The following is a 115,343-nucleotide window of genomic DNA, read 5'->3' as shown; positions in this document are numbered from 1 at the left end:
TCGCCAAAGAATTGGGTTCATATTTCAAAATTCTGATGCTCAATTGTTTTCTACAAATGTATGGGAAGAAATAGCTTTTGGACCACTACAGATGAAGCTTAGCTTTAAGGAAGTAGAGGATAGGGTTAATGGCGTTATTCGAATGCTTGAACTAGAATCATTGAAAGATAGGCCGCCGTATAGATTAAGTGGTGGTGAGAAAAAGAAAGTAGCTATTGCATCTGTATTATCAATAAATCCAAAAGTTTTGATATTGGATGAACCTACGAATGGCTTGGATCCTCGATCTCAAAGATGGCTGATTAATCTATTAGTAAAACTTAATAATGCAGGCAAAACTTTAATTACATGTACTCATAATTTAGATATTGTCGAAGAAATAGCTGATAGGGTAATAGTTTTTAATGAGGATCATAAGATAGTTGCTAGTGGTTCACCTAAGGATATATTATCAAATAAAGAATTATTACTTTCTGTAAATCTTATAGATGAGCATTATCATAGACATGTTCACGCAACTGATAAAAGCATGCAGCATGATCATTATCATAGTCATGAATAGTCTTAATTTTAAGGAGGAGATATTATGCATATACCTGATGGATACTTAAGTCCCCAAACATGCGTCGTACTTGGAACGCTAGCGATTCCAATAATAGGAATAGCAGCAATAAAGTTAAAGAAGACATTAAAGGACAAGCAAGTTCCACTACTTGCAATTGGAGCAGCTTTTTCGTTTACTATTATGATGTACAATGTACCGATACCTGATGGTACTACTGCTCATGCCGTTGGGGCTTCACTACTCGCAATAATTTTAGGCCCTTGGGCTGCCGTAGTTGGAGTGAGTATTGCACTCATAATCCAAGCATTTTTCTTTGGAGATGGTGGAATCCTTACACTAGGGGCTAATATTTTCAACATGGCATTTGTGATGCCTTTCGTAAGTTATTATGTATACAAGTTAATATCGGGTAATTCTGAAATTTCATCAAAACGTAGATTTATTGGCTCGATTATAGCAGGATATGTAGCAATTAATATTGGTGCCTTGTGTACTGGAATTGAGCTTGGAATTCAACCATTGTTATTTCATAAACTTGATGGTACTCCATTATATGCACCATATACATTGATGCAAACATTGCCTGCTATGATGTTTGCACATCTTGTAATAGCAGGACCTGTTGAAGGAATAGTAACAGGTCTAGTAGTAAAATATATGCAAAAATCGAATCCTGCCATGCTTATGATTTATCCACCTAAAAAATTTTTGCCTGGGAAATCCCACGTTATAGGTAGTTTAAAGAAGTATTGGTATGTTTTGATAACTTTAATTATTTTTGCGCCGCTTGGATTATTAGCTAATGGGACCGCTTTTGGTGAATGGTCTAGTGATGATTTAAAATTAAAGCTTGGATTTATCCCAGAGGGAATGGCAAAACTTTCAGATAAATGGAATTTCATGTTGCCAGATTATTCTGTACCAGGATTTGGTGATAATTTGTTTAAGTCATCTTTAGGATATATAATTTGTGCAATTGTTGCTTTAATAATAATATTAGCTATAACTGGAATTATAAGTTTTCTGCAGAAAAGAAAAAATGCTACTAATAATGTTAATTAAAAAGGGTAAATGTTATTTTAACATTTACCCTTTTTTTTATAAAATTTTGCTAATTATTAGTATTAGTTTTAGGAGTGTTATTTGATTTAGGTGTATTTACGTTAGTGCCATTGCCAGTATTAGTACTTGTTCCTGTACCGGTTCCAGTACCGGTTCCGGTACCTGTACCTGTGCCAGTACTAGTTCCAGTGCCAGTTCCAGTACCGGTTCCAGCACCGGTTCCAGCACCGGTTCCAGCACCAGTTCCATTACCGGTTCCAGTGCCAGTTCCAGTGCCGGTACCAGTGCCAGTACCGGTTCCAGTATTGGTACCTGTTCCGGTACTGGTACTATCAGTTTTCGCAGGTGTTTTTAAATTAGATTTTTTATTGGTGTTTTTTTGATTATTAGTTGTATTATTTGATTGATAGTTATCATCGCTTTTTAATTTGCTACCATTTGGGTTTAGAGCGATATATAATGTATCCATTAATACTCCGTTTTTATCAATTACCGTATTAGGTCGAGTGAAGTCTTTTTGAACTAAACCTTGATGTAGATACTCCATATATTCTTTCCATATTTGGCCAGGTTCGTTAGCTCCAAACATATTCTGCGCAGCTGGTGTATCATCTCCTACCCATACAGAGGTTGTATAGTAGGGAGTATACCCTATAAACCAACAATCTTTTGATTCGTCAGTAGTTCCTGTTTTGCCTGCAGCATAAGGATAGTCACTAAGAGATAAACCATTTCCTGTTGAATAACTTTCTGTTAATACACTCTTTAAAGTATCAGTCATAAGGTATGAAGCTCCACTATCATATACCTTAGTTTGCTTGTATTTATTTTCAAACAATACTTGATCAATTACTGTATTAGTTATTTTACGTACGTTACTTGGTTCTATAAATTTACCGTTTCTAGAAAGGGTTGAATAACCTGAAGCCATTTCAACAGGGGTGACTCCCTTTGTAAATCCGCCGATTCCAACTACAGGGTATTCCTCGGGGGTTATATATTTGAAATTCATATTTTGCAAATATTTCAGCGATTTCTTTACACCATTGTCTTTTACTAATCTAACTGGAATGGTGTTTATAGATATATCAAGCGCATATTTCAAAGATACAGAGCCACGGAATATAGAGTCATCATTATTTACTTCATCTATTGGTGCATCTACATATTCACTTGCTGGAATATATCCTCTTTCAAATGCAGGAGTATATGCTATTAATGGCTTTATAGAGGAACCTGGCTGTCGTACCCCTAAAGAGGCTCTATTAAAGGTGTTGCCATCTTGACTTCTGCCTCCAACTATAGCTACAACTTCTCCTGTATTATTATCTATTGTGACACTTGCGCCTTGTTTTTTATATAAGCCAGAGGCTTTAGATGTTTGTGAATATTTAGCTAGTTTATTATCTACTACACTTTGTAATTTTTCTTGCTTTGCTGTATCAATAGATGTATCTATTCTATATCCACCACTAAGAAGAGTTTTTTCCTTGTCTGCATATTCAGTTTTATACTTAGCAAAATAAGTTTCACTATCTTTATCATTACTAAAAGAATATTTTGAAACAAAACCATCTTGCTCCATTAATTTCAGTGTTGCATTATGAATGGCATATTCAACACTGTAGTCTACAGGTGCTGTTTTTATATAAGGCTTTAGATTTAGTTTAATAACTTCTGCTTTTGCGGTATCAAATTCGATTTGTGATATTTTGCCTAAACTTAACATTTTATCTAAAACTAAATCTCTTCTATTTAGTGCATTATCCATGTGTTTAATAGGGTTATAGTAAGAGGGATTGTTAGGAATCGACGCAAGTAGAGCTATTTGCGAAACATCTAAGGCTCTGTTACTCTTTTGAAAGTAAAATTGTGCAGCACTTTCAATGCTATAACAGCCATTACCGTAATTTATGTTGTTTACATAAAATTCTAATATTTGTGCTTTGGAATATTTTTTTTCTAAATCCAGTGATATAACAGACTCTTCTAATTTTCTCCACATAGTTACGTCAAATGTAAGAAATACATTTCTTGCTAATTGTTGTGTTATTGTAGAACCACCTTGAAGCACAGCTCCTTTGGATTTTATATATACCCAAATGGATCTTCGTATACCCTTATAGTCTATTCCATTATGTTCATAAAACCTCTCATCTTCAATTGAAGTGACAGCTTGGCTTATATATGGATTCAAGTCAGCATCTTTTGTGTAATAATATGAGTTGGTCTTAAATTCTTTTAATAACACGCCTTTATTATCGTAAACTTGAGTTGGCTTTCTGGTATTAAAAGCAGTTTCATTTATATTTTGGGCTATGTTGTTACCAGCTGCAATTGTTGATTTTATTTTAGCATTATATTTAATATAAATATATCCTGAAGCTGCTGAAACTGATAAGAAAATTATAACAAAAAATATCAATAAACCTTTAACAACTTTTTTCCAAAGCTTCTTTTTAATTTTTGCTGGTACTATGATTTTTTTATCATCATTCATTAATATTCCTCCTTTTTTTTATCCTACAAAAAAGAAATTGTCAAGGGCGCTCCTTGGACGATTATGATTTTTGTATACACAATGGAGGTGCCGTTTTGTGTAAGGTGTCTTTGGATGAGTAGTAAGGGATAATTATTTGCCACAAGTAATGTCCTATTTTAAATTTAAGAAATGTATCTGAGAAACTATATATTAAGGAAACACTACAAGTCTTTATTATACTATTAAAAAAGGAATTACGTTATGTAAATATAATACAATTATTTTAAATTATTGTCAATAAAATGGTAATAAGCCGATTGGTATTTATTATTTGTTAATTATAATTAAATATTAGTAAAGTAAATTTATTATGAGAATAAGCACTAAATTATACGATATATAACATAATAATACATATTGCTATTATTTATATACTAATAATACATAATATGATAAAGTTTTTCAACAATAAACCGAATATATTATATATGTAAGTTAAACTTCAATTAGAATATAGTGTAGCGTAAGCAGTTAAGGAATTATAAAGTATTAAGAAAATCTAGTAAATTAGGGAAGGATTATTGACATTATAAAAAACATATATTATGATGAAACGGAATTAGATAAATATGTAGATTATGAAAAGAACATGGGAAAACTAAATCGAGAAAAATCAATTCAAAGGAGATGTTTTTATGGATAAGTATGTTTGTTTGATATGTGGGTATGAATATGATCCAGAGGTAGGGGATCCAGACGGCGGAATAGCACCAGGTACTAAGTTTGCAGATATTCCAGAAGATTGGGTTTGTCCACTATGTGGAGTTTCAAAATCAGATTTTGAAAAAGTAGAATAAAAACTAATACAATTAATATAATGTAATTTAAAGGCCAGGTATATTTAATAATAAACTATTAAATATATCTGGTTTTTTGTATTTCATAAAAAGAAACTATGGCTTGAAATGTAAAGTAATAATTTGTTGTAACAAATAGCTTAAATTTGAAATCATGTGTGAGTATGGGTATCAAGTGATATTGATATTGATACTCATTTGTGATATAGTAAATTGAATTAATATATGGCGTTTGTCCATTAAGGAGATATATTTATGGGAATAATTAAGTCAGCATTTTATTTTATAATAGCCGGAATATTTGAAATAGGCGGGGGTTATTTTGTATGGATATGGTTACGAGATGGTAAAAGCATTTGGTACGGAATTTGTGGAGCTATAGCGCTTATTGTATATGGGGTGATTCCGACTTTGCAACCGCCAAGTGCTAATTTTGGTAGAGTCTATGCAACATATGGTGGTATCTTCATTGTATTATCAATATTATGGGGCTGGAAGATAGATAATATAATTCCTGATAAATTTGATTTGATAGGTGGCGCTATAGCAGTAATTGGAGCTGTTATTATTATGTATGCTCCAAGAGGGTAGAATTTAATGAAGAATAAAATTTTAAAAAAGAATTATGGTTACTTCTTTACATATTAAACATATAGTGATACTATAGATATAATTTAATAAGTTAGTTATTCTCATCAAGAGAGATAGAGGGACAGGCCCGATGATATCTCGGCAACCATCAGGCGATAATTGCCTGAATAGGTGCTAATTCCTGCGTTAAGTTCATAGTAATTTAGCGGAAGATGAGAGAGGTGTCATTGAATATTTATACCTCTTTCATCGTTATTGGTGAAAGAGGTTTTTTGGTTTTTTATAAATTAAAATTTAATAATGTCTTATCAAGAGAGGTGGAGGGACTGGCCCTATGAAACCCGACAACCAGTATCGCAAGATACATGGTGTTAAATCCTGCAGCATGGCTGCAAGATAAGAATAAGTTTGGAAGTAGTGCCCAAGTTTATTCTTGGGCACTATTTTTTAGGAAAATAGATAACATTGGTTACAATAAAATTATAAAAATGAATTGTAAGGCATAAAGAGGAGCAGAGATATTATGATTAAAGTTAGTGGTGTAAGTAAAAGTTTTTCAGAGGTAAAAGTATTAAGTAATGTTTCGTTCACAGTAGATAAGGGTGACATTTATGGTGTTATTGGTCATAGTGGTGCTGGAAAGTCTACTTTGCTTAGATGTTTTAATGGGCTTGAGACATATGATACAGGAACTATTAACATAATGGGTAAAGTGGTTAATGAGCTAAGCCGTAAAGAGCTTCGTGAGTTTAGAAAAGATGTAGGAATTATATTTCAAAGTTTCAACCTTATTAATAGTAAAAATGTTTTTGATAATATAGCATTTCCACTTGAAGTATGGGGGAATGATAAGAGCTATATTAAGGAAAGAGTAGATAGCTTGATAGATTTAGTAGGTCTTAATGATAAAGTAAAAACAAACGTAAAGCAGTTAAGTGGAGGCCAAAAGCAAAGAGTTGGAATAGCAAGGGCATTGGCACTGAATCCTAAAATACTACTTTGCGATGAGGCCACTTCTGCACTAGATCCTAAAACTACAAAATCTATATTACAGCTTTTAAGAGATATAAATAATAAATTTAATATAACAATCGTCGTAGTTACTCATCAGATGGAAGTGGTAAAAGAAATTTGCAATAAATTCATTCTTTTAGAAGGTGGTAAAATTAAAAGTCACGGGTTTACGGATGAATTATTTATTAAACCAACAAAAGAGATGAAAATACTTATTGGTGAGGAAGAATTACTACCCAGTATTGGTTATAACATTAAAATATTTTTCACAAAGGAAATTACCCAAAGTTGTTTAATAACATCGCTAGCAAGAGAACTTGATATTGATTTTTCAATAGTATGGGGAAGGCTTGAAAAATTTAGAGATAGTGTGATGGGTAGCCTTATTATAAATACTAATGAGGAAAATAAAATAAAAATATTAAAGTATTTAGATGATAGATCTATAGAATGGGAAATTGATCTTGAATTAGAACAAGATGAATTAAATAAGGAGGGGGTATAAATGACATTTGAAGAGATTTTAATACAAATTTTACTGCCTGCATTATTAGACACAATGTACATGGTAGTAGTATCTACGATTTTTACAGTGATTTTAGGTTTTATTACAGCGGTTGGATTAATTATAACTGGACCTAAAGGGCTAAGGCCGAACAGCTTAGTTTATAAAAGTTTAAATTTAGTAGTTAATATACTTCGTTCTTTCCCGTTTATAATACTCATGATATCTATATTTCCTTTAACGAAGTTAATTGTTGGAACTACAATAGGTACTAATGCAGCTATAGTTCCACTAACTCTTGGAGCGGCTCCTTTTGCTGCAAGAATAATAGAGTCAGCACTACTTGAGGTGGATTATGGGATTATTGAAGCAGCTAAATCCTTTGGCGCAAAAACTCACCAAATTATATTTAAGGTTATGTTAAAAGAAGCAATGCCATCTATAGTTCTTGGAATTACTTTAACTGTTATAAATATTATAGGATATTCAGCTATGGCAGGAACAGTTGGCGGTGGTGGTCTTGGAGATGTAGCACAAAAATATGGATATTATAGATTCCAGACGGACATAATGATATACACGGTAATAATATTAATTATAATTGTGCAAGTAATACAAGCATTAGGAAATTTATTGTATAGAAAAATGATTAAATAAGATATTAATGATATTTAACATCAAATATGATGATTGAATTATAAATTACAAAAAAAGAAAGATTAAGAGGGGGATTTAAAATGAAAAAAATATTAAGCATATTATTATCAGTAGTTGTAATTTTTACATTAAGTGGTTGTGCTGCGAAGAAAGAGGCAGTAACAGCTGATAAAAAAATTATCAAGGTAGGTGCTTCACCAATTCCTCATAAAGAAATATTAGAAGTTGTAAAACCAATCCTTGCGAAAGAAGGATATACTCTTCAAATAGTGGAATTTACCGATTATGTAACACCAAACACAGCACTTGCTGAGAAACAACTTGATGCAAATTTCTTTCAACACGTACCTTATTTGACAGAATTCAGTAAATCGAAAGGGTTAGATCTTGTTTGGACTGTAAAGGTCCATATTGAACCAATGGCTTTGTACTCATCTAAATATAAAAAACTTAGTGATATAAAAGATGGAGCAAAAATAGCTATTCCAAATGATCCTACAAATGGTGCAAGAGCACTTAGAGTACTTGAAAAAGCAGGTTTAATAAAATTAAAAACTGGAGACCTTATTTCTAAAATTGATATTACAGAAAATAAAAAGAATCTAAAAATAACTGAATTAGAAGCTCCACAACTTCCAAGAGTTCTAAAAGATGTGGATGCAGCAGTTATAAATTCTAATTATGCAATGACTGCTAAATTAAAATTAACAGACGCAATAGCTGTTGAAGCAAAGGATTCACCTTATGCCAATGTACTTGCTGTTAGAAAAGAAGATAAAGATAAGCCTTATATAAAGGCACTTTCAAAAGCATTAACTTCTCCAGAAGTTAAGAAATTTATTTTAAGTAAATATAAGGGTGCTGTAATTCCAGCATTTTAAAGTTAGTATTTAGTTTTATATAATTATAATAGTTTAACAAAATAAAATCACTTTGCTTTGAGCTTAATAGTTTAAAGCAAAGTTTTTTTTACAATATGAGTACATAGGAAGAGGAGATTTTAATATGGAAATCAAGCAATTTTGTGCGCGGTATTCAATGGATAGGGTGGGGACTAATTCCTTAAAGTGGGATGCTTTAGATAAGCGTTATGGTGATAAGAATTTAATCCCTATGTGGGTGGCAGATATGGAATTTAAGGCACCAGAAGTAGTGGTAAATGCAATGAAGCAAAGAATTGAACATGGGATATTTGGATATTCTTATGTACCTGACTCCTACTATAACTCTTTCATTAATTGGGAAAGGAATCAGCATAACTATGAAGTAGATAAAAAATGGATACGGTTTTCAACTGGTGTTGTTGTATCTTTATATTGGTTTGTTAATGCGTTTACAAAGTTTGGTGACTCAGTAATTATTATTACTCCGGTGTATTACCCTTTCCACGATGCAGTAAAAGATACTGGAAGAAAATTAATTACATCTGAATTAATAAATGTAAATGGAGTATATACCATTGATTTTGAAGATTTTGAGAGAAATATTATAGAAAATGATGTTAAATTGTTTATCCAGTGTTCTCCACATAATCCGGTTGGTAGGGTTTGGACAGAAAAAGAATTGGATAAAATTTTATCTATATGTAAAAGATATAATGTACTTGTTGTCTCAGATGAAATACATCAAGATATTATAATTGGAGAAAATGTACAAATACCTGCAGCTATAGTAAGTGGTGCAAAGTATGCTGATAATATAATAACAGTTACAGCACCATCAAAAACTTTTAACTTAGCCGGATTATTAAATTGTAATATAATTATATCTAATGAGAAGATAATGGCAAGATATGATGCGTATTCGAAAACTATTAATAAAACAGAAGTTAACATTATGGGATTAACTGCAGCGGAGGCTGCTTATAATTATGGTGAAGAGTGGTTAAAATCCCTGCTAGAGGTAATAAAGCATAACTACAACCATGTTAAAGAAAGACTAGGAGATAAGGCACCAAAAATAATTATTACTCCGTTAGAAGGAACTTATCTTATTTGGCTAGATTTGAGGGGATATATAGAGCCTAATGAAACAAAAACATTTATACAGGATAAATGCAGACTTGCTGTTGATTATGGTGAATGGTTTGGCGAAAATTGTAAGGGATTTATTAGATTAAATATGGCTACTAATCCTAAGTATGTTGAAAAAGCTGTGGACAATATCATAAAAAATATTAATTGTTTGTAAATTATAATAATTTGAAAGAGGAAATTTGTCGTATTTATAGAATAAGGTAATATACGATTATTTTCTCTACGGAGGAAAAACTAGGAGGGATTTTTATGAAAACATTAAAAGGAACAGAAACAGCTCAAAATCTTATGAAATCATTTGCGGGTGAATCACAAGCTAGAAATAGATATACTTATTATTCATCAGTAGCAAAAAAAGAAGGGTACATACAAATATCTAACATATTCACAGAGACAGCAGCAAATGAGAAAGAACATGCTGAAAGATTCTTTAAGTTTGCAAATAAAGATTTGTGTGGAGAAGTGGTAGAAATTAATGCAACATATCCTGTAGCGCTTGGAGACACAAAGCTTAACTTATTAGCAGCGGCTAATGGAGAAAATGAAGAATGGTCAGATCTTTATCCATCATTTGCAAAAGTCGCTGAAAAAGAAGGTTTTCCAGAAATAGCTGTACTTTATAGAAAAATTTCTGAAGTTGAAAAACATCATGAAGAGAGATACAGAGAATTATTAAGTAATGTAGAAAATAATACAGTATTTGATAAAGAAGAAGTAGTTATGTGGAAATGTGGCAATTGTGGTTATATTTTTGAAGGAAAAAGTGCTCCTAAAGTATGTCCAGCATGTGCACATCCTCAAGGATATTTTGAAATATTTTCAGAAAAATTCTAATTATATTTTAAAAATGTAGAATAAAAAATAACCCTCATTTTAATTTGAGGGTTATTTTTTATGCTTATATATATTACCTTTTGAAAATCCTTAATCTATATGCATTAAGTGCTGTATCGTATAATTTGTTCATTAGTTTATAATTAGCATATGCACCAACAACTAGTCCGATACCGGGAACAAGCTGTAACATTTTTGCCAAATCTATATAATCCCTATATTCTTGTTGAAAAGTTTTCCAGTCAAAAGATTCTACATCCGCAGGCAAATTTTTTACGTAATTGTCCCAATTTGATATTTGAGTGTATATTTCAATTCTTCTTTTGTCACTTGAAAAAGCTAGCTGAAAAACATATAGAATATATAATCTTTCTTTATAATCTCGAACATCAAAACCATAAATACTAGCTATTTCATACAGAAATTTCATTTTTAAACTTAGAAGAATAGGGAAGTCCGCAAGACCAATTAAAAACCCGGCACCACCGGTTCCAGCGCCACTAACAGTTGCAGCTTTTCTATAAAAATCAATACTGCTTTTTGCCAAAACTTCGCGGTCTTCAAGGGAGGTATTAGTAAGTGGGGGTTTCGCTGTATATTCAGAACCGGTGAGTACAAGCTTTGTCATATTTTCAATTGAAATGTTAATAATATTTTGAATTTTATCAGGAAGTAAGTTGTTCATCTTGTTTTGTATACCCTTAGCAAAATCGCTTGAAAAAGAAGGCTCCTTTTCCATCTTTTCTTGCCATAAAAACATTTCTTTTAGTGAGTTTTCTTCATAATTATTCATGTTTGTCCCCTTATAAAATTAATATTATCATTATGATGGCACTGTAAGTTATCTTTTATTCATTTATAGATTGTTTTATTAGATATTATTTAGTACAAAGGATTAATTATCACTTGTCACGTGGGTGGCACTGTTTTGTAAGCTTTCAATATATTTCATCATTTTTTCTTGATTTTTTACTAATGCCTTTTGATTATCTATTAATAAATCCATTTTTTTGTGTAAATCTTGAGTAATTAATTCTGATTTAAAATTTATCTTATAATCGTTTTTTGATTTTATTCTATCTTTTTCTTCTTGTCTATTCTGGCTCATCATTATTACAGGAGCTTGTATAGCTGCAGTGCAAGATAGAACTAGATTAAGAAGTATAAATGGAGCCGGGTCAAATAGATTTTTAAAAATAGTATTAGAAACTATCCATATAACGATAATTGCAAGTGCTATTATTATAAAACTCCAACTTCCAACTGTTTCTGCTATTTTATCAGCCATTTTATTTCCAAAGTTGTGGGAGTGCGAAGTTTCGATTGTGACATCTTCCGATATCCTATTACCCATTAATTCATGTAATAAATCTTCTTCAATAGAGTTAAAGCTTTCTCCTTGGTCAATTATTTCTCGTACAAGTTTTTCTGAGGCCGAATTATCATTATCATTTTCAGTATTATATTCATTTTCCATGTTAATACCCCCTAATTTATTACTTTAATCAAGACGAAATGTTGTTTTATATAAATATAATTATTTTAAATTGCTACTTGCCACCTGGCACGTTGGTAGCACTTATAATTATAATTATTTTAGCAGTAATATTCAATCAATTATTTTGTAACTAAATTATCAACTTCTATTAATACTATTGTTAAATTAGATTATGTTTGCTAAAATAGACTTGTTAAGATATTTAAATATTGACCCAGTGGGATTTTTTAGTGCCCGCTAATTATAAAGTTTATTAAATTACCATCTACATAAGGAAGGAGATAATATTATGATTTATTCAACAGAAGTTTCAGAAATGATTTGTGTTGCTAAAGGACCTAATCATGGTTCAGCACCAATTCCTGAAGAAGGAAAATGGGTACAAAGTAAAGAAATTAAAGATATCTCAGGTTTAACTCACGGAATTGGCTGGTGTGCTCCTCAACAAGGTGCCTGTAAGCTTACATTAAACGTAAAAGATGGAATAATACAAGAAGCATTAGTTGAGGTAATAGGATGCTCAGGTAGTACTCACTCAGCTGCAATGGCTGCAGAAATACTTCCAGGAAAAACTATTTTAGAAGCATTAAACACAGATTTAGTATGTGATGCAATAAATACAGCTATGAGAGAATTATTCCTTCAAATAGTATACGGAAGAACTCAAACTGCATTCTCAGAAGGTGGACTACCTATCGGTGCTGGACTTGAAGACTTAGGCAAAGGCCTTAGAAGTCAAGTTGGTACTATGTATGGAACACTTGCTAAGGGACCAAGATACTTAGAAATGGCTGAAGGTTATGTATCTAATATTGCACTTGATAAAAATAGTGAAATAATTGGTTATAAATTCATTCAACTTGGAAAAATGATGGATATGGTTAAAAAAGGTATGGATGCTAATGAAGCTATGGAAAAAGCTACTGGAACTTATGGTAGATTTGACGAAGCAGTAACAGTAATCGATCCAAGACAAAAATAATATAAAAAGGAGGAATAATATAATGGCTTTATTTGAGAGTTATGAAAGAAGAATAGATCAGATACTACCCGTATTAAAAAAACATGGAATAAATTCACTAGAAGAAGCAAGAAAAATATGTGAAGATAAAGGTATCGACGTTTTTGGAATAGTTAAAGGAATTCAACCAATAGCATTTGAAAATGCTTGTTGGGCATATTCAGTAGGAGCAGCTATTGCAATTAAAAATGGTTGCACTAAGGCTGCAGATGCTGCAGTTTATATAGGCGAAGGACTTCAATCATTTTGTATACCAGGTTCTGTTGCAGATGATAGAAAAGTTGGAATTGGTCATGGTAACTTAGCAGCTATGCTACTTCGTGAAGAGACTAAATGTTTTGCATTCCTAGCTGGACATGAATCATTTGCAGCTGCTGAAGGCGCAATTGGTCTTGCAAGAGCTGCTAATAAAGTAAGAACTAAACCTTTAAAAGTAATACTTAATGGTCTTGGAAAAGATGCAGCTTATATAATTTCAAGAGTTAATGGATTTACTTATGTTCAAACAAAATTTGATTACTATACTAGTGAATTAAAAGTAGTTAAAGAAACAGCTTATTCTGATGGAGAAAAAGCTAAAGTTAGATGTTACGGTGCAGATGATGTACGTGAAGGCGTTGCAATAATGCATTCAGAGGATGTAGATGTATCAATTACAGGAAATTCTACAAACCCAACAAGATTCCAACATCCAGTTGCTGGAACTTACAAGAAAGAAAGATTAGAAGCAGGTAAGAAATACTTCTCAGTAGCATCAGGTGGTGGTACAGGAAGAACACTTCACCCAGATAATATGGGAGCAGGTCCAGCTTCATACGGAATGACGGATACTATGGGAAGAATGCATTCAGATGCACAATTCGCAGGTTCTTCATCTGTTCCAGCTCATGTAGAAATGATGGGACTTATCGGTATGGGAAATAACCCTATGGTTGGTGCTTCAGTTGCAGTTGCAGTTGCAGTACAAGAAGCAATGAGCAAATAAATTTTTTATTGTATGTTAATAAAAAAGTCCCTCATCTTGGTTTCTTATGTTTATAGAAAAGCTTAGGTTAAACTAGATAGGGACAAGCCTCACATTAAGTCATAATAGGCTAAATGTGAGGCTTTTTTTATTTGTGGTAAATATCAAAGAAGTTTATTTTTTGCATATTATCAATTTAAAGGTTGAAATAATGTTTGACATTAAATACTACTGTGTATATACTGATTATATACACTAGCTACAAAGGAGCGAATTATGAATATTATAATTTCAAATTCATCGCAGGATCCGATTTATGAACAAATAGTGACCCAAATTAAAACTGCCATTATGAAAGAAGACCTAACTCCGGGGGATGCCTTACCTTCTATAAGAAGTTTAGCAAAAGAGCTTCTTATAAGTGTTATAACAACTAAAAGAGCATATGAAGAGCTTGAAAAAGAAGGATTTATAGAGACTGTTCCTGGAAAAGGTTCCTATGTATCATGTCAAAACAAAGATCTAATAAGGGAAAAAAGATTAAAAACTATAGAAGAAAACCTAGCTGGTGTTGTATCTGAAAGTAAGTTTTTAAATTTAAGTTTAGAAGAGTTACAAGGTATGTTAGCAATACTATATACCGAAGAAAATTAATACATAATTAAATTTTTAGTTTTGAACTAATTAAGGGGGGAATAAAGATGAATAACATCTTGGAAATAAAAAATTTAAATAAGTCTTATAAGGATTTCACTCTAGACAATTTAACTTTCAATGTTGAAAGAGGCTCTATAATGGGGTTTATAGGCCCAAATGGTTCAGGTAAGAGTACCACTATAAAACTTATAATGAATCTTATTAAAAAAAATAGTGGAGATATAAATATTTTTGGATTAGATAATATAAAGCATAATAAAGAGATTAAGCAGAAAATAGGATTTGTTTATGACGAAAATTATTTTTATGAAGAATTAAACATCATAGAAATGAAAAACATTCTTCGACCTTTCTATAAAAGTTGGAATGATGCTTTGTTTGAAAAGTATATAAAAGAATTCGAACTGCCTAAAAAGAATAAAATTAAAAATCTATCAAAAGGAATGAAAATGAAATTTTCTCTAGCATTAGCTCTTTGCCATAATGCAGAGCTTATTATAATGGATGAACCTACTTCTGGACTAGATCCAGTATTCAGAAGTGAACTCATAGATATTTTGTATAATGTAATTCAAGATGAAAATGTAAGTATATTCTTTTCAACTCATATAACTACTGACCTTGAAAAGATAGCTGATTATATTACTTTTATTAATAAAGGAAAATTAGTTTTCTCAAGGACTAAGGATGAAATTATTGAAAATTATGGAATGGTTAAAGGGAGTAAAGAACTTTTAGACAATGATATTAGGAGAAAATTTGTAAGCATAAAAGAAAATAATTTTGGATTTGAGGCTCTAACAAATGATATTACTAAAGCGAGGGAGCTATTTAAAGGCAGAGGAATTATTGAAAAGGCATCGCTTGAAGACATTATGGTATATACGGTTAGGGGGAATATTTAATGTTGAATCTAATAATAAAGGATATTCTGATTCAGAAAAAGACTATTATATATGCTCTCCTTTATACTGCTTTTATGGCTTTTTCTATGTCTTCTGTGTTTCCTAATGGTTTTGGCTTATATGTGATGTCGCCTATGGTAATCAATTACTTATTTATAACTTTTGCTGTTCAATATGATGATAAGAACAAAAGTGAAGTTATAATAAATAGTTTACCACTTAAAAGATCTGATATTGTTATATCAAAATATATATCAACATTTGTGTTTGGAATTATAGGGATTATCTGCTCTACCTTAGTGGGTACTATAGGCAATGCCACTGGACGTTTAAAGTTTATTGGCTCAATTTCATTATGGAATATTGTTTTAGTTATAATGTCTATATGCATATTTAGTTCTATATATTATCCTGTTTATTTTAAATTTGGAGTTGCTAAAATGAAGATTTTTACTATGGTAATATTTATGATATTTTTTTTCGTACCAATGAATGCTATGAGTTATGTTATTAAAAATCCCAATAACTTTTTTGTACAGAAATTTAATTATTTTATAAATAACACTTCTGTCTTAGCCCAAAACTCTATAGCTCTAACAACAGGCTTAATTATTTTTATGATTTCGCTAATGATTTCAATCCACATTTATAATAATAAGGAGTTTTAATGAAATCAGATATACATTGACTTATATTATTCATAATAAATATTTATCCTTTAGTTTAGATAAATAAACTTTTGAAAAGAATAACAATGATTTTAATATATAAAATAAATTGGAGGTGTTATCAGTGAAGAAGAACAAATTAATAAGTATTGTAATTCACAATTTTCATGACTATAAAGTAAGTTCTACTATGTTGTTTTTGGGCTTATCAGCAGGATTTGGGATACTGGGGAATAAGTTTGGTATGTTGTATTTGATTCTTTCATTTTTACCAGTGCTTGCATGGTCACTGCTTTGGTTTAATGAAAGAAAAACAACTGATACCTCATTATAATAAATAGCATAAATGTTTTAAAGCTTAAAATAGTCTATGATTTTAATTGAAATCATAGATTATTTTTTTTGATTATGAAAGTAAATTAAACTGAAATTTGATAGTAAGCTAACTTTATATTATTGTCATAATATTTAGCATTATATAATAAGAAAAATTGACCATATGTGGGTTTTAAATCATGTTTACCGTTTGTTAACATTATGATATAGTTTTAAAGCTATGAAAAAATATTATACGGAGGTAGATGATATGACAAAATTTGAATTAAGAGGATGTTCCTTTATAATTGCTATAGTTATGTTGTTTTTTGTATTACCAATATCTATAGTAAATGCGCAAACGAAAACGCTCTCAGATGCCATATTAAAGACAAATTCAGCAAAAACTATGGAAAGCAATGGTAAAATTAGTTTGACATTTAAGGGGCAAGGACTTTCAAAGCAAGACAAAGAGGATTTCGAGATGATAAGTGATATGTTAAACAACTTACAAGTAAGTTTTAATGCTAAGACGACTGGAAATAGTGACGGAACTATTTCGAAACAATATGTTGAAATATCAGCAAATGTAGGCGGCAGCCCATACGCCGGAGAATTATGGAGCGACATAAATCTTACAGGTAAAACTCCTATAGTTAAAGAAATCGTAAAATCACCACAACTATTTGAAATGATGGTTCCACCTGAAAATGTTAATAAATATATGTTAATAGATCTTAATGAGATGAATAAAACACCAGGAATGTTATCTGAACTAGGCAACCTGGATTTTGGAAAAATGATTAGTGAAAACAAAGAACTACAGGGATTAATTATAACTTTATTTCAAAAATATTCAGCAAAACTTGGTGATAATTATAATTTTATATCTAAGGATGGAAATGTGTATAGGGTTAAAATTGATGATACTCAATTCAAAAATCTTATAAGAGAAGTAGTTAATTTAACTGCTGAAAATGAAGAAGTACAAAATCTTATAAGAGATTTAATAGTAACTGAAATGAAAAATACAGGATCATCGGCCGTTGAAATTAATAGTATGAAAGCAGATATGGATAATATGTTTAATACACTTGAATCACAAGGGTTTTTGGATGAATTTAACCAAATTATGGACAAGCTCAAAGATGTAAAGATACTTGGAGATAAAGGAATTGATATTACATATACGATAAATGAAAATGGATACGTGATAGGTACTAAAGGCAATATAGAACTTGTTTTAGATATGGCAAAGATAGATAAAGTCTTTACTGAAAGTGTAAGTGGAGATGCAGCTGATGTCGCAACTGAAATTATACCAACAGGAACATATACAGTGGGTGTACATTATGAAGTAAATAACAATAATATTAACGGGAAAGTAAATGTTATAATACCAATACTTACTTCAGCAAATTCATTTAGTTATGTTAATATGTTTGACGAATCAATAGGCAATCTAATTGATGAAGATATAGATAACAACGGTAGTAACTCAGGAGGAGAACAAATAAGTGTTACACATACGGTTAAGGGAGGTCAACTTCCGAATACTTCCACTCATTTGTATGAGTTACTCCTTATAGGAACTGCTTTAATGTTTATTGGAGCTTTAGGATTAAAAGGTAGAAAACGTTATGAATAAATTGAAAACATTATGGAGTAAAATTATCATGTTTAAGGTTCTGTCTCTTGTGTTTATGGGTTTTGGGATAGGAATCATTGCTTTTGCAGCATATAGTATATTATTACAGTCGAATGTTTCTATGAAGGCAACTCCAAGCAATATTTCTAAATCTGTAACGAAAGTAGCAAATAAAAAGTTTTATCCTGTATATACCAAAGATGGTGATAGTATTGGTATTTTGACTTTGACAACTTTAAATAAGAAATTACCTATTGTCCAAGGGACTGGCGAAAATGAGTTAAAGAAAGGAGTAGGTCACTTTACTCAAAGTGTGCTTCCTGGAGAAAAAGATAATTGCGTTCTTTCTGGACATCGCGATACTGTGTTTAGTGGAATAGGAAAGCTTAAGATTGGGGACCAATTGATTGTGCAAACATCAGCGGGTATATTCACTTATGAGGTGAAAGGCACACGAATTGTAGGTAAAGACGACAAAACAGTTATCGTACCTACAAGCCGAGCAGTCCTTACACTGACAACCTGTTATCCATTCAATTTTATTGGGGATGCTCCAAATCGTTATATTGTATCTGCAGATTTAGTTAAATCAAAATAAATAGATTAATAATTGTTTTATTTTCTACAAAAATGGCAATAATTATAAATGAGTATAATAATTCATAGTGTTAAGAAGCAAATATATATAAAATATATCAACCGTATTTATAATGTAAGTTGATTATCTATAATGAATTATATATAATGGGAATGTACAAGAAAAAGTATGAAGTAAATATAGTAATATTACTTATATTATACAAGGAGGAAATAAATGAATATAGATGTAAACTCACCACTTGATGAATTATTAGAAACTTGGGCTATGTATTCACAAAAAATTGTCTATACTATGCTAACTGAAAAAGCTGAAATTGATGAATTTAATAAAGTGAAGTTAGTCTTAAAAACAAAAGGAATAATAAAATTAGAAATACATAATGTTTATGATAATGAATATGTTTTGCATTATCTTAAGCAAGGTGGACTATTTACAAAGAGAATTATTTTAAATAAGAAAGTAGCTAACTTAGAATAGTGCTAAATTTCATAAAGTATTTTCTAAAATAACTAGTGAATATGCTAGTTATTTTTTTATACGATAAGTAACGTTTGTATATGTTTACTATTCTTGTACAGTATAAATATAGAAATAAAACGATAATTTAAGTTTGAATAATGTGATATTTTAATCTATTGCGATTATTCTTAACCTTTTTTATATTATAATCAAATATAATATGGTATAATTACATTGGATTAGTATAATGCATTGGTATAGAATGTAGTTATTAGGGAATTATAAAGAACTCATACAGTGAGTAGTCTTAAAATATGAATAATATAAAAATATATGTATAAAGAGAGTGGTGTTTTAAAAAGGCAACACTTTAAAATATAAATTCATTAAAAACATTCAAAAATTTTATAAGAAAGGAGAAAAGGGAAAAGAAAAAAATGGCTAAATATATTGAAAATAGTGAAAAGTTAGAGAAAGCTGAGACTATTGAAAATATCAAGATGATGAAACAGTGACAATAGGTGAAATAGATTTGGATATCGGAAATACAAACTATTCTCTCACAAAAATAAATCATTATAAAGTAATTGTAATAAAAATATAAAAGAAAAGGTAGGTGAAAACCTGATTTATGGTTAGTTAATAGGAAAAAAACACTTGGAATAGTAAATTAACGAAGTTTCATAAGGGGGCATCTCATTTTATGGGTGGAAATTTAAAGCTCCTTGTGAAGTGGTTAATGCATCTTTAGAAGATGAGCAGCTCCGCGGCTAAAGGATTAAGGTTAATTGTAGTAAGCGGTACTGACCTAAGTAATTATATTCTGTGATACTACCATTTTGTTTAGTAAACAGAACGAAAATATTGGATGGATAAAATGCCTAATATTTAGAAATCGGGGAAATAGTGAATAATAATTATAGAAGTAAGGGTAAAAACAAAATCAGAGTTATCCCAATAGGTGGACTTGGAGAAATTGGGAAAAACATTACTGCAATAGAATATAAAGAAGAAATTATTGTTATAGATTGTGGAATTTCGTTTCCAGATGTAGATATGTATGGAGTAGATTTGGTTATTCCAGATATAACATATCTTTTGGAAAATAAAGATAGAGTAAAAGGGATTTTTCTAACTCATGGTCATGAAGACCATATAGGAGCATTACCTTATGTTTTAAAACAGTTGAATGTACCTGTGTATGGAACATGTCTAACACTAGGACTTGTAGAAAATAAGTTACAAGAACATGGAATACTCGCAGATTGTACACTAAATGTAGTAAAAGCTGGGGATATAGTTAAGCTTGATAAAATTAGTGTAGAATTCATAAGAGTTAGCCATAGTATAGCGGATGCATGTTCGCTTTGTATACACACTCCTATTGGAAGAATTATACACACGGGAGATTTCAAAATAGATTATACTCCAATAGATGGAGAAGTTATAGATTTAGAGAGATTTGCAAAATTGGGTGGTCAGGGAGTTTTATTACTAATGGCTGATAGTACTAATGTAGAGCGTCCTGGTTTTACTATATCTGAGAAAGTAATTGGAGAAAATTTAAAGAAAATTTTCTATAAAGCTGAAGGTAGAATTATAGTAGCGTCATTTGCATCAAATATTCATAGAATACAGCAAATTGCAAATGCTTCAATTTTCTACGGAAGAAAAATAGCATTTAGCGGAAGAAGTATGGAAAGAATATCTGAAATAGCTATGAATCTAGGATATTTGCATATACCAGCTGAAGCTATAGTTGCAGTAGCAGATCTTCATAACTATCCTGATGATAAGGTAACGATAGTAACTACGGGTAGTCAAGGTGAGCCACTAGCTGCATTAACAAGGATGGCATCAAATACTCATAGAAGCATTCAGATACAAAAGGGAGATTTGATTATTTTATCTGCATCTCCTATTCCAGGAAACGAAAAGTTCATATACAATGTTATAAATGAGCTATTTAAAAAGGGAGCAAATGTAATATACAATACTACAGAAGAGATTCATGTTTCAGGGCATGCGTGTCAAGAGGAATTAAAATTAATGCACGCATTAGTACGACCTAAATATTTTATGCCAGTACATGGTGAATATAGACATCTAAAACAACATGCGCTACTTGCAGAAAAATTAGGAATGAGTCCTGATAATATTTTTATAGCAGAAACTGGACAGATATTAGAAGTATCACCAAGCGAATGTAGAATAGCTGGAAGAATTCAAACGGGAGCTATAATGGTAGATGGGCTTGGAGTTGGAGATGTTGGGAACATCGTGCTTCGTGATAGAAAGCACTTAGCTGAAGAGGGTATTCTTACTGTGGTAGTTACTATAGAAAGAGAGACTTATAGCATTGTAGCAGGGCCAGACATAATAACTAGAGGATTCGTATACATGAAAGAATCCAATGAACTTATTAATGAGGCTAGAGACATTGTAAGAAAAGAATTAGAACAGTGCTTAGGTAATAAAATTAAAGAATGGGCAGTAATAAAATCTAGTATTAGGAATGCTTTAGGCCAATTCTTATATATAAAAACTAAGAGAAGACCTATAATTATACCAATAATAATGGAAATATAATAAGGCTAAGTTTTATCATTTATGCTTAGTTATGGAAAAGAGTATGTATTGTAATAATGCATACTCTTTTTGTATGCTACATAAGAGTGATGAGGCGCAAATTATAAACTTAAATAATGGAAATAATTAAAGTATTGACAAGGTGCAAATACTTGAGTATATTATAAGAGTAAATGCAAGTGATTTGCAACAACTAAGAAGCGCCTTTTAGGGGCTTTTGATATTTATAAGTAAATTGAAGGAAATGATTTAAGGAGTGAAAAAACATTGAAAAAAATTATTAGTATGATGATTTTAATATGTATTATATTTACACTAGTTGGATGCTCGAAGTCTACACTCAATATGAAAGAAGAAGCGATAGGGACTGTTAAAACTGATAAGTCAAAGCTACAGGTAGTTGTCTCTTTTAATCCATTGAAGGAGTTCGCAGAGGCTGTAGGTAAAGATAAAATACAAGTAACAACAGTAGTGCCAGAAGGCGTTGAGCCACATGATTTTGAACCAAAAATAAAGGATATGAAAAGTATAAGTGATGCTGATTTGTTTGTATATTCTGGATTTGGAATGGAAACATGGGCCTCTAAAACTCTAAGTGCTATAGATAATAAGAAGTTAGTTGTTGTTGATTCGTCACTTGGAATAAATCCAATAAAAAGCCAGGGTGATGAAGTTCAGGAACATGGACAATTTGACCCTCATATATGGCTTAGCTTAAAAGACGCTAAAATTCAAACTAAAAACATAAAAGATGCTATGGTGAAAGTAGATAAAAAGAATAAAGTATATTATGAGAAGAATTATGAAGAGTTTTCAAAGAAACTTGATAAACTTTATAGTGAATATAATTTGAAATTCGCAGGGATAAAAAATAAGAATTTTGTTACCGGTCATGCAGCCTTTGGTTATTTGTGCAGAGAGTTTGGGTTAACACAAAATAGTGTAGAAGATGTATTCGCGGGGGGAGAGCCTACTCCTCAAAAACTAAAAAAAATAGTCGAGTTATCGAAAAAATATGGAGTGAAAGTTATTTTCATGGAGGAACTTGCAAGTCCTAGAGTGTCTGAAACCCTTGCAAAAGAGGTAGGGGCTAAAGTACAAAAGATATATACAATAGAAAGCAGTGAAGATAATAAAGGTTACCTTGAGAGTATGGAAGCGAATTTATCTGAGATATATGATAGCTTAAAATAATAATTAGCCCTCGTCTTGATTAAGGCGGGGGTTAATTATTATTTAAAAATATTTATATTAGTTTAAAATTCGGTTGTTTTATTAATAGTGTAAACAAAATATATTGCATCTTATATGAGATATTGTAAATGTGTGTAATATTATGTATAATAAACATAATACATCTTAAATGTATTTTAATGGAGGGGTAATATGGATGTTTTTTTAGCAAGACAACCAATTCTTGATAAATTTAACAAATTACTTGGATATGAATTGTTATTTAGAGATAGTGAAAAAAATATATATCAAGCGGAAGATGGAGATAAGGCAACTGTTGAAGTTATAAAAAACAGTTTTGTAAATATAGGAATTCAGGAAGTAACTGGAGGTAAAAAAGCATTTATTAATTTTACTGAAAATATTTTAAAATCAGATATTTTTATGGTTTTGCCACCAGAGACAGTAATAATTGAAATATTAGAGGATATAGAACCTACAGAGGAAATAGTAGAGTTATGTAGGGATTTAAAAAAACAAGGTTATCTTATAGCCTTAGATGATTTTGTTTATTCAAGCAAGTACATAAAACTTATAGAGGTAGCAGATATAATTAAAGTTGATTTTAAAATAACTAAAGGGAATGATCGAAGAAAAGTAATTGAACAGGTGAACTCCAAACATATAAACTTTATAGCAGAAAAAGTTGAAACTATGGAAGAATTCCATGAAGCTGTTTCGTTTGGGTATTCATACTTCCAAGGTTATTATTTTAGTAGACCGCTAATTGTTTCAGGAAAAAGAATATCAGAAAATAAGATTGTTTATATGAAGTTATTACAGGAAATTAATAATGGTAGTTTTGATATAGATAAAATAGAAGAATTAATAAAAAAAGATGTATCATTATCATTTAAACTTTTAAAACTTATAAATTCAGCAAATTATGTTTTTAGAAGTAAAATAAAGTCTATTAAACAAGCATTATCACTGCTTGGGGAAAAAGAAATAAAAAAGTGGCTATATTTAATAGTTTTTAAAACTATGGGTGAGGATAAACCAGAAATTATAGTAATAGAATCATTAACAAGGGCAAGGTTTTCAGAATTAATATCATGTAAAATTAGAAAAGGTGCTAATTCATTTAATGCTTATATGATAGGTCTATTTTCTATGGTGGATTTACTTTTAGATGTACCATTAGAAGAAATACTTGAGGAATTATTGTTACCAATTGAAGTTAAGGGTGCTTTAGAAGGGTGTAGTGATAACGATTGTAGGAAATTGCTTGATTTAATTATAAATTATGAAGAAGGCAAATGGGATGAGGTATCAAAAATTTCTAAACAACTAGAATTAGATGAAAAGTGGTTGCCAGATGCATACTATGAGGCAATCTTTTATGCTAATGAATAATTACCACGCACTTAGCACATGTCAATTTCATTTTAATTTTTATTATCTAACAAAAATTAGTATAACTTCAAAAAAATATTACTACTCAGATATTAATTTCATAAAATATCCGAGTAGTAATAGATAATCAATACTTATTTACTGTAGCATTTCAAATTATACCTTGACTATTCTTCGCCAAATTTGTTTTCTACAAGGCTTACTAAAGCAGCCATAGCTTCTTTTTCATCTGCGCCTTCTGTAACGATTTTAATTTCTTCGTCTTTTTTAAGTCCTAAACTCATTATGTTTATTATAGATTTTGCATTTGCAACGCCAGTACCATGTACGATACTAACAGTAGACTTAAATTTGCTTGCAGTTTTTACAAAGATAGAAGCTGGTCTTGCGTGTAACCCTTGTTCATTTAATATTTTAACTGTTTTTTCCATTAATATAGCCTCCTAAAATTTAAATGCTTATTCATCACTTATAACTTTCCTGATATCATAAAAATATAAGGAAGATTCTGATTTTATAAGAATCGATTGTTAAAGTCGTAGTAACTGCACCTATAATGCAAAATTTGTAAATGTTTTCTGTACACCATAAAATGCAGTATGTAAATAGTATAACATATTTATCTGTCATTTATTATAATTTTAATCTGAAATTTTTAAGGATTTTTTAATTCCATCGCTTGATTCTGAAAAATTAGTGCTTTCAAATAGTTACTTCCTATTAAGGTATGTTTAGTTCTTCTTATAATATCATCTTGAATCTCATGGCTGAGTTCTATAAAAATGCACTCTAACCTGCAACCCTTACTACTAGACCCTTATAATCATTTGGCCTTGTCTGAGCGTTCTTAAGAGTGATTGCGGTAAGGATGTTTTTTTAGTCTTAGAAAAGTGTGGACTAGATAATTAATGAATGATTAATAGGGTAAGGGGGATACTATGTTTGCAGAGGAGGGATCCAGGGAAAAAGTGTATTTAGTCATAGAAAACAAGAGATTTTATTATGATGTAACTTATGAATTTACAGAAATATCTGATTTAGGTGAAGTTCCAGATGAGAAAAGCTGCTCGGAATTAGAAAAGATGAATGTAGGGCTAATCTAAAATTGTAGTAAATAAACATGGTTAGTGGTAATCTTTATTTAATGATATTGATATGAAAGTGAGGTATATACTTATGAAAAAAATAAATTTTGCAATGATAGGATTTGGTGGTATAGCGAAAACACATTCATTAGCAGTTTATGATGCTAACTTAAGGTTTTCACTTCCTTATGAGTTAAATTTAAAATACGTTGTAACCAGGGAGCCTATGATTATTCCTATTAGTGGAGTTATAAATGTCACAGATATTGAAGAGGTACTTAAGGATGAGGAGATTGATTTTATTGATATATGTACACCCAACAATGTCCACTTTAACAATGTGGTAAAGGCAGTAAAATACGGCAAAGCTATTTACTGCGAAAAACCGCTAGCTACAAATATTGAAGATGCAATGGAAATGGCAAGACTTGTTAAGGAAAACAATATAAAAAATTCTGTAGCTTTAGTTTATAGATTTATGCCAGCTCTTTCATTATTAAAAGCAGAACTTGATAAAGAAACAATAGGAAAGATTATAGATTTTAAAGTGAAAACTTATCATGATAGTTATTTAAATGAAAAGAAAAAGGATACATGGAGAACTGGGAAAAGTTCTGGTGGCGGTGCACTACTGGATTTAGGCGTCCATTTAATTGATATGATACAATTTACTATGGGAGATATAGAAGGAGTAGATGCAAAATCTAGAATTTTCTTTAAAGACAGATCAGAAGTAGATGAAATTACAAATTGTGAATTTACACTGAAAAATGGTGTGATCGGAAGCCTTGAGGTTTCAAGAGTATTTACTGAAAGAGAACAAACAGATGATTACGTAGTTTACGGAAGTCATGGCAGTATAAAGATTAATTTTAATAATCCTTATGAGATTGAAGTATATAGTTATAAAAGTAATTCAACAGAGATAAAAAATGTAGCAGCAGGGGATAACTTATTAAAATTTTATGCTAATAAAAGAAATTCTTTGGGATATTTCCAAAATTGCCATACAGCGTCGCTTATAAACTTCGCAAATAAGATTTATGATAACTCATATGAAAGCATAGCTGCTGATTTTGATGATGCATTAAAATGTCAGAGAGTAATTGATATGGTGTATGGGAAATAGGTATAAAAATTCTCATATATGGCTTCAAATAAGAAATTTAGATGGAAATCAAATTAAAATTCTTATTAACAAATTAGAATTTGGTGAATATGGGAAGACTATAAATATAATTTAAAAAACTTAATATTTAATGCCATGATACGTTTAAATCCTAGGAAAAAATCTGTTTTTGTGATATATTTAGTAGATATACATAAAACTTACAAGCGACTGAACTTACATGTGATTTGGCTTACTTGCATCCGACCTTACTCGCAATCAGATTTACGAGTAAGATTGTTATGTGGAAGTCTTCTTAATGTAAGAGTCATCTTATACATAAGGTTACTTACGAGTAAGATGACTCTCGAGTAATCTGGATTACGGTAGGGGATATTACAAGTTTGCTAGATTAAAAGGAAGGTGCCAAACATGGAAACTAAGACCAGTTCATCAAATTTTATAAGAAACATTGTTATGGAAGATATAGAAACAGGAAAACATAAAAAAATAATTACTCGTTTTCCGCCGGAGCCAAACGGATATTTGCATATTGGGCATGCAAAATCAATTATTATAAATTTTCAATTAGCAGATGAATTTAACGGTACGACTAACTTACGTTTTGATGATACTAATCCAGCGAAAGAAGACAAAGAGTACGTTAAATCTATAGAAGAAGACGTAAAATGGCTCGGATTTCAGTGGGATAATTTATTTTTTGCATCTAATTATTTTGATGAGATGTATAAGCGTGCCGTGTTATTAATAAAAAAAGGTAAAGCTTATGTTTGTGATTTAACAGCTGAAGAAATGAAAGAGTACAGAGGTACTTTAAGAGAACCTGGCAAAGTTAGCCCATACGTAAACAGAACAATCGAAGAAAATCTAGACTTATTTGATCGTATGAGAAAAGGTGAATTCCCTGATGGAGCAAAGGTTTTAAGAGCTAGAATTGATATGACATCTCCTAATATAAACATGAGAGATCCAGTAATTTATCGTATATCTCATGCAATTCATCATAATACAGGAGATAAATGGTGTATTTATCCTATGTATGATTATGCACATCCAATAGAAGATGCAATTGAGGGAGTTACACATTCAATTTGTACTTTAGAATTTGAAGATCACAGGCCTCTATATGATTGGGTTGTAAATAATTGTGAAATGGAAAATGTTCCAAGGCAGATTGAGTTTGCAAGATTAAATATAACAAATACAGTAATGAGTAAAAGAAACCTTAAGCAATTAGTAGATGAACAGGTAGTAGATTCATGGGATGATCCACGTATGCCAACTATAGCTGGACTTAGACGTAGGGGTTATACACCAGAATCTATACGTAATTTTTGTAGAGAAATCGGAGTTGCAAAAGCTAATAGTAAAGTAGATGGTCAATTGCTTGAGCACTTTATAAGAGAAGATTTAAGCCCTAAAACACCTAGAACAATGGCTGTTTTAAGACCTTTAAAAGTAGTTATAACAAATTACCCAGAATCTCAGGTTGAAATGCTTCAAATTGAGAACAATCAAGATGATCCATCAATGGGAACTCGCCAGGTGTCATTCTCAAGAGAAATATATATAGAAAGAGAAGATTTCATGGAAAATCCAATAAAGAAATACTTCAGATTATTTGTTGGTAATGAAGTAAGACTAAAGGGAGCATATTTTATTAAGTGCAACGAAATGGTTAAGGATGCAGAGGGAAATGTATGCGAACTACATTGTACTTATGATGTGGAGACTAAGAGTGGTAGTGGGTTTACAGGGAGAAAAGTTAAAGGAACAATCCACTGGGTAGATGCAATAAATGCACTTCCAGCAGAATTTAGATTATATGAACCCTTAATTTTAGATGATGAGCAAGAAGAAGGGAAAACTTTCTTAGATCAAATAAATCCAAATTCTATAGAAATTTTACAAGGATTTATAGAACCAAACATGAAAGATTCAAAGCCAAATGATAAATTCCAATTCTTTAGACATGGATATTTTAATGTGGATAATAAATATACAACTGAGGATAAACTAGTGTTTAACAGGATAGTGTCTTTAAAAAGTTCTTTCAAAATTCAAAAATAGTTTTTGTAATGAAAGAGAGCCAGTACAAGAGTATATCTTGTACTGGCTCTCTTTCATTATGGGCGGGATATATTCGTTAGCCCACTAGATATATCATAGTATAATTTTCTCCAGATTGAGTTGCAATAAGAAGTGCAGTAACATTGAAATTCCATTTAGAAATTCTTCTTTTCGAATATAAAATTCTCGTAAGACTGCCAGGACGGCAGTCTAGCGAACCCGAGACAGGAAGTCGAGTGTGAGTGCTAGAGAATTTTATATTCGCAAAAGATTAGAATGCCTTAATGAAATTTCACGTTTCAAGCTCATATTGCAATTCAATCTGGAGAAGTTTTTTATTATAACAATTTAGTATCGATTTCGTCTTTAATTCTTGTAATAAATGAGTCTAGTGCGATTGCACCCTCATCAGCATTTTTACGACTTCTAACAGAAACTTCGTTTAGTTCTGCTTCTTTCTCTCCAACTATTAGTAGGAAAGGAACTCTTTCATTACGAGCTTCACGAATTTTATACCCAATTTTCTCTGCTCTAAAGTCAGCTTCTACTCTAATTCTAGATTCTTTAAGTTTTGCTACTACCTTCTCTGCATAATCATGATATTTCTCGGAAATAGGTAATACTTTAACTTGAAGTGGTGCAAGCCAAGTTGGGAAAGCACCAGCATATTTTTCAATAAGCGTTGCAAGTGTTCTTTCGTAACAACCAAGAGAAGTCCTATGGATAACATATGGACGTTTTTTAACTCCATCTTTATCAATATAAGTCATGTTAAATCTATCTGGTAGTTGAAAATCAATTTGAACTGTAATTATAGTATCTTCTTTACCAAAAACATTTTTGATCTGTAAATCAAGTTTAGGACCGTAGAAAGCAGCTTCACCAATTGCTGTTTTATAGTCTATTTTAAGATCATCTAAAATGACTTTCATCTTTGATTCAGTTAGTGCCCAAGCTTCAGGATTATCAATATATTTTTCTTTATTATTAGGATCCCATTTAGAGAATCTGTAAGTTATATCATCTTCAATTCCAAATGTTTTGAGCATAAAGTGAATTAAATCTACAACACCTTTAAATTCATCTTCTAATTGCTCAGGAGTAACAACTAAATGACCCTCAGATATAGTGAATTGACGTACTCTTGTAAGACCATGCATTTCACCAGAAGATTCATTTCTAAATAATGTTGAGGTCTCTGCATATCTAATTGGAAGATCACGATAACTTTTCTGATCTGCATTGTAAATTGTAAATTGGAATGGACATGTCATAGGGCGTAATGCCATGACGTCCTCACCCTTGGATTCATCACCAAGAACAAACATTCCATCTTTATAATGGTCCCAATGACCAGATACTTTATATAATTCGCTTTTAGCCATTAATGGTGTTTTAGTTAGAACATAACCTCTTTTTTCTTCCTCATCTTCAACAAAACGTTGTAATAGTTGAATTACCCTTGCGCCATTAGGCATAAGTAGAGGTAAACCTTGACCTATCATTTCTGATGTAGTAAAGAGTTTGAGTTCACGTCCAAGTTTGTTATGATCTCTTTTCTTAGCATCTTCCATTTTCTCTATATGAGCATCTAAATCAGATTTCTTTGTAAATGCAGTTCCGTATATACGGCTAAGCATTTTATTTTTTTCATTACCTCTCCAGTAAGCACCTGCAACTTGAGTAAGTTTAAAGGCTTTTATATATTTTGTAGACATTAAATGAGGACCTGCACAAAGATCTGTAAATTCACCATGTCTATAGAAAGATAAGCTTGCATCTACTGGTAGGTCTTCAATTAACTGAACTTTAAAATTCTCATCTAATTTACCCATAAAAGCTATAGCTTCAGCTCTTGGAAGTTCAAACCTTTCTATAGGTAGGTCTTCTTTAATAATTTTTTTCATTTCTGCTTCAATTAATTTAATATCTTCAGCAGAAAAAGAGTTTTGTTTATCAAAATCGTAGTAGAAACCGCCATCTATAGCAGGTCCTATGGCAAGTTTAGTATTTGGGAATAATCTTTTAACTGCTTGAGCCATAATATGAGTTGCAGTATGTCTAAAGGCTTTTTTACCTTCCTCACTATCAAAAGTAAGTATACTAAGTTCGCAGTCCTTAGTGAGGTTATAACGTAAATCTACAGTTTCACCATCTACCATACCAGCGCAAGCAACTCTTGCAAGTCCCTCGCTAATATCCCTAGCAACTTCAATTACAGTAATTTCAGATTCGTAAGATTTTATTGAACCATCTTTTAGTTTAAGATTTATCATGTACATTGCTCCTTTCTTTTATATACTTGTTTGAATTTTTTCTTATAGAAATGAAAAAATAAAAAATGTTATCAACAAGTTTGTAAACTTATATTTTTTGAAAAATAAAAAAACCCCGTCTCAATTCTAACTATAGAATTGGGACGAGATTATAATTTCCCGCGGTTCCACCCAAATTGTTTATATAATAAACCACTTAATAATTATAACGGAATTACCGGGCTTTGTTAAAGCCGCTCAAAGGTAGTCTTCAGCTAATTTCATTTAAGAATACTTCCAGCTAATGTATTCCTTCTCTGTAAATGTACCATGGCTTACTTTCCTCATCGTAGTATTGATTTATTTGCTTACATTAATTATATCACTTGCGGTATATATGTCAAGATAGGTAAAAAGATTAAGATGTAATTAAGTACAGTTTTATTGTACTTATAATGTAATTCGTGAATAAACAATATTAATACATTATTTATCCACTTTCAAATATAATTGAAATTAATTGGATTATGGCTTTTTATTTTTATATTCTTGCTAGCTCAAAATTATAAAATGATAAAAAAATTAAACTTTAATATGAATTATGTGTAAATATTGGTATAATTAATTTACTGTTTTATTAAATACAGGTAATGTATGTTAAAGATTTACAATGTATATCTATATCTGTTATAAACGTTTACATTATAAAGTTAAGGTTATATTATAAAAAACCATTAATAAAAATGTAAATTTCACGATAGTTATAGTAATAACCTTATTAAGGAATTTTAAGATATAAAATATATAACCGATTGTTTCATACATGATAATTGGAGGGGTATAAGTGAACTTAAAAAAAACAGCCAAAATCAAAATAAGTAAATTTATTAAAAGAGCATATATAATTTTTTCAAATATATTAACTAAAAAAGGTAAAGAACGGTTTTGTAAATTCAAAAAAAGGTACAAAAAATTGTATGTTACATGTGGACAAGCAGTAGCAGTAAAACAGAAATTAAGGGTGCAATATGATGAAATTCATGAAAAATTAGCAATAATTGAAAAGAGCCAGGAAAGATACAAATTATCTTTAGATTCTACCAATGATGCTATGTGGGAAATTGATTTAATAACTAAAATGTTTTCTTCATCTAATAGATTTAATGACATTACTGGATATGACAAAGAGGTAGCAAATTCTATTGAAAATATAATTAAGCTTGTCTTAGAGGAAGATAGGGAAATTGTAATAAATGATTTTATTGATCTCATTAATGGCAGAATCTTATATTATCAATGTAGATTAAAACTTAATTTTAATGGCATAGACAATAGATGGTTTTTGATTAGAAGTATGTGCCTTAGAGATACAAGAGGTGTTGCAATTAAAATTGTGGGTTCAATTTTAGGAATAGCTATTCAAAGAAATTTTGAAGAAGAAATTAATAAATTAAAATATTATGATATATTAACAGATACACCTAATAGAAAATTATTTATTAGTACATTAGAAAATGAGATTATTAAATCGAAGGGTACGTACAAGCAAATTAAACATGCTATATTATTTATTGATTTAGATAATTTTAAAGAAGTTAATGATACTTTAGGGCATACCTATGGGGATGAATTGTTAATAAATGTTGCAAATTTGATAAAAGCTACTATGGCAGAGGGAGATCTTGTTTCAAGAGTAGGTGGAGATGAATTTTTTATTTTAATGAAAAATATTAAAGATTATTCCAAAATAAGCAGATTATGTATAAAGCTTCAAAGCTTGCTAAATTGTGCGATAAGAATAGATGATAAACATGTATATACTTCGGCAAGTATTGGTATTGCGATCTTCCCGAATGATGGATATGACACTAATGTATTATTGAAAAATGCAGATACCGCGATGTATAGTGCTAAAAATAATGGTAAAGCAAGGTATTCTTTTTTTAATGAAAGTATGAGTTCTATAATTGTAAGACGTGCTGAAATAGAAAAGGGATTAAGGAATGCTCTAGAAAATAATGAGTTTGAAATGTATTATCAACCACAAATAGATATTATAAATAATAAATTAAAAGGGTTTGAAGCACTTTTAAGGTGGAATAGCGCAAAGCTCGGAAAAGTATCACCTGCGGAGTTTATACCTATTGCAGAGCAAAGTGGACTAATAGTTTCTATTGGTGAGTGGATTATAAAAATGGTGTGCCTCCAAAATAGTTTATGGAAAAGTAAAGGATATTTATATGATACTATTGCAATAAATCTATCTGGAATTCAATTACAGAATGATGATTTCGAAGAAACTTTAAAACACATTATAAATGAAACTAAGATTAACCCAAAGTTTGTGGAACTTGAAATTACAGAAAGTATCTTCATGAAGGATTTTGAGCGTAGCATTAAATTACTAACTGCAATAAGAGAATTGGGCATAACTATTGCTTTAGATGATTTTGGGACGGGATATTCATCGCTTAGTTATTTGAAACGGCTACCTATAAACACGCTGAAGATAGACAAGTCCTTTATAGATAATATCGATACAAATGAGCGAGAAAAAGTTATTGTAGATGGGATAATATTACTTGCACAAAAAATCGGACTTGACGTAATTGCAGAAGGTGCAGAAACAAAGAATCAAATTGAACTATTAAAAGGAATGGGATGTAATCAAATACAGGGTTATTATTTTAGTAGGCCTCTATCGGCATGTGAAATTGAAGAAAAGTTTTTAAATACTAACTGTATTAATTGTTAGAAAAAGATGACATGGGACGGTTAATAATTAAATAGCAATTAAGGATTAATGAAAAAGAGAATGTGTATGGACGGTTAACAAATAATTAAATAATAATTAGAAAATAATTAAAGATTCGCGAATTGCGACGAAAAATTTTGGATGTGGACAAGAATTGTTTTCTCTTTATCTTGATAAAGGTCTCTAGGAAAACTTGTAGAATAAGATTATTTAAGGTACTATCATGATTCATTCTTATCATCAATAAGTTAAATGTTATATTTTCAAGAGGCTTGTCCAATAATTTTAAATTAATAAAACCAGATATTATTTTCTGAATTTTTTGTTTGCTATATTATAATGATAAATGAATCATAGTTAGGCATAACATTTAATAAAATCACCAATAATATTTTCGAATTTTTCGTTTGTTCCAATTAAGTTAATACCAATAGTGCTTAACATTGATATTCTAGCCTGTGTAATATTCCCAAGTGTGCTGGATATATCGCTGGATTTAAAATTACAGAGGCTCCTCATTAGAACAACTGTTAATGCTTTCGCTTGCACAAGAGTTCTACTGTACTTCATGCAGAGATGAATCTTTGAAACGTTCATTTTTGACGCTATGAATTCTAATACATCATCGGATTTAAAGTTTCTTACAAGTAGTATCCTTTCGTTTTTATACTCTGATTTTTCATCTTCAAATTCTATTTCTTGTTTCAATTTTTCTTCGTTACACATAAAAATAAGATCATAGTAATTTTTTCTTGCAATTTTAATGCTTTCTCCAAAAAGACTTATTATGAACCCATAATCAACCAATTTAAAATAATCGCGCCTTTTTCCTATAAATATTGCTAAGCTAGAAAAAGCATATTGTTCGGGACAATTTTTATAGTCAAGTATATCAGTAGGATTATTATGTATATATAGGGATAAAGTTTTTAAATATCTATCATTAGCAACTATTATGCTTTTGAATCTATCTCTAAAAAGATGACCGCCCCTTTCATGTTTTTTATTAAAATACATTGCATAGGAAAAGTTTATACCATGCATTACTTTTGATATATCTGATCCGTTAGCATCAATGATTAAGTGTAAATGATTATCCATTAGGCAATATCCGTAAAGCTTAAAATTATAAAGAGTTTTATATTTTTTTATAAGAGACAGATATTTTTTCTTATCCTCAGTATCCTTGAATAAATTTACCTCAGTTATACTTTTGCACATAACATGATATATTGACTCATCGCTTTTTAATCTAAATGTTCTCGACATAAAGAATCACCCTTTCTAATAAGATTTTGTTTGAATTATTGCCTATAGGTCGAGATGATATTCATATTTTAAATCAAATAGTCAAATTGTTTGTTAACCGTCCCCAACTAAAACTAACAACTAAAACTAACAACTAAAACTGATGATTTGTAAAAATTTTACTATAATATATTTTTAGATATTTTAAATTTGGAATATATACTGTATAATATAATCAAATGGTAATTATTTGGAAAGGTGTGATTTAGGATGACTTATATAAAAAGATACGAAGAATGGGTAAATAATAAGTACTTTGATGAAGAGACACGAGAAGAATTAAAGTCCATAAAAAATGATAACAAGGAGATTGAAGATAGATTTTACATGGATTTAGAGTTTGGAACTGCAGGATTAAGAGGGAAGTTAGGTGCTGGACTTAATCGAATGAATATATATATTATTTCAAGAGCAACGCAAGGGCTTGCGGATTATATTAAGGAATATGGAAAAGAGTATATGGATAGAGGAGTAGCAATAGCTTACGACTGCAGGCATTATTCTGTTAAATTCGCAGCTACAGCAGCACAAGTATTAGCGGCAAATGGAATAAAAGCATATTTATTTGAAGAATTAAGACCTACGCCAGAACTATCTTATGCAGTAAGAACGTTACATACAGCTGCTGGAATTGTTGTGACTGCTAGTCATAACCCTAAAGAATATAATGGATACAAGGTATATTGGGAAGATGGTGCACAAATTTTATCATCTACTGCAAAGGGAATAACAGAAAAAATTAAGAGTATTACAGACTTTAGCACTATAAAAGTTATGGATATTGAGGAAGCAAAGAAAAAAGGATTAATAGTAATCCTTGGAAAAGCTATGGATGATGAGTACATGGAGAAAGTAAAGGGGCTAGCTATAAGAGACAATATAGATAAAGATATAAAAATTGTATACACGCCTCTAAATGGGACTGGAAACGTTCCTGTAAGAAGGGTTCTTAATGAGAGAGGATTTACTAACATAATAGTAGTACCAGAGCAAGAAAAACCAGATCCAGATTTTACAACTGTTGGGTATCCTAACCCAGAGGATGTAAAAGCCTTCAAATATGCAAGGGCGCTTGGAAAAAAAGAAGGGGCAGAATTGTTAATAGCTACTGACCCTGATTGTGATAGACTTGCTATAATGGTTAGAGATTCGCTTGGCGAATATGTTGCCTTTAATGGTAATCAAACAGGGGCTATACTCATAAAGTATGTTATAGAGGGAATGAAAGAAAAAGGCACACTTCCCAAAAATGCTGCTATAGTTAAATCCTTAGTAACAGGGGATCTAGGCAGGGCAATAGCTACCAAATATGGTGTAGAAACTTTTGAAGTACTTACCGGTTTCAAAAATATTTGCGGCAAAGTCAATGATTTTAAAAAGGACAATAGCTTTGAATTTATATTTGGATATGAGGAAAGTATCGGTTATGTCGCTGGAACTTTTGTTCGTGATAAAGATGCAGTTATAGCATCAATGCTTTTATGTGAAGCTGCGGCTTATTATAAATCAAAAGGCAAAACTTTATTAGATATATTAAATGAGATTTATGTTGAGTTTGGATATTATAGAGAAAATCTAATATCTTTAGTTTTAGAAGGTATAGAAGGACAAGAAAGAATTTCTAGAATGATGGTAGAGTACAGAAAAGATTATTTATTAACAATAGGTAGTTCAAAGCTTACAAAATTTATAGATTATGAAGCTGAGAAATCTTATGACATTTTGAATGGGACAGAAGAACCTAGTGGAATAGAAAAATCTAATGTACTTAAATTCTATTTTGATGATGATAGCTGGTATGCAGTAAGACCTTCAGGTACAGAACCAAAAATTAAAATATATATGTACTCTAAAGGAAAAACTCTAAAAGCTGCAGAAGAGAAACTAGTAGAAATGGAAAAGGTTATAATAGCGAAACTTCAAAGTACAAAATAGAAACAAAAATAAATATAGATAAAATAATTTAATAGAAGGATTCATGTAATGCTTAATATATTCTAACGCACTACATGAATCCTTTTATATGTATAAATTTATATAGAATGTATCGCGAGTAGAGCTTATCCAACGTAGTACAGCACAAAAACAAGTAAAGGATTACAAAAATGAAACTAGAAGTCAATTAAATGTTTTGGATTAGTAGATACTATCTCTATAGCTTTTGTAATTGCAGTAGTAACATCGATTGTTTCCTGTTTGTTAATTTCAGATAAGGCACTTGTGTATAGTTCGCCCTTTTCGGAAACGGTATATTTTGCAGCCAAAGAGTTTAGTGCTAAGGCCTTAATATCTAATTTGCACTTTTCACATTTGCAAATATCAGTATATTTTTCTAATATTTTTTCTAATAGATTGTTTACTTCAACTTCAGAAAAATTTTTTAAATGATACATCGTATACCTCCTTTTAGTCCTTTTGTAAAAAATATAATACAGCAATTATAGCATGCATAATAATAGTTTACATGAAAATTTATGTATTCATCTTAGCCACTTAATACATTGTATGCAATAATCATATATAAATGAATTTTAATGTAATTATTCTATCGAGGGGTGTTTAAAATGTCGTGAACAAAAACTGCTGTTAGTCATTAAGAGAAATCATACATGGTATAATATATATAAAAGATATACTAAAATAAATAACAAGTAAGTATGTTAGCTTGTTTACAGAATTCGTATAAAATATAAAAGGAAGGGATGTGTTTTTGTGAGTTTGAGATTTATCTATGGAGGAGCTGGAAAAGGTAAAAGTACTTTCTGTTTAGATGATATAAAGCGCAGGCAAAAGGAAGAAACTGAAAAACCACTAGTACTTTTGGTGCCAGAACAATTCTCTTTTCAAGCTGAAAAAAATCTTATAAAAGTAGTTGGATCCACAGGAATAAAAAATGTCCAAGTACTTAGTTTTAATAGATTAGCATACAAAGTATTTAGCGAAGTTGGTGGCATAACCCTTAAACCTATGGATACATCAGGAAAGGCAATGCTTATTCATAGTATACTTCAAAAGAATGGAGAAGAATTTAAAGTATTTAAAGGATCAGCAAGGCAAAGGGGATTTGTAGATAATGTAGCTAGCGTTATCACTGAGTTTAAAAAATATGGAATTTCGATTGCTGACCTAAATAAGGTAAAAGAAGATTTAAGCGAGAATCCATTACTTATAGATAAGATAATAGATTTATCTCTTATATATGGAGAGTTTGATAATATTTTAAACATAAATTATGTGGATCCTGATGATGATTTGACTCGATTATGCATCCGCCTTGATGAATGTAGCATTTTTGATGGAGCAGAGTTCTGGCTTGATGAGTTTACAGGCTTTACACCACAGCAATATGGAGTATTAGAAAAGTTATATAAAAAGGCTAAAAGAATAAATATAACATTGCCCTTAAAAAGCTCAGAGCATTCAAAATTTATGGAGCCCTCTGATGCATTTTATTCTATAAAGTTTACAGAAGATAATCTTTTAAGTTTAGCTAAGGAGAATGGGACAAGCATAGAAGCACCTATAGAACTACAAGGCAATAAAGAATGTAAATTTAAAGATAATGTCGAGCTTTTATTTCTTGAGAAGAATTATTTTACATTTCCTTATACACCATTAGTTAAGAAGTGTGAAAATATAAAGATATTTAAAGCTCTTAATGGTTACAGTGAAGTAGAATATGTAGCAAGAGATATCTTAAGAATATGTAGAGATGAGAATATAAGATTTAACAAAATAGCAGTGGTTACTAGAGATTTGCCAACCTATGAGAAATTAATTGGAGCGATATTTACGGAATACAATATTCCTTTATTTATAGATAAGAAAAAAGATATAACAAGTAACCCTTTAATAGTGTTAATAACCGGAGTTGTTGAGATTTTCACTAAAAACTTTAGTTATGAGGCAATGTTTAGGTATCTTAAAACAGGTCTTTTAGATATAGAAAAGCAGCATATAGATATATTAGAAAACTTTATTATCGCAACTGGTATAAAGGGTAAAAGAAAATGGACAGAAATCGATTTGTGGCAGGAAAAAATAGATTATTATTTTAGAGATTATTATAACAATGACAAGGCAAGTGAGGAAGAAACTGAAAAAGTTGAGTCTACAATTAAAATATTAAATGAAACAAGGGACAAAATAATCATTCCATTATTACAATTTAAGGAGAAATTAAAAGGGGTCGGGACCGTCACAAAAATATGTACAACTCTATTTGAATTCCTAGAGTCTATAAATGTATATAAGACATTAGAGAAATGGATAGAAAGTTTTAAAACAGAAGGTGATCAGGAGCTTGTTACTGAGTACAGTAAAATATGGAATCTAGTTATGGAGTTATTAGATCAGATGGTGGAGGTTATTGGCAAAGAAACTTTATCCCTTGAGGATTTTGTAAAAGTTCTATCCATGGGCTTTAGCAAACATCAAATGGGGCTTATTCCACCAGCACTTGATGGAGTAACGATTAGCAGTGTTGAGCGTATAAAAAGCCATGATATAAAAGCGTTATACATTATAGGGGTAAATGATGGAGTATTCCCAAAGGCAAGTAAGGAAGAGGGAATATTTACAGATAGCGACAGAATGATTTTAAAAGAAAAAGGTGTAGAGCTGGCGAGCGATACAAAAACGGAGGTATTTAATGAGCAGTACCTAATCTACGCCACTATAACTATCCCAAGTAAATATTTAAATATAACTTATCCTATAGCAGATTATGAGGGTAAAACTTTAAGGGCCTCTATTATAATAACAAGATTTAAAGCCTTATTTAAAAATCTAATAGAGGAAAGTAATATAACACTTAGCAATGATGCCTCTCATAATAAGGAAAAAATAAGTAATGTACATGAAGCACTTGATAGACATATGTTACGCGATTTTTATCAGGTATGTGCTAAAGTGCCAACATTTAATGATTTAATATTTGCGCTTAGAAGATATTTAGAAGAAGGAAATATATCACCACTTTGGAGAGCGGTTTATAAATGGTATCAAAAGGATCCATTATGGAGAGAAAAAAGTAACACCATCTTTCAAGGATTTGACTATAAAAATGAAGTAAAAATGCTTGAGAAAGAAAAAGTAAAACAACTTTATGGAGAAAAAAATTACTTTAGTGTATCTAGAATAGAAAAATATGAAGAATGTCCTTTTGCATATTTTGTTCAATACGGATTAAAGGCAAAAGAGAGAAAAACTTTTATATTTTCATCCCCAGACCTAGGTAGTTTTATGCACAGTGTGCTTGATGATTTTTCAAAACTTGTGGATAAAAGTGAAATGAAATGGGCAGATCTTGATAGGGGTTGGTGTGAGAAAAATATAGGAAGCATTGTAGAGAAAGAAGCGGATGCGGGTACTAGTGGGTATATATTAAACAGCACCCCAAGATATAAGTACTTTACAGAGCGTTTGAAGAGAGTTTTAAAAAAGACTATATACGTGATAGTTGAGCAGATGAAAAATAGTGGCTTTGAACCTTTTGGTTACGAAGTGTCCTTTGGCAATAATGAGGGAGATTATCCACCAATACAAGTAGAATTATCAACAGGTGAAATAGTAAATTTAGTTGGTAGAATTGATAGAGTGGATAAGCTAATAAATGAGGGAGAGGAATTTTACAGGATAATAGATTATAAATCTGGAAATAAGGACTTTAAATTATCTGATGTATATTATGGACTTCAAATACAGTTACTTACCTATTTAGATGCTATGCTTAGAAATGAGAAAGCTTTATCTAAAGAAAGTGCTATATCAAATGAAAGCGTGGATGAACCAATTTTCCCAGCAGGTATACTATATTTCAAAATAGATGACCCAGTTATAAAGGCTAAAAATAATTTAGATGAAGAAGAATTAGAGAAAGCTATAATGAAAGCATTAAAAATGAAGGGGTTACTACTAGCAGATACTAAGATAATTAGGGAGATGGATAGAAATATAGAAGGTGCATCCCTAGTTGTTCCAGCATCTATTAAGAAAAATGGAGAATTAGGCTCAAGATCATCGGTTGCAACTAAGGAGCAGTTTGATATGCTGCTTAATCATGTAAAAGAGAATCTTATAAAAACTTGTGAGGGAATGCTTTCTGGAGAAATAGACATAAAACCATATAAGAAAAAGGATATTACCCCATGTAGTTATTGTGAATATACGGCTATTTGCCAATTTGACCCTACATTAAAAGAAAATACTTATAAGATAATAAAAGATAAGAAGGACAAGGAAATATGGGAACTCTTATCAAATGAAGCAAGCGAAGCAATTGGAACAAACGAAAATCAGGAAGACATAAAAGAAAGTGGGGTGGAAAATTATAATGATAAAAAATGAGAATGAAATTAATGAAGTGAAATCAGATGTGACTTGGACAGATGATCAGAAAAAAGCTATTTTAACAAGGGATTGCAATATCCTAGTAGCTGCAGCTGCAGGTTCAGGTAAAACGGCAGTACTAGTTGAGAGAATAATAAAAATAGTAACAGATGAGGACAGGCCTACAGATATAGATAAGCTTTTAGTAGTTACATTTACAAACGCTGCTGCATCCGAAATGAGGGAGAGAATAGCTGCGGCGATTTCGAAGGAACTTCATAATAATCCACAAAGTAAGTTACTTCAAAGGCAATTAACATTATTAAACAAATCTAGCATTACAACTATTCACTCATTTTGTCTTGAGGTTATTCGTAATAATTTTCATGTGGTAGATTTAGACCCTAATTTTAGAATAGCAGATGGAACAGAAGCAGTGCTTCTTAAGCAAGAAGCTTTAGAGGAATTATTTGAAGATAGGTATATAGCAATTGAGGATGAAAACAGGGCGGAAGATGAAGATAAGAGCTACGAGGAAAATAGTTCTTTGGACGTGCAGGTAACCCCTAGATTTCCAAATCTAGAATCTAATAGTTTCTTAAACCTGGTTGAAGCCTATAGTAATAATAAAGAGGATTTAGGTCTTCAAGGAATAGTTCTAAGCCTTTATAATTTTGCTATGAGTTCAACGGATCCAAATAAATGGCTAATAGATTCAGCTGAGAATTTTAACATTAAAGATGGAGCAAGCTTTAGCGATACCCCTTGGGCAAAAGTTTTAATGGATGATACTAAAATAGAATTACTAGGAATAGAAAAAGTAATGGTCAAAGCATTAAAAAATGTAGAAGCCAATGAGGCTATAATTTTATATAATGATGTATTTAAGTCGGATTTAGCTCTAATTGCGGATCTTTTAAGTGCAGCGAATAACTGTTTTGAAAATTTGGCAGCAACTTTTGAAGAGCTAAGTTTTGCAAAACTTCCTAGTATAAAGGCATGCAAGGACAAGGAAAAACAAAAGGCTGTTCAAGAGATAAGAAATAAGGTAAAAAAACAATTACAAGAACTGCAAAAGCAAGTAATGAATGCAAATTCAGAAGCTTCTTTAGAAGATATAAAAGAATTATATCCACTTATGATGGAATTGTCTCAACTTGTTATAGATTTACAAGAAAAGTATAGGGAAAAGAAAAAGGAACGGTCAATTATTGATTTTAACGATTTTGAGCATTATTGCCTAGATATATTAATGAAAAAAGATGAGGATGGGGAAGCGGTTTTAGGCTATGATGGAAAATCAGAACCTTCCTCTGTAGCAATAGGGCTAAGGAATAAATACGAAGAAATTTTGATAGATGAATATCAAGACAGCAACATGGTGCAGGAAACTTTACTTAATATAATTTCGAGAGAAAAAATTGGATCTCCAAATGTATTTATGGTGGGAGACGTAAAACAAAGTATATATAGATTTCGTCAGGCAAGACCAGAGCTTTTTTTAGCCAAGTATAATAGCTATTCTAAAGATGAAGGTGCTAAAACAAGAAAAATAACTTTATACAAAAACTTCAGAAGTCGAGGAACGGTTATAAACGCTGTGAATTATATCTTTAAACAAATAATGTGTAAAAACATTGGAGACCTTGATTATACAGATGAAGAAGCATTAAACCTAGGAGCTCACTTTGATGAATTAGTTGGGCCAGGAGTAGTAGGCGGACCTGTGGAACTACACATAATCGAAAAAGAAATTAAGGACCCAGAAAATGACGAAAATGAAGAGGAAAGTGGGGGACAGGTAAACACAATTGAAGATGATGGTGGTAAAAGTGAGGGACAGGTAAGCACAAATGAGGATGAAACTCCAACGAACATTGAACTTGAAGCAAGAATTGTGGCAAAAAGAATAAAAGAATTAATGTCACATATCGATGATCAAGGGAATGAAACCGAAGCTTTTAAAGTCTATGATAAAAATATTAAAGAATATAGGAATGTTGACTATAAGGACATTGTAATATTACTTCGTGCAACCTCAGCTTGGGCACCATCTTTCTTAGAACAATTGAAGCTTGAGAATATACCGGTTTATGCGGATACAGGTACAGGCTATTTTAGCACTGTAGAAATACAAATAATTATGAGTCTTCTTCAAATTATAGATAACCCAAGGCAGGATATACCAATGCTTGCAGTACTGCGTTCCCCAATAGGAGGGTTTACCTCAGAGGAACTAGTTGATATAAGAATAGGACAAAGAGAAGTAAGCTTTTACGAGGCAATGGTAAATTTCGTAGGCTCTAAAGAGGAAAATTCCGTGGATAACATTTTGGATTCTGAGAATAAAGATGCACTATATGAGGATAAAGAAGACCAATCTGGGGATAAAAAATTAGAGCCTGGGGATAAAAATTGCGATATAGAGGATAAACAGCTAGATTCTGTAGATAAAAAACTTAAAAGATTCCTAAAGAAATTAAATCACTTTAGAGAAATCTGCACATACATGCCTATCGATGAGTTCATATGGTATTTATACACGGACACAGGTTATTACGGTTATATAGGAGCCATGCCAGGAGGCCCTCAAAGACAAGCAAATTTAAAAGTGCTTTTCCAAAGGGCAAGGCAATATGAAGAGACAAGCTATAAGGGACTATTTAATTTTATAAACTTTATAAATAAGCTAAAAGTAAGCAGTGGTGACATGGGTAGCGCTAAAACCTTAGGCGAGAATGAGAACGTAGTCAGAATAATGAGCATTCATAAAAGTAAAGGACTAGAATTTCCTGTAGTATTTCTAAGTGGAATGGGGAAAAACTTTAATTTAATGGATATAAATAAGAGTATATTATTTCATTATGAATTAGGCTATGGACCAGATTATGTGGATCCAATTAGAAGAATTTCATATCCTACAGTGCTAAAGCAAGCACTAAAAAAGACAATAAAAATAGAAAGTTTAGCCGAGGAAATGAGGGTATTATATGTAGCCTTAACAAGGGCAAAGGAAAAACTAATAATAACTGGTTCAATTAGAAATATAGATAAAAATTTATCTAGAATGAGTTCAAGCTTAGATGAGAGCAGTGAAAAGTTAGGGGAATATGAAATATTAAAAGGAAAAAGCTATTTAGATTGGATAATACCTGCAGTAATTAGGCATGTTGATGGAAACCCTCTCCGCGCGCGTATACAAATAGAGGATGAAAATTTGCATCTTCTAAGTGATCCTTCAAGCTTTACTGTGCGCTTTTGGAATAGAGAACACATAAAGAAAGACGAGCAAAATGAGGAAGAAAATCTTGTTAGTGCAGAGGAAAGGCTTAGTCTTCTTAAAGGAAAATCTATATATGATAAGGTATTAGATGATAAATTATCGCAGGAAGAATTATTATCACAAAAGGTATCCGAAGAGAAATTAATGGAAGAGATAGAAAAGAGATTAGGCTTTGTTTATAAATACGAGAAATCTACAAAAATGCCTACAGTACTCACGGTAACAGAGCTGAAAAGAAAGTTCAACGTTGAGTTAACAGAATCAGATTCTGGCAATATGTATGCACCAAGACTTATAAATAAACCGAAATTCCTAGAAGAAGTAAAGGGGTTATCCCCAGCTGAGAAAGGAACTGCAATGCATTCAGTACTTCAAAGATTAGACCTAACTAAAGTGACAACATCAAGTGAAATAGAAGCACAAGTTCAGATTCTTGTAGAAAAAGCATTAATATCTAAAGAAGAGGGCAAGGCTGTCCGTATAGATAAATTAGGAAAGCTATTTAAAACTTTACTTGGTCAAAGAATGATAAAAGCATATAGCCTAAATCTCTTGAAAAGAGAGGTTCCATTCCATATGGAAATTAGTAGTACGGATATAGATAAAAGTCTTCCTGTAGAAATATATGGGGATGAACAAATAATGCTTCAAGGGATAATAGATTGCTATTTTGAGGAAAATGGACAGGTAATACTCGTGGATTATAAAACAGACTTCGTGAAAAATGGGGATGTAAACTCACTAATTGACAAATATAAGTCTCAGCTCGATTATTACGCAAAAGCACTTGAAGTTACATTAAGAGTAAATGTTAAAGAGAGATACCTATACTCGTTTAGCACGGATGAGGCTGTAGAAGTAAAACAATAACCTTTAAATGTGGAATAGTTGTTAACCGTCCCCTGCATTTAATCGTTAAATAAATGTTGGATAGTTGTTAACCGTCCCTCACATTAACCAACATTAACACCTAAAGAAAGGAGTGATAAATATGCGAATACTTCACACATCAGATTGGCATTTGGGGAAGACATTAGAGCAATATAGTAGGCTAGAGGAACAGAAAGAATTCCTAAAAGAATTCATAGAAATAGTTAAAAATAATGATATAGATTTAGTTCTTATAGCTGGAGATATATATGATAATGGTAACCCACCAGCAAAGGCAGAAAAAATGTTCTATAGTACTATTAGCGATATAACAAGTAGTGGTAAGACTGCGGTGCTTGTTATTGCAGGTAATCATGACAATCCGGAAAGATTAGTAGCTGCAAGCTCCCTTGCATATGAGCATGGAGTGATACTCCTTGGGGAACCTAAAAGTATAGCAAGGCAAGGTGTTTTTGGTGAATATAATACGGCTAATAATTACGATTTTGAAATAATAGAAAGTGGCGAAGGATATATTGAGCTAAGTATAAGAGGAGAAAAGGCTGTTATATTAACACTTCCTTATCCAAGCGAAAAAAGGCTGAACGAAGTACTGACTACAGAATTAAATGATGAGGATAGACAGAAAAGTTATTCGGATAGAATCGGAGAGTTGTTTGATGATTTATCCCTTAAATATAGAGATGACACAATAAATCTAGTAATATCCCACCTATATGTTATGGGGGGAGAGGAGAGTGGATCTGAGAGAAGTATACAACTAGGGGGAAGCCTCTCTGTATCTCCTACTAAGTTCCCAAAGAAAGCACAATATTGCGCCCTAGGACATCTTCATAGGCCACAAAAGGTTCCGGGAACTAAGGGCAAAATAAGATATTCTGGTTCTCCAATTCAATATAGCAAAAGTGAAATAAACTATAGCAAGGGAGCATATCTTGTAGATGTTAAAGCTGGATCAGAGGCTGAAATATCAAATATTTTGTTTAGAAACTATAAACCAATAGAAATATGGAAATGTGATAGCACAGAGGTTGCATTAGAGAAGTGTAAGCTTGAGGGCGAAAAGAAAATTTGGGTGTATCTTGAAATAAAGACTAAGGAAATAATAAGCACAGAGAACATAAAGGAAATGAAAAGATTAAGGCCAGACATAGTATCGATTCAGCCAATAATAGGTGAAATCGAAGATATTAAAGAATTAAAAGAAAGCTTGAGGGAAAAATCCATGGAGGAAATGTTCAAAGAATATTTTGTGCTTGCAAAGGGTGGTCTTGAGCCAACAAGTGAGTTAATGGAATTGTTCTTAAGTATAGCATTAGATGAGGAGGAAACCAAAGATGAAACCAGTAAGTCTTAAAATAAAAGGGTTAAATTCTTTTGTAGAGCAGCAAACTATAGAATTCTCAAAGCTTACAGAAAAAGGACTCTTCGGAATATTTGGGCCAACAGCTAGTGGTAAATCAACTATATTAGATGGGATAACTATAGCTCTATACGGAAAAGTATCAAGGGATACTAAAGAGTTTGTAAATACAGAAACAAATGTAGTAGAAATAAGTTTTGATTTCGAAATAGGACTAGGTAAAGGTCGCACGTCATATAGAGCAGAAAGATGTATAAAAAGATTAAAAACTGGAAACTTTAAAACTGCTTATGCAAGGCTAATCGAGACAAATAAAGAAAATATTGATGAGAACAAAGTTATCGCAGAAGGGCCAAGAGATTTAGAGGAAAATATTATAAGTATTGTAGGACTAAAAGTTGAGGATTTTACAAGGTCAGTAGTATTACCTCAGGGCAAATTCAATGAATTTTTAAAGCTATCAGGAAAAGACAGAAGAGATATGCTTGAGAGAATATTTGCTCTTGAGAAATATGGTTCTAAACTTTATGATAAGATAAAAAAAGTTAGGAATGAAAATTTAAACACTAAAACTTTGCTTGAGGGTGAAATGAAGGGTTATGAGAATGTAGATGAAGAATCACATAATCAAATAAAGCAAACGCTTGTAATTTTAAAGGAAGAAGAAAAGGAGATTAAACTTCAGAAAAGTACTTTAGATAAAGGGTATGAAGTATATAAAAATATTTTTGAATTACAAAAGGAAAAGAGTAAGTATGTAAAAAGGGAAGAGTTGCTAAAACTTCAAGAGGAAGACATAGAAAATAAAAAAGTAAAATTTACAAAAGGAAGTTTAGCGTTAAATGTAAAACCTTATATTGAAAATGTTTCAGAGACTCAAAAAAGCTTAACTATAAACGGAGAGAAACTTCAAAAATTAATTAAAGATTATGAAGCTATTTCTCAAAAACTAGAGGTAACCAAAATATCTTATGAGGAAGCCTGGAAGTCTAAAAATGATAAATTACCAACTTTGATTGAAAAGGAAGTAAGTTTAAAGCAAGCATCAAATATTGAAGAAAAAATAATTTATTTAGCTAATGAAAAAGATGTTTTATTAAAAAAACATAAGGAACTTACTCATAATTTAGCTGATAAAAACTCAAAAACATCAATAATTCTTATTAATAAAGAAAAGCTAGAGAAGCAGTTACAATTATGTGAAACAAAATTAAATGAAATAGAAATATTGCCAGAGTATAGGGAAAAACTGTACAAAACTTATAATAGTGAATTAGAAGTAACTTCAGCTACTAAAAATGTTAATGAACTTAAAAATAAAGGTGAAACCTTGAAGAAGACCTTGGCTAGTACAGAGCTACTTCATAATAAAGCTAAACTTAAATTGAAAGATGAACAAGATAAATTAGCGCTTTTAGAAGAAAAAAGTGTGGAACTAGCGAATGATTTCCCGGGAGATAATAAGTTGCTCTTAGATAATCAAGAAGCTTATAACACAATTAAGGTAAAACTTGAAAAGGCTGTAGAAGATCATAAAAAAAAGGATGAACTTAAGGCTAAATATGAAAGTGTAAACACAAAAACTGAAAAAGTTAGGTTAAATATAAAAAATGTAGAAAAATCTATAGAAACTATGAAAGACAAAGTTGAAAAATTAGATCATGAGATAAAAGAAATAGAGATAGGAAACATGGCAGTAGATTTAGCTTCTAATTTGAAAGAAGGAGATCTATGCCCAGTATGTGGTGCGGAGCATCATCCTAAAATAGCAGAGTTAAAAGAAGATACAGATTTAAAAGGGTTACAGAGTTTAAAACGAAGTCATGCTGAAAACCTAGAAAAGCTATCGAAGGATTATCAAAATGAGTTAATAGTACTTGCTGGATTTTCAAAAGATGAGGAGTATATAAATAATCAATTATTAGAAGTAAACAAAAATCTTAAGGATATAAATATAAAAGAGCTTGAGGATGAAAAAAACAAGAGTGAATTATCATTACTCCAGTTTAAAGAAAAGATCGAATTATATAATAAACAAAAGACGGAACTAGAAGTGATACTTACCAAATCTCGAGAAGAAAAAAGTAAAGTAGCTATGGATGAGGCAAAACTTGGAGAAGGTTTAAGAAAAGAAAGTGAAGCATTATTAGTTTTGCAAAAGGATATCTCTATTGCGGGTGAGAGGTTAGAGTTACTTTCTCAAAGTCATAAACTTTTAAATGAAGACTTATTACGTGAAGAGGAGTCTTTTAAGCAGGAACAAAATGAGAATGAAGAATCAATATCTATAAAAGAAAAGATTTTGCAAATTAAAAATATAGACAATGAAGTAATAAAACTTACATCACAGGTTAGAAAAAATAGATCAGAACTTGTAACACTAGAAAAGGAAAGAGAAGCTATAGATAAGACTTTAAGGGAACTTACCAACTTGAAAACAGAAATAGAAACAAGTGGCAAGGAGAAAAGGGCGGAAATAGAACGCTTGACGCTTCAGATAGTGGAGCTTTGTGGATTTACGCCTACAGTGGATCATACCCCTAAAATTGAAGTAGAAAAGGTAAGAGTTGAAATTAAAGGGATCACTTTAAAGGAATCAAGTCTAAAAGCGGTCTTTGAAAGAGAAAGTATAGAGAAACAAAAGGTTTTAACTCAGAAAACTAGCGAGGAAAATAAAAAAGAAATGTTATCTAAGATGTTAATTGAGGGACAAGAAAAATTAAACATATCCCTTAATGAGAATTCCTTTGAAGATACTGAAACAGTCCTACTTCACTCCGTTTCAAGAGAAGTTTTGGTAATCTTCGAGAAAGAAATAAAACAGTATGAGGAACTTAAACGTAACCTTATAGATAACTTAAAAAGACTTGAAATCTTACTTCAAGGGAAAGAAGTAGATGTTACTTTATTTGAAGAATTAAAAGAAAAAAGAGAAGTTATTGGAACGGTTCTAGAGGAAAAGACCAAAGCAATAGGTGCTCAATTTAGGGCGCTTGAGGAAATGGAGAAAAAGATACAAGAAATTAAAACCCTTTTAACAAAGAAAAAATCAGTAGAGCATAAAATAGGTCTTTTAAGAGAACTCGACACTCTTATTCAAGGAAATAAATTTGTTGAATACGTAGCTATGAAGCAACTAAAATATATATCTATGGAAGCTTCAAAACGGTTAAAAGAGATAACAAGGGGACGTTACGCATTGGAGCTTGATGCTAATGGAGCATTTGTAATGAGAGATGATTTTAATGGAGGGATAAGACGTGAAACTAACACATTATCAGGAGGAGAAACCTTCTTAACATCATTATGTCTTGCACTTGCACTTTCTTCGCAAATTCAATTAAAGGGTAGTGCACCACTTGAATTCTTCTTTTTAGATGAAGGGTTTGGAACATTAGATACTGATCTATTAGATGTAGTAATGAATTCACTTGAAAAACTACATTCAAGTACATTGTCTGTGGGAATAATAAGTCATGTGGAGGAGCTTCGTAATAGGGTCCCAATAAAACTAATAGTTACTCCAGCAGAGCAAGGGCAGGGTGGCAGCAAGGTAAAACTAGAGTATACGTAAAAGGAGAGGCCATTTCTCCTTCGGACCTTGCAATTAGAGCTTGGAACGTGAAATATGATTAAGAAATTCTAATCTTTTGCAAAGATAAAATTCTCTATCGCTCACACTCGACGTCCTGTCTCGGGTTCGCTAGCCTGCCGTCCTGGCAGGCTTACGAGAATTTTATATCAGCAAAAGAAGAATTTCTAAATTCAATTTCAATGTTTCTGCGCATCTTCTTGCAAGTCCCTATGGAGAAATTTCATATAATTACGACGTATATTTCCAATAATTGTGACTCTTTCGTTCCGGTGGAACGAAATTCGAGAAATTCTGAATAAAGATATGTAGATGCGACGGCCTACGGCCAAGGGAATTTAGGGGGGAACTCTTGAATATTTTTCATGGGACTAATATTTTATAATTAAACATTATCATAATGAGGGTGAAAGCATATAGGAGTGTGATAGATAGTATATAATGAGTTTTACAGAATCTTAGTTTATGCAATGTAAAATTCACGTAAGCAACCCAGGACGGGTTGCTAGCACTTCTGAGACAGGACGTCGAATAAGTGCGTTAGAGAATTTTTCATGAAATAAACTTAGATTCTGTTAACAAATGCTCCACTATCAGAACATCCTAGATACTAAAGCGTCACGGTGATCATATTATTAGGATTAAAACGGAGGAAAACAAATGAAGATATTTTTATATTATATTTTAGCTATTAATTTGTACGGGATTTTTGTAATGTATTCGGATAAGAACAAATCAAGAAAGGGAAAATGGAGAACTCCAGAGAAGACACTTTTTACTATAGCTATTGCTTATGGTGCTTTGGGAATATTTATAGGTATGCGATTATTTAGGCATAAAACTAAACATAATAAATTTGTTATAGGAATACCAGCGATTCTTATAGTTCAAATATTTATATTCTTTAAATATATTTATAGAGTATTTTAAAACGAGGCACATATTGAAATTAACATTCAGTATGTGCCTCGTTTTATATATTTTTTATGAGGTTCTTATTCTAAGGGCTTTTGTTATATAGTGTTAATTTTAGATTTGACATAAATATGTATATAATCTATAATTTAATAAAAATCAATAATTAATTATGCAACTGGCGGAAATGGTGTTTACCATAGGGAGCATGACTAAAGAAGAATATCGACCGCCTGGGTAAAATAAAATTTTATTCAGGCGTTTTTTTTATCAAATTATATAGGAGGTTTTGTTTATGACAAATTCAGAGGTTATACTTAAATATGGATGTAATCCACATCAAGGCTCAGCTAAAATCTACATGAAAAACAAGGAACTACCATTTGAAATTCTTAATGGAAACCCAGGTTATATTAATTTTATGGATGCATTTAATTCATGGCAATTGGTGAAAGAATTAAAACAAGCAATAGGATTACCAGCAGCATCATCTTTTAAACATGTAAGTCCAGCGGGTGCTGCAGTGGGGATTCCTTTAAGTGATGTGTTAAAAAAAGCATATTTTGTTGAAAACATAGAATTATCCCCTGTTGCCACTGCATATGCAAGAGCCAGAGGTGCAGATAGGATGTCATCATTTGGTGATTGGGTGGCTATAAGTGATGTTGTTGATTTACCTACAGCAATGATTTTAAAACAATCTGTATCAGATGGAGTAATTGCACCTAGCTATACAGAGGAAGCTCTGGAACTTTTGACGAAAAAGAAAAAAGGAAATTTTAACATTATTAAAATGGATCCAAATTATGAACCTGAAGATATTGAAAAGAGAGAAATATATGGTATAACATTTGAGCAGAAAAGAAATAATATTAAATTAGAACAGAAAATGCTTAATAATGTAGTAACTAATAATAAAAATATTACAGATGATGCAAGACGAGACTTACTTATTTCAATGATTACATTAAAATATACTCAGTCAAATTCTGTTTGTTTTGTTTTAGATGGTCAAGTAATTGGGGTCGGTGCAGGGCAACAATCCAGAATACATTGCACAAGACTGGCGGCGTCGAAAGCTGATATATGGTATTTAAGGCAGCATCCAAGTGTTCTTAATTTATCATTCAAAGATGGTATATCAAGACCTAATAAAGATAATGTTATAGATCAATACCTTAGGGACGACACTACGCCTATAGAGATGAGGGAATGGGGCGAAGTGCTTAATGAAATACCTAAAAGGTTAACAAAGAAAGAAAAAGCCTCATGGATATCTAATTTATCAGGGGTATCTTTAGGCTCAGATGCGTTCTTTCCATTTAGAGACAATATAGATAGAGCATTTCAAAGTGGGGTAGAATATATTGTACAACCTGGTGGTTCAATAAGAGACGACATAGTAGTAAAAGCATGTAATGAATATAATATAGCAATGGCTTGTTCAAATACGAGATTATTTCATCATTAGAAAACCAATAAATACTTTAGATACTAAGCTGAAGGTATTATCATCAGGAAAACAATTTATAAGTATATAAAAACAAAGGTACTATTCATATGGATAGTACCTTTGTTCCTATTGTTTTATATGAGAGCAAATATGTTTCATTTTTGAAAATCAAAAACAATTAAAGATAAATTATTTTTATGGACATAATAGTTATTTAAATAATTACTAATTTACCTTATACGAAAATAATTGAAGAAAACATAAGTTTATCAAAAGGTTTGTGTGTCCTAATTATAAATTAGAAAGAAGGGATTTGATATGGAACTTGCGCCAGTATATACAATCGCAATTTCGTTAATTGGGTGTATTTTACTTTCAATATTCAACAAGAAATTAAAGTCAAAAACAGTAACTATAATAGAATATACATTAATAGTTATCACAATGATAGGGGTTATATTATTGTTTTTTACCTAGTGACAATTAAATCATCCTCTGCGGAGCTGCAATATTAAAGAACTCAGAAGGAAAGTCTCCCACTTTTAGAAGTGGGAGACTTTCCTTCTGAAATTTCGTTAAACAAACAGCTTATTTAATTTATATTAAAGATTTAATATTTTCTTCTATTTTCTCTGGCTCAAATGTTGGAGCAAATCTAGCAATAACTTTACCAGTTTTATCTACAAGAAATTTTGTGAAATTCCATTTGATATCAGATTTAGTTGTATTAAATCCTAAACCTGATAATTTAGTATATAAACCTTCTGATGCAGCATCCTCAGCAGCTGTAGGAGCTTCTTTTTTTAGGAATTTATATAATTCATTTGTATTTTCACCATTTACATCTATTTTAGCAAAAGTTTTAAAAGTTGTACCATATGTTATTGCACAAAAATTAGAAATTTCCTCATTGGTTCCTGGAGCTTGCGCAAAAAATTGATTGCTTGGAAAATCTAATATTTCGAAATTTTCCTTGCCATATTTATCATAAAGGTTTTGAAGTCCTTCATATTGTGGTGTAAAACCACAACCTGTAGCTGTATTAACTATTAACAGTACCTTTCCTTTATAATCTTCCATTGAAACCTCATTACCTTCTATAGTTTTTACTTTGTAATCATATATCATTTTAATTTCTCCTTTTATATTTATTTTTTTAATTAACATGTTTAATGTTAAAATTTAAGATTGTTTTTTTCTTTTGTTCATCAACGAAGGCTACAGCAGATAATGCTGCTATATTTCCCTCACCTGCAGATTTTATGTATTGGTAGGGTACACCAACAATATCTCCAGCGGCAAAACAACCATCTAAGTTAGTTCTCATTTTTTATCTACTTGTACATGGTTTTTATCCATCATGAGACCGGGCACTAATTGTCCTGGTGAAACACTATCTCTTAAGATAAAAATGCCGTCTGTAATTATTTCACCATTCTTAAGTATTAGTTTAGTGACATTTTCATCGCCAATTATTTCAAGGGGAACATCGTTAATAATTTCTATGGATGAGACTACGTCAGCTTTTTCCTTATACATTGGAAGATAATAAACTTTAGATGCAACTGTAGCGATGAAGTTAACTTCATCTTCTTCCTTTTTATCATAAGCTATTATTGTAACAATTTTATTTTTATATAGTGGAGCATCACAAGTTGCACAATAACCAACGCCTCTACCTAAAAACTTTTCTTCACCTTTAAAGGGTTTCCCAAAACTAACTCCTGTAGCCAATATTATTGAAGTTGCTTCATATATTTTTTCATTTACCATTAATGCAAAATAATTACCCATGGAATATATGTTATTTATTTTCTCTTCAGTAATAGTTATATCCATTGCTTTTAGGTGGGATTTAAACTCATCTCTAATCTCAGAGCCACTCTTTCCGTAAAATCCTAAATAATTATTAACTTTCTCAGCCTTTACTAACTTATTACTTAACTCATTATTACCAAAAATAATAAAATTTTTATTTCTTATTTTTGCATTTAATGCTGCTGATAATCCTGCAGGCCCAGTACCGACTATTGCAATATCATATCTTTGACTCATCTTAAGACTCCTTTGGATTAATTACTTTATTATTTTTTGAAATATATTTTATTCAATTAACTTGTATACAATTGATTTTCTAGGATTATTATATATCTTATTTTTTTTAGTGTCAATCTAATTCTTTATAATAGTTTTTTTGAAAATGTAAATTTAAGTATGTGGATAACTAACCCTTATAATTAAACTAAATATAATAAAAATTGTTTGTTATAGAAGTTAATGGGTTTATGAACATGTTATTAGACAAAGTTATCCTCATTCGGTGGATAACTTTGTTTGAATTGTGGATGAATTTTTAATTATCTGAAAATTAATTTTCATAGAAACTATTTTTTTGAACTATTTCATAACTAGATAGTTTTTAATAATTATTGTAATTTAATTAATTTTTTATGGAGGTATTAGTGTAAAAAAAGACAAAAATTTACAGAAAGCTGCGATGTTATAAGTATGTTAAATTTTTTGCAATTTCACCTTGAACTTTTAATGTTTTGAGGTTATAATGAGTTGCGACATCGTAATATAGGATTATTTGAATTACTGTATATTATAAAATAAAAGTGAGTCTTAAAGTAATAATGAATGAAAAGAAGAAAAATATTACAGAATTAAGTTTAGTAAGATAGATTTAAGTCTGTGGATAACTTTTCTATAAAATTGAATATAATTTCATAAATATTGTATTATTATCATAATATGGTTTATTTATTGAAGAAACATATAAAGTTATCCACTAAAAGAGGATAACTTTCTTGATTTTGTGGATAAATATTTAATTATCTGAAAATATATTAAAATAGTAACAGAAAATTTTCTCCACTGTGTATTAAATTAAAACTAAAAATAACAAATTTCATTAAGAAATTTGTTATTTTGATCCTACAAGATTCTGAAAATTCAAACTTTGGCGTAGCTGTGAGGTTTCATTAATCTCAATTCTAAGTGTTAATTTATGACAAGTTTTTTGTGCTAAAAAATGTGACTATTCTCCTTAGAGTCTGTTAATGAAATATCGACTATTCAAACGACCTATATGCCGAAACTTTATGCGTTAGTTATCTTGAGGGAGATGAATACATGCTATAATACAGTATTTCTTTTCTATCATCTTTAAATCTGAATTTTTCTCGAACTGCGATTACATCATCTTGATTGATATCAGCTATAACTAAGCCTTCCTCAGTATATAAGCTACCTATTATGTTTCCTAGTGGATCTACAATCATAGAATCACCACTGTAGGTTAATCCATTACTTTCACCAACTCGGTTTATCCCAGCAATGTAACATTGATTTTCTATGGCTCTTGCTTTTAGCAAAGTAATCCAATGTTCTCGACGACCTATAGGCCAGTTAGCTGCAATAGTAATTAAGGTAGCTGCTTTTGAGGCTAGCTGAAATATTTCTGGAAATCGTAAATCGTAGCATATGAAAGGGGTTATATTGAAATTAAAAGCATTAAAATGCTTTATTTCATTTCCACTTTCATAAAATTCAGGTTCATTTCCATAAGAGAAGGGATGGATTTTAGCGTAATCCACAAGTTCATTGCCTTGAGGTGCCACTACTTTGTATTTATTTTTGGAGTGTGATGTGCCTTCGACATATCCGAAACCTATAGAAAGGTTGTGTTTAGTACTCATTTCCTTGAAAAATTCAATAGTTTCATTATTATCCTCTCCTATATAAGAAGGATTCATAGAAAAACCTGTTAAAGTCATTTCTGGGAAGAAAATCATATCCACATTTTCAGAAGCTGCCTGTTTTATAAATTGCTTTGACGTTTCTTTATTGGTAGACTTATCTTCAAAGGCAATATCTAATTGAGCTAGTGCTAATTTCATATTATACCCCCATTTTTATCGGTTAAAACATCTTTACTAATAATATATCTCTATAATACATATTATATCAGAGTGGGTATCTAAATATCCTATTTGATTTACAAATGAACTTGAAATATGAAGATTCCCATATACATAATTTATAAACAGTGAAGGTGAAAGTATCTAGGATGGTGACAGATAGTATATAATTAGTTTTAAACAACCTTAGTTTATGTGATGTAAAATTCCCGTAAGATGCCTAGGAAGGGGTGTTATATGTTTAAAAAATTAAAAGAACTTTTCTGTAGAATTATAGATGATGATATTACTGCTTTGGCAGGTCAGCTTGCTTATGATTTACTTTTATCATTTTTTCCTTTTTTATTGCTGCTTCTTACAATGATTAGTTATAGTGATTTAAAAAGCACAGATATTCTTATATATGTACAGCAAATAATGCCAGAGAGTACTGTTAATTTAATTTACACTACTATTAAAAATGCGTCGAGTTCAACTAATGGTCATTTAGTGTCATTAAGTATAGTAGGTATAGTTTGGTCAGGGTCTAGTGGATTTAGGGCTATAATTAAGGGGCTAAATAAAGCTTATGATGAGGAAGAAACAAGACCTTATTGGAAGACTATAGCTATATCTGTATTATTTATGGTAAGCCTTGCTTTTGCAATTGTTGCGTCAGTAGCATTGGTGGTATTTGGACAAATGATAGGAAGAACTATTGCACATAGTTTAAATCTATCAAGTGATTTTATATTAAATTGGGATATCATAAGATATCTAGTGTCTGTAGGCGGAATGGGAATTACCTTTGCAGCTTTATATCATTTTACCCCTTGCAGAAGGTTGACCTGGAAAGAGGTAATTCCTGGGGCTGTAATAAGTACTTTGTGTTGGCTGGCGGCTTCTTTAGGTTTCGCATATTATGTAAATAATTTCAATAATTACTCTATCCTATATGGTGGAATAGGGGCAGTTATAGTGCTTATGTTATGGCTTTATATAACTTCTATAATAATATTATTGGGTGGAGAAGTTAATGCGCTGTTAGCATTTGAAAAAGAGGGTAAACAAAAACCTAAGTGTAAGAAGTATTAAATTATTTTGTTTACAATATCAACTGGAAATTTAATACTTATTATATGAGTGGTAAAGAAAAATGATCAAAATCAAAATCAGAAGTAGAAATGCTTCTGATTTTTTTTGTGAAAATGAGATGTTCATCATGGGAACAGAATACTTAGAACATGCCAGTGTGGTCTTAAGGTGTAAATATTATTAACTCGATTTATTGCATTAATTTGAGTTAAAATGATATATATGGGAAAATGCATATTTGAGACTAAATAAAAAGAAAGATTTATGTCGAATGTTCACAAACTTAATAAAAAATTAACACACATTTTGTAGTATTATGGTATAATCAATTCAGTGATTAAGACAATTTTTTATTTGATTGAATTATTAATTACAGAGGTAAATATATATGATTACCATCGATTATCACGTATAAGATATAGAAAATATAATGTAATATAACATTAATTTGATAAGTGTATAAGGGTAAATTGGTCATGTTTATATTTTGGAAGGATTTGTATTTTCAAAAACGAATTGAGATAAAATTACATTTTATTAAATTAAGTATAAAAATTGAAAATGGTTTTAAAAATGTAAATAATTAAGGAAAAATATAAGTATGCTTACAAAATAATTTATAAAACAAAGGAGAAATTTAAATGAAAGTAAGAAAAGCTATTATACCAGCAGCAGGACTAGGAACAAGGTTTTTGCCAGCAACGAAGGCATTACCTAAAGAAATGTTACCTATAGTTGACAAGCCTACAATGCAATATATTATTGAGGAAGCAGTTGCGTCAGGAATAGAAGAAATATTAATTATTACAGGAAGAAATAAAAAGTCTATTGAGGATCACTTTGATAAATCGGTAGAACTAGAGCTGGAGCTTGAAAATAAACATAAAGATGGCCTTCTTAAACAGGTTAGGGAGATATCGAATTTGGTGGATATACATTTTATAAGACAAAAAGAGCCAAAAGGACTTGGACATGCTATAAATTGTGCAAGAGCTTTTGTAGGCAATGAACCTTTTGCTGTAATGCTTGGTGATGATATAGTTGATGCTAAAACTCCGTGTTTAAAACAGCTTATGGATTGTTTTGAAGAAAAAGAAGCAACAATTGTTGGAGTTCAAGAAGTGGCTAAAGAAAATGTTGATAAATATGGAATAGTTGATGGAGTTCAAATTAATGATAGAGTATACAAAGTAAATAATCTTGTTGAAAAGCCTGGAGTAGATGTTGCGCCATCTAATGTAGCTATACTTGGCAGATACATAATCACTCCTGAAATATTTGATATATTAGATAATACATTACCTGGCAAGGGCGGAGAAATTCAGTTAACGGATGCTTTAAAGACATTAATATCTAAGCAAGATATGTATGCATACATATTTGAAGGACGTAGATATGATGTGGGAGATAAATTAGGTTTTCTAGAAGCTACAGTTGAATTCGCTTTAAAAAGAGATGCTTTAAAAGTTCCCTTTATGAGATATCTTCAGAGTTTAAAAGACAATGATAAATTTAATGCTTTGTATGAAGAAGTAATGAGTGAAAAGTCATAAGTAATAGCAATACTAAATCGGGTACGTTATGGAAAGTTTAATATTCTATAAAAAGGGGGATGAATAGATGCAACAACCACAAAGAAGTTCAGAAGTTACAGAGGTAGATGAAACTTGCGAATACAAGAAAAGCCTAGGATATTTTATAATAAAAAGAATAATTGACGTTATTGGATCTTTAAGCGGAGTTATATTAATAAGTCCGGTGATGATTATTGTTGCTATATGGATTAAGATTGATTCAAAGGGGCCTGTATTTTTCGCTCAAAGTAGAGTTGGGCGAGATGGGAAAAAATTTATGATGTATAAATTTAGGTCTATGTGCTCTGATGCAGAATGTCTTTTAGGGAAACTTAAAAAAGAGAACGAGATGTCAGGACCTATGTTTAAGATGAAAGATGATCCTAGAATAACCAAGGTTGGGAAGTTTGTACGTAAAACAAGTATAGATGAACTTCCACAACTTTTTAATATATTAAAAGGGGAAATGTCATTGGTTGGACCAAGACCAAGTTTGCCTAAGGAAGTAGTACAGTTTACATCTTTTCAAAAAAGAAGATTAGTTGCAAAACCAGGCTTAACTTGCTATTGGCAGGTTAGAGGTAGAAGTGATGTTAGTTTTGAAGAGTGGATGGAAATGGATGTTGAATACATAGAAGAAAGAAATACATGGATAGATATAACCCTTATATTTAAGACAGTAGGGGTTTTGTTTGGAGATGAGGGTGCAAGATAAGGTTAACTCTAAATTGCAAGTTTAGAGTTTTTAAAATTAAGGAATGTTTTTGAACTTAATAAATTATAAGAGGAGGAAATATAATTATGAAAGGCATTATATTAGCTGGGGGATCAGGTACAAGGCTTTACCCTGTTACACAAGCAGTATCAAAACAAATGGTGCCGATATATGATAAACCAATGATTTATTATCCATTATCTGTTTTAATGCTTGCTGGGATAAGAGAAATACTTATAATTTCAACGCCAAGGGATTTACCTGGTTTTAAGGAGTTATTTAATGATGGCAGTAAATTGGGTCTTAAAATAGAGTATGCAGTTCAGGAAGAACCTAATGGACTCGCCGAAGCATTTATAATCGGAGAAGAGTTTATTGGTGATGATAAAGTAGCTATGATTCTCGGGGATAATATATTCTGGGGACAAAGTTTTTCTCAAAGTCTTAATAAGGCAGCGATTCTTGAGGAGGGTGCTATCATTTTTGGATATTATGTTAATGATCCAACTTCATTTGGAGTTGTTGAGTTTGATGAAGAGGGAAATGTACTTTCGCTTGAAGAGAAACCTGAAAATCCCAAATCTAAATATGCTATTCCGGGACTATATTTTTATGATAACACAGTTGTAGAAAAAGTTAAAAGATTAAAACCATCGGTGCGAGGAGAACTTGAAATTACCGATTTAAATAGAATGTATATGGATGAGCAAAAGCTTAAGGTAAACTTACTTGGAAGAGGCCTTGCTTGGCTTGATACAGGAACACATGCCTCAATGCTTAAGGCTTCAAACTTTGTAGAAGCAGTTCAGAGTACTCAAGGAACATATATATCTTGCCTAGAAGAAATTTCTTATAGAAAAGGGTGGATAACTATGAAAAAACTAAAAGCGCTAGCAAAACCGCTTTTAAAAACTGGATATGGAAATTATTTAATGGATATTGCTATGGAATATAAAAAAACAAATATAGCAGCATTAAAAGAATTAGCTAATATTGAGCAAATAAAATAAATAATATATAACAAGGATAAAATTTGGAGGAAAATAATATGAAAACTTACTTAGTAACAGGTGGAGCAGGATTTATAGGATCAAATTTTGTTCATTATATGTTAAAAAAATATTTAGATATTAAAATAGTAAATTTAGACAAGCTAACTTATGCAGGAAATTTGGAAAATCTTAAAGAAATTGAAGACAGAACAAATTATACTTTTGTTCAAGGTGATGTATGTGATAAGGAATTAGTAGAGAAGTTATTTAAGAGGTATGATTTTGACTATGTTGTTAACTTTGCAGCAGAATCACATGTGGATAGAAGTATAAAAGACCCTGAAATATTTGTGCAAACCAATGTACTTGGAACAGTAAACCTTCTAAACAATGCAAAAATCGCATGGGAAACCCCAAATGGGTTTAAGAATGGTGCAAAATTCCTTCAGGTTTCAACAGATGAGGTATATGGTTCGCTTAGCGATACTGGGTATTTTGTAGAAACAACTCCTATAGATTCACATAGCCCATACGCCTCATCAAAGGCTGCTAGTGACTTAATGGTAAAGGCATATTCTGATACATATAAAATGCCAATTAACATAACTAGATGTTCAAATAATTATGGAGCATACCAATTTCCAGAGAAACTTATACCTCTTTTAATAAACAATTGTTTAAACCATGAGGATTTGCCGGTATATGGAGATGGCTTAAATATTAGGGACTGGCTATATGTAGAAGACCATTGCAAAGCAATAGACATGGTAATAGAGAGTGGACGTCTTGGAGAGGTTTATAATATTGGTGGACATAATGAGAAAACAAACATATTAATAGTCAATAGTATTATTTCTTATTTAAATGAAAATGTGGATAAGGAAATAACACGGGATTTGATTAAACATGTTGAGGATAGATTAGGTCATGATAGAAGATACGGAATAGATCCGACAAAAATAAAGGATGAACTAGGATGGTATCCTGAAACCACCTTTGAAGTTGGAATAAAAAGGACAATTCAGTGGTATCTTGATAATAAAAAATGGATGAAAAATGTTACGACTGGAGAATATCAAAAGTATTATAAAAAGATGTATAAAGGAGTATAAGAAATATAATGGGAAAATTTAAGTTTATAGGGACTGAAATAAAAGATTTATATATAATAGAACCTACAGTTTTTGGAGATAACAGAGGATATTTTATGGAGACATATAACTATGATGAGTTTAAAGAAGCAGGTCTTAATATGGTATTTGTTCAAGATAATGAATCTAAATCTAAAAAGGGAGTACTTAGGGGATTACATTTTCAAAGGGAGTATTCTCAAGGAAAACTTGTGAGGGTTCTAAGCGGTGAAGTGTTTGATGTAGCTGTGGATTTAAGGGCCACTTCTCAAACCTATGGTAAATGGTTTGGCGTAATGCTGAGCGGGGAGAATAGAAGGCAGTTTTATGTACCAGAAGGGTTTGCTCATGGCTTCCTTGTAACATCAGATGAGGCGACTTTTGTATATAAATGTACTAATTTATATCATCCTGAATTTGAAGGTTCAATAACCTGGAATGATTCGGACATAGCAGTGGAGTGGCCACTAGACGGTATAGGGGAAGTACTACTTTCAGAGAAAGATAAAAAAGCACAATGCCTAAAAGCTGCAAATGTGAGATTCTAACGACATTTTATGTCGTTAGTATTTCATTTTAACAGCACCATAGGTGATGAATACAGCACTGAAAGTGATGAATAACTAAAAGAGATAGGAGTTAATATTGTAGCTCCGAAGGAGATGATTTAATGAACAACCCCTTGATTTCAATTATAGTACCAATTTACAATGTCGAGGTTTATATAAGAAACTGTGTTGATAGTATATTAGGGCAATCATATGAAAATATTGAAATTATACTTGTTGATGATGGATCTCCAGATAATTGTGGAGACATTTGCGATGAGTATAGATCAAAAGATAAAAGAATAAAAGTAATACATAAAAAAAATGGTGGATTAAGTTCTGCAAGAAATGCTGGGATAGATATTGCAACTGGGGACTATCTAGGATTTATTGATAGTGATGATTGGATAGAAAAGGATATGTATGAATCATTATATAATGCTTTGACTTCTCATAAGGCTGATATTTCAGTTTGCGGTAGATATATTGTAGAGGCAGATAAAATAACGACAATCTCAGATAGTGAAAAGGCCGAGGTGTTTACAAGAAGTGAAGCATTATCAGAACTAGTTCTTGATGAGTATAGCGGCATGAAGAACTTTGCATGGGACAAGCTTTATAAGAAAGAATTATTTAATGATATTAGATATCCAGAAGGAAAGTATTATGAGGATATATTTACTACATATAAATTGTTTTCAAAATCAAATAAAATTGTGGATATAAAAAGTCCAAAATATTATTATTTGTTAAGGGGTGACAGTATCTGTGGTAGCAACACTGCTAGTAAAAGATATGATTATTGCCTGGCTAATATCAAGTGTTTAGAATATATAAAAAGCCTAGAACCATTACTTGGGGACATGTGTGACAAGCAGTTATTTAATAGATTACATTTTTGTTTAAATGATATGTTGTTACTTGATTACGGCACGGATGATTATGATATTCAAATAAATGAAATTATAGGTAAATTAAAACAAAATTATTCTATCCTAAGAAATAGTGATGAAATGGGATTAAAACAGAAACTGTCCTTAATGTTTATAGCTAATTATCCTAATTTATATACTACCATTTACCCAAGGCATAAGATAAATAAGACAAAAATAATAAATTTACTAAAACCAATTATTTCACCAAGACTTTTAAATAAAATAAAATATATTAAGTTAAAAGGTAAAGGATATAAAGAAACAAAATATCTATATGAAACAAAGGTGGAACAAAAACGAATTTTTATCATAGGGACACCGAATCATGGTAATTTGGGCGATCATGCTATTGCATATGCGGAAGAGAAAATATTAAAGGATAATTTTAAGGATTTTATAATTATAGAAATAGTTACAGCGGATATAATTAAGCATATAAAAAATTTGAAAAAGAATGTTAAAAAGGATGATATCTTTGTTCTACAAGGTGGAGGAAACTTAGGAGATGAATATATCTGGGAAGAAGAAGGAAGACGGAAAATCATTTCTGAATTTAAAGATAATAAGATTATTTTATTCCCACAATCAATATACTTTAAAGAAACTGTTACTGGTAAAACAGAACTTAGTAAAACTAAAACAATCTATAATGAACATAAAAATTTAATTATGGTTGCAAGAGAAGAAACATCTTATAACATAATGAAAGAAACATTTGTAAATAGTAAAGTGATTTTAACTCCAGATATTGTTTTATATTTAAATGAGACTTATCCAAAATTTGAGCGAAAAGGTGTTTTATTAAGTCTTAGACAGGATAAAGAAGGGCTCTTATCTTCACAGCAAAAGGATAATATTCGAAGCGAGGCCCAAAGTAATTTTGATAAGATAATTATTACAGATACTGTAGATGTCTTTACGACGTATGAAGATAAAATTTTGCAATATATGATTAATATAAATCAAAGAGAGAAAAGATTGAAAATGAAATGGAACCAGTTTAAAGAAGTCGAAGTAGTTATCACTGATAGGTTACATGGATTGGTATTTTGTGCAATTACATCAACACCTTGTATTGTTATCGCAAATTACAATCACAAAGTTAAAGATACTTACGCTTGGCTTAAAGATTTGAATTATATTAAATTTGTAAATGATGTAGAGGAGGTTCCTGGTTTAATAAAGGAACTTAAAGGGATAGAAATTAAAGAGTATGATAATTCATTCGCTATGAAGAATTATGAAAAAATATTAGAAGTAATGAAGCAGAGGTGAAGGTAAGATTTGAAAAACGGTATGAAAAAAGCTGTAATTATAACATATATAACTATAATAATTGGGAATGTAATTTCATTGATGTATACACCGTTTATGTTAAGCAAACTTGGAAAAGCTGAATATGGATTATTTTCTTTAGTAAATTCAATAGTAGCTTATATTTATCTTCTAGATTTAGGATTTGGAAATGCCGTTATTAGATATAATTCTAAATATATGGTAGAGAAAAATGAGGATGGACGAAAAAAAGTAAACGGAATGTTTTTATCATTGTATCTGATTTTGGGTTTGATATCCATGATCGTCGGAATAATAATCTATTTCAACTTAGGAAAAATAATGAGTAAGAGTTTAAGTCCTGATGAGATCAATAGAACAAAGCAAATGTTTATGGTCGCTATAGTTAACATATCATTATCATTTCCTTTAAGTATATTTAATTCAATAATAACGGCACATGAAAAATTTGTGTATATAAAAATAATCAATCTATTAAGAACAATCTTGAACCCTGCAATTATGATAACTGTATTGTTATTTGGATCTAGAGCGTTTGGAATGGTTATAGGATCAACGGTCTTTAATATCTTGCTTGGACTAGTTAACGTTATATATTGTTTTAAGATATTAAAATTAAAAATAAAATTTGCAGGATTTGATAAAGCACTATTTGCCGAGATATTTAATTACTCATTTTTTGTGTTCCTTAGTGCAATAGCATATCAAATATATTGGAATTCAGATCAACTAATACTGGCAATTTTTGTTGGAGCAGCACCAATTGCTATATACGCAGTTTCATCACAATTTAATACATATTTTTTATCATTATCTAATGTTTTATCAAGTATGTTTTTACCAAAGCTTACAAAGATGGTAACAGTCGAGGAAAACAGAAATGATCTAATGAGATTATTAACAAAAATAGGTAGAATTCAATATTACATATGTAGTTATATTTTTGTAGGTTTTGTTTTAGTAGGGAAACAATTTATTGTGCGTTGGGTAGGGACAGGATACTCATTTTGTTATGTCATTGCAATAATACTGATGTTCCCTCAAATATTTTCAATTATCCAATCACTTTTTGCGACAATGCTCGAAGCAATGAATAAACATAGAGTGAAGGCATACATATACTTATCTATTGCCATCATAAATATACTTTTATCAATAGTACTAGTTCAAAAATATCAAGGACTTGGATGTGCAATTGGTACAGCAATAGGGATGATCATAAATGCCGTGGCAAACAATATATATTATAAATTTGTTATAAAGCTAGATATAAAATACTTTTGGATGAACATATTAAAATTAGTAATTCCAACTAGTATAACATTTGGTTTAGGATTCTTAGCTTTATCTCTGTTTAGTTTGACATCGTATATTTCAATTTTGATGTTTGGTATTCTATTCACGATAATATATTTCATAGTTTTTTGGATTATGGGATTTAATAAATATGAGAAGAAAATCTTCATATCAGTCCTAAGCAAAGGTCGGATTAAACAATAAATTTAAATCACTAGGAGTTTTAGACAAAATATTTAATGAGGTGTTTTAATGGAAGTTAATAAACAACAATTAGTGTCTGTAATTATGAGTGTATATAACGAAAAAGAAAAATGGTTAATGGAAGCAATAGAATCAATCCTAAATCAAAGTTATAGAAGTTTAGAATTTATTATTATTTTAGACAATCCTAGTAATAAAAAGTTAGAGAACATAATTAAATTTTACAACAAAAAAGATGCTAGAATACGATTCTTCAAAAACGAAAAAAACATTGGATTAGTTAGGAGCTTAAATAAAGCTTTAACATATGTAAAGGGTGATTTTATAGCAAGAATGGATGCAGATGATATATCACTAGTGAGTAGAATTGACAAACAAATTGAATATCTAAAGAGTCATCTAGATGTGGATTTTATGGGTGCTAGATGTATTAATATAGATGAGGATGGAAAAGAATTATATAGAGATGAAATTATGCCAGTGGATATGAAATTAATAAAGAGTTGCCTTCTAAATGTAGATTTTATTAATCATCCAACCTGGTTTTTTAGAAAAGAATGTATAGATAAAAATGAAGGTTATAGAGAAATTACATGTGCAGAGGATTATGACTTCCTATTAAGACTTATAACTAATGGATTTAAACTTGGTAATACTAATGAGTTTTTAGTTAGATATAGGATTCGCAAGAGTGGAATATCCAAAAGTAATTCTCTTCAACAGCTCTTATACTCAAAACACGTTGTTAAGATGTATAAAGATAGAGTGAAATACGGGCATGAAAATGAGAAAGTAGAAGAACTTTCAAATATTAAAATTAATGTACATCAAGAAAAAAGATATAGTCTAGCATTAGAAGGGCTTACTAAATCAAAACTATATAAGAATAAAAATCAGATTTATAGAATTTATTTAATATTAACAAGCTGTATGCGCTCAAAATATTTACGAATTTTACTTAAGGATATCATTTTTCATAAAGTTAAGAAACTAATGTATATAAAGAAGGCTAACTAGGGGGAATGTTTTTTGGATAGAGTTGATGTCAGTATTATAATACCTGTTTACAATGTAGAGGAATTTTTGCCAAAATGTTTAGATAGCGTTATTAATCAAACTATTGATAATAAAGAGATTATTGTAATAAATGATGGCTCTACAGATAATTGTTATGAAATACTTAAAGAATATAAAAAGAAATTTCCTGAATTAGTTATTATAAATAAAAAGAATAGTGGTATTAGTGAAACTCGAAATGCTGGGCTCAAAGCAGCAAGGGGTGAATACATAGCATTTGTTGATAGTGATGATTTTGTAGAGCTTGATATGTTTGAGAAAATGTATAAAACAGCTACTAATGGAAATATTGACATAGTTATTTGTAATTACATATTGTATAAAGAAGGACAAATTGCGCAGCATTCTAATTATAAGAAAATAGAAGGAATTGATAAAGAAGGTTTTTTAGATAAAGGTGAGGCCCTTAAGATGTTTTTGTTAAATGATATCAAGGGTTATGTTTGGAATAAGCTGCATAAAAGAGAACTTTTTTTTGAAAATAAAATTTCATTTCCGGATTTTGTAGTATGTGAGGATACTCCAGTTGGATTTTTATTACTTGCAAACGCAAATAGGATTTATTCAATGATAGAACCACTTTATTATTATAGGCAAAGAGAGTTATCACTTACAAGAACATTTTCAATTAAATCAATGAAAGATATGATAGACGGATGTTATATAATGAGAGATTTTATAACAAAGAACCCGCTTATTTATGGTGAGTTAATCGATTATTATAAAGTTTATTTGATAAAAACTTTATGGGCTATACATAATAAATACTTTATACAAAGCTCTGAAACTGGAGATAAGAAATATTACGTTGAGTTTAAAGAGATAGTATCAAAAGAGATAGATAATTTACAAATTTCAGAAATAATAAGGAATAGTAAGCTAACATTTAAAGATAAAGTTAATATATTGCTTATAAAAACAAAAACGTATGGCCTTATTTTCCCTCTATTGTACAAGATTAAAAATGTTATGAAGTAAAAAACATTGCTATTATTACCAATAGAATTTTGTATAATTAAAGGTTATGATTAAAAGCACCGAAGGTCATTATTAAGGAGTGTTAGTATGGTGAAGATAAGTATTATAGTTCCGATTTATAATGGAGCAAAATATATCAAAGAGTGTTTAGAGATGATAATAAATCAAACATTTAAAGATTTTGAATTAATAATAATAGATGATGGATCTACTGATAACAGTAAGGAAATGTGCAACGAATATGCAAAGATTGATTCTAGAATCAAATTAATTAGTAAAAAAAATGGAGGAACCTGGGCTGCTAGAAATAGGGGAATAGATGAATCCATTGGTAAATATATTATATTTTTAGATTGTGACGATTGGTATGAGATCAATTTATTTGAGAAAATGTATGAAAGTATAAAAAATGATGATGTGGATCTAGTTATATCAGGTCAAACCAATGTTTTTGTAGATAAGAATGGAGAAATTATCAGAAAAACTACTGTATTACCAAAGAAACAAAATTTTAAAACGAAAGATGAAATTTTGTCAAATTATATACTACTTAGAGAAGAAGAAATTGGTGATACTCTATGGAATAAAATTTACAAATCAGAGATTATTAAAAGATACAATTTGAAGTTTGAGAATTATAAACGTGGAGAAGACACAATATTTAATGCTAACTATTATCAGCATATAGACAAATGCATAGTCATTACAGAAGCTTTATATAATTACAGAATTGAAAATGCAAATCCAGTATGGCTTAAATACTGTGATAATTATTTGGATATTGTAATGAGCGAAAATGATACTATCGTAGATAAACTTAAAGAATGGGGTAAATATAGCAAGGATGCTAGGGAGTACCAAGCAACTCATTTTACTTATCGTATAATTGAGTATTTTTATAAGATAACTTACTCTAGAAGTTTTTTGAATTTGGAAAGTAAAATAGAGCAAAAATCAACTTTAAGAAGTAAAAGCCAAGAAATATTAAACTTATTAGATAATGAAGAAGTTAGAAAGAATTTGGATGATTCCAAGGTGATTGGTAAATTCCATAAATTACTTGTTAAGTCTATGAAATCAAGAAATGTTGAATTGATATTGTTTTTAGTAAGGATCAAATTGGTATATAACAATATAAAAGGTCTATAGATCTAAAATTAATAAAACAATATCATAAAAAGAACAATTACCATGGAGGTATTATAATGAATAATGAAACTACAAAAGGATATAAAGAATTTATAAATGTTCTAAAAAGAGGAAAATGGATTATATTGCTTGTAACAATACTAGCAACATTAACAGCGACTTTACTTAGCTATTATTCTATGAAAAATTCTAAACCAATGTATCAAACAATAACAAGCGTTGTAATAGGAAATAAAGAAGATATAGTTAATGCAAAAAGTTTAAGTCCTACATTTGAGCAAATCGCAAACTCTAGTACTATACCAAAGAACGCTAGCTTATTATTAAAAGGTTCTGTACCAGTTTTAAAGTTGCAAAAGAGTTATGAGGTTACTGTATCAGCTGATGCTCCGATACTTACAATTACAGCTAGTGGAGAATCACAAAAGCAGTCTATAGCTATAGCAAACGCTGTTATAACATCCTATTCAAGAGAAGTAAAGAGAATATATCCTTCGCAGGTGATGAAAATAATGGAGAATTCGGGACAGAGCGATCTTATAAATAATAAATTTAAATCTATGAACGTAATATTAGCGTTTTTACTTGGATTGTTCCTTTCGGTATTTATTGTAACATTTATAGGGTTCTTTGATGAAAAGATTAGGACCAAAGATGATGTGGAGAAATATTTAGGTCTACATGTTCTCGGAAATTTACCAAAAAGAAATAAATCGGATATTTAATATTAATTAGAAGGGAGATGTATTTAATGGGAGAAACAAAATATGCAGAGTATCTTAATTTAGACGCAATTAATTTAAAAGCATTTAACGGACTAAAAGCAAATATTCAGCTCTTAAACGCGGATAGTGAAAAAAAGGTTATTATGATAACAAGTGCAGAAAGTAGCGAAGGTAGATCAACTACAACATCATATCTTTCACTATTACTTGCAAAAAGTGGTAAAAAAACTATAATTGTTGATTGTGATCTGAAAAAACCAAATATACACAACATGTTTGGCTTAACAAACGATAAAGGACTTGTGAATTATTTATCCGGGGATGTATTGTTTGAAAAAGTAGTTAAGACTACGGAGATAAAGAATTTATCTATACTGACTTCTGGTGCATCAACATTAAATTATGCTGAACTTTTTGTATCGTCGAGATTTAATGAATTTATAATTTCATTAAAGAAAGATTATGATTATATCATTATTGATACACCTCCGATCACAATAGGTGCTGATGCTGAGGTTTTATCAAGATATACTGATGGATGTGTTCTTGTTGTTAAATCAGGGAAAACAGAAAGAAAATCTGCCCACACGGCTAAAGAAATTCTTCAAAAAGTGCATGCTAATATTATAGGTGTATTTCTAAATGGAACGGACTAAAGATAATTTTATAAAACAAAAATAGAGGTGTAAACAAATGACAGATGTATTCATTATAGGTTCTAAAGGAATACCATCTAATTATGGTGGATTCGAGACTTTCGTAGATAAATTAACTCTTTATAAAAAAAAGCAGGATATCATGTATCATGTGGCTTGCCTAAATGTTAAGGAAGAAGAGTTTTATTATAATAAAGCAAGATGTTTTAATGTTAATGTAAAAGACATAGGTAGTGCGAAAGCAGTACTTTATGATTTGCAAGCTTTAAGCAAATCAATAAAGTATATTAAGGAAAAGAAATTATCTAATTCAATTGTTCTTATTCTTGCTTGTCGTATTGGTCCATTTATATCATTTTACAAGAAACAACTCAAGGATTTGGGAATAAAGCTTTATATAAATCCTGATGGACATGAATGGAAACGTAGTAAATGGAGTGTGCCTGTGAGGAATTATTGGAAGTTTTCTGAGAAACTGATGGTAAAACATGCAGATTTACTAATATGTGATTCAAGAGGTATAGAGGATTACATAAATACAGATTATGATATGTACAAGCCTAATACTACATTTATAGCTTATGGAGCGGAAATTGGAAGATCTAAGCTAATGGAGAAGGATGATGGTATAACAAACTTTTTTGACGATTTTTTAATAAAAAGGAAAGAATATTACTTAATTGTTGGCAGGTTTGTACCAGAGAACAGTTATGAAACTATGATAAGAGAGTTTATGAAATCGGATGTTAATAAGGATCTTGTTATAATTACAAATGTGGAGAAAAATAAATTTTATGAAAGATTGCTGAAGGCTACGAACTTTACTAGCGACACGCGAATAAAATTTGTAGGAACTGTTTATGATAATGAACTTCTAAAAAAGATAAGAGAAGAAGCATTTGCATATATTCATGGACATTCAGTGGGAGGAACGAATCCTTCACTTCTTGAAGCCTTATCGAGTACGGATATTAATCTGCTTTTAGATGTTAATTTTAATAAAGAAGTTGGGAAAAACGGAGCTATGTATTTTAGTGATGAAGATGGTAATTTAGCTTCTTTAATAAGCAAAGCAGAAAAATTAACAGAAAATGAGATTGTAGCTATGTCTACAAGAGCTACAAACAGAATAAAAGATTCTTACTCTTGGGACAAGATTGTTCATGATTACGAAGAGCTTTTTTTATAAGTTTAAGGAGGCGTCGACTTATTAAAATATTGCATTATTCTCTTGGATTACCTCCACTACGGACTGGAGGATTAACTAAATATTCTGTAGATCTTATGTTAGAACAAGTTGCAGGTGGTAATAACGTTACAATATTATATCCTGGTCATTTCACGATTGATAAAAAATTACGAATTGATGAGAATAAGTCATTTAAGGGTGTTAAAGTATATGAAATACTAAACCCAATTGATATTCCACTACTTAGCGGAATACCAAGTCCAGAGACATATTTTAAAGATAGAGATATAAGTGTATATATAGATTTCTTGAAAAAATTAAAAGTAAAAGTTTTACATATCCATACACTGATGGGTTTAGATAAAGAGCTTGTAGCAGCTGCAAAGAAATTAAATATAAAAACCATATTTACTTCTCATGATTATTTTGGTATATGCCCTAAAGTCAATCTTATTGATTTGCAAGGGGAAATATGCGAGGAATATAATAATGGAGAGAACTGCATAACATGTAATAGAAATGGATACAGTAATTCCTTGGTATTTTTTATGCAGTCAAGAACTTATAGATATTTAAAAAATAGTAGTATTATAAAAAAGCTAAGAGCTTATAAGCAGAAATTAATTATTAAAAAAAATCATGAATTAACTGAAACTGAACTTGCAAATGAAGAAAAAAACAATAAAAATAATCCTTCGGCTACTGGATATGTTAGATTTAGGAAAAATTCTATTGATATACTTAATAATATCGATTTTATTCATTATAATAGCAGTGTGGCAAAGAATACATATGAGAGATATATAAACAATGTAAATAGTACAGTTCTTAATATTTCTCATTCAAATATAAAGGATAATAGAATGAAAAAACATAGTAATAGCAAAGAACCATTAAAAATAACATATATCGGGTCGATAGAGAAGTATAAAGGGTTATATTTTCTATTAGATGTGCTTAGACAACTACTTAAAGATAATATTAGCAAATGGAATTTGAATGTTTATGGAAAGAATGTAAATATAAATATAGATGAGTTTATGGGGAAAGTAAAGATAAAGGGTACCTATGTTTATTCTGACCTTGAGGAATTATTTAAGAATACAGATGTATTGATAGTTCCAAGCATCTGGTATGAGACATTTGGATATATAGCACTTGAGGCATTTTCTTATGCCGTACCTGTAATTTTAACTGATCTTGTAGGGTTTAAAGATATGGTAAAATCCGGAACTACTGGCATAGTAATAAAAGCCGACGAGGATGAATTATATAAAAATTTAGGAGCTATAATAGAGGATAGAGAAAAACTATCGTATATTAATAATAATATACTAAATCTAGCAAGTATTTATACAATGGAAAAACATGCATCGGATATAATGGAATTGTACTCAGGTCTGATTAAAGAATAGGAGAAATAAATGGAAATATTAATGGCATTATTGTATTGCTTTCATCAGATGTTTGCCAATTTACCTTTTGTTAGTAAAACATTAACCGGTAATTTAGATCTGTTTTATGCATTGGGGATGCTCGGCATTGTCTTTGTTATATTTAAAAAAAAGAGAGATATTTCACTCTTAATAATATGTGCTTTACCGATTGTGATTTATGGGATCATTCAAGGAATGGTAATACAAAATGTAGAAATGCAAAAACTTTTGGTTAATATTTCTAAAATTACTATATGCATTTCTTTAATGATTTTGGTATCGAGAAAAATTCATGACTTTAAGATTAAAAAGTTTATTGATTATATTTGTAGAATCTACTTAATACTTACACCTATAGCGATTGTTCTAAAACAAAATGATTATTTATGGAGGCTTCATGATACTATAAATAAATATAATCTTGTAAGACTAAATTTATTTTACATAGAACCTAGTGAGCTAGGTTTTCACTTATCTATAATAATCCTTATATTAATGTATTTAATTATTAAAGAAAAAACTCATAAGGTGCAAGCTAAATATATAGTCTATATGATAGATTGTTTAGGCCTATTAGCATTATCTGGAGCTTACGGATCATCAGTAATGTTATTTTCCACCATAATATTCATATCATTTATTATAATTATAACAAAACTGAATTTTAAAAACATTTTAGTTGGATATGGATTAATAATGGTCTTTACCATAATAACAATATTGTTCGTAGTAACGAAATCGTCAATGTATATGAGAACAGTGGATACGTTAAATGGAAAAGATTCTTCCAACAGTTACAGAGTAAATGTCACTCAGGAATTCACATCTACAGCAATAACTAAGACAGAAGGCATCGGAGTAGGTTTTGGAAATCTTAATACCGACAATACTAGGAAAATCTTTAAATCTACTGGAATGACAGCAGTAGTAGCAGCATCATATCCGTATTTTATTGCAGAGGGTGGTTTATTTGGGATAATATATTTAGTTTTATTACTCACACTACTCGCGATTAACGTAGGTATCAAAAAAAATATGTTACTCGCAAACCTTCTGTTATTTAGTTTCTTATATCAGATTTACGGTGGTTATTTTACAAACCCATTAAATTGGATTATATATGGATTAATACTAAGCAGGTGGACACCTGATAAGATAGAATTAGAAGATAATTTAGGCATAAGGAAAGAGATAATCTCATAGATTATCTCTTTTCCTTTGTATTTCTCCTGTGTGACTTGCAATATGAGCTTGAAACGTGAAATTGCATTAAGGAATTCTAATCTTTTGAAAATATAAAATTCTCTATCCTCTGGGTAGCTCTCTGGGGGGCGTAACAATTATCAATTGTTACGTGCTCACACTCGACGTCCTGTCTCGGCTTCGCTAGACTGGACCTCTGGGTAGTTCTATGGGGCACATAACAATTATTAATTGTTATGCATCCTGGCAGTCTTACGAGAAGTTTATATTAGCAAAAAAAGAATTCTAAATGCAATTTCAATTGTTTCTGTGCTTCTTATTGCAAGTCACTTCCGGAGAAATTCCAATTATTCTGTATTTACGACTAAGATAGAAGCAACAGGAATGGTGGTACCCTTTTATTTTCCAATTGTCATTTTAGCATACTCATGAAGTCCAATTTTGTAACCTTTTATTGTATTGTTATCTATCGTGTTGTGCTGATCTGTATTAGAAGTTGAATATATACCACTCTTGGATATTATTCCATTATTTGAGCTAATCTTATTATCCTTAATTGTTATATGTTGAGGCTGAGCTTTTCCATTTGAGTCCAGCAATATTCCATTACCTTTCTCAGGAGCTTTATTATCATTTTCGCCATTTGTATTATTTATAATATTATTAGATACAGTGTTATTAGAGCTTCCAGCAGTTATATCAATACCATTCTTTTGTGCTGATAACACTTTGTTTCCAGTAGCAGTTGTATTTGATGTTTCATACAAACATATTGCTCCTAGATTGCCAACACCTTTGATAGATTCTTCTACTGTATTGTTTTTAACAATGTTATTTTTAGTTTGCCATACTTCTATTTGATTAAATCTATTATTTTTAGAAACATTTCCTATAAGAGAATTTCCACTTGTAACTTTCTTGTCTCCACCATAAATAGTGAGGCCTTCCTGACCATTACCGATGCATGTATTACCACTTGCTACAGAGTTTGTTGTACCTTTTCCAGTTGTTGAATTAAAACCGAATATCACTCCTTGTCCGCCGCTATTTTTTAACACATTGTTTGTCACGGAGATTTTGTTTCCATTTAAGCAGTAAATATGGCCACTTATTTGTTCCTTTTGATAACCACCAAAAACTTTGTCATTATCAAAATTATTCTTATCGATTGTAATATTAGAACTATCGTTATCTATTTTAACCCCATATTTACGAATATCATTGAAATAAGAATTTGTAATATTACAGTTGCTACTTGCAGATATATTTAATGCAACATAATCAATTTTGTTTGTAAATTTACATTCAGTTACATTTAGTCCTTTTTTCAAATCAACGTTTATTGCGGTAGAGCAATTTTGAAACTCTATACCTTGAAAACTGTTGTCATTTCCTGCAAGAAATAAAGTATTTTTGCCAGTACCAATGAATACTGCTTTATTTTTTGAAAGTAATCTTATTCCATCTGGAAGTTTTACACTACCGTGAAGACTATATTTACCTTCTGGTAACTTTAGTGTACTTCCACTTGGGTATGAATTTATCATTTTCTGAAATGCGGCTGTTGTGTCCGTAGCTCCAGTTATGTCTAATGAGTATTTTTTTATATCATTCTTATTGATGTTATGAAGTGAAAGATCTTTCGTTTTGTTAATTACTACAAATGTCCCTATGAGAAATGCAAAGGAGACTATTATAATAATTATGACTGTTTTATTTTTTAAAAATTTCATATATCCACCCTTTATTTTCATATTAGTAAATTTTCTATAATATTAAAATTACTTTAGTAGGAGCATAGTTTAGTATGCCCAGCCGCCCAGGAGTAATTCAATCCAATATTCCGGAGTGAATTATAAATAAAAACAAAGGATAAAGTCTACAAATATTATAGCTTTTATCCTTTGTTTAGTAGATCCTAAGGAGAGGTTGTTACATTCCACAAGTCATTTTAGCATAAGAATGAAATCCAGATTTGTAACCTATTATAGAGTTACTATCTATTTTGTTGTACTTATTACTATTAGAAGTTGAATAGATACCACTCTTAGGAATAATGCCTATACTCGAACTAATTTTATTATTTCTAATTGTTGTATATTGTGGCTGTGATATTCCAGCTGAGTCAAGTAATATTGCATTACCTTTTTGGGGAGCAGTAATATTATTGTTTAAGTTTGTATTTGCTATACTATTGTTTGTTATAGTGCTATATAAACTTCCAGCAGTTATATCTATACCATTATTTTGAGCAGATAGTACTGTATTTTCAGTAACAGTTGTCCCAGTCGTAGTAAACAGACATATTGCGCCTAGATTACCACGCCCAGCTATTGATTCTTCAACTGTATTGCCACTTATAGTGTTATTATCAGATTGCCATACTTCTATTTGATTATATCTGTTATTTTTAGAGGTATTGCCTATAATAGAATTTCCACTTGAGAGTTTCTTAACGCCTCCATAAATTGTGATACCTTCTTGACCATTTCCGGTACAAGTATTATTACGTGCTATGCAGTTAGTTGTACCCTTACCTAAGGTTGAACTGTAACCGAATATTATGCCTTGACCACCGCTATTTTTCAAAATATTGTTTGTCACATTGATTTTGCTTCCACTTAAGCAGTAAACATGTCCACTTATTTGTGAATCGGTATATCCACCAAAAACCTTAGGGTTATCAAAATAATTTTTATCTATAGTAATATTAGAACTATTGTTATCTATTTTAATCCCATATTTGTTTATATTATAGAAATAAGAATTAGTAATAGTGCAATCACTACTCCCATAAATATCAATTGCTGCATAAGTAATATTATTTGTGAATCTGCAGTTTGTTATATTAATTCCTTTTACATATAACACCCTTAAAGCGATAGAGCAATTTTGAAACTCTATACCCTTAAAAGTGTTATCATTACCTGTAGTGAATAAAGTGTTTTTACCAGTGCCCGCTATTACAACGTCACTACCTGCAATTAAACTCATCCCATCTTTCAAATTAACAATGTCAGATATCTTATATATACCCTTTGGTAAATTAATAGTGCTACCTTTTGGATACGAATCTATCATTTTTTGAAATGAAGCAGAGGTATCTGATATTCCCGTTTTATCCAAATTATATTTTTGAGCATCTATTGTTGCAAGAACATTAGTTGAATTAGCCGTCACAGTGTCAGCTTTTGTAGTAGTTAAAAAGGAAGTACCATTTAATAAAGCAGTTAATATTATGGTAACAGCTATACTTTTTCTTATGTTATTATTTAAGATATTAATTCACTCCTCTTATGTCGGTGGGGAGGTTATAATGTCAATCTATTTTTCACAAGTTGCTAGGGCATACCAGTGAACTCCATATTGATAACCTGTTATTATGTTGCTATTTATTTTGTTATGATGATTAGTATTGGAAGTTGAGTAAACACCACTTTTAGCAATAATTCCATTACTTGAGCTAATTGTATTATTAGCGATTGTTATATATTGAGGATCAGCTACTCCATTCCAATCAAGTAATATTCCGTTACCTTTCTCAGGAGTTTTAGCAAAATTTTGCCTATTTGTATCAGCTATAAAATTGTTTGATATGTTGCAATTTAAGCTACCCGCAATTATTGCTATTCCATTACTTTGAGACGATAATATGTTGTTATCCGTAACAGTTGTTCCGGTGGTACCAAAAAGGCAAATAGATCCTAAACTTCCACGACCAAATATGGATTCTTCTACTGTATTGCCTTGAACAGTATTATTATCAGATTGCCATACTTCAATTTGATTAAATCTGTTATTTATAGATGTATTACTAACAATAGAGTTTCCATTAGAAACCTTCTTGCTTCCGCCATATGTAGTAACGCCTTCTTGACCATTACCTATGCAACGATTATTAAATGCGACGGAACTTGTTGTACCTTTTCCTGTTGTTGAATTATAACCAAATATAATACCTTGCCCACCGCTATTTTTTATAATATTGTTTGTCACGAAAATTCTAGTTCCATTTAGACAATAAACATGCCCACTTATCTGTTCTACGCTATAGCCATCAAAAACTAAAGGGTTATCAAAATTATTGTTATCGATTTTAATATCAGAACTATCGCTATCAATTAAAATTCCGTATTTGTGGATGTTGTAGAAATATGAATCTTTAACTGTTGAATTGTGACTTCCGTAGAAATTAATTGCAACATAATTAATGTTATTTGTAAATCTGCAGTTTGTAATATTAAATCCAGTTTTCTGAAAAACACTTAAAGCAGTTGCACAATTTTGGAATTCTATACCCTCGAAACTATTAGAATTACCTGTGGAGAATAAAGTGTTATAACCAGTCCCCTTAATTATAACATCATTAGAGGCGATAATATGTAAATTATCCTTTAACTTAACAATGTTCGACAATTTATACGTGCCTGCTGGTAATTGTATTGTACTTCCACTTGGTAATGAATCTATCATTTGTTGAAACTGGATTGAGGTATCGGTTACGCCTGTTATATCCAATTTATAAGTTGTAACATCTATTATAGTAGGATTACTTGTTGACTCAGATATACCAGCAGAAGTTGTAACACCTATGGCATTTGTAGTATTTAGAAATGGACTAGTGGTTGATAAGGAAATTAACATTATTAATATTGTAATACTTTTTTTCATATTGTTTTTAAACATAATAAATCACTCCTCTTAATTTGGTGGCTAGGCTACCATACTCTCATAAGGCCCTATAGCTTTGCGTCCTTACTTTTCAATAAGTTTGCTATTTTCTGTAAAAAGTTTTATCTTAAGGTATTAAAAATGAATTTTATATTGTATAAAATATTATTGGTAAAAATTCATTTAAAATAATATATTAACTTATCGTTAATAATCTTTTATTCTTTAGAATTTCCTCAATTAATTATTAAAGTAAGGTATAATTTATATAAGAATAAGCTTTAAGAGGAGAATTAAATATGAAGATACTAATTACGGGAGCTAATGGGCAACTTGGTCGAGAATTAGCTAATCAATATAAAGAGAAAAAGACGATTGATTTAATACTTACGAGAAGGTCAGATCTAGATATATCGAATATTAATGAAGTATATAGTTTCGTAAATAAAAATAAACCAGATGTTATTATAAATTGTGCTGCACTTACAGCTGTGGACAAGTGTGAGACGGAAATAGATATGGCATATAAGATAAATGCAATAGGACCTAAAAACTTAGCAATAGCTGCAAATGAAATTGGCGCAGAAATTGTCCAAGTTTCAACAGACTATGTTTTTGGTGGCAATATAGATAAGCCACTAACGGAATTTGACAAAATAGGTCCTTTGACTATTTATGGAAAAACTAAGCTCGAGGGAGAAATATTAGTTAAAAATCATAATCCTAAACACTACATAGTTAGAACAGCATGGCTTTATGGAGATGGAAACAACTTTGTAAAGACTATGATAAATTTAAGTAAAACTAATACCACATTAAAAGTGGTTAATGACCAAAAAGGAACACCTACAAGTACAGTTGATTTAGCTAGAACTATAATTAAACTTGTAGAGCAAAAAAATTATGGACTATTTCATTGCACCTGCAAAGGTGAATGTACATGGTATGAGTTCACTAAAGAAATTTTTAGAATTAAGAGTATAATGACGACGGTTTTACCGTGTACAAGTGATGAATTCCCACGTCCGGCAAAAAGGCCAGAGTACTCAGTGCTTAGAAATTATATGTTAGAACTTACAACAGGAGATATAACTAGAACTTGGCAAGAAGCAATTCATGAATATTTAAAATAAGTTAATCATGATTCCTTTGAGGATAAATAGTTTCTAAACTTATGAATAAAAAAATAGAATATGCTAATGTAAAGCATATTCTATCTTTTTTGTTAAGGTATAAGAATTTATATAAATGGAAAAAGGTAGATTTTGTTAGTTTTTTTAGTATTACGACATCCATAGCAATTAATGTTATAATTAAAGGAGAATCAGAAGGAATACGTAGGGAATGTGGCGAATTATTACATAATTGTCATAAGAACGCAAAATGATGATCTGCTTTTTTATTAATATAGGAGGTGAGTGTGATTAAAATTTTGCATTATGCACTTGGATTGCCTCCGGTTAACACAGGGGGATTAGCGAAGCAGCCAGAAAATATTATGGTACGCCAAGTAGCTAATGGTAATGAAGTTTCATTAGTATATCCAGGAAATATTTCAATAGATAGAGAATTAAAAATTAAAAAGAATAAATCCTTTAACAATATAAAAGTATATGAAATAAATAATCCGATTTCTGCTACATTACTCAGTGGAGAACATGATTCTAAAGTATCACTTAGACATATGGGCTTTAATATTTATACTGATTTCTTAAAAGCTATCGAGGTTAATATCATACATATTCATACAGTGGTGAACTTAGATGAAGAGTTTATATCCGCTGCGAATAAAATGGATATAAAAATTGTATTCACAGCACATGATTATTTCGGAACATGTCCTAAAGTTAAATCTATTGGTTCAGGAGTGAAAACATGTACGGATCATGGTAATGGCGAAAAATGTGTGATTTGTAATCGATGAATCATAAAAAAATACGCTAACCTAATTATAGATGAAAAACCTAGTTTAATTATTTCTATCTTCATTATGTTTGATATCCGGCATTGAGGGGGTTGTTTTACTAGCTGCTTTCATTAAGCCGCACAGTAAAACATACGCAATAGTTAATATTATTGCAAAAATTATATATTTCATAAAGAACACGTCCTCTTCTATTAAAATGAGTGAAAATGTATAACCTTTTAATGCCTATACTTATATAACGGTTACCTTATCAATATAGTTTCATTTTTGCAATTATACCGTAAAAAAACATTTCACTAAATTCAAGTTTGAATAATCTAGAACAATTGAAAAAAGCCAAAGATAACTAGCGAAATGGTGCTAATTATCTTTGGTTTTATATATTACTATTTAATCACTTTCTATGTATTTATAATAACAAAAAATAGAAATTTATGGTTTAGTCGGTTAATTGTATATTTATAGAGAGATATGACATTATGTGATAGAATAAATGGTAGAAGTCTATATTTATTGAAAACTGTTAAATTGTGATAAAATTTTATAATAAAAAACAAGCGGAGGCTAGAGGGTATGTTTACAGCACTAAAAATAGCCTGGAGATTCTTAATAAACAGTAAGATTCAAACATTAGTAATAGTTTTAGGAATTGCCATAGGAATTTCGGTACAAGTATTTGTTGGGATACTAAGTGCAGGGCTAGAAACCTCTTTACTTGATAAAGTCGTGGGGAATTCAACTCATATAACGATCAGTCCTAAAAATAATATAATAAAGGATTATCAGGTCAAGGTAGATAAAATTAAAAAGCTGGATAGTAGGATAACATCGGTGGCGCCAGTAGTTGGATATAATGCATCCCTTAACATTAGAAATATGACGGAGCCTATACAAATTAGTGGATTTGTATCTAAAGATTTGGAGTCATTATATAATATCAAAGATAAAATTTATAAAGGAAGAACTGTAAAATATTCTGGAGAAGCATTGATTGGTAAGGAACTTAGTGAAAAATTAGGGTTAAAAATAAATGATAACATTAATATAATAACATCTGATAATCGAAAAATGGTCATAAAAGCCGTAGGATTTTATGATTTTGATACAATAAAAATTAATAAAATTTTAGTTATTACGAATTTTAAAACTGCTCAGAATTTGGCGGGGATTGGTGATGCTGCAACATCTATGCAATTAACTACGAGTGATCCTTATAATGCAGACATTATTGCAAATAATCTAAAAAAAAGGTTAAATGATAAAAATTTAGTAATAGAAAATTGGAAAGATCAAAACAAGTTATTAGTAAGCGCTATAATGGGTGAAAAAGTATGTAGCCTAATAATTCAACTTAGTGTAATGATTGCTGCTGTTTTAAGTATAATAAGTATAATGAGTATAAGTGTTGTTCAGAAATACAAACAAATAGGTATTTTAAAGGCTATGGGAATAAAAGATGGTTCTGCTGCTCTTATATTTTTAATTCAAGCTTTTATTTTAGGGGTAATTGGTACAATCATTGGTGTGGGGTTAACCTATTTGTATGTAAAAGGTTTTAATAGATATATAGTGTCATCAGTTGATGGAAAACCTATAGTTAATATAATTGTTAATTATAATTTCATAATTAAATTATGTATTATTGATATAATAGCATCAACTTCAGCGGCATTTTTTCCGGCTTTAAAATCTTTTAAATTAACGCCTGTGGAGGTTATAAAAAATGGATAGCATTATAGAACTTAAAGATATTAATAAAATTTATGGAAAAAGAGTGAAAACACAGGTATTAAACAATATAAATTTATCTATTGATAAAGGCTCTTTTAATTCTATTATAGGTGCATCAGGTAGTGGTAAAACGACCTTATTAAATATAATAGGAATGCTTGATAGGCCTACAAGTGGACAAGTTGAATTGGAAGGCAGAAGAATAGATAAGATGAGTAGAAGGGCTTTAGCTGCTATTCGAAACCGTGAAATAGGTTTTGTGTTTCAATTTCATCATTTATTGCCAGAGTTTAATGCTATCGAGAATGTCATTATGCCTAGATCTATAAGAAACATATTTTGCGGTAGAAAAACTTCTGAAAAAGCAAAAGAATTTTTGGAACTTGTGGGACTTCCAAGGGTTAAGAAAAATAAAGTTTATGATTTGTCGGGTGGAGAGCAACAAAGGGTGGCAATTGCAAGAGCCCTTATGAACAGCCCTAAGATAATACTTGCAGATGAGCCAACGGGAAATTTGGATTCTAAAACTTCTGAGGTTATATATAATATATTTAGAGATATAAATAAAGAACTTGGAACCACTTTTATAATAATAACCCACGATGATAGAATAGCGAAAAAAACAGATAGAATAATTGAAATAGAAGATGGTGTTATTAAATTTTAAAGTACATAATACATTCATCGCCACCTCCATTATCTTAATATTGTTTTGTGTCTTTTATAGAATTAAGTATAGAAATAGGAATTTTTGTGGTTTTTTACTGAAAAGATGTTTAATAGTAAAAATGATGATATAATATTATGAGAATAAATTTTGAGAAACATAAAGAAGAGGTGTGTATTGTGAAAGCTTTAGGAAAATGGAAAAAGCCGATACTAATACTAAGCGATGCAGTTTTAATAAACTTAGCATATATATTAGCTTTCTATTTTAGGTATAACTATAGAAATTTTAAGTTTTATTCAAATGATTATAAAGAGATAGCAATAATAGTAACAGTTATTTACATAACATGTTTTTATCTATTCAAACTATATGAAAGTCTTTGGAGTTATGCAAGTGTAGATGAATTTATGTTAGCTATTGGCGGGTGTATTGCTGCAGATATTCTAACAATTGCATTTGTTAGAATTATCGGCCATCCATTTACATATGGAGTAAGTATATTAGCTTGTGCTTTTAGTATTCTTTTTATACTTGGGTTTAGGATGTCATTTAGAGTCTATGAAAGATTTACGGGTATTATTAATTGCAATGTCAGTAAGAATGATAGAAATAGAGTAATGATAATTGGTGCTGGGGCAGCTGCAGCTATGGTTATAAAAGAAATGAAAAGCAGCAGCCAAGCTAATTATACGCCTATAGCTGTAATTGATGATGAACCTTATAAAAAAGGGAAAAACATTTTGGGAGTAAAGGTTTTAGGAAATAGGAAAGATATAATTTCTATCGCAAAATCTAAAGAGATAGAAACTATTCTTATAGCCATTCCAACTATAGAAGACGATGATAAACAACAAATACTAGAAATATGTAAAAAAACAAAATGTAAAATAGAAATTATTCCAGGTATGTATGAAATAATAAATGGGAAAGTTTCCTTAAGTCAAATTAGAAAAGTAGACATTGAGGATTTACTAGGACGTAAAGCAGTAGTACTTGATACAGAGGGTATTGCAAGTTATATTCAAAACAAAACAATCTTAGTAACAGGTGGCGGAGGGTCTATTGGTTCTGAATTATGTCGTCAAATTATAAAATTTGCACCTAAACAATTAATTGTTTTTGATATATATGAGAACAATGCTTATGATTTGCAAATTGAACTTAAGTATAAATACCCAAAATTAGATTTAAAGGTACTTATAGGATCTGTTCGAGATAAAAAAAGACTTGAGGATGTTTTTACAACATATTCACCGGATATAGTTTTCCATGCGGCGGCGCATAAACATGTTCCACTAATGGAAGAAAGTCCTATGGAAGCAATAAAAAACAATGTGTTTGGAACTTATAATGTAGCAGAGTGTGCTCATAGGTTTAATGTTGAAAGATTTGTGATGATATCAACAGATAAAGCAGTAAATCCAACTAATGTTATGGGTGCTACAAAGAGAATGTGTGAGATGATTATACAATCTATGGATAAGATAAGTAAAACACATTTCGTAGCAGTGCGATTTGGTAATGTTCTAGGAAGTAATGGATCGGTTATACCATTATTTAAAAACCAAATAGCTCATGGTGGCCCAGTTACACTTACTAATAAATATATAACAAGATTCTTTATGACTATCCCAGAGGCTGCACAATTAGTGCTTCAATCAGGTGCTTATGCTCAGGGGGGAGAAATCTTTGTTTTAGACATGGGAAAGCCTGTTAAAATATATGATTTAGCTTGGGATTTAATAAAACTTTCAGGCTTTGAGCCTAATAAAGATATTAAAATTGAAGTTACGGGGCTACGTCCGGGTGAAAAACTTTATGAAGAACTGCTAATGAGTGAAGAAGGACTTACTAATACTAAACATGCGAAGATTTTTATTGGTAAACCTACCTTTAGTGATTTAGGAGTAATGAAAGAAAGAATGAAGGAGCTTGCGGTAATTATTGAGGCAAATGATGTTGATGCATTAACTAGTAAAATTAAAGACATTGTTCCTACTTATAAAAAAACCGGTGGCGAGGATGATCAAGCTGTCTAGCTTCTAGATTACTTTTCAATGGTTAAGTTAGAATAACCGCCCAAATGCATATTTATGCGTTTGGGTGGTTATTTTTATTATGAACTAATTAATTTATGACTATTTAGTATTTAAGGGGTGATTTTACATGAAAAAGAATATAGTGGTTTCGTGTATGTTTTTGGTTGTGGTAGTGAGCTTTATTTCTGTGGTGGTGATTATTCGTAACAAGACAAATGCAAAAGAAAATTTGGTTTTAGCTCAGAAGCAAACGGAAATAAAACGAGGTGAGGCAGGCAGGATTTCAGATTTGAATTTTTATCAGAAACTACATCAAAAGAAGGATATAAATGCTTTGATAGTAGGAGACAGCATAGCTCAAAGTACCGGTACGTCTAATTCCCATGAGAAGTGGATTAATGTAGTAATAAAAGATGTGCAGAAAAAGTATAGATCAACAATAACAACTGACCCTATTACGGGAGGAAGTACAACAGGAGTACGTGCTTGGGTTGAGCTAAACAATGCTAAACTTACAAAACAATATGATGTGGTATTTATATGTTTAGGGCAAAATGACCAATATAATATAAAACCAAAACAATTCAGAATGTTTTATGAGAGTATTATAATTAAACTTAAAAAATTAAATCCTAATATAGAAATAATACCAATTATAGAAAGCTCATTTAGACAGTATAATGATTATTCAAATGTTATAGAGGATTTAGCGGAGCATTATAATCTTCAGTACGCTGATACAGTGGGGGCATTTAATAATTCAGGAAAGCTCTATTCTTATTTATCTAATGATTTGGTACACCCTAATGGCAAAGGTTATGTTTATTATGCTAAAACAATTGAAAAGGTTATAAATAATAATTACCTATCTAATAAAAAAACAGATATCGATTATAGCGTATTATACAATAATACTAAAAAATTAACTGATTTTGTTTTTGATAATTCGCCGGATTTAAATAATGGGTTTACTATAGAAAATGGATTTATTGGAAATAAGGTTTCGGAAAATTTAACTTTTAATACAACTAAGAGTTTAGCAATTATACATTTCCTCCGAAAACCAAAGGGTGGAAAATTCAAAGTATTTATAGATGATAACTTTATAAAAGAAATTAACACTAATTCAACATTCCAGGTTAGCTATTCTGATTTAATAGCTTATAATTTGAGAGGGAATCATAAGATTAGGATTGAGATATCCAATATAATTAAGAAAGGTTCTGTAAAAATTTTAGGACTTGTAACAAATTAATAATTGTTAAAAGCTTGAAAAATAGGGAAAATAGGCAGAAGTAGTATTGCAAATATACTGGTTTCTTGATATAATCATTAAACATTTAAGGATAACTAGTAAACAGGCATATATGAAGGGTGGTGTTTTATATGGGACTTTTACGTTGGATAGGTGGAATAGTTGTATTCTTTTGGGTTGTAGGGTTTATACTTAAGATTGGTGGCGGATTGATACATATGTTGCTTGTACTTGCTGTAATAGTATTTCTTGTTGATAAAATTGCTGGGAAAAGATAAATTTAATAAAATAATATATTATTAGTATTTTAAATTAAATACATGATTAAATAGGAACTAGCTGTAAATTGGTTCCTATTTAATTATGTAGAAATATAAAATTATTTTTATAATATTAATCAAAGCATTAAATTTTGTGTTATCATGATACTATGAAAAGCTTTTATTTTAGAGGAGGAATTTTTAATGGAATCAGAACCCGCGCCCATGCCTAACAGCAATATAGTGGTGCAATTAATATTAATTGTTATTTTAACACTGATAAATGCGTTTTTTGCATCTGCAGAGATGGCAATAGTATCTTTGAACAAGAACAAAATTAAACATTTAGCAGAGGAAGGTAATAAAAAGGCGATACTATTATCAAGACTTATAGAAAAGCCAACAAAATTTTTATCGACTGTTCAGGTGGGTATTACGTTTGCAGGATTTTTTTTAAGTGCTTATGTGGCTACCGCGATAACAGGTAAACTATCACTCATTTTGAGTAATATAAGTGTACCTTATAGTGAAGGAGTTGCTCTAGTTGTTATAACAATTGGACTTGCTTATATAACACTTGTATTTGGAGAATTGTTTCCAAAACGTATTGCGCTTCAGAACTCTCAGGCTATTGCAATGTTTTCGGTAGTACCTATTATGTATATATCTAAATTAGTTACACCGTTTGTGAGTTTACTAACAGTATCTACCAATATTTTAGTGAAAATTACTGGTCTTGGTCATGATAGCAAAGAGGAAAAGCTATCGAAGGAAGAGATAAAATCACTTATAGAAGTAGGTCAGGAACATGGCATTATTAATGAAACAGAAAAAGAAATGATAAATAACATCATTGAATTTGATGACAAATTGGCAAGAGAAGTTATGACTCCAAGAACTGACGTATATATGATTGATATAAATGACCCTATTACAGAGTATTTAGATGAGTTATTAATCGAGCGTCATTCAAGAGTGCCAGTATTTGAGGGTGATGTTGATAATATCGTAGGAATACTTCATATGAAGGATTTTATGATAGAGGCAAGAAAAAATGGTTTTGAAAATGTAAATATTAAGAATATATTACATTCACCTTATTTTGTTCAGGAAAATAAAAATATAGATGAATTATTTAAAGAATTGAAAAGTTCTAAAAATCATATTGCGATGCTTATAGATGAGTATGGAGGATTTTCAGGGGTAGTTACAACTGAAGACATTACAGAAGAAATCATGGGTAATATTGAAGATGAATATGATCACGAGGAACCAGAAATAAAGAAGGTTGATAATAATACTTATATAGTAAGTGGATTACTTTCTTTAGATGATTTAAATGAGCATTTAGATTTAAATTTAGTTTCCAAAGATTATAATACAATAGGAGGCTTTTTAATTAATCTTATGGGATGTATTCCAAAGATAAATGAGGAAAGAACTGTTGAATATGGAGATGTAATATTTAGAATAGAGGAAGTTCGCGAACGAAGAATAGAAAAAATTAAAATATGTATATAAGAATTACCCTACTTTTAGTAAAGTAGGGTAATTTAAAGTGGAGCAAATTATAACACTTTTTATATGAAGAAAATTTGAATTCGTAGATAAATATGGTATTATATAATTAGGAAAGTATGTTATGATTATAATATACTAAGTATGGATAATACTAAGTGTATGTGTTGACTTGGAAGGAGTTATCAAAGTGACTATTTTTATAAACATTGTTATCGTATTTTTACTGGTATTTATGAATGCTTTTTTCGTTGCCACAGAATTTGCAATGGTAAAGGTTAGAAAATCTAGGATAGAAACATTAGTACTTGATGGAGCTCAAAATGTAAAATACACTTTAAAGGTTGTAAAAGATTTGAACTCGTATCTATCTGCATGTCAGCTAGGAATAACGCTAGCATCACTAGGGCTTGGATGGATAGGAGAACCTGCAGTAGCTGCAATGCTCACGCCGTTATTTAACTTAATGGATCTGCCAGAAGCCGCTGTGCACTCAATTTCGTTTATCTTAGGATTTTCACTTATAACTGGATTTCATATAGTACTTGGGGAGTTAGTACCAAAGTCACTCGCAATTATAAATACAGAGAAGATAGCAATGTATACAGCGTTACCACTGGTTTGGTTTTATAATATAACCTTTCCAATAATGTGGGCTTTTAACCATAGTACTAGTTTAGTTTTAAAGATGTTTGGTGTATCACTAGTTGATGAACATGACATAGCGCATACTGATGAGGAAATAAAGTTATTAGTTGAAGAAAGTTATAATCATGGATTAATAGATAAAACTGAATTAACTTTTATAGATAATATTTTTGATTTTTCAGAGAAAACAGTAAAAGAAATAATGATACCTCGAACTGATATGGAATGTATTTACCTCGAAGATTCTTTTGAGGATATTATAGCATTTACTTTAGATGAACAGCTAACGAGATATCCAGTATGTCGTGATAGTAAAGATAATGTTGTTGGATTTGTACATATTAAGGATTTGTATAAGCAGAAAATTGAAGGGAATAGCCAAAAGATAGAGGATGTTATCCGTGAAATTAAATTTGTACCAGAATCATTATCAATAAGTGAATTATTAAAAGTATTTAAGAAAGATAAGGTACAAATGGCTATAATTATTGATGAATATGGTGGAACATCTGGACTTTTAACTATTGAAGATATTTTAGAAGAAATAGTTGGAGAGATCCAAGATGAGTTTGATGAAGAGGTTAATGAGGTTATTAAAACAGAAGATGGTGGCTACAGTGTAGATGGAAAAGTTCTTATTGAGGATATTGTCGAACTGTTAAGTATAGATATAGAGGAAGAAAACATTGATACAATTGGCGGATGGGTTTATTCACAACTAAGCTCATACCCACGAGTGAATGATAAAATTATTTATGAAAATTTTGAATTTATTATATTAGAATGTGATAGTAAAAGAATTAACAAAGTTAAAATTAAGAAGTTAGTTGAAAAGTCAATTGAAGAAATAATTGAAAAATAGTAATAAGCCCTTTTGGTTATGTAGTTAATAGCTAAGAGGGCCATTTTTTATCTCGATTTATAATATAAATCTGAATAAATATACAATAACATGAATAAATATTCATGTTATTGTTGATTTTTTTATAACTCTATTGTATAATAATCTTTATTAATAAATTTTAGAGGCGAGGCGATTCAATATGATAAAAGCAGGTATAATAGGGTCCACTGGCTATGCAGGTGAACAGTTAGCATGGTTTTTATACAAGCATCCCAATGTCGACGTAGAGTTTTATTCTTCACATAAATATGCAGATATTACTTATAGTGAAATATATAGTAACTTCTATAGTTATATAGATGATATATGTGTTGATATGGAGACAGCGATAAGTAAGTTATCAGATATAAATGTTCTCTTTATTGCTATGCCACATGGCAAATCATTTGAAATAACACAGAAAGCACTAGCTCTTGGCGTAAAAGTAATAGATTTAGGTGCGGACTATAGATTAAAATCAAAAGATGTTTATGAGAAATGGTATAAAGTTAAACATGAAAGTGAAGGTCTGCTAAAAGATGCAGTTTATGGCCTTTGTGAATTAAATAGAGAAGCTATAAAAAAGTGCGATTTATTAGCTAACCCAGGTTGTTATCCAACAGCCACTATATTAGCACTCACACCGATGTTAAATAGCGACATGATAGACACAAGCTCAATCATAGTTGATGCTAAATCAGGGGTATCTGGTGCAGGTAGAGCTGCAAATGTTGCCTCGCTTTATACCGAATGTAATGAATCAATTAAAGCTTATGCAGTTACTACGCATAGACATACCCCAGAGATTGAGCAAGAACTTAGCAAGGCATCTGGAAATGATGTAACGATATGTTTTACTCCTCATTTAGTGCCAATGAACCGTGGAATATTATCAACTTGTTATGCAAAACTCACGAAAGATATAACTGAGCAAGATATTATATCTTTATATAGAAATTTTTATAAGGATGAATTTTTTGTGAAAATTATTGATGGATTACCTGAAACAAGATGGGTAAGAGGATCTAATATATGTCATATTGGAATCAGGGTGGATAAGCGCACAAATAGGGTAATAATAATATCTGCTATAGATAATTTAGTTAAAGGTTCTGCAGGTCAAGCTGTACAAAATATGAATATTATGTTCGGAATACCTGAAACCACTGGACTCGAAATTATTGCCATGGCGCCTTAAACTTTGTGTAATTACATTTAACAATTCTCTTCGAAATATAACTTGTTTTATATATGCAATTATGTATAATATTACTTACGGAAATAATATGATATGGGGGTAGATACATGGAAAAAATGTTCTTTGAAGTTAGAAAAGCAGTTACTAGCGACATTGAAGAAATAAGGTTACTAGCAAAAAAGTCGTTTAAGTTGTATGCCGAGAATGCAGGAATTACGGGATTGGTAGCACCTTTTGAGGAATCATATGATGATGTATTAAAAGCGATAGAAACTACTAATGTTTTTGTAGCTCTATCTAATGAGGAAGTTATAGGTAGCGTACGAATAGAGGTAAAACCTGATCATAGTGCTTATTTAAGTAGATTTGGGGTTTCGTCGTTACATCAAAATAATGGCATTGGTAAAATATTAATGAATGCAGTTGATATTTCAATGATGGAGCAAGGAGTTACAAGTTTATATCTCCATACTGCATCTAGAATGTTTTCACTTATTAGATTTTATTATGGAAGATGCTTCTATATAGAGTCAACGAATAATGAGCGTGGATATATTAGAGCATTGTTATGCAAAGAATATGCAGTAGCAACATCAAAAGAATCCTTAGATAATATAATTTGTAGCGATAGAGTAGTTTAAAGTGGAGTGAATATCTTAAAGATATTCACTTTTTTTGTATATATTAATTAATTTTAAGAAATTATATGTTTACAGATACACCATAATGTAGTAAGATGATAATGAATCTCAAGTGACTATCTATATTATATGAAAATTGGGTATATTTTTTTAAAGATGTATTGATAATGAGTTTCAATATTAACTATAATATTTATGAGGAGTGATTCTATGGAAAACCTAATAGGACTAGACAAAGTTGATTTAAAATCTAGGGTTAAAGTTGTGAGAATAGTACAAGGGAGTACAATACGAAGAAGAATTATGGACATGGGAATTACAATAGGTGTCCAGATAGTTGTTGAAGGTAAAGCTCCTATGGGAGATCCTATAGAGATACAAGTTAGAGGATACAAACTAAGTCTTAGAAAAAATGAGGCAAAAGATATCATGGTTGAATTAATTTAATAGCACCATTTTTGATTGTTAGTCCTAAATAAATAATAATGGAGGCCGAAATGACAAGTATGCCACTTAATTTTATTGGAATAGGGAAACTTGCAGAGATTAATTCAGTGCAAGGCGGAGAATCGCTACGTAAGAAAATTATGGAGATGGGAATGAGTACGGGGGCTATAATAAAAATTATGAAAAATGACAATGGTCCTTTAATAGTAAAGGTAGGAGAAACACGTTTAGTACTTGCTCGCGGTATGGCACAGAAAGTTATGGTAAGTGAAGTTTAAAGAATAAAAATCATGGGGGGGAAATATGAGTAAAGATTTAGTAATAGCATTAGCTGGTAATCCTAATTGTGGTAAAACTAGTATGTTTAATGAATTAACTGGTGCAAAACAACATGTAGGTAACTGGCCTGGTGTTACAGTTGAGAAGAAAGAGGGAACCCTTAAATTTGAAGGCAGAAATTTAACGGTAGTAGATTTGCCGGGTACCTATAGTCTGGGGGCATATTCAGAGGATGAAGTAGTAGCTTGTAATTTCATATTAAAAGACAAGCCTGATGTAGTTATTAATGTAATTGATTCTACTAATCTTGAAAGAAACCTGTATCTTACAATGCAACTATTAGAAACAGGTGCTAAGGTTATATTGGCACTTAATATGGCGGATGAGGCTAAGAAAAAAAATATACAAATAAACGTTAAAGAACTATCAAAACAATTAAATTTAACTATTATACCTACAGTAGCTCCTAGAGGGGAAGGTATAAAGGAACTAATGAGGGAAGCAATAAAATTAAGTGAGAAAGATAAAAGTAGTGTGTATAAAGTTGATTATGGTAAAGATATTGAAAAAGAAATTGGATCAATTAAGGAAGCTATGTCACAAAACGCGGCAACTTTGGAATATCCTGCTGAATGGGCAGCACTTAGGCTTCTAGAAAATGATGAATATATAATGAAATACATAAGTGCACAAGAAGATGGCGAAAAGATAAATAATAAAGTAGGAAAAAGCATAGAGAGGTTAATATCAGCAATAGGTTATGAACCTGATACTTTTATAATTGATAAAAGATATGAAGCAATAAGTGATGCAACAAAAAATTGTGTTAAAAAAGAGGAAATTACAGAAGAAACTACATCTGATAAAATAGATAAGATAGTTACAAATAAATGGCTTGGAATTCCAATATTCGGACTTATAATGTTTTTTATGTATCAAATTTCAATAAGTTTTGGTAATGGATTTCTAGGTGGAATACTTGGCGATGGTATGGATGCATTAGGACAATTTTTAGGAAGTACATTAGCGAGTATTGGTGCACCTAAACTTTTAGTATCTTTTGTAACAGATGGACTAATAGGTGGCGTTGGATCAGTAATTGTATTCATGCCAATGATTCTTACCATGTATTTTCTTATGTCTTTACTTGAAGATAGTGGTTATATGTCAAGAGCTGCATATGTAATGGATAAACTTATGAGTTCAGTAGGACTTCACGGTAAAACTGCTATTGCTTTAATATTAAGTAGTGGATGTGCGGTGTCTGGAATAATGTCTACAAGAACTTTAGAAAGTAAGAAAGATAGAATGATAGCTATACTAATTAGTCCGTTTATGTCATGTCCAGCAAGACTTGTAGTTTATGGAGTATTTGTTGCTGCATTCTTTGCAGATAAGAAAGTTGGAATTTTTAATGAAGGTGGATTAATAATATTTTTACTATATGTTTTAGGAATTGTAGTTGCAATACTCATGGGTAAATTTTATAGTAAAAAAGTATTCAAAGGAGACACATCTTATTTTATAATGGAATTACCTCCATATCGATTACCAACAGCTAAAAGTATATTTGTTCATATGTGGGAAAAGTCACAGCATTTTTTAACAAGAGCAGGTACAATTATTTTAGGAGTAGTTGTGATTGTTTGGGCGCTTTCAAATTTACCATTTGGAGTTGAGGCTGGAAGTCAGCACAGCATACTTGGTATAATAGGTACATTTATAGCTCCGGTATTTGCACCAGCAGGTTTTGGAAATTGGCAGTCAGGAGTAGCACTTATTACCGGCTTTGCAGCTAAGGAAGCAGTAATAGGAACCCTTGGAACTATATATGGGGTAGCTGAGGGACCACATCTTATAGGAGCTATTCAACAGGCGTTTACACCGCTTACAGCACTATCGTTTATGGTAATGACCCTCTTATATGTACCTTGCGTTGCAACTATAGGAACAATTAAAAAGGAAACTAACTCAACAAAATGGGCTGTAGTATCAGCAGTTGTAAGTTGCCTTATTGGATGGGTAGGAGCAGTTTTAGTATTCCAAATAGGAACGCTTTTAGGTTTTAAATAATAAATCGATGATAATGAAAATCAATATCATGGTTATAAATACAAAGGGAGGTGAAACTATGTGCATATTACTAGTAGGTGGAGATAAACTTGGCAATATTACTGAAAAGTTAATACAGAATGGATTTAATGATATAGAGCATATAACCGGTAGAAAAAAGGATGCTAAAAATTTTAGATTACCAGGTCACATAGATTTAGTAATGGTTTTGGTAGATTTTGTAGGGCACCAGTTAACAAAGATTGTTAAAGAAGAATCAAGAAGATCTAATGTTAAAGTGGTATATTCCAAACGTTCATGGATACACATGGAAAAGAAAATACATGAATGTGCAAAAGAACTTGGGTGTAGTCGACAACCGGTTATTTAAATGTAATATAAAAAAATAGAATATATGGATTTATATGTAACGGAGGAATGTACAATGTTAATGAAGGTACTTAAAAGGTTGGCTCAAGGTGACAGATATTCTAATAAAATAATGGCTAGAGAACTTGGCGTAGATGAAGGAATGGTTGAACAGATGCTAATGCAACTTGAGAGGAAGGGATATATTGAGAAGGAAGATATGGTGTCTTGCTCTGGCTCATGTGATTGTGGAAATGCTACTAAAAAGTCAGGTTGCTGTAGTTCAAAAAGCGATATAATAATTTGGAAAATTACTACTAAAGGAAATGAAGCAATATTAAAAATGGCTAAATAGAAAAGTAAAAAACAAGCATGAGGATGCTTGTTTTTTACTCCTTTATAATTTGAAAATTATGAATAAACATCAGAAAGTTCAACTCTGATACTTTGATCTTTACCACGTACTTCACTATTGTATATTTTATTTTCATTAGAGACCTTTCCGGAAGGAAGACTAACGGTAAACTTGCTTCCCGTACCATACTGACTCTCGACTGTTATAGTACCACCGTGTAATTCAACGATAGATTTAACTAGACTTAGGCCTATGCCTGTACCTTCTGCATTTCTTGATAAAGATTTATCTACCTGCTTAAATCTATCAAAGATCATATCTAAGTACTTTTTTTCAATTCCAATTCCATTGTCTTTTACTGATATTTCAACAAATTCATTTTTGTCATTAACAGTTACTAATATTTCATTACCTGCGTCTGAAAATTTTATAGCATTTGATATAAGATTTAATACTACTCTTTCTATTTTTTCTGGGTCGCAAGCAATTATCTTTTCTTCTGTATTAGTATCAAAGATAATATTTAATCCTTTGCTGTCAGTGAAATTAGTTACAGATAGCACTATATCTTCTACGAATTTAACTATATCGTTATTTGATAGGTTAAGTTTAAAGAAGCCTGCTTCGATTTTTGATAAATCAACTATATTATTAATCATTTTAGATAATCTATAGGAGTTTTGTTTGATTGAACCTATATATTTAATGATTGAGTCTTTATTTTCATCAAGGGAGCCACTTTCGCAATACACATTAAATAACTGAGCTGTTGCAAATATAACATTTAGTGGTGTCTTAAGTTCGTGGGATATATTAACAAGAAATTCTCCTTGTGATTTCAATGCTTCTTTCATATTTATATTAGACTTAATTTCAGGAGTAACATCTATTACTAGAATTAAAATTTCTTGTATTTCGCCATTTACTTCAAGTACAGGTTCGAATATAATATTAAAATATAATTCACTTCCATTTATAACATAGTGTTGTTTATTTAAATATTTAGTTTTCTTTTCCTTTAACACTCCACTGATGCGGCTATTATATTCGGTTGTTCGAAGCAATCCTAATAAAAAATTCATCGTATTGTTTTTTACATTCGTGTTGGTTACAAATCCAGGCTTAATCAATTTAATAGTATTAAGGGCCTTCTTATTAATAGCGATAATTTTTAAATCAGGACAGGATAATCTAACAACAGGTAAATCAAAGGTATTTATCACTCTTTTTAAAATATTAAAACGCCTTTTAATAGCTTCTTCATGTTCTAGGCATTCATTTTGATGGCTGATTATTCTATTTTGTCTTTCTATATTTTGATTTTTGAGAACCCTTTGAGTAACTTCAACAGCAGTGTGGAATATGTATTTCATCCTTCCATTATCAAATATAGGTGTTTGAGTAGAATCCCAATAAGTTTTACCTTTTGTTATATTATCAAATTCGAATTCTTTTATATAACTTGCCTTTTGAGAAATAAGAACAGAATTGCAAATAACTTCAGCTGGAGTTCCAGCAAAGCCAGTTATAACTTCACTTATAGGTTTTCCAATGCTATTTTCTTGTTTATTGTAATTAGAGCATGGAAAATTAAGATATTTTTGATTTGCTTTAAGTAATATTAAATCGGGAACACTGTAAACAGCAACACCTGATATGTTGTCAATAAACATTTGTTCAACGAAAATTAGTTTGTCATTAAGTCTGGAATTTGGTTTCTCAACAAAAGTATATAGTTTACTATTTGTCTCAGAGCCGAGGGATATTGATATATCCACTTCAAGTGCGTTAAGGAATTTTGTGAATATATAACCGGAGTACTTATTATTTAGTTTATATTCCAAAGGATACAAATTAAATTTTAACATGTTTCCTACTTCTTTAATGGATTTACCAACCAATTCACTTAGTGTATATTCTGTGAAATCAAGAAATTCCTTATTAACCGCTGTTACAATGTTAGTACACGAATACAAGTATGGTACTATTACTGTTTCACTAAAAGTATTTATCATAAAATAACCCCCACCCCCTAATTCTATACGTATATATGTTATCATACCTTATAATATATTACTATGTTATATCTTAAATTTATATGATTTTTATAATTATATATTACTTTAAAGAAACAATATTGGAATATTATTACAAAAATTATACAATAGTGATATACTTAAAATTGACAAATAATCTAAAAAAATACATATGATATTATGTTAGTAGCATAACATAATATTTAAGGGAGGTTTTTTTAATGAAACTAGATAGGATAGGAGGTAAATTCATTGATGCATGTGAAAAACTATTTGACAATCGTGGTAGGTTGATTGGCATAGGTAGTATATTATTAGTGAGTATTATAATAGGTATAGGAGGCTTTTATATTTCGCAACACAAACTAAATAAACAGAATAGTCCTAAAATTGTACAAGCAGTTCAGATAAAGCAGCAGTTAGAGACCAAGCAGGTTGTAATAAAACAAAACCATAATACACAAAATATAAGTGATAAGGAACTAGTACTGTATAATACAATGCATAAAATGATAAATACTAAGATTGTGGCGGAGGATGGGAAGATATGGGGAGAGGTAGAGATAACCGATGCTAAGTGTGACCAATTAATTAATGATGTTTCAAAAAGTGGGTATCCTGATAAGGTAGTGCTTTTAGAGTTTCTTACTCGTTGGAAAAATAAAGATTTTAAGAATGGAGTTGGAGAGCACAATTACTTATGGGATGGACTTAACGGTACAATCGGAAAGGCAAAGTCTCTTAGGTGATAACGATATTAAAAACATATAATAATTTTAAGAAAGTGTCTATAGACACTTTTTTTAGTTAATTAATAAAGGTTTATTATCATTAAGTAAAAAAAATTGATCAGAGGGAAAAGTTGAAAGATGTCGTAACTGATAGTATAATGTATATGTAACTTTCTTTTTCATATGCTAGTAAAAAGCTTATGGAACTCTTTAAGGGGTGTATTTATGAAGAAACATTTAAGCGAATTACAAGTATATAGTGGGATAGCAATTTTATTTGTAACACTTATACATAGCAATGCATTTTTCCTGCTCAGTATATTACACTTAAAAACTTATGTTCAAGTGGGGTTTGTATTTACTCTTGTAGATAAAGTTGTCCATGTAGCAGTTCCAATGTTTATATTTATTTCAGGGTACAAATATGAAATGCATGATAAAAATGAAAAATATACTAAACTTATATATAAAAAATTTACTAAGATTATTAAACCATTTCTTATTGTTAGTATATGTTGGATATTATTTGAGTGGGGTAAGCTTTGTGTAGAAAATATAATTCTACATGATCCTGTTAATATTTATTATGTTTTTATAAATTGTTTAAAGGATCTATTTAATGCATTTTTAGGGGATAATTTTGCGTATCAATTATGGTATATTCCTATGTACACGCTTGTTGTATTCAGTTATCCTATTATAATTAAATTTTTAAAAAATTCTAGAATAAGACTGATTATTTTATACATCATAGCAATTATAATAACTGTTATTCAAATTAAAACAAAACTACTTTCTAGCCCATATATGCAGCCTATTAATTTTATATATTACTTTTATTTATACGAGTTAGGAGTCCAATTGTATTTTAAAAAAATCAGAAAAAAGTATAGAAAAATAACTATTATATTTTATCTGTTTTTATTACCAGTAGTATCACTTATAAAAAATCCACTTATAAGCAATTTAAGTACAAATTTAATTTTAACTCCTATTGCAGTAGTTGCAATGTATTATATAGCAGTATATTTAAAAAATAGTAAAATATTATTAACCTTAGGGAAATACTCTTTCGCGATATATTTGTTCCATGAACCACTTTTTGTAAGTAAAACTTCAAGATTATTAGTTAGTCATGGTTTATATAGTTCTAAGGTCATGATACCATTTATAGCAGTAGCTTCAATTATACTTAGTATTTGTTTTTATAAGATTTTAATAAAAACATCTTTAGGTAAATATGTTTTTAATATTAAAGATAACTTTAATTAATATTTTATAATAACAATAAAAAAGGCGTGACATATTTTAAAAATATATCACGCCTTTTTTATTTTAATAGCTTATTTTGAGATAATTTAATAGCTTCGAAGAAGATAATTAATCAATTAAGTGTTTTGATCTTAAAAAGTCTTCGGCAACTGTTTTAGATTGTGCGCCATTATCTACTTTTAAGTTCATAGCTCGCATTTCATCATCGTTAATTTTTCCATCTAAGGCTGATAAAACACCCTTTAGCTCAGGATATTTTTTCAATGTATCTGCGTTTACTAGTGAAACTGCATAATATGGTGGGAAGAAAGCTTTATCATCTTTTAAAAGTTTTAAATCAAACTTTTTAATTAACCCATCAGTGGAGAATGCATCTAAAACCTGGGTTTCACCATTTTTAAGGGCTGTATATCTAAGTCCACCATCTATACCTTTTACACTTTTGAATTTTAGATTATATTTCTTTTGAAGTCCAAGATAACCATCTGGTCTATTAGCAAAATCCATAGTAACTCCAGCGGTTACTGTTGGACTTATTTTTGCTAAATCGGATATAGTTTCTAAGTTATTCTTTTTTGCAAAATCTTTTTTTACTGCAAGTACGTAAGTATTGTTAAATCCTATTGGTTTTAACATTTCTATACCGTACTTTTTAGCCAAAGCTGCTTTTCCAGTATCGTAAACTTTTGCTGGATCGCTCATAGTAGGTTGTTTTAACATATTTACAAGAACGGTACCAGTATACTCTACATACAAATCTACGTCTTTTGATTTTAGGGCACTAAATACTACGTTAGTTCCACCTAAATTCAATTTTCTTTCAACTTTGTATTTTGTTTTAGCTTCAATTAATGAGGAGACCATATCTCCAAGTACTAATTGTTCATTAAAGTTCTTAGATCCTACTACTATCTTGTTTTTATCATTAATAAAACTTGTAGCTACTGTTGATAATATAACTAAAAGTACAATTCCTGAAGTTATAAGTTTAAATTTTTTACTTCCCAATAAACCTTTGCGTTTAGAACCTTTACTATGAGTAACTTTTATTCCCTCAGGAACTACGATGTTTTCTATCTTACCTAGTACAAAATCTAATACAATAGCAAGGATACAAGCAGGGATAGCTCCAGCAAGAATCATGTTATTATCGACAGTTTGAACTCCGGAGAATACTAAGTATCCAAGACCACCAGCTCCTATGAAGGCAGCTATAGTCATAAGCCCAACAGCTGTAACTGAAGATATTCTAATACCTGACATGATAATTGGCATAGCTAGGGGAAAACGAACTTTTAGAAGTACCTGAGTGCTTGTAAGTCCCATACCATCGGCAGCTTCAATAAGTGCAGGGCTGACATTTGTGAGTCCTGTGAATGTATTTTTTACAATTGGTAGAAGAGAATACATAACTACCATTATAATTGCGGGTTTACTACCAATACCAAGTGCTGGTATTAAAAATCCAAGCAACGCAAGACTAGGTATTGATTGGATTACATTTGTAACACCAATTACAGGAACCGAAAGTTTTCTATATCTAACTATAAGTATACCAAGTGGTATAGCAATTAATATAGCAATAACAATCGAAAATAAAGTTAGTTGAATATGTTGCATAGTTAGATCTATTATTTGAGCTTTTCTTTCTACTACGAAATTAAAAAATGAAGTGAAACTATTCATTAACATCTACCTCCATATCTATGAATTGATTACTTAATATAGATAAAAGGCTGCTCTTTGTAAGAAGGCCTGCTAGCTTATGGTTATCATCAACTACTGGAACAAAATTTATATCTTCCTTTTTTATAACCTCTAATATATTTATTATTGAATCTTCTTGATTTACGGTTATAAGATGAGTTTCCATTAAGTCTTTTATTCTTTTAGTTTTATCTGGATCTTTTCTTAGGGTTGTTCTAATTTGTTTTAATGTAACAAGTCCAGTTAGCGTATTACTTTTATCTACAACAAGTAAACTATCTACATTGTTAGATTTCATTATTTCAAGTGCTTGGAGTATTGTTCGTTCTCCAACTGATTTTACAGGCTTATCTATCATAATATCTTTTGCCATAATTAATTCAGGTTGATTCCATATCCTATTTTTACCTACGAAGTCACGTACGAAGTCATTAATAGGATTCTTTAATATTTCTGACGGTGTATCAAATTGAACCACATATCCACCATCCATAATACAAATTCTATCACCAAGCTTTAATGCTTCATCCATATCGTGAGTTACAAATATAATAGTTTTTTTGTAGTTTTGTTGGATATTAAATACTTCATCTTGAAGCTGAGTTTTTGTTATAGGGTCCAGGGCACTAAAGGGTTCATCCATGAGTATAACATCAGGATCCATTACGAAAGCTCTTGCAACACCTACTCTTTGTTGCTCACCTCCACTTAACTGATTGGGATATTTATCTATATATATATCGGGATCTAGTCCTACGAGTGTTAACAACTCAATTACTTTAGTTCGTAGCATTTCTTTTTCCATTTTTTCTATAGAAGGTATTAATGCTATATTATCACCTATAGTTAAATGTGGAAGTAGACCTGCTTGTTGTATAACATAACCCATGTTACGTCTTAATTTTATGGTGTTTTGATCTCCAATCTTTTTACCATTAATTAAAACTTCACCAGAAGTGGGAGTTATTAATTTATTAATCATTTTTAGTGTTGTAGTTTTACCGCAACCACTAGGTCCTATAAAAACTACTAATTCCTCATCTTGTATAGTAATATTTATATCTTTTAATATTTTTCTACCATTAAAGCTTTTGCTTACATTTTTAAACTCGATCAAGTTAAAACCTCCTAATTTATTACAAAGTAACAACCTCTATTGTAACATTAAGTTGTTACTTTGTAAAGATTGTGCGAATTCATAAAAGTTTGTATAGAATTATTACTAAATTATTATTTATCTATTAAAGTGTATTTATACAAACTTTTTGTAAGTTAGGTTTCTATTTTAAATCAAGCAGAAAAAGGCGATATATTTTAATAATATATCGCCTTTTTACTTATTTATTTCCATAAAGAAAAGTTTTAATTCTATTATAACTACCCTCGTCACAAATTACTATGAAGATATCTTTGATCTTGAAGGTAGAATGTGGGCCTGGCGAAAGCATTAATTTATCATCACGCCTGATACCGATTATAGTTGCACCTGTACTTTGCCAAAATTTAGATTCAGATACTGTTTTATCTATGATAACCATTTCAGGTTGTATTTCAAATTCATAAGGAATAAATGGATTGCTATTTTTAAATCTACTAGAATAATCTATTAGTTCATCAATAGAATAATTTATACTTTTATCTAACTCCTTTTTCTTTTCGAGTAAGTTAAAAATATTTTGTTTAATAGAACTTATTGAATCTATATCTTTGAATTTATCAATAAACTTTAGGCAATTATCCACGGAGGTTATGACTATTCCACTCCCTTTAGTAACGGTAACTATATCCATGTCACTTAAAAGGGTTACGGATCTTCTTATAGTTTCTGGTGATACGTTATATTCGCTCGCAAGAGAAGAGCGACCATATAGTTTATCTCCTATACAAAAATCCCCTGATAATATTCTATTAGTAATATCAATAGCTATTTTTTTATAAATAGGTTTTAAAATAGTGTTAGTTGGCATTTTTTTATTTTATCAAAAGGAATATTTAAACTTTTGACAAATCCTCCTCCCATATAATGTAGGTTTTAGTAAATACTTTATATAAATATTATTGCTTTTACAAGAATAAGTATAAATTACTATGTTAATATTGTCTACAGTAGGTACTTTAAAATATAAAAATAAAGTAAAGTACAAAGGTGAATATTAGTAAGCTAATTAAATTATATAATGTAAATAAGGTGAGATATCTACTTTGAGCATTTGCAGTTCGTTTTTTTATGTAGAGTTTATATGAGATAACACTAGCTAAGGAAGCAACTAGTGTCCCAAGTCCACCTATATTTACTCCAAGCAAAAGTTCCCTCCAGTTCGAAGTGAAATTTGCGAGTAGTATTGAACATGGCACGTTACTAACAACTTGACTTAATATAATAGATGAGAAATAAGTTGTCGTTTTATTTTGCAAAAAATTCCTTGCCAGCGATTTTATAAAAGGTAAACTTGATAAATTACCAATAAATATAAAGAAACATACAAATGTAAGTAATAAAATATAATCTACTTTTAATAATAGTTTTTTATTTAATATTAGCACTGTAAGCAGTGTAATGATAAAGGCTAATTTGTAATTTATTATATTAAACACAGATAATATAATAAATATAAATAGAAGACAAAAAACCATCACTTTTATTTTGTTTTCAATAATTATGTTATCTAAATCAAATTTAAGTTTTTTATTCTTTTGGAAATTATTTAGAATAAAAAGCCATACAATACCTAAAAGTGTAAATGGAATCATTGTTTTCAAGAATTCAAAACCTGCTAGTCTATAATAGGAAAAAAGAAATAAATTCTGTGGATTCCCCATAGGGGTAAGGCCACTACCAATATTAGCAGCTAAAGTTTGAAATATAACTAATTTCATAGGACTAATACTTGCGCGTTTACTTATTATAAGGGCTAAAGGCACAAAGGTTATTAAAGCCACATCATTGGTTATGAGCATAGAGCTAAAAAAAGTTAAGTATATTAAAATAAAAGAGATTTTTTTAGAACTATCGTATTTAATAAGTAAAGTTACAGCTAGTTTGTCAAGCACCTTCATATGTTTAAAGGCACTGACAATGAGCATAAGATTAAATAATGTAAATAAAACTTTAAAATCAATGTATTCTATTTTAGGAGTGGAAAAGAATGATGTTATAATAGAAAGTGCTAAAGCTAGCGAAAAAACTAGATCTTTTTTTAATATACTTAATATCTGTGCAATGTTATCCTTAAGAGAACCTATGCTTAACATATCTCATCACCCACCCTGAAGTTAATATATAAAACTACAATATTATAGCATTTAATGGATTTATAATCTATTATTTTAGTGGCGTTTTTTATCAAAAATCCTAGAAAATTCAAGAATAAATAATTAATATAAGGTATAGGAGAGGTTTATAAAAAGAATACAGAAATAAGAACTATATTTAATCCTTATCATAAAGTTCATAAAAAAAGGGTACAACAGCTCTTATAGTAATGAATATAATTACCTTAATAAAGTAATAATAATGGGGTATAAATTTACTGTAGGGAGGGTTAATAATGAAAAGTACTTCTTTGAGAATAAAAATATTAAGCGGAATGTTATCTGCAGGCATAGCTTTTTCCGGAACAAGTCTTGCATTTGCTACTGATAACAACATCGAAAATGAAAAGGTTGTTACAAATATAAAATTTAAGCATTCTTCAAGTAACAAAAAAGTCGATAAAGCACAGCGAGCAGAAGTGAAAGCTACATTACAAATTGTAATTAAGGAGAGTGTGAACTCAAACATCATTACTAAAGCTGAAGGAGATAAGGTATTAGAATATGTTAGCATAAAGTCCGAGAAAAAACATAAGGGATGCGAAAAAGGAAAATGTGATGGTAAAAAAGGTGGACTATTTAATGATTTAGTAACAGAAGGTATTTTAACTAAGGATAAATCGGAAGCTCTTCGTGAAAAAATGTATGTTAAAAGGACAGAAATAAAAACTGTGGAACTAAAAAATGGCTTAAAGGGTCTTGTAGATGATAAAGTAATAACAATTGAGCAAAGCAATAAAGTTCAAGATATTATGATGGAAAGGCAAACGCAGAGAAAAGAAATTTATAAGAAAATGCAAAATATGAGTCAAAAAGAAAGACAAGAATACGTGAAAAAAATGGATGGTACTAAGGTTAATCCTATGAAGGCACTTGTTGATAATGGGACTATAACAAAAGAGCAAGAAGTTAAAATACAACATGTATTGCCACATCATGGGCATCATTACAAATAAAAGTTGTTGATATCATCTTTCTCCTATGTGCCTTGAAATAAGAGTTTGAAGCGTGAAATCTCATTTTGAAATTCTAATGTTTTGCTTACGTAAAATTTCCTTCCTCTGGGTCGTTCTTTGGGGGACATAACAATTATTAATTGTTATGTCGCTCACATTCGGCATTCGCCGGTTCGCTAGCCTTCCTTTCAGGAAGTCTCACGGGAATTTTACATTCGCAAAACAAGAATTTCTAAAATGAGATTTCAATTGTTTCTGCACCTCTTATTTCAAGCACTTCCGGAGAAAGATGATAATAATTCGGCATTGTTACGGTTCGACAGCTTCCTTTTAGGAAGGCTTACGAGAGGTTTATATTAATGCCCAATATTTCATTATCATTTCCAATACCAAGATAAGTTACACAACATTAACCTTGTTCATTCTCCTTATGGTTAATAAAATAAGAATTATGGATAAGATAATCACACTAGTAATGGTTGTTGTAAGATTTATATGTTTAAACTGAGTTGCTCCATCAACTAGATTATAGGGAATAAATTTTGATATGCTTTTTATGCCTGTAATTGCTACAGAAAAATAGTTTACAACCAAAACTATAATCCCTGTAATTACTCCTTTTTGGATTATACTACTACAAAATAATACTAAGGTTATTATAAAGAAGTAATATATTGATAATAGGGTTGCCGATGATAAAACTGATGAAAATGCAACTGGATTGCCTTTTAATAAAAGTCCAGAGTAATAGTAATTCACTGAAAATCCTAAAAATGTAAAGATAGATAATGCTAGAGTATAATTTATTAATTTAGCAAGTACTATTCCAGTTGGTAGACTTCCTTTAGAATAAGGAAATATAAGCTTTCCTGTAGTAATCTCATCGCTTAAACTACCACAAGTGGTGAAAATTATTACAAGAGTTACTATTTGAAACAAGTCCTTTATATAATTTTGCATACCTGTTAATTGAGTGATTGGAGGTAACAGAGTACTTATGTCTGCGGAACCTTTTGCTAGTTGACTTTTTAATATTTCAGGTAAAAGTTTGACCATAATTGGGTCTGAAATTGCAAAAAACAGAAAACTGACAGCTAAGATTATATATTTATAGTGCGTCTTTGATTCCAGAATCTCTTTTTTAAAATATGCTTTAAATGTGGCCATCTTTATTCACCAACTTTAAAAAAATTTCTTCAAGATTACTTTTTCTTAAATTAAATGACATCAAGTGATTAGGCTCTGTGGCTAGGAGTTGCAACAGTTTACTTCTTGCTAAATTTATATCCCTAACATAAATATTAAGTTTGTTTTTATTACGTTGTATGTTTTCCACCCAATTTAATTTAGAAAGTTTTTCTTTGAAATTTGAACAGTCATCTTCGAATTCAAGATCATAAATTGGTTGAATGTAATCATTTTTTAATTCTTCAAGACCTGCAGACACTGCTATTTTCCCGTCTTTTAATATACTTACCTCATCGCATACCCTTTCTACGTCATTTAAAATATGAGTTGATAAAAAAACACTTATGCCTTCATTTTTCAAACTATTAATAAATTCAAGAATTTCCATACGCCCCTCTGGATCTAAAGCTGATGTAGGTTCATCAAGAAATAATAATTCTGGTTTGTTAAATAGAGAAACACAAAGACCAAAACGTTGCTTCATTCCACCAGAAAACCCACTAAGTTTTCTATCCCCAGCATCCTTTAGGCCTACAATTTCTAAAATCTCATTAGACCTCTTCTTAATCGTTGTGATACTCATATTACTGAGCCCTCCTATAAAAACTAAATACTCATAACCAGTCATGTAGTCATAAAACACAGGATTTTGTGGGAGGTAGCCCACATTTTTTAAAATTTTTCTTTTGTTTTTGTTGAAATCTTTACCATTATACATTATGTCACCGCTATTATACCCAATTAATCCAGTAAGAATATTCATAGTGCTTGTCTTACCTGATCCATTTTGTCCAAGAAAACCATGGATTTTTCCTCTTTTGATTTCGAAACTTATTCCCTTTAAAACCTCAAACTCTTTATAGCTTTTTGTTAGATTTGTAACTTTTAGCATAATTAACTCCTTTCTCTACCTAAAAGTAAATAAGCAATTGGACCTAGTAATTCACCAAAAATAATTATCAAAGCCCAAACCCATTTTGGAAAGTGTTTAACATTATCTTTAGAAAGTTTCAATAAACAAAAAACCATAAGGCCCAATTGGATGATGATAAGTGGAAGAAGGGTTTTTATAAGTTCTATTGTTGTTAAATTCCCCATTTTGTGAACCTCCTCATAAAATATAAAATATATTGTACACTACAATTATTTAACGATTGGGAATATAAAAAGTTCACTATTTTATTATCCTTTTTTCTTTTTATTTTTGTTGAATATTATTCTAGTAACTATTAGATATAGAATTAATGATTCTGGTATATTTATTAGACCTACAAATCCCCAAATCCAATAGAATTTTTCTCCTCGCTTTTTTGCGTCTTTAAAAATCCAGGCCGCTTGAAATAATAAAAATGGTGATATGCAAATCAAAAGAATAATTAATGATTTCGTATCTAATTTAGGATGCATATTAATTACCTCCAGCTTGTAATAGTTTAGCTAATGGAATTATTACAATAGGCATGAAAATAAAGGTTAATAATTCATAGTATACAAAAAAATTATCACCAAAATAAAATGTTATTAGAATTAAAGATGAAATAATTAATGATGACAATGATATAAAAAAGATAAATTCTAAAGAGTTTTTTCTATTTTGTTTTATTAGTTCTCCTTTTTTAATAATTTCAAGTATATTTATATTACAATTTAAAATATCTGGTTTTAAAATATCCATTTTATTTAAAGCTAAGTTTAATTTGTCAGATAAAATTATTTCTTCAGTTGACATATTTTTTTCAACTTTATCTGGTAGCTCATTATAATATTTATCTATTACTTTTTTATACATATTTTCTGAGTTTTTCATTTACATTATCCCCTTTCTATCTAGCTCTAAAATAATATATTTTATGCAATTGTGAAGTCTTGAACGAACAGTTCCTATAGGGCATTTTAAAATTACTGCAATTTCTTCGTATTTGTAACCATAATAATGCTTTAATATAAAAACTGCTCTTTTTTCATAAGGTAGTTTCAATAATATTTCCTTAACTGCATTATATTCAATATTAAAAATTACAGATCTTTCAGGGCTAATTTCATTTGTTTCAATAGTCTCAGAAATTAATTCTAAATTTTTGGTCTTTCTAAGTAAATCTCTATATAAATTAGTAGCTATAGTAATTAGCCAGGTAGAAAATTTGGCATTAGGGATAAATTTTTTAATATGTATAACTGCTTTTAACATAGTTTCTTGGACGATATCTTGAGCTATATCGATATTTCCAGTCATTTTTATAACGTAGCCCTGTAATATTGGATAATTCGCACTAAGTAAAGTATTTAAAGCACTTATATTACCGGATTTAGCCTTTTCAATTAAGTTTATATTATCCAATACCTCACCACCTATATAAATTAAACGTACGTCATTAAAAATAGTTCATTTATTCATTTTTAATGAATGTATTATATAATATGTAATACTAATATACAGCATATCCCATAAGAGGAACAATAAAAAACGACTATGTAAACATAATCGTTTTTGATGTTAATATTAAACGTTATTTTATATGCTTTTTTTATATTAAGTAAGGTAAAAATAGTGTTGCAAGTCCTAGGAAGAAAAAGAATCCTAAAACGTCTGTTACTGTGGTAACAAATACAGCAGAGGCAAGTGCTGGATCAATATTGAGTTTCCTAAGAATAACTGGGACTGTAAAACCTGATATGGTTGCAGCTACCATGTTTAGTACCATAGAAAGACCAATAACTACTCCAAAAACAATATTCTTTTCCCATAGGTAACCTAAAATTGCTACAGCAATGCCCATGGCGATTCCTGTAAATAGGCCTACGCCAAATTCCTTCAATAATATTTTTAAAGAATTTTTGGCGGTGACTTCTCCAAGTGCTATGCTACGAATAATTATAGTTAGAGTTTGGGTGCCTGCGTTACCTCCCATACCTGCAACTATTGGCATGAAGGTGGCTAAGGCTACGACCTTTTGTATTGTTCCTTCAAAAAGGCTAACAGTTGCGGCTGCAAGGATTGCAGTTAATAAATTTACAAATAACCAGGGTAGTCTACTTCTGACGGCAGACTTAAGTGAGCCAGTGACCTTTTCATCTTCTTTTATACCTGCAAGACGATATAAATCCTCAGTATGTTCATCACTAAGAATCTCCATTACATCATCTGAAGTTACTATTCCTAAAATCTGCATAGATTCATTTACTACGGGCATAGTTAGATAACCATATTTCTCGAATATGTGGCCAACCTCTTCTTTATCCATATCAACTGGTATACTCATGGCGTTATCATTCATAATATCGGATATTTTTACATTAAAGCTGTTAATTACAATCTCACGAAGGGATATAACTCCCTTTAAAAAAGCATTTCCATCAACTACATATATATAATAGGCATTATCTACATCAGGTGCTTCCTTTTGAAGGTAACTAAGAGTCTCGCCGATAGTCATATTTTCTTTTATACTTACAAATTCAGTGGCCATAATTCCACCAGCACTATCTGGAGGGTAGGTTAACAATTCCGTTACTTCAGCAACATCTTCTTTATCTAGCTTTATCATTATGTTTTTAGCTTCATCTTCTGTTACTGCTTCTAATAAATCAACCAATTCATCTGAGGACATTTCATGTATAATTTTCTTTTGCATGATATCCTCATGAATTGATAGGAGGGCATATTTTTCATCATCATCTGCGTCATCAATAATATCTGCAATGATATTTGGAGATAGTTTTTTAAATAAATCTAATTTAATTCCTTCGTATTGCCTGATAGCTATTAAAATATCAGCAGGATGAATAAACTGAATAAGTTTGTTTACTTCATCTATGGATTCAGTTAATAAAAATTCAGTTAGTTCTATTTCGTTTAGTTTATGTGACATGTTTACCTCCTTCAATAAAAATAGCTTTTTAGCACAGTACTAAAAAGCTTAAGTAATTAAGATAATTTATTATATTCCACGAGGTGCTGTAGTGTCAACCGTATAGAAATAATGTAACCGAATAACAAATTTATGACTAATGGAAAAAATGTGTTAAAATGATTATAGATTAAATAAAAAGCTTTATGAGAGGAGAATTTAGTTAATGGCAATTTTGGTATGTGGTGGAGCAGGTTATATTGGAAGTCATATGGTGGCAGAACTTTTAGAAAAAGGTGAAGAGGTAGTTGTTTTAGATAACTTCCAAAAGGGACATCATGATGCATTAATAGGTGGAAAGCTATATTGTGGAGATTTAAGAGATGATGTTATACTTAACAAAGTTTTTACGGAGAATACTATAGATGCAGTTATAGATTTTGCAGCAGATTCATTAGTAGGTGAGAGTGTTGTAGAACCTTTAAAATATTTTGAAAACAATATTGGTTCTACAGTAAATTTATTAAAGGCTATGAGAGATCATAATGTTAAATATATAGTGTTCTCATCGACTGCAGCGACTTACGGTGAGCCAGATAATATTCCTATACTTGAAGATGATAAGACTTTTCCTACTAATCCTTATGGAGAGTCAAAGTTATGCGTTGAGAAAATATTAAAATGGTGTGATAATGCTTATGGCATAAAATATACTGCTTTAAGATATTTTAATGCAGCAGGTGCACACATAAGCTCAAAAATAGGAGAAGATCATAGACCAGAATCCCATTTGATACCTATTATTCTTCAGGTAGCACTTGGACAAAGAGAAAAGATAATGATATTTGGCGATGATTACAAAACAGAGGATGGTACTTGTGTTAGAGATTATGTTCATGTAACTGACCTTGCTAGTGCTCATTTACTTGCAGTGAAAAGGCTTAGACGAGGAGAGGACAGTATAACTTGTAATCTTGGAAATGGAAAAGGATTTTCTGTTGCAGAGGTTATTGAAGCAACAAGAAAAGTTACTGGAATTGATATAAAGGCTGAAATGGCACCTAGACGTGCAGGAGATCCAGCAGTACTTATAGCTTCTAGTGATAAGGCTAAAAAAGTTCTCGGATGGGAACCTAAATATGCTTCTCTTGAAACTATTATAGAAACTGCATGGAATTGGCATAAAGGTCATCCACAAGGATACACTAAATAAGAGGGTATCCTTATGAAATTTATCTTATGTGTCTCGAAATAAGAGTTTAAAACATGAAATCGCATTAAGGAATTCTAATGTTTTGTTCAATATTATATTCTCAACCTCTGGGTAGTTCTCTGGGGGGCGTAACAATTCTCAATTGTTACGTGCTCACGCTCGACGTCCTGTCTCGGGTTCGCTAGCCTGACTTCCTGTCAGGCTTACGAGAATTTAATATTGGCAAAACAAGAATTTCTAAATAAGATTTCAATTGTTTCTGCACTTCTTATTTCAAGTCACTTCCAGAGAAAATTTATACTAGGATGGGTCTAGAGGGATAGTGTTAAAAAACCATTTAATCCTAGTCTAAATTCTTTTAGGTGTTAGGCTGTCGCCTTGCTTTATAATAAGTAATTAATGAAAACATAATTGGTAAAAAAGAGTTTGTAAAACTCATATAAATAAAAGTTTTATAGGGTTCCGCAGTTTTAGGTTTATAACTGGACTGGTCCAAGATAAAACGCACAGTTTAATTGTGTTCACGGAAGGATAAAAGCCTGGGAGATATTCTACAATATCGTCTTTGGCTTTTATTTTTTGTTATTGTTAAGGGCAAATTTATTAAGTACTAATAAATATTAAAAATTTTATATTAGAAGAGGAGAGTGAAAATTATGCAATGGGTGTCTTTAGTTATAGCAGGATTTTTTGAAATGGGTTGGGCTATAGGACTTAAATATTCACAAGGATTCACAAAGCTTGTACCGAGCGTATTTACGATATTGGGAATGATAGCAAGTTTCTATTTTCTGTCTTTATCATTGAAAAGCCTTCCAATAGGAACTGCATATGCAATTTGGACAGGAATTGGTACAGTTGGTACTGTGATTTTAGGAATAGTATTATTCAAAGAACCCGTAAATGCAATGAGGTTAGGTTGTATTGGATTTATAATAATAGGAATTGTAGGATTAAAATTAGTGTCACCTAGTTAATGCAATTTATCCTGTGTGACTTGAAAGGAGAGTTTGAAACATGAAATTGCATTAAGGAATTCTAATGTTTTGCTTAATATTAAATTCTCAACCTCTGGGTAGTTCTCTGGGGGGCGTAACAATTCTCAATTGTTACGTGCTCACACTCGACGTCCTGTCTCGGGTTCGCTAGCCTGACCTCCTGTCAGGCTTACGAGAATTTAATATTGGCAAAACAAGAATTCCTAAATGGAAATTCAATTGCTTCTGCATCTCTCCTTTCAAGTCACTTCCGGAAAAAATTCATACTAGGGAGGTGTACAAAAGATGATTTAATCGAAAGTGTTAAAGTTATATTTAATTTATCTCAAAAGAATATTATTTTAAAGGATGAAGATGATTATGATTATAAAAAGAAAATACTATTGTTAAAGCATTTATATAAACAGATATAATTAAAAAAACATTGGAGGTATAGTAAAATCATGAATATTGAAAAAACCATTTTAGCACTTGAAAAAAATAATTATGAGGTTAGTTTCTTTAAAACATCCGAAGATGCAGCACATTATTTAGAAAGTAAATTTAATGACGAATATATAGGCTTTGGCGATTCTGAAACTATGTTTCATATGAACCTGTTTGATAGGCTTTCTTTACATAACAAGGTTGTTGATCCTAAGCATTGTGGAGCAGAGGCAACATTCCGTGATACTGCCATAAAGTGTTTGACTACAGATATTTTTTTTACTTCAGTGAATGCGCTGTCAGAAACGGGAGAGATGGTAAACATTGATGGCACAGGTAATCGTGTAGCTGGTTCATTGTTCGGTCATAAGAAGGTATATTTTGTTGTCAGCACAAATAAAATCGAACCTACGCTTGAAGCTTCTATATGGCGTGCTCGTAACATTGCTGCACCTGGTAATGCTAAGCGATTAGGATTAAAAACGCCATGTGCAGTAAAAGGAGATCGCTGTTACAATTGTTCCAGTCCAGATCGCATTTGTAATGGTCTTTTAATTTATTATAAAAAGATGAATAACACCGATATGGAAATCGTATTAATAGATGAAAAACTTGGATTCTAATCTAGAATGAGGGGAGTTTTTATGGGAGCTTTATTTTTAATCGTTATTTTTATTGTTCCAGTACTTATTACTATAGTTATTTTAGATAAATATACAAAAAATAAGACTTCAATACAAATAATGTTAATAGGCATAGAAGTTACTATTGTTGGAGTAGCAATTATAGCATTTGGTGGGGGTGGGTTTTCGTCTAATGAGACCTTTTATTTTAATATAATAGGTTCTATTATTGTTGTAATGGGCATTACCTCAAGTGTATATGGGGTTAAGAAATAATTTTTAATAGGAGTTCTTATTAAACTTTGGAATAATTATAATAAAATTACGACATTAAAAACCAGAGTAAATTTGAACATATTGACAAAGAAAAAGATAGAGAGTATTATGTAAATAATAAGAATTATTAACAAATAATAAATGACTGGAGACGAGAATATGAATGAAGTAATTAAATTATTAAATGATCATAGATCAGTTAGGGATTATAAATCTGATGCTGTAAGTGAGGAAGATTTAGACCTAATAATAAGAGCTAGTCAAGCTGCTCCTTCTTCTATAAATGGGCAACAAGTTACTATAATTAGTGTGCAGAATATTGAGAAGAAAAATAAGTTATCAAAACTTGTGGGAAATCAAGTTTATGTAGGTAAAGCACCTGTTTTCTTAGTATTTTGCGCAGATTTTTATAGAGCTAAGCTTGCGGCTGAAATTAATGGTGAAGAGTTTGTAATTACTGAAAGTGAAGAAGCAAAATTAGTAGGTGCAGTAGATGTAGGATTGGCACTTAGTAATGCTATAGCTGCAGCAGAGTCATTAGGTCTTGGAATTGTACCAATAGGAGGTATCAGAAAAGAGGCGGAAGCAGTAGCTGAACTTTTAGAATTACCTGAACTTGTATATCCTATGGTAGGACTTGTTATTGGTCATCCAGCTGATAAGTCAGAAGTTAAACCAAGATTTCCTAAAGATGTGATTTATAATAAAGAAGTTTATAATAAAGATTCTTTAGAGTTAAAATCAAAAATTAAAAAATATGATAAAGTA

At 30.5% G+C, this 115,343-nt stretch carries 98 protein-coding genes, 1 pseudogene, 5 riboswitches and 1 other annotated feature (2 of these 105 running past the window's edge); of the genes and pseudogenes, 73 read left to right on the top strand and 26 right to left on the bottom strand.

Translation table 11 applies throughout. The features are described from left to right. Together KPL44_RS02100 and cbiM are read left to right on the top strand one after the other, a co-directional pair. Window positions 1-562, top strand: partial view of an energy-coupling factor ABC transporter ATP-binding protein gene (locus KPL44_RS02100; RefSeq protein WP_253201578.1) — the 3' portion only. Its footprint begins 254 nt before the window's first position; the window shows 562 of its 816 coding nt (coding positions 255-816); the start codon falls outside the window, past its left edge; the stop codon is at window positions 560-562. A 24-nt stretch (window positions 563-586) separates the two neighbouring features. Then, window positions 587-1,627, top strand: a complete 1,041-nt coding sequence (gene cbiM / locus KPL44_RS02095; protein WP_216246944.1) for a cobalt transporter CbiM — start codon at window positions 587-589, stop codon at window positions 1,625-1,627. Window positions 1,628-1,676: 49 nt separating this feature from the next. On the opposite strand, the gene KPL44_RS02090 is transcribed toward cbiM, so the two are convergent. Beyond that, complete coding sequence (locus tag KPL44_RS02090; protein WP_216246942.1) at window positions 1,677-4,127, bottom strand: transglycosylase domain-containing protein; 2,451 nt, start codon at window positions 4,125-4,127, stop codon at window positions 1,677-1,679. Between the two features lie 677 nt (window positions 4,128-4,804). On the opposite strand from KPL44_RS02090, the gene rd reads away from it, so the two are divergent. The 7 genes from rd (at window position 4,805) to rbr (ending at window position 10,603) form a co-directional block, all read left to right on the top strand. Further along, window positions 4,805-4,966, top strand: coding sequence for a rubredoxin (gene rd / locus KPL44_RS02085; RefSeq protein WP_171295777.1), 162 nt, complete (start codon window positions 4,805-4,807; stop codon window positions 4,964-4,966). A 255-nt stretch (window positions 4,967-5,221) separates the two neighbouring features. Continuing rightward, window positions 5,222-5,557, top strand: coding sequence for a YnfA family protein (locus KPL44_RS02080; protein ID WP_216246940.1), 336 nt, complete (start codon window positions 5,222-5,224; stop codon window positions 5,555-5,557). A 98-nt stretch (window positions 5,558-5,655) separates the two neighbouring features. Then, a riboswitch (SAM riboswitch) is annotated at window positions 5,656-5,776 on the top strand. Between the two features lie 83 nt (window positions 5,777-5,859). Continuing rightward, a riboswitch (SAM riboswitch) is annotated at window positions 5,860-5,960 on the top strand. Window positions 5,961-6,080: 120 nt separating this feature from the next. Next, window positions 6,081-7,076 carry a methionine ABC transporter ATP-binding protein gene (locus KPL44_RS02075; protein ID WP_216246937.1) on the top strand — a complete coding sequence of 332 codons (996 nt, stop codon included), beginning with the start codon at window positions 6,081-6,083 and terminating at the stop codon, window positions 7,074-7,076. Further along, entirely contained in the window at window positions 7,077-7,733 is a 657-nt protein-coding gene (locus KPL44_RS02070) for a methionine ABC transporter permease (protein WP_152753577.1), read from the top strand. Window positions 7,734-7,813: 80 nt separating this feature from the next. Next, a complete protein-coding gene (locus tag KPL44_RS02065; RefSeq protein WP_216246935.1) occupies window positions 7,814-8,614 on the top strand; it encodes a MetQ/NlpA family ABC transporter substrate-binding protein in 801 nt (266 codons plus the stop codon). Window positions 8,615-8,738: 124 nt separating this feature from the next. Then, entirely contained in the window at window positions 8,739-9,923 is a 1,185-nt protein-coding gene (locus KPL44_RS02060; RefSeq protein WP_216246933.1) for a MalY/PatB family protein, read from the top strand. A 95-nt stretch (window positions 9,924-10,018) separates the two neighbouring features. Further along, complete coding sequence (gene rbr / locus KPL44_RS02055) at window positions 10,019-10,603, top strand: rubrerythrin (protein WP_216246931.1); 585 nt, start codon at window positions 10,019-10,021, stop codon at window positions 10,601-10,603. A 73-nt stretch (window positions 10,604-10,676) separates the two neighbouring features. Here the strand turns inward: rbr and KPL44_RS02050 are convergent, their stop codons facing one another. Both KPL44_RS02050 and KPL44_RS02045 read right to left on the bottom strand, forming a co-directional pair. Next, complete coding sequence (locus tag KPL44_RS02050) at window positions 10,677-11,396, bottom strand: EcsC family protein (protein WP_216246929.1); 720 nt, start codon at window positions 11,394-11,396, stop codon at window positions 10,677-10,679. Between the two features lie 102 nt (window positions 11,397-11,498). Beyond that, window positions 11,499-12,080, bottom strand: coding sequence for a DUF1003 domain-containing protein (locus KPL44_RS02045; RefSeq protein WP_216246928.1), 582 nt, complete (start codon window positions 12,078-12,080; stop codon window positions 11,499-11,501). Between the two features lie 310 nt (window positions 12,081-12,390). On the opposite strand from KPL44_RS02045, the gene KPL44_RS02040 reads away from it, so the two are divergent. From KPL44_RS02040 to KPL44_RS01985, 12 genes are all read left to right on the top strand, one after another. Then, a complete protein-coding gene (locus KPL44_RS02040; protein ID WP_071614550.1) occupies window positions 12,391-13,083 on the top strand; it encodes an iron-sulfur cluster assembly scaffold protein in 693 nt (230 codons plus the stop codon). Between the two features lie 22 nt (window positions 13,084-13,105). Beyond that, window positions 13,106-14,107 (top strand): GGGtGRT protein, encoded by a 1,002-nt coding sequence (locus KPL44_RS02035; RefSeq protein WP_216246926.1) that lies wholly within the window; start codon window positions 13,106-13,108, stop codon window positions 14,105-14,107. Window positions 14,108-14,362: 255 nt separating this feature from the next. Further along, complete coding sequence (locus KPL44_RS02030; protein ID WP_216246924.1) at window positions 14,363-14,740, top strand: GntR family transcriptional regulator; 378 nt, start codon at window positions 14,363-14,365, stop codon at window positions 14,738-14,740. A gap of 47 nt (window positions 14,741-14,787) precedes the next feature. Next, window positions 14,788-15,648 carry an ABC transporter ATP-binding protein gene (locus KPL44_RS02025; RefSeq protein WP_216246923.1) on the top strand — a complete coding sequence of 287 codons (861 nt, stop codon included), beginning with the start codon at window positions 14,788-14,790 and terminating at the stop codon, window positions 15,646-15,648. Continuing rightward, window positions 15,648-16,316: an ABC-2 transporter permease gene (locus tag KPL44_RS02020; RefSeq protein ID WP_216246921.1), complete on the top strand. Its 669-nt coding sequence runs from the start codon at window positions 15,648-15,650 to the stop codon at window positions 16,314-16,316. The genes KPL44_RS02025 and KPL44_RS02020 overlap by 1 nt, the downstream gene beginning before the upstream one ends. A gap of 124 nt (window positions 16,317-16,440) precedes the next feature. Further along, window positions 16,441-16,650, top strand: a complete 210-nt coding sequence (locus tag KPL44_RS02015; protein ID WP_216246919.1) for a hypothetical protein — start codon at window positions 16,441-16,443, stop codon at window positions 16,648-16,650. 252 nt (window positions 16,651-16,902) lie between these two features. Then, window positions 16,903-18,279 carry a hypothetical protein gene (locus tag KPL44_RS02010; protein ID WP_216246917.1) on the top strand — a complete coding sequence of 459 codons (1,377 nt, stop codon included), beginning with the start codon at window positions 16,903-16,905 and terminating at the stop codon, window positions 18,277-18,279. After that, window positions 18,272-18,877, top strand: coding sequence for a class D sortase (locus KPL44_RS02005; protein WP_216246915.1), 606 nt, complete (start codon window positions 18,272-18,274; stop codon window positions 18,875-18,877). Before KPL44_RS02010 ends, KPL44_RS02005 begins: the two co-directional genes overlap by 8 nt. A gap of 216 nt (window positions 18,878-19,093) precedes the next feature. Then, entirely contained in the window at window positions 19,094-19,357 is a 264-nt protein-coding gene (locus KPL44_RS02000; RefSeq protein ID WP_216246913.1) for a hypothetical protein, read from the top strand. A gap of 888 nt (window positions 19,358-20,245) precedes the next feature. Continuing rightward, window positions 20,246-21,928, top strand: coding sequence for a ribonuclease J (locus tag KPL44_RS01995; protein WP_407934996.1), 1,683 nt, complete (start codon window positions 20,246-20,248; stop codon window positions 21,926-21,928). A gap of 267 nt (window positions 21,929-22,195) precedes the next feature. Continuing rightward, window positions 22,196-23,122 (top strand): metal ABC transporter substrate-binding protein, encoded by a 927-nt coding sequence (locus KPL44_RS01990; protein ID WP_407934997.1) that lies wholly within the window; start codon window positions 22,196-22,198, stop codon window positions 23,120-23,122. Window positions 23,123-23,314: 192 nt separating this feature from the next. Further along, window positions 23,315-24,517 carry an EAL and HDOD domain-containing protein gene (locus KPL44_RS01985; protein ID WP_216246911.1) on the top strand — a complete coding sequence of 401 codons (1,203 nt, stop codon included), beginning with the start codon at window positions 23,315-23,317 and terminating at the stop codon, window positions 24,515-24,517. Window positions 24,518-24,684: 167 nt separating this feature from the next. Here KPL44_RS01985 and KPL44_RS01980 read toward each other — a convergent pair whose 3' ends face one another. Further along, the gene (locus KPL44_RS01980; protein ID WP_216103662.1) at window positions 24,685-24,948 is read right to left on the bottom strand and encodes an HPr family phosphocarrier protein; all 264 of its coding nucleotides are present in this window, start codon (window positions 24,946-24,948) and stop codon (window positions 24,685-24,687) included. Window positions 24,949-25,306: 358 nt separating this feature from the next. After that, window positions 25,307-25,375: a glycine radical domain-containing protein gene (locus KPL44_RS25155; protein ID WP_367302934.1), complete on the bottom strand. Its 69-nt coding sequence runs from the start codon at window positions 25,373-25,375 to the stop codon at window positions 25,307-25,309. 80 nt (window positions 25,376-25,455) lie between these two features. On the opposite strand from KPL44_RS25155, the gene KPL44_RS01970 reads away from it, so the two are divergent. The 3 genes from KPL44_RS01970 to KPL44_RS01960 all read left to right on the top strand — a co-directional run bounded on the left by KPL44_RS01970 (window position 25,456) and on the right by KPL44_RS01960 (window position 28,801). Beyond that, window positions 25,456-25,620 (top strand): hypothetical protein, encoded by a 165-nt coding sequence (locus tag KPL44_RS01970; RefSeq protein WP_216246909.1) that lies wholly within the window; start codon window positions 25,456-25,458, stop codon window positions 25,618-25,620. A gap of 73 nt (window positions 25,621-25,693) precedes the next feature. Continuing rightward, window positions 25,694-26,731: a Gfo/Idh/MocA family protein gene (locus KPL44_RS01965; RefSeq protein ID WP_216246908.1), complete on the top strand. Its 1,038-nt coding sequence runs from the start codon at window positions 25,694-25,696 to the stop codon at window positions 26,729-26,731. Between the two features lie 411 nt (window positions 26,732-27,142). Then, a complete protein-coding gene (locus KPL44_RS01960; RefSeq protein ID WP_216246906.1) occupies window positions 27,143-28,801 on the top strand; it encodes a glutamine--tRNA ligase/YqeY domain fusion protein in 1,659 nt (552 codons plus the stop codon). 338 nt (window positions 28,802-29,139) lie between these two features. Here the strand turns inward: KPL44_RS01960 and thrS are convergent, their stop codons facing one another. Next, a complete protein-coding gene (gene thrS / locus KPL44_RS01955; RefSeq protein ID WP_216246904.1) occupies window positions 29,140-31,077 on the bottom strand; it encodes a threonine--tRNA ligase in 1,938 nt (645 codons plus the stop codon). 136 nt (window positions 31,078-31,213) lie between these two features. Then, window positions 31,214-31,416 (bottom strand) — a binding site (T-box leader). A 484-nt stretch (window positions 31,417-31,900) separates the two neighbouring features. Between thrS and KPL44_RS01950 the strand changes: the two genes are divergently transcribed. Beyond that, the gene (locus KPL44_RS01950) at window positions 31,901-33,811 is read left to right on the top strand and encodes a putative bifunctional diguanylate cyclase/phosphodiesterase (protein ID WP_216246902.1); all 1,911 of its coding nucleotides are present in this window, start codon (window positions 31,901-31,903) and stop codon (window positions 33,809-33,811) included. A gap of 357 nt (window positions 33,812-34,168) precedes the next feature. Here KPL44_RS01950 and KPL44_RS01945 read toward each other — a convergent pair whose 3' ends face one another. Next, window positions 34,169-35,080 (bottom strand): transposase, encoded by a 912-nt coding sequence (locus KPL44_RS01945; RefSeq protein WP_216246900.1) that lies wholly within the window; start codon window positions 35,078-35,080, stop codon window positions 34,169-34,171. Window positions 35,081-35,329: 249 nt separating this feature from the next. On the opposite strand from KPL44_RS01945, the gene KPL44_RS01940 reads away from it, so the two are divergent. Beyond that, entirely contained in the window at window positions 35,330-37,054 is a 1,725-nt protein-coding gene (locus tag KPL44_RS01940; protein WP_216246898.1) for a phospho-sugar mutase, read from the top strand. 176 nt (window positions 37,055-37,230) lie between these two features. On the opposite strand, the gene KPL44_RS01935 is transcribed toward KPL44_RS01940, so the two are convergent. Next, entirely contained in the window at window positions 37,231-37,512 is a 282-nt protein-coding gene (locus tag KPL44_RS01935) for a late competence development ComFB family protein (RefSeq protein WP_216246895.1), read from the bottom strand. 319 nt (window positions 37,513-37,831) lie between these two features. On the opposite strand from KPL44_RS01935, the gene addB reads away from it, so the two are divergent. The 6 genes from addB to KPL44_RS01905 all read left to right on the top strand — a co-directional run bounded on the left by addB (window position 37,832) and on the right by KPL44_RS01905 (window position 52,964). Continuing rightward, complete coding sequence (gene addB / locus KPL44_RS01930) at window positions 37,832-41,467, top strand: helicase-exonuclease AddAB subunit AddB (RefSeq protein WP_216246893.1); 3,636 nt, start codon at window positions 37,832-37,834, stop codon at window positions 41,465-41,467. Continuing rightward, window positions 41,454-45,602: a helicase-exonuclease AddAB subunit AddA gene (addA, locus tag KPL44_RS01925; RefSeq protein ID WP_216246891.1), complete on the top strand. Its 4,149-nt coding sequence runs from the start codon at window positions 41,454-41,456 to the stop codon at window positions 45,600-45,602. Before addB ends, addA begins: the two co-directional genes overlap by 14 nt. A gap of 121 nt (window positions 45,603-45,723) precedes the next feature. After that, window positions 45,724-46,980, top strand: a complete 1,257-nt coding sequence (locus KPL44_RS01920; RefSeq protein WP_216246888.1) for an exonuclease SbcCD subunit D — start codon at window positions 45,724-45,726, stop codon at window positions 46,978-46,980. After that, on the top strand, window positions 46,961-50,560 hold the full coding sequence (locus tag KPL44_RS01915; RefSeq protein WP_216246886.1) for an AAA family ATPase: 3,600 nt from the start codon (window positions 46,961-46,963) through the stop codon (window positions 50,558-50,560). Before KPL44_RS01920 ends, KPL44_RS01915 begins: the two co-directional genes overlap by 20 nt. Before the next feature lie 678 nt (window positions 50,561-51,238). Then, complete coding sequence (locus KPL44_RS01910; protein ID WP_216246885.1) at window positions 51,239-51,508, top strand: DUF1294 domain-containing protein; 270 nt, start codon at window positions 51,239-51,241, stop codon at window positions 51,506-51,508. A gap of 149 nt (window positions 51,509-51,657) precedes the next feature. After that, a riboswitch (ZMP/ZTP riboswitch) is annotated at window positions 51,658-51,739 on the top strand. A gap of 49 nt (window positions 51,740-51,788) precedes the next feature. Further along, a complete protein-coding gene (locus KPL44_RS01905; protein WP_216246882.1) occupies window positions 51,789-52,964 on the top strand; it encodes a phosphoribosylaminoimidazolecarboxamide formyltransferase in 1,176 nt (391 codons plus the stop codon). Window positions 52,965-53,543: 579 nt separating this feature from the next. Here KPL44_RS01905 and KPL44_RS01900 read toward each other — a convergent pair. The 3 genes and pseudogenes from KPL44_RS01900 to KPL44_RS01890 form a co-directional block, all read right to left on the bottom strand. Further along, window positions 53,544-54,074, bottom strand: coding sequence for a glutathione peroxidase (locus tag KPL44_RS01900; RefSeq protein ID WP_216246880.1), 531 nt, complete (start codon window positions 54,072-54,074; stop codon window positions 53,544-53,546). A gap of 28 nt (window positions 54,075-54,102) precedes the next feature. Continuing rightward, window positions 54,103-55,001, bottom strand: a pseudogene (locus KPL44_RS01895) (NAD(P)/FAD-dependent oxidoreductase). A gap of 1,058 nt (window positions 55,002-56,059) precedes the next feature. Next, window positions 56,060-56,848: a nitrilase-related carbon-nitrogen hydrolase gene (locus KPL44_RS01890; RefSeq protein ID WP_216246879.1), complete on the bottom strand. Its 789-nt coding sequence runs from the start codon at window positions 56,846-56,848 to the stop codon at window positions 56,060-56,062. Window positions 56,849-57,106: 258 nt separating this feature from the next. Here KPL44_RS01890 and KPL44_RS01885 point away from each other — a divergent pair, with 258 nt between their 5' ends. The 16 genes from KPL44_RS01885 to KPL44_RS01810 all read left to right on the top strand — a co-directional run bounded on the left by KPL44_RS01885 (window position 57,107) and on the right by KPL44_RS01810 (window position 75,046). Continuing rightward, window positions 57,107-57,943: a YihY/virulence factor BrkB family protein gene (locus KPL44_RS01885; RefSeq protein WP_216246878.1), complete on the top strand. Its 837-nt coding sequence runs from the start codon at window positions 57,107-57,109 to the stop codon at window positions 57,941-57,943. A 641-nt stretch (window positions 57,944-58,584) separates the two neighbouring features. Beyond that, on the top strand, window positions 58,585-59,496 hold the full coding sequence (gene galU, locus KPL44_RS01880; RefSeq protein ID WP_216246877.1) for a UTP--glucose-1-phosphate uridylyltransferase GalU: 912 nt from the start codon (window positions 58,585-58,587) through the stop codon (window positions 59,494-59,496). 67 nt (window positions 59,497-59,563) lie between these two features. After that, the gene (locus KPL44_RS01875) at window positions 59,564-60,232 is read left to right on the top strand and encodes a sugar transferase (RefSeq protein WP_216246876.1); all 669 of its coding nucleotides are present in this window, start codon (window positions 59,564-59,566) and stop codon (window positions 60,230-60,232) included. Window positions 60,233-60,318: 86 nt separating this feature from the next. After that, window positions 60,319-61,242, top strand: coding sequence for a glucose-1-phosphate thymidylyltransferase RfbA (rfbA, locus tag KPL44_RS01870; protein ID WP_216246874.1), 924 nt, complete (start codon window positions 60,319-60,321; stop codon window positions 61,240-61,242). A gap of 38 nt (window positions 61,243-61,280) precedes the next feature. Next, window positions 61,281-62,336 carry a dTDP-glucose 4,6-dehydratase gene (rfbB, locus tag KPL44_RS01865; protein WP_216246873.1) on the top strand — a complete coding sequence of 352 codons (1,056 nt, stop codon included), beginning with the start codon at window positions 61,281-61,283 and terminating at the stop codon, window positions 62,334-62,336. Window positions 62,337-62,344: 8 nt separating this feature from the next. Then, window positions 62,345-62,902, top strand: coding sequence for a dTDP-4-dehydrorhamnose 3,5-epimerase (gene rfbC, locus KPL44_RS01860; RefSeq protein ID WP_216246871.1), 558 nt, complete (start codon window positions 62,345-62,347; stop codon window positions 62,900-62,902). 122 nt (window positions 62,903-63,024) lie between these two features. Next, the gene (locus KPL44_RS01855) at window positions 63,025-65,112 is read left to right on the top strand and encodes a glycosyltransferase (protein ID WP_216246869.1); all 2,088 of its coding nucleotides are present in this window, start codon (window positions 63,025-63,027) and stop codon (window positions 65,110-65,112) included. Between the two features lie 9 nt (window positions 65,113-65,121). Continuing rightward, window positions 65,122-66,633: an oligosaccharide flippase family protein gene (locus tag KPL44_RS01850; protein WP_216246867.1), complete on the top strand. Its 1,512-nt coding sequence runs from the start codon at window positions 65,122-65,124 to the stop codon at window positions 66,631-66,633. 48 nt (window positions 66,634-66,681) lie between these two features. Next, window positions 66,682-67,650, top strand: a complete 969-nt coding sequence (locus KPL44_RS01845) for a glycosyltransferase (RefSeq protein ID WP_216246865.1) — start codon at window positions 66,682-66,684, stop codon at window positions 67,648-67,650. A gap of 12 nt (window positions 67,651-67,662) precedes the next feature. Then, window positions 67,663-68,688: a glycosyltransferase gene (locus KPL44_RS01840; protein WP_216246863.1), complete on the top strand. Its 1,026-nt coding sequence runs from the start codon at window positions 67,663-67,665 to the stop codon at window positions 68,686-68,688. Window positions 68,689-68,775: 87 nt separating this feature from the next. After that, window positions 68,776-69,837: a glycosyltransferase family 2 protein gene (locus KPL44_RS01835; RefSeq protein WP_216246861.1), complete on the top strand. Its 1,062-nt coding sequence runs from the start codon at window positions 68,776-68,778 to the stop codon at window positions 69,835-69,837. A gap of 56 nt (window positions 69,838-69,893) precedes the next feature. After that, on the top strand, window positions 69,894-70,562 hold the full coding sequence (locus tag KPL44_RS01830) for a YveK family protein (protein ID WP_216246859.1): 669 nt from the start codon (window positions 69,894-69,896) through the stop codon (window positions 70,560-70,562). 26 nt (window positions 70,563-70,588) lie between these two features. Beyond that, entirely contained in the window at window positions 70,589-71,218 is a 630-nt protein-coding gene (locus KPL44_RS01825; RefSeq protein WP_216246857.1) for a CpsD/CapB family tyrosine-protein kinase, read from the top strand. 37 nt (window positions 71,219-71,255) lie between these two features. Next, window positions 71,256-72,407 (top strand): beta 1-4 rhamnosyltransferase Cps2T, encoded by a 1,152-nt coding sequence (gene cps2T / locus KPL44_RS01820; protein ID WP_216246855.1) that lies wholly within the window; start codon window positions 71,256-71,258, stop codon window positions 72,405-72,407. Window positions 72,408-72,502: 95 nt separating this feature from the next. Then, a complete protein-coding gene (locus tag KPL44_RS01815; protein WP_216246854.1) occupies window positions 72,503-73,822 on the top strand; it encodes a glycosyltransferase in 1,320 nt (439 codons plus the stop codon). Window positions 73,823-73,831: 9 nt separating this feature from the next. Next, a complete protein-coding gene (locus tag KPL44_RS01810; protein ID WP_216246853.1) occupies window positions 73,832-75,046 on the top strand; it encodes a hypothetical protein in 1,215 nt (404 codons plus the stop codon). 398 nt (window positions 75,047-75,444) lie between these two features. On the opposite strand, the gene KPL44_RS01805 is transcribed toward KPL44_RS01810, so the two are convergent. From KPL44_RS01805 to KPL44_RS01795, 3 genes are all read right to left on the bottom strand, one after another. After that, on the bottom strand, window positions 75,445-76,779 hold the full coding sequence (locus KPL44_RS01805; protein ID WP_216246852.1) for a right-handed parallel beta-helix repeat-containing protein: 1,335 nt from the start codon (window positions 76,777-76,779) through the stop codon (window positions 75,445-75,447). A gap of 199 nt (window positions 76,780-76,978) precedes the next feature. Next, window positions 76,979-78,226, bottom strand: coding sequence for a right-handed parallel beta-helix repeat-containing protein (locus KPL44_RS01800; RefSeq protein WP_216246850.1), 1,248 nt, complete (start codon window positions 78,224-78,226; stop codon window positions 76,979-76,981). Window positions 78,227-78,370: 144 nt separating this feature from the next. Then, a complete protein-coding gene (locus KPL44_RS01795; RefSeq protein ID WP_216246848.1) occupies window positions 78,371-79,732 on the bottom strand; it encodes a right-handed parallel beta-helix repeat-containing protein in 1,362 nt (453 codons plus the stop codon). Between the two features lie 19 nt (window positions 79,733-79,751). Then, window positions 79,752-79,832, bottom strand: a riboswitch (cyclic di-GMP riboswitch). Between the two features lie 184 nt (window positions 79,833-80,016). Here KPL44_RS01795 and rfbD point away from each other — a divergent pair. From rfbD to KPL44_RS01715, 16 genes are all read left to right on the top strand, one after another. Next, window positions 80,017-80,850, top strand: coding sequence for a dTDP-4-dehydrorhamnose reductase (gene rfbD, locus KPL44_RS01790; RefSeq protein WP_216246847.1), 834 nt, complete (start codon window positions 80,017-80,019; stop codon window positions 80,848-80,850). Between the two features lie 287 nt (window positions 80,851-81,137). Beyond that, window positions 81,138-81,641: a hypothetical protein gene (locus KPL44_RS25990; RefSeq protein ID WP_216246846.1), complete on the top strand. Its 504-nt coding sequence runs from the start codon at window positions 81,138-81,140 to the stop codon at window positions 81,639-81,641. 576 nt (window positions 81,642-82,217) lie between these two features. Continuing rightward, the gene (locus KPL44_RS01780) at window positions 82,218-83,375 is read left to right on the top strand and encodes an ABC transporter permease (RefSeq protein ID WP_216246845.1); all 1,158 of its coding nucleotides are present in this window, start codon (window positions 82,218-82,220) and stop codon (window positions 83,373-83,375) included. Further along, complete coding sequence (locus tag KPL44_RS01775) at window positions 83,368-84,042, top strand: ABC transporter ATP-binding protein (RefSeq protein WP_253201577.1); 675 nt, start codon at window positions 83,368-83,370, stop codon at window positions 84,040-84,042. Before KPL44_RS01780 ends, KPL44_RS01775 begins: the two co-directional genes overlap by 8 nt. A 137-nt stretch (window positions 84,043-84,179) precedes the next feature. Next, window positions 84,180-86,084: a nucleoside-diphosphate sugar epimerase/dehydratase gene (locus KPL44_RS01770; RefSeq protein WP_216246844.1), complete on the top strand. Its 1,905-nt coding sequence runs from the start codon at window positions 84,180-84,182 to the stop codon at window positions 86,082-86,084. Window positions 86,085-86,211: 127 nt separating this feature from the next. Continuing rightward, on the top strand, window positions 86,212-87,339 hold the full coding sequence (locus KPL44_RS01765; RefSeq protein WP_216246842.1) for an SGNH/GDSL hydrolase family protein: 1,128 nt from the start codon (window positions 86,212-86,214) through the stop codon (window positions 87,337-87,339). A 131-nt stretch (window positions 87,340-87,470) separates the two neighbouring features. Then, window positions 87,471-87,617, top strand: coding sequence for a lmo0937 family membrane protein (locus KPL44_RS01760; protein WP_216246840.1), 147 nt, complete (start codon window positions 87,471-87,473; stop codon window positions 87,615-87,617). Between the two features lie 186 nt (window positions 87,618-87,803). Beyond that, complete coding sequence (locus KPL44_RS01755) at window positions 87,804-89,120, top strand: hemolysin family protein (protein ID WP_216246839.1); 1,317 nt, start codon at window positions 87,804-87,806, stop codon at window positions 89,118-89,120. Window positions 89,121-89,307: 187 nt separating this feature from the next. Continuing rightward, on the top strand, window positions 89,308-90,627 hold the full coding sequence (locus KPL44_RS01750; RefSeq protein ID WP_216246837.1) for a hemolysin family protein: 1,320 nt from the start codon (window positions 89,308-89,310) through the stop codon (window positions 90,625-90,627). 181 nt (window positions 90,628-90,808) lie between these two features. Next, entirely contained in the window at window positions 90,809-91,846 is a 1,038-nt protein-coding gene (argC, locus tag KPL44_RS01745; protein WP_216246835.1) for an N-acetyl-gamma-glutamyl-phosphate reductase, read from the top strand. A gap of 107 nt (window positions 91,847-91,953) precedes the next feature. Then, on the top strand, window positions 91,954-92,487 hold the full coding sequence (locus KPL44_RS01740) for a GNAT family N-acetyltransferase (protein WP_216246833.1): 534 nt from the start codon (window positions 91,954-91,956) through the stop codon (window positions 92,485-92,487). A 210-nt stretch (window positions 92,488-92,697) separates the two neighbouring features. After that, a complete protein-coding gene (locus KPL44_RS01735) occupies window positions 92,698-92,934 on the top strand; it encodes a FeoA family protein (RefSeq protein ID WP_216246832.1) in 237 nt (78 codons plus the stop codon). A gap of 50 nt (window positions 92,935-92,984) precedes the next feature. Then, window positions 92,985-93,212 carry a FeoA family protein gene (locus KPL44_RS01730; protein ID WP_216246830.1) on the top strand — a complete coding sequence of 76 codons (228 nt, stop codon included), beginning with the start codon at window positions 92,985-92,987 and terminating at the stop codon, window positions 93,210-93,212. Between the two features lie 25 nt (window positions 93,213-93,237). After that, a complete protein-coding gene (gene feoB / locus KPL44_RS01725) occupies window positions 93,238-95,286 on the top strand; it encodes a ferrous iron transport protein B (protein ID WP_216246829.1) in 2,049 nt (682 codons plus the stop codon). Window positions 95,287-95,344: 58 nt separating this feature from the next. Then, complete coding sequence (locus tag KPL44_RS01720; protein ID WP_216246828.1) at window positions 95,345-95,656, top strand: DUF2325 domain-containing protein; 312 nt, start codon at window positions 95,345-95,347, stop codon at window positions 95,654-95,656. 54 nt (window positions 95,657-95,710) lie between these two features. Further along, window positions 95,711-95,989, top strand: a complete 279-nt coding sequence (locus KPL44_RS01715; RefSeq protein WP_216246827.1) for a FeoC-like transcriptional regulator — start codon at window positions 95,711-95,713, stop codon at window positions 95,987-95,989. A 56-nt stretch (window positions 95,990-96,045) separates the two neighbouring features. On the opposite strand, the gene KPL44_RS01710 is transcribed toward KPL44_RS01715, so the two are convergent. Continuing rightward, window positions 96,046-98,004: a PAS domain-containing sensor histidine kinase gene (locus tag KPL44_RS01710; RefSeq protein ID WP_253201576.1), complete on the bottom strand. Its 1,959-nt coding sequence runs from the start codon at window positions 98,002-98,004 to the stop codon at window positions 96,046-96,048. Window positions 98,005-98,246: 242 nt separating this feature from the next. Here KPL44_RS01710 and KPL44_RS01705 point away from each other — a divergent pair, with 242 nt between their 5' ends. Next, window positions 98,247-98,774, top strand: coding sequence for a DUF6241 domain-containing protein (locus KPL44_RS01705; protein ID WP_216246826.1), 528 nt, complete (start codon window positions 98,247-98,249; stop codon window positions 98,772-98,774). A 207-nt stretch (window positions 98,775-98,981) separates the two neighbouring features. After that, a complete protein-coding gene (locus KPL44_RS01700; RefSeq protein WP_216246825.1) occupies window positions 98,982-100,028 on the top strand; it encodes an acyltransferase family protein in 1,047 nt (348 codons plus the stop codon). A gap of 108 nt (window positions 100,029-100,136) precedes the next feature. Here KPL44_RS01700 and KPL44_RS01695 read toward each other — a convergent pair whose 3' ends face one another. From KPL44_RS01695 to KPL44_RS01680, 4 genes are all read right to left on the bottom strand, one after another. Beyond that, window positions 100,137-101,714 (bottom strand): ABC transporter permease/substrate-binding protein, encoded by a 1,578-nt coding sequence (locus KPL44_RS01695; RefSeq protein WP_216246819.1) that lies wholly within the window; start codon window positions 101,712-101,714, stop codon window positions 100,137-100,139. Further along, the gene (locus KPL44_RS01690; RefSeq protein WP_216246817.1) at window positions 101,707-102,852 is read right to left on the bottom strand and encodes an ABC transporter ATP-binding protein; all 1,146 of its coding nucleotides are present in this window, start codon (window positions 102,850-102,852) and stop codon (window positions 101,707-101,709) included. The genes KPL44_RS01695 and KPL44_RS01690 overlap by 8 nt, the downstream gene beginning before the upstream one ends. A 220-nt stretch (window positions 102,853-103,072) precedes the next feature. Further along, window positions 103,073-103,702 carry a TrkA C-terminal domain-containing protein gene (locus tag KPL44_RS01685; RefSeq protein WP_216246816.1) on the bottom strand — a complete coding sequence of 210 codons (630 nt, stop codon included), beginning with the start codon at window positions 103,700-103,702 and terminating at the stop codon, window positions 103,073-103,075. Window positions 103,703-103,850: 148 nt separating this feature from the next. Further along, window positions 103,851-104,987: an SLC13 family permease gene (locus KPL44_RS01680; protein ID WP_216246814.1), complete on the bottom strand. Its 1,137-nt coding sequence runs from the start codon at window positions 104,985-104,987 to the stop codon at window positions 103,851-103,853. 296 nt (window positions 104,988-105,283) lie between these two features. Here KPL44_RS01680 and KPL44_RS01675 point away from each other — a divergent pair, with 296 nt between their 5' ends. Then, on the top strand, window positions 105,284-106,003 hold the full coding sequence (locus KPL44_RS01675) for a hypothetical protein (protein ID WP_216246813.1): 720 nt from the start codon (window positions 105,284-105,286) through the stop codon (window positions 106,001-106,003). A 399-nt stretch (window positions 106,004-106,402) separates the two neighbouring features. On the opposite strand, the gene KPL44_RS01670 is transcribed toward KPL44_RS01675, so the two are convergent. The 7 genes from KPL44_RS01670 to mgtE form a co-directional block, all read right to left on the bottom strand. After that, window positions 106,403-107,170, bottom strand: a complete 768-nt coding sequence (locus KPL44_RS01670) for a hypothetical protein (protein ID WP_216246811.1) — start codon at window positions 107,168-107,170, stop codon at window positions 106,403-106,405. Then, window positions 107,157-108,083, bottom strand: a complete 927-nt coding sequence (locus tag KPL44_RS01665) for an ABC transporter ATP-binding protein (RefSeq protein WP_216246809.1) — start codon at window positions 108,081-108,083, stop codon at window positions 107,157-107,159. Before KPL44_RS01665 ends, KPL44_RS01670 begins: the two co-directional genes overlap by 14 nt. A 2-nt stretch (window positions 108,084-108,085) precedes the next feature. Continuing rightward, complete coding sequence (locus KPL44_RS01660; RefSeq protein ID WP_216246807.1) at window positions 108,086-108,289, bottom strand: PLD nuclease N-terminal domain-containing protein; 204 nt, start codon at window positions 108,287-108,289, stop codon at window positions 108,086-108,088. A gap of 84 nt (window positions 108,290-108,373) precedes the next feature. Further along, window positions 108,374-108,598 carry a sigmaY antisigma factor component gene (locus tag KPL44_RS01655; protein WP_216246805.1) on the bottom strand — a complete coding sequence of 75 codons (225 nt, stop codon included), beginning with the start codon at window positions 108,596-108,598 and terminating at the stop codon, window positions 108,374-108,376. A gap of 1 nt (window position 108,599) precedes the next feature. After that, window positions 108,600-108,998 (bottom strand): hypothetical protein, encoded by a 399-nt coding sequence (locus tag KPL44_RS01650; RefSeq protein WP_216246803.1) that lies wholly within the window; start codon window positions 108,996-108,998, stop codon window positions 108,600-108,602. Next, window positions 108,999-109,529: an RNA polymerase sigma factor SigY gene (gene sigY, locus KPL44_RS01645; protein WP_216246800.1), complete on the bottom strand. Its 531-nt coding sequence runs from the start codon at window positions 109,527-109,529 to the stop codon at window positions 108,999-109,001. Between the two features lie 187 nt (window positions 109,530-109,716). Then, window positions 109,717-111,060, bottom strand: coding sequence for a magnesium transporter (gene mgtE, locus KPL44_RS01640; protein ID WP_216246798.1), 1,344 nt, complete (start codon window positions 111,058-111,060; stop codon window positions 109,717-109,719). A gap of 205 nt (window positions 111,061-111,265) precedes the next feature. Between mgtE and galE the strand changes: the two genes are divergently transcribed. From galE to KPL44_RS01610, 6 genes are all read left to right on the top strand, one after another. Then, window positions 111,266-112,252 (top strand): UDP-glucose 4-epimerase GalE, encoded by a 987-nt coding sequence (galE, locus tag KPL44_RS01635; protein WP_216246796.1) that lies wholly within the window; start codon window positions 111,266-111,268, stop codon window positions 112,250-112,252. 443 nt (window positions 112,253-112,695) lie between these two features. Continuing rightward, window positions 112,696-112,800, top strand: a riboswitch (guanidine-I (ykkC/yxkD leader). A gap of 108 nt (window positions 112,801-112,908) precedes the next feature. Next, on the top strand, window positions 112,909-113,229 hold the full coding sequence (gene sugE / locus KPL44_RS01630) for a quaternary ammonium compound efflux SMR transporter SugE (protein ID WP_216103720.1): 321 nt from the start codon (window positions 112,909-112,911) through the stop codon (window positions 113,227-113,229). 206 nt (window positions 113,230-113,435) lie between these two features. Next, window positions 113,436-113,663, top strand: a complete 228-nt coding sequence (locus tag KPL44_RS01625) for a hypothetical protein (protein ID WP_216246795.1) — start codon at window positions 113,436-113,438, stop codon at window positions 113,661-113,663. A gap of 30 nt (window positions 113,664-113,693) precedes the next feature. Continuing rightward, window positions 113,694-114,299: a lactate utilization protein gene (locus tag KPL44_RS01620; protein WP_216246792.1), complete on the top strand. Its 606-nt coding sequence runs from the start codon at window positions 113,694-113,696 to the stop codon at window positions 114,297-114,299. A 21-nt stretch (window positions 114,300-114,320) separates the two neighbouring features. Continuing rightward, window positions 114,321-114,575 carry a hypothetical protein gene (locus tag KPL44_RS01615; RefSeq protein ID WP_216246789.1) on the top strand — a complete coding sequence of 85 codons (255 nt, stop codon included), beginning with the start codon at window positions 114,321-114,323 and terminating at the stop codon, window positions 114,573-114,575. A 159-nt stretch (window positions 114,576-114,734) separates the two neighbouring features. Continuing rightward, on the top strand, window positions 114,735-115,343 hold the 5' portion of the coding sequence (locus KPL44_RS01610) for an NADPH-dependent oxidoreductase (protein ID WP_216246787.1). 141 nt of this gene lie beyond the right edge of the window; only the first 609 of its 750 coding nucleotides appear in the window; it begins with the start codon at window positions 114,735-114,737; the stop codon falls past the right edge of the window.

It is taken from the genome of Clostridium sp. DSM 17811 (genome assembly GCF_018861905.1).
Lineage (GTDB): Bacteria > Bacillota > Clostridia > Clostridiales > Clostridiaceae > Clostridium_AD > Clostridium_AD frigoriphilum.
The sequence above is the reverse complement of the archived record's forward strand: the minus strand, read 5'-3'. Positions and strand labels throughout refer to the sequence as shown.

Coding starts and splice junctions, on each gene's coding strand:
- cbiM (WP_216246944.1), top strand. CDS start 587: ATGCATATACCTGATGGATACTTAAGTCCCCAAACATGCGTCGTACTT.
- KPL44_RS02090 (WP_216246942.1), bottom strand. CDS start 4,127: ATGAATGATGATAAAAAAATCATAGTACCAGCAAAAATTAAAAAGAAG.
- rd (WP_171295777.1), top strand. CDS start 4,805: ATGGATAAGTATGTTTGTTTGATATGTGGGTATGAATATGATCCAGAG.
- KPL44_RS02080 (WP_216246940.1), top strand. CDS start 5,222: ATGGGAATAATTAAGTCAGCATTTTATTTTATAATAGCCGGAATATTT.
- KPL44_RS02075 (WP_216246937.1), top strand. CDS start 6,081: ATGATTAAAGTTAGTGGTGTAAGTAAAAGTTTTTCAGAGGTAAAAGTA.
- KPL44_RS02070 (WP_152753577.1), top strand. CDS start 7,077: ATGACATTTGAAGAGATTTTAATACAAATTTTACTGCCTGCATTATTA.
- KPL44_RS02065 (WP_216246935.1), top strand. CDS start 7,814: ATGAAAAAAATATTAAGCATATTATTATCAGTAGTTGTAATTTTTACA.
- KPL44_RS02060 (WP_216246933.1), top strand. CDS start 8,739: ATGGAAATCAAGCAATTTTGTGCGCGGTATTCAATGGATAGGGTGGGG.
- rbr (WP_216246931.1), top strand. CDS start 10,019: ATGAAAACATTAAAAGGAACAGAAACAGCTCAAAATCTTATGAAATCA.
- KPL44_RS02050 (WP_216246929.1), bottom strand. CDS start 11,396: ATGAATAATTATGAAGAAAACTCACTAAAAGAAATGTTTTTATGGCAA.
- KPL44_RS02045 (WP_216246928.1), bottom strand. CDS start 12,080: ATGGAAAATGAATATAATACTGAAAATGATAATGATAATTCGGCCTCA.
- KPL44_RS02040 (WP_071614550.1), top strand. CDS start 12,391: ATGATTTATTCAACAGAAGTTTCAGAAATGATTTGTGTTGCTAAAGGA.
- KPL44_RS02035 (WP_216246926.1), top strand. CDS start 13,106: ATGGCTTTATTTGAGAGTTATGAAAGAAGAATAGATCAGATACTACCC.
- KPL44_RS02030 (WP_216246924.1), top strand. CDS start 14,363: ATGAATATTATAATTTCAAATTCATCGCAGGATCCGATTTATGAACAA.
- KPL44_RS02025 (WP_216246923.1), top strand. CDS start 14,788: ATGAATAACATCTTGGAAATAAAAAATTTAAATAAGTCTTATAAGGAT.
- KPL44_RS02020 (WP_216246921.1), top strand. CDS start 15,648: ATGTTGAATCTAATAATAAAGGATATTCTGATTCAGAAAAAGACTATT.
- KPL44_RS02010 (WP_216246917.1), top strand. CDS start 16,903: ATGACAAAATTTGAATTAAGAGGATGTTCCTTTATAATTGCTATAGTT.
- KPL44_RS02005 (WP_216246915.1), top strand. CDS start 18,272: ATGAATAAATTGAAAACATTATGGAGTAAAATTATCATGTTTAAGGTT.
- KPL44_RS02000 (WP_216246913.1), top strand. CDS start 19,094: ATGAATATAGATGTAAACTCACCACTTGATGAATTATTAGAAACTTGG.
- KPL44_RS01985 (WP_216246911.1), top strand. CDS start 23,315: ATGGATGTTTTTTTAGCAAGACAACCAATTCTTGATAAATTTAACAAA.
- KPL44_RS01980 (WP_216103662.1), bottom strand. CDS start 24,948: ATGGAAAAAACAGTTAAAATATTAAATGAACAAGGGTTACACGCAAGA.
- KPL44_RS01970 (WP_216246909.1), top strand. CDS start 25,456: ATGTTTGCAGAGGAGGGATCCAGGGAAAAAGTGTATTTAGTCATAGAA.
- KPL44_RS01965 (WP_216246908.1), top strand. CDS start 25,694: ATGAAAAAAATAAATTTTGCAATGATAGGATTTGGTGGTATAGCGAAA.
- KPL44_RS01960 (WP_216246906.1), top strand. CDS start 27,143: ATGGAAACTAAGACCAGTTCATCAAATTTTATAAGAAACATTGTTATG.
- thrS (WP_216246904.1), bottom strand. CDS start 31,077: ATGATAAATCTTAAACTAAAAGATGGTTCAATAAAATCTTACGAATCT.
- KPL44_RS01945 (WP_216246900.1), bottom strand. CDS start 35,080: ATGTCGAGAACATTTAGATTAAAAAGCGATGAGTCAATATATCATGTT.
- KPL44_RS01940 (WP_216246898.1), top strand. CDS start 35,330: ATGACTTATATAAAAAGATACGAAGAATGGGTAAATAATAAGTACTTT.
- KPL44_RS01935 (WP_216246895.1), bottom strand. CDS start 37,512: ATGTATCATTTAAAAAATTTTTCTGAAGTTGAAGTAAACAATCTATTA.
- addA (WP_216246891.1), top strand. CDS start 41,454: ATGATAAAAAATGAGAATGAAATTAATGAAGTGAAATCAGATGTGACT.
- KPL44_RS01920 (WP_216246888.1), top strand. CDS start 45,724: ATGCGAATACTTCACACATCAGATTGGCATTTGGGGAAGACATTAGAG.
- KPL44_RS01915 (WP_216246886.1), top strand. CDS start 46,961: ATGAAACCAGTAAGTCTTAAAATAAAAGGGTTAAATTCTTTTGTAGAG.
- KPL44_RS01910 (WP_216246885.1), top strand. CDS start 51,239: ATGAAGATATTTTTATATTATATTTTAGCTATTAATTTGTACGGGATT.
- KPL44_RS01905 (WP_216246882.1), top strand. CDS start 51,789: ATGACAAATTCAGAGGTTATACTTAAATATGGATGTAATCCACATCAA.
- KPL44_RS01900 (WP_216246880.1), bottom strand. CDS start 54,074: ATGATATATGATTACAAAGTAAAAACTATAGAAGGTAATGAGGTTTCA.
- KPL44_RS01890 (WP_216246879.1), bottom strand. CDS start 56,848: ATGAAATTAGCACTAGCTCAATTAGATATTGCCTTTGAAGATAAGTCT.
- KPL44_RS01885 (WP_216246878.1), top strand. CDS start 57,107: ATGTTTAAAAAATTAAAAGAACTTTTCTGTAGAATTATAGATGATGAT.
- galU (WP_216246877.1), top strand. CDS start 58,585: ATGAAAGTAAGAAAAGCTATTATACCAGCAGCAGGACTAGGAACAAGG.
- KPL44_RS01875 (WP_216246876.1), top strand. CDS start 59,564: ATGCAACAACCACAAAGAAGTTCAGAAGTTACAGAGGTAGATGAAACT.
- rfbA (WP_216246874.1), top strand. CDS start 60,319: ATGAAAGGCATTATATTAGCTGGGGGATCAGGTACAAGGCTTTACCCT.
- rfbB (WP_216246873.1), top strand. CDS start 61,281: ATGAAAACTTACTTAGTAACAGGTGGAGCAGGATTTATAGGATCAAAT.
- rfbC (WP_216246871.1), top strand. CDS start 62,345: ATGGGAAAATTTAAGTTTATAGGGACTGAAATAAAAGATTTATATATA.
- KPL44_RS01855 (WP_216246869.1), top strand. CDS start 63,025: ATGAACAACCCCTTGATTTCAATTATAGTACCAATTTACAATGTCGAG.
- KPL44_RS01845 (WP_216246865.1), top strand. CDS start 66,682: ATGGAAGTTAATAAACAACAATTAGTGTCTGTAATTATGAGTGTATAT.
- KPL44_RS01835 (WP_216246861.1), top strand. CDS start 68,776: ATGGTGAAGATAAGTATTATAGTTCCGATTTATAATGGAGCAAAATAT.
- KPL44_RS01830 (WP_216246859.1), top strand. CDS start 69,894: ATGAATAATGAAACTACAAAAGGATATAAAGAATTTATAAATGTTCTA.
- KPL44_RS01825 (WP_216246857.1), top strand. CDS start 70,589: ATGGGAGAAACAAAATATGCAGAGTATCTTAATTTAGACGCAATTAAT.
- cps2T (WP_216246855.1), top strand. CDS start 71,256: ATGACAGATGTATTCATTATAGGTTCTAAAGGAATACCATCTAATTAT.
- KPL44_RS01815 (WP_216246854.1), top strand. CDS start 72,503: ATGTTAGAACAAGTTGCAGGTGGTAATAACGTTACAATATTATATCCT.
- KPL44_RS01810 (WP_216246853.1), top strand. CDS start 73,832: ATGGAAATATTAATGGCATTATTGTATTGCTTTCATCAGATGTTTGCC.
- KPL44_RS01805 (WP_216246852.1), bottom strand. CDS start 76,779: ATGAAATTTTTAAAAAATAAAACAGTCATAATTATTATAATAGTCTCC.
- KPL44_RS01795 (WP_216246848.1), bottom strand. CDS start 79,732: ATGTTTAAAAACAATATGAAAAAAAGTATTACAATATTAATAATGTTA.
- rfbD (WP_216246847.1), top strand. CDS start 80,017: ATGAAGATACTAATTACGGGAGCTAATGGGCAACTTGGTCGAGAATTA.
- KPL44_RS01780 (WP_216246845.1), top strand. CDS start 82,218: ATGTTTACAGCACTAAAAATAGCCTGGAGATTCTTAATAAACAGTAAG.
- KPL44_RS01775 (WP_253201577.1), top strand. CDS start 83,368: ATGGATAGCATTATAGAACTTAAAGATATTAATAAAATTTATGGAAAA.
- KPL44_RS01770 (WP_216246844.1), top strand. CDS start 84,180: ATGAGAATAAATTTTGAGAAACATAAAGAAGAGGTGTGTATTGTGAAA.
- KPL44_RS01765 (WP_216246842.1), top strand. CDS start 86,212: ATGAAAAAGAATATAGTGGTTTCGTGTATGTTTTTGGTTGTGGTAGTG.
- KPL44_RS01760 (WP_216246840.1), top strand. CDS start 87,471: ATGGGACTTTTACGTTGGATAGGTGGAATAGTTGTATTCTTTTGGGTT.
- KPL44_RS01755 (WP_216246839.1), top strand. CDS start 87,804: ATGGAATCAGAACCCGCGCCCATGCCTAACAGCAATATAGTGGTGCAA.
- argC (WP_216246835.1), top strand. CDS start 90,809: ATGATAAAAGCAGGTATAATAGGGTCCACTGGCTATGCAGGTGAACAG.
- KPL44_RS01740 (WP_216246833.1), top strand. CDS start 91,954: ATGGAAAAAATGTTCTTTGAAGTTAGAAAAGCAGTTACTAGCGACATT.
- KPL44_RS01735 (WP_216246832.1), top strand. CDS start 92,698: ATGGAAAACCTAATAGGACTAGACAAAGTTGATTTAAAATCTAGGGTT.
- KPL44_RS01730 (WP_216246830.1), top strand. CDS start 92,985: ATGACAAGTATGCCACTTAATTTTATTGGAATAGGGAAACTTGCAGAG.
- feoB (WP_216246829.1), top strand. CDS start 93,238: ATGAGTAAAGATTTAGTAATAGCATTAGCTGGTAATCCTAATTGTGGT.
- KPL44_RS01720 (WP_216246828.1), top strand. CDS start 95,345: ATGTGCATATTACTAGTAGGTGGAGATAAACTTGGCAATATTACTGAA.
- KPL44_RS01715 (WP_216246827.1), top strand. CDS start 95,711: ATGTTAATGAAGGTACTTAAAAGGTTGGCTCAAGGTGACAGATATTCT.
- KPL44_RS01710 (WP_253201576.1), bottom strand. CDS start 98,004: ATGATAAATACTTTTAGTGAAACAGTAATAGTACCATACTTGTATTCG.
- KPL44_RS01705 (WP_216246826.1), top strand. CDS start 98,247: ATGAAACTAGATAGGATAGGAGGTAAATTCATTGATGCATGTGAAAAA.
- KPL44_RS01700 (WP_216246825.1), top strand. CDS start 98,982: ATGAAGAAACATTTAAGCGAATTACAAGTATATAGTGGGATAGCAATT.
- KPL44_RS01695 (WP_216246819.1), bottom strand. CDS start 101,714: ATGAATAGTTTCACTTCATTTTTTAATTTCGTAGTAGAAAGAAAAGCT.
- KPL44_RS01685 (WP_216246816.1), bottom strand. CDS start 103,702: ATGCCAACTAACACTATTTTAAAACCTATTTATAAAAAAATAGCTATT.
- KPL44_RS01680 (WP_216246814.1), bottom strand. CDS start 104,987: ATGTTAAGCATAGGTTCTCTTAAGGATAACATTGCACAGATATTAAGT.
- KPL44_RS01675 (WP_216246813.1), top strand. CDS start 105,284: ATGAAAAGTACTTCTTTGAGAATAAAAATATTAAGCGGAATGTTATCT.
- KPL44_RS01670 (WP_216246811.1), bottom strand. CDS start 107,170: ATGGCCACATTTAAAGCATATTTTAAAAAAGAGATTCTGGAATCAAAG.
- KPL44_RS01665 (WP_216246809.1), bottom strand. CDS start 108,083: ATGCTAAAAGTTACAAATCTAACAAAAAGCTATAAAGAGTTTGAGGTT.
- KPL44_RS01660 (WP_216246807.1), bottom strand. CDS start 108,289: ATGGGGAATTTAACAACAATAGAACTTATAAAAACCCTTCTTCCACTT.
- KPL44_RS01655 (WP_216246805.1), bottom strand. CDS start 108,598: ATGCATCCTAAATTAGATACGAAATCATTAATTATTCTTTTGATTTGC.
- KPL44_RS01650 (WP_216246803.1), bottom strand. CDS start 108,998: ATGAAAAACTCAGAAAATATGTATAAAAAAGTAATAGATAAATATTAT.
- mgtE (WP_216246798.1), bottom strand. CDS start 111,060: ATGTCACATAAACTAAACGAAATAGAACTAACTGAATTTTTATTAACT.
- galE (WP_216246796.1), top strand. CDS start 111,266: ATGGCAATTTTGGTATGTGGTGGAGCAGGTTATATTGGAAGTCATATG.
- sugE (WP_216103720.1), top strand. CDS start 112,909: ATGCAATGGGTGTCTTTAGTTATAGCAGGATTTTTTGAAATGGGTTGG.
- KPL44_RS01620 (WP_216246792.1), top strand. CDS start 113,694: ATGAATATTGAAAAAACCATTTTAGCACTTGAAAAAAATAATTATGAG.
- KPL44_RS01615 (WP_216246789.1), top strand. CDS start 114,321: ATGGGAGCTTTATTTTTAATCGTTATTTTTATTGTTCCAGTACTTATT.